This is a genomic window from Streptococcus sp. SP8 (genome assembly GCF_030440045.1).
Lineage (GTDB): Bacteria > Bacillota > Bacilli > Lactobacillales > Streptococcaceae > Streptococcus > Streptococcus parasanguinis_I.
Window position 1 is genome coordinate 230686 of sequence record NZ_JAQFJL010000001.1, and the last position, 115343, is coordinate 346028.

The 115343-nt window shown below is 39.2% G+C and carries 123 protein-coding genes, 1 tRNA gene, 3 pseudogenes, 1 riboswitch and 1 other annotated feature (2 of these 129 only partly in view); of the genes and pseudogenes, 17 read left to right on the forward strand and 110 right to left on the reverse strand.

Translation table 11 applies throughout. From position 1 onward, the window contains the following. The 7 genes and pseudogenes from deoD to rpiA form a co-directional block, all read right to left on the reverse strand. Window positions 1-673: the 5' portion of a purine-nucleoside phosphorylase gene (gene deoD / locus PCY11_RS01115; RefSeq protein WP_003007097.1), read on the reverse strand. The gene continues 38 nt to the left of window position 1, outside the view; only the first 673 of its 711 coding nucleotides appear in the window; the start codon lies at window positions 671-673; its stop codon lies off the left edge, out of view. Window positions 674-1192: 519 nt separating this feature from the next. Beyond that, window positions 1193-1906 carry a type 1 glutamine amidotransferase gene (locus tag PCY11_RS01120; RefSeq protein WP_070845508.1) on the reverse strand — a complete coding sequence of 238 codons (714 nt, stop codon included), beginning with the start codon at window positions 1904-1906 and terminating at the stop codon, window positions 1193-1195. After that, window positions 1903-3135 carry a chloride channel protein gene (locus PCY11_RS01125; RefSeq protein ID WP_176745624.1) on the reverse strand — a complete coding sequence of 411 codons (1233 nt, stop codon included), beginning with the start codon at window positions 3133-3135 and terminating at the stop codon, window positions 1903-1905. Before PCY11_RS01125 ends, PCY11_RS01120 begins: the two co-directional genes overlap by 4 nt. Window positions 3136-3139: 4 nt before the next feature. Continuing rightward, a complete protein-coding gene (locus PCY11_RS01130) occupies window positions 3140-3949 on the reverse strand; it encodes a purine-nucleoside phosphorylase (RefSeq protein WP_070674259.1) in 810 nt (269 codons plus the stop codon). Between the two features lie 12 nt (window positions 3950-3961). Continuing rightward, window positions 3962-4507, reverse strand: a complete 546-nt coding sequence (locus PCY11_RS01135) for a DUF1697 domain-containing protein (protein ID WP_070674256.1) — start codon at window positions 4505-4507, stop codon at window positions 3962-3964. 1 nt (window position 4508) lies between these two features. After that, the gene (locus PCY11_RS01140) at window positions 4509-5720 is read right to left on the reverse strand and encodes a phosphopentomutase (protein WP_070674253.1); all 1212 of its coding nucleotides are present in this window, start codon (window positions 5718-5720) and stop codon (window positions 4509-4511) included. A 251-nt stretch (window positions 5721-5971) separates the two neighbouring features. Further along, window positions 5972-6640 (reverse strand): annotated as a pseudogene (gene rpiA, locus PCY11_RS01145) (ribose-5-phosphate isomerase RpiA); the annotation flags it as partial. 162 nt (window positions 6641-6802) lie between these two features. Between rpiA and mnmE the strand changes: the two are divergent. Continuing rightward, the gene (mnmE, locus tag PCY11_RS01150; RefSeq protein ID WP_037607860.1) at window positions 6803-8176 is read left to right on the forward strand and encodes a tRNA uridine-5-carboxymethylaminomethyl(34) synthesis GTPase MnmE; all 1374 of its coding nucleotides are present in this window, start codon (window positions 6803-6805) and stop codon (window positions 8174-8176) included. A 44-nt stretch (window positions 8177-8220) separates the two neighbouring features. Here the strand turns inward: mnmE and PCY11_RS01155 are convergent, their stop codons facing one another. The 18 genes and pseudogenes from PCY11_RS01155 to PCY11_RS01240 all read right to left on the reverse strand — a co-directional run bounded on the left by PCY11_RS01155 (window position 8221) and on the right by PCY11_RS01240 (window position 23562). Continuing rightward, on the reverse strand, window positions 8221-9033 hold the full coding sequence (locus PCY11_RS01155; RefSeq protein ID WP_070674247.1) for a PrsW family glutamic-type intramembrane protease: 813 nt from the start codon (window positions 9031-9033) through the stop codon (window positions 8221-8223). Window positions 9034-9186: 153 nt separating this feature from the next. Further along, entirely contained in the window at window positions 9187-9678 is a 492-nt protein-coding gene (locus PCY11_RS01160) for a hypothetical protein (protein ID WP_070674238.1), read from the reverse strand. Between the two features lie 173 nt (window positions 9679-9851). Further along, window positions 9852-10820 carry a DUF6287 domain-containing protein gene (locus PCY11_RS01165; RefSeq protein WP_301362336.1) on the reverse strand — a complete coding sequence of 323 codons (969 nt, stop codon included), beginning with the start codon at window positions 10818-10820 and terminating at the stop codon, window positions 9852-9854. A 101-nt stretch (window positions 10821-10921) separates the two neighbouring features. Further along, complete coding sequence (locus PCY11_RS01170) at window positions 10922-11284, reverse strand: hypothetical protein (RefSeq protein WP_301362337.1); 363 nt, start codon at window positions 11282-11284, stop codon at window positions 10922-10924. Window positions 11285-11432: 148 nt separating this feature from the next. Further along, window positions 11433-13289: a hypothetical protein gene (locus PCY11_RS01175; protein ID WP_301362338.1), complete on the reverse strand. Its 1857-nt coding sequence runs from the start codon at window positions 13287-13289 to the stop codon at window positions 11433-11435. 58 nt (window positions 13290-13347) lie between these two features. After that, window positions 13348-16146: a DNA methyltransferase gene (locus tag PCY11_RS01180; protein WP_301362339.1), complete on the reverse strand. Its 2799-nt coding sequence runs from the start codon at window positions 16144-16146 to the stop codon at window positions 13348-13350. Between the two features lie 22 nt (window positions 16147-16168). Further along, a pseudogene (locus PCY11_RS01185) lies at window positions 16169-16455 on the reverse strand (helix-turn-helix domain-containing protein). A gap of 53 nt (window positions 16456-16508) precedes the next feature. Continuing rightward, complete coding sequence (locus PCY11_RS01190; protein ID WP_301362340.1) at window positions 16509-17495, reverse strand: ADP-ribosylglycohydrolase family protein; 987 nt, start codon at window positions 17493-17495, stop codon at window positions 16509-16511. A 19-nt stretch (window positions 17496-17514) separates the two neighbouring features. Beyond that, window positions 17515-17748 (reverse strand): Imm74 family immunity protein, encoded by a 234-nt coding sequence (locus tag PCY11_RS01195; protein WP_223363750.1) that lies wholly within the window; start codon window positions 17746-17748, stop codon window positions 17515-17517. Window positions 17749-17969: 221 nt separating this feature from the next. After that, window positions 17970-18041, reverse strand: a tRNA-Arg gene (locus PCY11_RS01200). Between the two features lie 43 nt (window positions 18042-18084). Continuing rightward, window positions 18085-18432 carry a 50S ribosomal protein L19 gene (rplS, locus tag PCY11_RS01205; RefSeq protein WP_003003254.1) on the reverse strand — a complete coding sequence of 116 codons (348 nt, stop codon included), beginning with the start codon at window positions 18430-18432 and terminating at the stop codon, window positions 18085-18087. Window positions 18433-18555: 123 nt separating this feature from the next. After that, a complete protein-coding gene (locus PCY11_RS01210) occupies window positions 18556-19719 on the reverse strand; it encodes a chloride channel protein (protein ID WP_176745626.1) in 1164 nt (387 codons plus the stop codon). A gap of 46 nt (window positions 19720-19765) precedes the next feature. Further along, window positions 19766-20038, reverse strand: coding sequence for a chorismate mutase (locus PCY11_RS01215; RefSeq protein ID WP_049523030.1), 273 nt, complete (start codon window positions 20036-20038; stop codon window positions 19766-19768). 63 nt (window positions 20039-20101) lie between these two features. After that, window positions 20102-20545, reverse strand: coding sequence for a flavodoxin (locus tag PCY11_RS01220; RefSeq protein WP_003007049.1), 444 nt, complete (start codon window positions 20543-20545; stop codon window positions 20102-20104). 116 nt (window positions 20546-20661) lie between these two features. Further along, on the reverse strand, window positions 20662-21351 hold the full coding sequence (locus tag PCY11_RS01225) for a hypothetical protein (RefSeq protein WP_256318005.1): 690 nt from the start codon (window positions 21349-21351) through the stop codon (window positions 20662-20664). Window positions 21352-21448: 97 nt separating this feature from the next. Then, window positions 21449-22132, reverse strand: coding sequence for a hypothetical protein (locus PCY11_RS01230; RefSeq protein WP_301362341.1), 684 nt, complete (start codon window positions 22130-22132; stop codon window positions 21449-21451). 97 nt (window positions 22133-22229) lie between these two features. Then, the gene (locus PCY11_RS01235; protein WP_229099230.1) at window positions 22230-22763 is read right to left on the reverse strand and encodes a cobalamin biosynthesis protein CobN; all 534 of its coding nucleotides are present in this window, start codon (window positions 22761-22763) and stop codon (window positions 22230-22232) included. A gap of 34 nt (window positions 22764-22797) precedes the next feature. Further along, on the reverse strand, window positions 22798-23562 hold the full coding sequence (locus tag PCY11_RS01240; RefSeq protein WP_315378454.1) for a DUF3114 domain-containing protein: 765 nt from the start codon (window positions 23560-23562) through the stop codon (window positions 22798-22800). Window positions 23563-23692: 130 nt separating this feature from the next. Between PCY11_RS01240 and PCY11_RS01245 the strand changes: the two genes are divergently transcribed. The 4 genes from PCY11_RS01245 (at window position 23693) to PCY11_RS01260 (ending at window position 25718) form a co-directional block, all read left to right on the forward strand. Continuing rightward, window positions 23693-24637 (forward strand): bifunctional oligoribonuclease/PAP phosphatase NrnA, encoded by a 945-nt coding sequence (locus tag PCY11_RS01245; RefSeq protein WP_070845493.1) that lies wholly within the window; start codon window positions 23693-23695, stop codon window positions 24635-24637. Between the two features lie 96 nt (window positions 24638-24733). Beyond that, window positions 24734-24907: a hypothetical protein gene (locus PCY11_RS01250; RefSeq protein ID WP_301362342.1), complete on the forward strand. Its 174-nt coding sequence runs from the start codon at window positions 24734-24736 to the stop codon at window positions 24905-24907. Beyond that, entirely contained in the window at window positions 24862-25314 is a 453-nt protein-coding gene (locus tag PCY11_RS01255; protein ID WP_301362343.1) for a lantibiotic ABC transporter permease, read from the forward strand. Before PCY11_RS01250 ends, PCY11_RS01255 begins: the two co-directional genes overlap by 46 nt. A 161-nt stretch (window positions 25315-25475) precedes the next feature. Then, window positions 25476-25718: a type B 50S ribosomal protein L31 gene (locus tag PCY11_RS01260; RefSeq protein WP_003016441.1), complete on the forward strand. Its 243-nt coding sequence runs from the start codon at window positions 25476-25478 to the stop codon at window positions 25716-25718. 104 nt (window positions 25719-25822) lie between these two features. On the opposite strand, the gene PCY11_RS01265 is transcribed toward PCY11_RS01260, so the two are convergent. Together PCY11_RS01265 and PCY11_RS01270 are read right to left on the reverse strand one after the other, a co-directional pair. Then, window positions 25823-26983, reverse strand: coding sequence for a tyrosine-type recombinase/integrase (locus PCY11_RS01265; protein ID WP_301362344.1), 1161 nt, complete (start codon window positions 26981-26983; stop codon window positions 25823-25825). 61 nt (window positions 26984-27044) lie between these two features. Further along, a complete protein-coding gene (locus PCY11_RS01270) occupies window positions 27045-27596 on the reverse strand; it encodes a helix-turn-helix transcriptional regulator (protein WP_301362345.1) in 552 nt (183 codons plus the stop codon). Window positions 27597-27758: 162 nt separating this feature from the next. Between PCY11_RS01270 and PCY11_RS01275 the strand changes: the two genes are divergently transcribed. From PCY11_RS01275 to PCY11_RS01295, 5 genes are all read left to right on the forward strand, one after another. Then, the gene (locus tag PCY11_RS01275; RefSeq protein WP_301362346.1) at window positions 27759-28037 is read left to right on the forward strand and encodes a DNA-binding protein; all 279 of its coding nucleotides are present in this window, start codon (window positions 27759-27761) and stop codon (window positions 28035-28037) included. A gap of 9 nt (window positions 28038-28046) precedes the next feature. Continuing rightward, window positions 28047-28871: a phage replisome organizer N-terminal domain-containing protein gene (locus tag PCY11_RS01280; RefSeq protein WP_301362347.1), complete on the forward strand. Its 825-nt coding sequence runs from the start codon at window positions 28047-28049 to the stop codon at window positions 28869-28871. Window positions 28872-29532: 661 nt separating this feature from the next. Further along, the gene (gene mobV, locus PCY11_RS01285) at window positions 29533-30714 is read left to right on the forward strand and encodes a MobV family relaxase (RefSeq protein ID WP_301362348.1); all 1182 of its coding nucleotides are present in this window, start codon (window positions 29533-29535) and stop codon (window positions 30712-30714) included. Between the two features lie 10 nt (window positions 30715-30724). Further along, a complete protein-coding gene (locus tag PCY11_RS01290; RefSeq protein WP_301362349.1) occupies window positions 30725-31171 on the forward strand; it encodes a hypothetical protein in 447 nt (148 codons plus the stop codon). Window positions 31172-31302: 131 nt separating this feature from the next. Further along, window positions 31303-31482, forward strand: a complete 180-nt coding sequence (locus PCY11_RS01295; RefSeq protein WP_205011920.1) for a hypothetical protein — start codon at window positions 31303-31305, stop codon at window positions 31480-31482. Between the two features lie 323 nt (window positions 31483-31805). Here the strand turns inward: PCY11_RS01295 and PCY11_RS01300 are convergent, their stop codons facing one another. The 31 genes and pseudogenes from PCY11_RS01300 to PCY11_RS01450 form a co-directional block, all read right to left on the reverse strand. Further along, window positions 31806-32570, reverse strand: a complete 765-nt coding sequence (locus PCY11_RS01300) for a (S)-acetoin forming diacetyl reductase (RefSeq protein WP_049472783.1) — start codon at window positions 32568-32570, stop codon at window positions 31806-31808. Between the two features lie 474 nt (window positions 32571-33044). After that, window positions 33045-34553 carry a glycerol kinase GlpK gene (gene glpK / locus PCY11_RS01305; RefSeq protein WP_301362350.1) on the reverse strand — a complete coding sequence of 503 codons (1509 nt, stop codon included), beginning with the start codon at window positions 34551-34553 and terminating at the stop codon, window positions 33045-33047. Between the two features lie 187 nt (window positions 34554-34740). Then, window positions 34741-35412, reverse strand: coding sequence for an ankyrin repeat domain-containing protein (locus PCY11_RS01310; RefSeq protein ID WP_214255232.1), 672 nt, complete (start codon window positions 35410-35412; stop codon window positions 34741-34743). Between the two features lie 157 nt (window positions 35413-35569). Beyond that, window positions 35570-36325, reverse strand: coding sequence for a CPBP family intramembrane glutamic endopeptidase (locus PCY11_RS01315; RefSeq protein ID WP_070465785.1), 756 nt, complete (start codon window positions 36323-36325; stop codon window positions 35570-35572). Then, window positions 36322-37077, reverse strand: a complete 756-nt coding sequence (locus PCY11_RS01320; RefSeq protein ID WP_301362351.1) for a CPBP family intramembrane glutamic endopeptidase — start codon at window positions 37075-37077, stop codon at window positions 36322-36324. Before PCY11_RS01320 ends, PCY11_RS01315 begins: the two co-directional genes overlap by 4 nt. Before the next feature lie 18 nt (window positions 37078-37095). After that, on the reverse strand, window positions 37096-37515 hold the full coding sequence (locus tag PCY11_RS01325; RefSeq protein WP_070465779.1) for a hypothetical protein: 420 nt from the start codon (window positions 37513-37515) through the stop codon (window positions 37096-37098). 3 nt (window positions 37516-37518) lie between these two features. Continuing rightward, window positions 37519-38406 (reverse strand): DUF4300 family protein, encoded by an 888-nt coding sequence (locus tag PCY11_RS01330; protein ID WP_070465775.1) that lies wholly within the window; start codon window positions 38404-38406, stop codon window positions 37519-37521. Between the two features lie 201 nt (window positions 38407-38607). Next, the gene (locus PCY11_RS01335) at window positions 38608-39381 is read right to left on the reverse strand and encodes an Ltp family lipoprotein (protein ID WP_049472823.1); all 774 of its coding nucleotides are present in this window, start codon (window positions 39379-39381) and stop codon (window positions 38608-38610) included. A gap of 201 nt (window positions 39382-39582) precedes the next feature. After that, window positions 39583-39894: a hypothetical protein gene (locus PCY11_RS01340; RefSeq protein WP_003003574.1), complete on the reverse strand. Its 312-nt coding sequence runs from the start codon at window positions 39892-39894 to the stop codon at window positions 39583-39585. A 150-nt stretch (window positions 39895-40044) separates the two neighbouring features. Next, window positions 40045-40380, reverse strand: coding sequence for a hypothetical protein (locus PCY11_RS01345; RefSeq protein WP_003006842.1), 336 nt, complete (start codon window positions 40378-40380; stop codon window positions 40045-40047). Then, a complete protein-coding gene (locus tag PCY11_RS01350) occupies window positions 40368-40955 on the reverse strand; it encodes an Ltp family lipoprotein (protein ID WP_254742079.1) in 588 nt (195 codons plus the stop codon). The genes PCY11_RS01345 and PCY11_RS01350 overlap by 13 nt, the downstream gene beginning before the upstream one ends. 148 nt (window positions 40956-41103) lie before the next feature. After that, the gene (locus PCY11_RS01355; protein ID WP_254742082.1) at window positions 41104-41289 is read right to left on the reverse strand and encodes a hypothetical protein; all 186 of its coding nucleotides are present in this window, start codon (window positions 41287-41289) and stop codon (window positions 41104-41106) included. Window positions 41290-41348: 59 nt separating this feature from the next. Continuing rightward, a complete protein-coding gene (locus PCY11_RS01360; protein WP_070665958.1) occupies window positions 41349-41888 on the reverse strand; it encodes an RDD family protein in 540 nt (179 codons plus the stop codon). An 87-nt stretch (window positions 41889-41975) separates the two neighbouring features. Continuing rightward, on the reverse strand, window positions 41976-43724 hold the full coding sequence (locus PCY11_RS01365) for a glycoside hydrolase family 13 protein (protein ID WP_301362352.1): 1749 nt from the start codon (window positions 43722-43724) through the stop codon (window positions 41976-41978). 253 nt (window positions 43725-43977) lie between these two features. Beyond that, the gene (locus PCY11_RS01370) at window positions 43978-44589 is read right to left on the reverse strand and encodes a Fic family protein (protein ID WP_023023568.1); all 612 of its coding nucleotides are present in this window, start codon (window positions 44587-44589) and stop codon (window positions 43978-43980) included. Next, the gene (locus tag PCY11_RS01375; protein WP_003017298.1) at window positions 44589-44765 is read right to left on the reverse strand and encodes a hypothetical protein; all 177 of its coding nucleotides are present in this window, start codon (window positions 44763-44765) and stop codon (window positions 44589-44591) included. Before PCY11_RS01375 ends, PCY11_RS01370 begins: the two co-directional genes overlap by 1 nt. 119 nt (window positions 44766-44884) lie before the next feature. After that, on the reverse strand, window positions 44885-45904 hold the full coding sequence (locus PCY11_RS01380) for a DNA/RNA non-specific endonuclease (RefSeq protein WP_301362353.1): 1020 nt from the start codon (window positions 45902-45904) through the stop codon (window positions 44885-44887). 186 nt (window positions 45905-46090) lie between these two features. After that, window positions 46091-46531 carry a GNAT family N-acetyltransferase gene (locus PCY11_RS01385; protein WP_049483189.1) on the reverse strand — a complete coding sequence of 147 codons (441 nt, stop codon included), beginning with the start codon at window positions 46529-46531 and terminating at the stop codon, window positions 46091-46093. Between the two features lie 18 nt (window positions 46532-46549). Further along, entirely contained in the window at window positions 46550-46987 is a 438-nt protein-coding gene (locus PCY11_RS01390; RefSeq protein ID WP_024054822.1) for a hypothetical protein, read from the reverse strand. 14 nt (window positions 46988-47001) lie between these two features. Next, a complete protein-coding gene (locus tag PCY11_RS01395; protein WP_024054821.1) occupies window positions 47002-47340 on the reverse strand; it encodes a type II toxin-antitoxin system RelE/ParE family toxin in 339 nt (112 codons plus the stop codon). Further along, window positions 47333-47626, reverse strand: coding sequence for a hypothetical protein (locus PCY11_RS01400; protein ID WP_023917881.1), 294 nt, complete (start codon window positions 47624-47626; stop codon window positions 47333-47335). Before PCY11_RS01400 ends, PCY11_RS01395 begins: the two co-directional genes overlap by 8 nt. 259 nt (window positions 47627-47885) lie before the next feature. After that, window positions 47886-48623, reverse strand: coding sequence for a DUF4336 domain-containing protein (locus PCY11_RS01405; RefSeq protein WP_024054820.1), 738 nt, complete (start codon window positions 48621-48623; stop codon window positions 47886-47888). A gap of 32 nt (window positions 48624-48655) precedes the next feature. Continuing rightward, on the reverse strand, window positions 48656-49432 hold the full coding sequence (locus PCY11_RS01410) for an alpha/beta fold hydrolase (RefSeq protein ID WP_301362354.1): 777 nt from the start codon (window positions 49430-49432) through the stop codon (window positions 48656-48658). Between the two features lie 164 nt (window positions 49433-49596). Next, a complete protein-coding gene (locus PCY11_RS01415) occupies window positions 49597-50670 on the reverse strand; it encodes a hypothetical protein (protein WP_024054817.1) in 1074 nt (357 codons plus the stop codon). A gap of 398 nt (window positions 50671-51068) precedes the next feature. Further along, window positions 51069-51356: pseudogene (locus tag PCY11_RS01420) on the reverse strand (alpha-amylase family glycosyl hydrolase); the annotation flags it as partial. Window positions 51357-51384: 28 nt separating this feature from the next. Further along, window positions 51385-51705: a PTS lactose/cellobiose transporter subunit IIA gene (locus PCY11_RS01425; protein WP_003003528.1), complete on the reverse strand. Its 321-nt coding sequence runs from the start codon at window positions 51703-51705 to the stop codon at window positions 51385-51387. 13 nt (window positions 51706-51718) lie between these two features. Continuing rightward, window positions 51719-53032 (reverse strand): PTS sugar transporter subunit IIC, encoded by a 1314-nt coding sequence (locus PCY11_RS01430; RefSeq protein WP_301362355.1) that lies wholly within the window; start codon window positions 53030-53032, stop codon window positions 51719-51721. 10 nt (window positions 53033-53042) lie between these two features. Beyond that, entirely contained in the window at window positions 53043-53345 is a 303-nt protein-coding gene (locus PCY11_RS01435; protein WP_003003699.1) for a PTS sugar transporter subunit IIB, read from the reverse strand. 12 nt (window positions 53346-53357) lie between these two features. Then, window positions 53358-54788, reverse strand: a complete 1431-nt coding sequence (locus tag PCY11_RS01440) for a 6-phospho-beta-glucosidase (RefSeq protein WP_301362357.1) — start codon at window positions 54786-54788, stop codon at window positions 53358-53360. 148 nt (window positions 54789-54936) lie between these two features. Then, a complete protein-coding gene (locus PCY11_RS01445; RefSeq protein WP_003014478.1) occupies window positions 54937-55689 on the reverse strand; it encodes a MurR/RpiR family transcriptional regulator in 753 nt (250 codons plus the stop codon). Between the two features lie 8 nt (window positions 55690-55697). Next, the gene (locus PCY11_RS01450; protein WP_003014472.1) at window positions 55698-56420 is read right to left on the reverse strand and encodes a MurR/RpiR family transcriptional regulator; all 723 of its coding nucleotides are present in this window, start codon (window positions 56418-56420) and stop codon (window positions 55698-55700) included. A gap of 886 nt (window positions 56421-57306) precedes the next feature. Here PCY11_RS01450 and PCY11_RS01455 point away from each other — a divergent pair. Genes PCY11_RS01455 through PCY11_RS01470 form a run of 4 tightly spaced genes read left to right on the forward strand, consistent with a single transcriptional unit; the run spans window position 57307 to window position 58551 of the window. Next, the gene (locus PCY11_RS01455) at window positions 57307-57552 is read left to right on the forward strand and encodes a hypothetical protein (protein ID WP_001813542.1); all 246 of its coding nucleotides are present in this window, start codon (window positions 57307-57309) and stop codon (window positions 57550-57552) included. After that, entirely contained in the window at window positions 57549-57884 is a 336-nt protein-coding gene (locus tag PCY11_RS01460; RefSeq protein WP_000806926.1) for a hypothetical protein, read from the forward strand. The genes PCY11_RS01455 and PCY11_RS01460 overlap by 4 nt, the downstream gene beginning before the upstream one ends. 12 nt (window positions 57885-57896) lie before the next feature. Further along, window positions 57897-58265: a hypothetical protein gene (locus PCY11_RS01465; RefSeq protein ID WP_000567222.1), complete on the forward strand. Its 369-nt coding sequence runs from the start codon at window positions 57897-57899 to the stop codon at window positions 58263-58265. Further along, complete coding sequence (locus PCY11_RS01470; protein WP_001072467.1) at window positions 58252-58551, forward strand: DUF5960 family protein; 300 nt, start codon at window positions 58252-58254, stop codon at window positions 58549-58551. Before PCY11_RS01465 ends, PCY11_RS01470 begins: the two co-directional genes overlap by 14 nt. Window positions 58552-58668: 117 nt before the next feature. Here PCY11_RS01470 and msr(D) read toward each other — a convergent pair whose 3' ends face one another. The 15 genes from msr(D) to PCY11_RS01545 form a co-directional block, all read right to left on the reverse strand. After that, the gene (msr(D), locus tag PCY11_RS01475) at window positions 58669-60132 is read right to left on the reverse strand and encodes an ABC-F type ribosomal protection protein Msr(D) (RefSeq protein WP_000420313.1); all 1464 of its coding nucleotides are present in this window, start codon (window positions 60130-60132) and stop codon (window positions 58669-58671) included. Between the two features lie 119 nt (window positions 60133-60251). Further along, the gene (mef(A), locus tag PCY11_RS01480) at window positions 60252-61469 is read right to left on the reverse strand and encodes a macrolide efflux MFS transporter Mef(A) (RefSeq protein WP_000417519.1); all 1218 of its coding nucleotides are present in this window, start codon (window positions 61467-61469) and stop codon (window positions 60252-60254) included. Window positions 61470-61854: 385 nt separating this feature from the next. Beyond that, window positions 61855-62025, reverse strand: coding sequence for a hypothetical protein (locus PCY11_RS01485; RefSeq protein ID WP_000873143.1), 171 nt, complete (start codon window positions 62023-62025; stop codon window positions 61855-61857). Window positions 62026-62494: 469 nt separating this feature from the next. Beyond that, entirely contained in the window at window positions 62495-63853 is a 1359-nt protein-coding gene (rlmD, locus tag PCY11_RS01490; protein ID WP_301362358.1) for a 23S rRNA (uracil(1939)-C(5))-methyltransferase RlmD, read from the reverse strand. Between the two features lie 62 nt (window positions 63854-63915). Beyond that, on the reverse strand, window positions 63916-65229 hold the full coding sequence (locus PCY11_RS01495) for an LCP family protein (protein WP_003006791.1): 1314 nt from the start codon (window positions 65227-65229) through the stop codon (window positions 63916-63918). Next, window positions 65226-66080, reverse strand: a complete 855-nt coding sequence (pheA, locus tag PCY11_RS01500; protein ID WP_003006788.1) for a prephenate dehydratase — start codon at window positions 66078-66080, stop codon at window positions 65226-65228. The genes PCY11_RS01495 and pheA overlap by 4 nt, the downstream gene beginning before the upstream one ends. Then, complete coding sequence (locus tag PCY11_RS01505) at window positions 66071-66556, reverse strand: shikimate kinase (RefSeq protein WP_003006785.1); 486 nt, start codon at window positions 66554-66556, stop codon at window positions 66071-66073. Before PCY11_RS01505 ends, pheA begins: the two co-directional genes overlap by 10 nt. Then, on the reverse strand, window positions 66549-67832 hold the full coding sequence (aroA, locus tag PCY11_RS01510) for a 3-phosphoshikimate 1-carboxyvinyltransferase (protein WP_037607831.1): 1284 nt from the start codon (window positions 67830-67832) through the stop codon (window positions 66549-66551). Before aroA ends, PCY11_RS01505 begins: the two co-directional genes overlap by 8 nt. Window positions 67833-68004: 172 nt before the next feature. Beyond that, window positions 68005-68343 carry a YlbF/YmcA family competence regulator gene (locus PCY11_RS01515; protein ID WP_003006778.1) on the reverse strand — a complete coding sequence of 113 codons (339 nt, stop codon included), beginning with the start codon at window positions 68341-68343 and terminating at the stop codon, window positions 68005-68007. 100 nt (window positions 68344-68443) lie between these two features. Further along, complete coding sequence (locus tag PCY11_RS01520) at window positions 68444-69550, reverse strand: prephenate dehydrogenase (protein WP_070845472.1); 1107 nt, start codon at window positions 69548-69550, stop codon at window positions 68444-68446. A 16-nt stretch (window positions 69551-69566) separates the two neighbouring features. Next, complete coding sequence (aroC, locus tag PCY11_RS01525) at window positions 69567-70733, reverse strand: chorismate synthase (protein WP_024055974.1); 1167 nt, start codon at window positions 70731-70733, stop codon at window positions 69567-69569. A 6-nt stretch (window positions 70734-70739) separates the two neighbouring features. Further along, window positions 70740-71813 carry a 3-dehydroquinate synthase gene (aroB, locus tag PCY11_RS01530; RefSeq protein ID WP_070845471.1) on the reverse strand — a complete coding sequence of 358 codons (1074 nt, stop codon included), beginning with the start codon at window positions 71811-71813 and terminating at the stop codon, window positions 70740-70742. A 162-nt stretch (window positions 71814-71975) separates the two neighbouring features. Further along, window positions 71976-72848: a shikimate dehydrogenase gene (gene aroE, locus PCY11_RS01535; RefSeq protein WP_070845470.1), complete on the reverse strand. Its 873-nt coding sequence runs from the start codon at window positions 72846-72848 to the stop codon at window positions 71976-71978. Then, window positions 72838-73515, reverse strand: coding sequence for a type I 3-dehydroquinate dehydratase (gene aroD / locus PCY11_RS01540; protein WP_070845469.1), 678 nt, complete (start codon window positions 73513-73515; stop codon window positions 72838-72840). The genes aroE and aroD overlap by 11 nt, the downstream gene beginning before the upstream one ends. Further along, window positions 73512-74675: a class I SAM-dependent rRNA methyltransferase gene (locus tag PCY11_RS01545; RefSeq protein WP_045759329.1), complete on the reverse strand. Its 1164-nt coding sequence runs from the start codon at window positions 74673-74675 to the stop codon at window positions 73512-73514. Before PCY11_RS01545 ends, aroD begins: the two co-directional genes overlap by 4 nt. Before the next feature lie 230 nt (window positions 74676-74905). Between PCY11_RS01545 and PCY11_RS01550 the strand changes: the two genes are divergently transcribed. Next, window positions 74906-77065 carry an LTA synthase family protein gene (locus PCY11_RS01550; RefSeq protein ID WP_049474753.1) on the forward strand — a complete coding sequence of 720 codons (2160 nt, stop codon included), beginning with the start codon at window positions 74906-74908 and terminating at the stop codon, window positions 77063-77065. A gap of 54 nt (window positions 77066-77119) precedes the next feature. Here PCY11_RS01550 and pulA read toward each other — a convergent pair whose 3' ends face one another. From pulA to PCY11_RS01570, 4 genes are all read right to left on the reverse strand, one after another. After that, a complete protein-coding gene (gene pulA, locus PCY11_RS01555) occupies window positions 77120-79417 on the reverse strand; it encodes a type I pullulanase (protein ID WP_070845468.1) in 2298 nt (765 codons plus the stop codon). A 78-nt stretch (window positions 79418-79495) separates the two neighbouring features. Next, window positions 79496-80458, reverse strand: coding sequence for a diacylglycerol kinase family lipid kinase (locus tag PCY11_RS01560; RefSeq protein WP_003006748.1), 963 nt, complete (start codon window positions 80456-80458; stop codon window positions 79496-79498). Window positions 80459-80467: 9 nt separating this feature from the next. Then, window positions 80468-82426 (reverse strand): NAD-dependent DNA ligase LigA, encoded by a 1959-nt coding sequence (gene ligA, locus PCY11_RS01565; protein ID WP_070845467.1) that lies wholly within the window; start codon window positions 82424-82426, stop codon window positions 80468-80470. A gap of 85 nt (window positions 82427-82511) precedes the next feature. Then, the gene (locus PCY11_RS01570; protein WP_023917840.1) at window positions 82512-83021 is read right to left on the reverse strand and encodes a QueT transporter family protein; all 510 of its coding nucleotides are present in this window, start codon (window positions 83019-83021) and stop codon (window positions 82512-82514) included. Beyond that, window positions 83019-83125: riboswitch (PreQ1 riboswitch) on the reverse strand. It overlaps the preceding gene by 3 nt. Window positions 83126-83153: 28 nt before the next feature. Between PCY11_RS01570 and PCY11_RS01575 the strand changes: the two genes are divergently transcribed. Continuing rightward, entirely contained in the window at window positions 83154-83597 is a 444-nt protein-coding gene (locus PCY11_RS01575) for a GtrA family protein (protein ID WP_049485730.1), read from the forward strand. A gap of 24 nt (window positions 83598-83621) precedes the next feature. Here PCY11_RS01575 and PCY11_RS01580 read toward each other — a convergent pair whose 3' ends face one another. The 17 genes from PCY11_RS01580 to PCY11_RS01660 form a co-directional block, all read right to left on the reverse strand. Beyond that, window positions 83622-84329 (reverse strand): B3/4 domain-containing protein, encoded by a 708-nt coding sequence (locus PCY11_RS01580; RefSeq protein ID WP_045759323.1) that lies wholly within the window; start codon window positions 84327-84329, stop codon window positions 83622-83624. Continuing rightward, a complete protein-coding gene (locus PCY11_RS01585; RefSeq protein WP_070845466.1) occupies window positions 84326-84790 on the reverse strand; it encodes a MarR family winged helix-turn-helix transcriptional regulator in 465 nt (154 codons plus the stop codon). The genes PCY11_RS01580 and PCY11_RS01585 overlap by 4 nt, the downstream gene beginning before the upstream one ends. Window positions 84791-84885: 95 nt before the next feature. After that, the gene (locus PCY11_RS01590; protein WP_070845465.1) at window positions 84886-85860 is read right to left on the reverse strand and encodes a YihY/virulence factor BrkB family protein; all 975 of its coding nucleotides are present in this window, start codon (window positions 85858-85860) and stop codon (window positions 84886-84888) included. Between the two features lie 82 nt (window positions 85861-85942). Then, window positions 85943-86803, reverse strand: coding sequence for a methionyl aminopeptidase (locus PCY11_RS01595; RefSeq protein WP_049474762.1), 861 nt, complete (start codon window positions 86801-86803; stop codon window positions 85943-85945). A gap of 21 nt (window positions 86804-86824) precedes the next feature. Next, window positions 86825-88102 (reverse strand): CBS-HotDog domain-containing transcription factor SpxR, encoded by a 1278-nt coding sequence (gene spxR / locus PCY11_RS01600; RefSeq protein WP_070845464.1) that lies wholly within the window; start codon window positions 88100-88102, stop codon window positions 86825-86827. Then, complete coding sequence (locus tag PCY11_RS01605) at window positions 88095-88646, reverse strand: GNAT family N-acetyltransferase (protein WP_024055817.1); 552 nt, start codon at window positions 88644-88646, stop codon at window positions 88095-88097. Before PCY11_RS01605 ends, spxR begins: the two co-directional genes overlap by 8 nt. Before the next feature lie 56 nt (window positions 88647-88702). Beyond that, entirely contained in the window at window positions 88703-89962 is a 1260-nt protein-coding gene (locus PCY11_RS01610; protein ID WP_049471988.1) for a UDP-N-acetylglucosamine 1-carboxyvinyltransferase, read from the reverse strand. Window positions 89963-90154: 192 nt separating this feature from the next. Beyond that, entirely contained in the window at window positions 90155-91345 is a 1191-nt protein-coding gene (metK, locus tag PCY11_RS01615) for a methionine adenosyltransferase (RefSeq protein WP_049485733.1), read from the reverse strand. A gap of 399 nt (window positions 91346-91744) precedes the next feature. Then, the gene (locus PCY11_RS01620) at window positions 91745-92971 is read right to left on the reverse strand and encodes an ABC transporter permease (RefSeq protein WP_301362359.1); all 1227 of its coding nucleotides are present in this window, start codon (window positions 92969-92971) and stop codon (window positions 91745-91747) included. Between the two features lie 143 nt (window positions 92972-93114). Beyond that, window positions 93115-93546, reverse strand: a complete 432-nt coding sequence (locus tag PCY11_RS01625; protein WP_031574151.1) for a hypothetical protein — start codon at window positions 93544-93546, stop codon at window positions 93115-93117. A gap of 135 nt (window positions 93547-93681) precedes the next feature. Next, entirely contained in the window at window positions 93682-94122 is a 441-nt protein-coding gene (locus tag PCY11_RS01630) for a hypothetical protein (RefSeq protein WP_031574154.1), read from the reverse strand. 171 nt (window positions 94123-94293) lie between these two features. After that, entirely contained in the window at window positions 94294-94761 is a 468-nt protein-coding gene (locus PCY11_RS01635) for a deaminase (protein ID WP_049490930.1), read from the reverse strand. A gap of 252 nt (window positions 94762-95013) precedes the next feature. Then, complete coding sequence (rplT, locus tag PCY11_RS01640; RefSeq protein WP_000124830.1) at window positions 95014-95373, reverse strand: 50S ribosomal protein L20; 360 nt, start codon at window positions 95371-95373, stop codon at window positions 95014-95016. A gap of 49 nt (window positions 95374-95422) precedes the next feature. Beyond that, complete coding sequence (rpmI, locus tag PCY11_RS01645; RefSeq protein ID WP_003003453.1) at window positions 95423-95623, reverse strand: 50S ribosomal protein L35; 201 nt, start codon at window positions 95621-95623, stop codon at window positions 95423-95425. A 33-nt stretch (window positions 95624-95656) separates the two neighbouring features. After that, window positions 95657-96187 (reverse strand): translation initiation factor IF-3, encoded by a 531-nt coding sequence (infC, locus tag PCY11_RS01650; RefSeq protein WP_003003721.1) that lies wholly within the window; start codon window positions 96185-96187, stop codon window positions 95657-95659. 16 nt (window positions 96188-96203) lie between these two features. Then, window positions 96204-96332 (reverse strand) — a sequence feature (ribosomal protein L20 leader region). Between the two features lie 23 nt (window positions 96333-96355). Beyond that, complete coding sequence (gene cmk / locus PCY11_RS01655; RefSeq protein ID WP_070586083.1) at window positions 96356-97036, reverse strand: (d)CMP kinase; 681 nt, start codon at window positions 97034-97036, stop codon at window positions 96356-96358. Window positions 97037-97050: 14 nt separating this feature from the next. After that, window positions 97051-97506, reverse strand: coding sequence for an SAG1386/EF1546 family surface-associated protein (locus PCY11_RS01660; RefSeq protein WP_003006692.1), 456 nt, complete (start codon window positions 97504-97506; stop codon window positions 97051-97053). Window positions 97507-97551: 45 nt separating this feature from the next. Here PCY11_RS01660 and PCY11_RS01665 point away from each other — a divergent pair, with 45 nt between their 5' ends. Further along, complete coding sequence (locus PCY11_RS01665) at window positions 97552-97752, forward strand: ferredoxin (protein WP_003003472.1); 201 nt, start codon at window positions 97552-97554, stop codon at window positions 97750-97752. A 9-nt stretch (window positions 97753-97761) separates the two neighbouring features. Here PCY11_RS01665 and PCY11_RS01670 read toward each other — a convergent pair whose 3' ends face one another. From PCY11_RS01670 to PCY11_RS01745, 16 genes are all read right to left on the reverse strand, one after another. Continuing rightward, on the reverse strand, window positions 97762-98238 hold the full coding sequence (locus PCY11_RS01670) for an EbsA family protein (RefSeq protein WP_049522867.1): 477 nt from the start codon (window positions 98236-98238) through the stop codon (window positions 97762-97764). Between the two features lie 94 nt (window positions 98239-98332). Further along, on the reverse strand, window positions 98333-100858 hold the full coding sequence (locus PCY11_RS01675) for an LTA synthase family protein (RefSeq protein WP_301362360.1): 2526 nt from the start codon (window positions 100856-100858) through the stop codon (window positions 98333-98335). A 23-nt stretch (window positions 100859-100881) separates the two neighbouring features. Then, complete coding sequence (locus PCY11_RS01680) at window positions 100882-102369, reverse strand: DUF2142 domain-containing protein (protein ID WP_049471995.1); 1488 nt, start codon at window positions 102367-102369, stop codon at window positions 100882-100884. A gap of 10 nt (window positions 102370-102379) precedes the next feature. After that, entirely contained in the window at window positions 102380-104125 is a 1746-nt protein-coding gene (locus PCY11_RS01685) for a rhamnan synthesis F family protein (protein WP_070845458.1), read from the reverse strand. Window position 104126: 1 nt separating this feature from the next. Next, complete coding sequence (locus tag PCY11_RS01690) at window positions 104127-105476, reverse strand: glycosyltransferase family 2 protein (protein WP_070845457.1); 1350 nt, start codon at window positions 105474-105476, stop codon at window positions 104127-104129. A 12-nt stretch (window positions 105477-105488) separates the two neighbouring features. Further along, a complete protein-coding gene (locus tag PCY11_RS01695; protein ID WP_070845456.1) occupies window positions 105489-106712 on the reverse strand; it encodes an ABC transporter ATP-binding protein in 1224 nt (407 codons plus the stop codon). Continuing rightward, on the reverse strand, window positions 106712-107518 hold the full coding sequence (locus PCY11_RS01700; protein ID WP_003003247.1) for an ABC transporter permease: 807 nt from the start codon (window positions 107516-107518) through the stop codon (window positions 106712-106714). Before PCY11_RS01700 ends, PCY11_RS01695 begins: the two co-directional genes overlap by 1 nt. Continuing rightward, on the reverse strand, window positions 107518-108459 hold the full coding sequence (locus PCY11_RS01705; protein WP_070845455.1) for a glycosyltransferase family 2 protein: 942 nt from the start codon (window positions 108457-108459) through the stop codon (window positions 107518-107520). The genes PCY11_RS01700 and PCY11_RS01705 overlap by 1 nt, the downstream gene beginning before the upstream one ends. Next, window positions 108456-109604: a beta 1-4 rhamnosyltransferase Cps2T gene (gene cps2T, locus PCY11_RS01710; protein ID WP_061590795.1), complete on the reverse strand. Its 1149-nt coding sequence runs from the start codon at window positions 109602-109604 to the stop codon at window positions 108456-108458. Before cps2T ends, PCY11_RS01705 begins: the two co-directional genes overlap by 4 nt. A 107-nt stretch (window positions 109605-109711) precedes the next feature. Further along, complete coding sequence (gene rfbD / locus PCY11_RS01715) at window positions 109712-110563, reverse strand: dTDP-4-dehydrorhamnose reductase (protein ID WP_045764001.1); 852 nt, start codon at window positions 110561-110563, stop codon at window positions 109712-109714. A gap of 65 nt (window positions 110564-110628) precedes the next feature. Beyond that, window positions 110629-111555, reverse strand: coding sequence for a glycosyltransferase family 2 protein (locus tag PCY11_RS01720; protein ID WP_061590793.1), 927 nt, complete (start codon window positions 111553-111555; stop codon window positions 110629-110631). Window positions 111556-111611: 56 nt separating this feature from the next. Beyond that, window positions 111612-112586 carry a glycosyltransferase family 2 protein gene (locus PCY11_RS01725; RefSeq protein ID WP_231065236.1) on the reverse strand — a complete coding sequence of 325 codons (975 nt, stop codon included), beginning with the start codon at window positions 112584-112586 and terminating at the stop codon, window positions 111612-111614. A 98-nt stretch (window positions 112587-112684) separates the two neighbouring features. Beyond that, window positions 112685-113467: a glycosyltransferase gene (locus PCY11_RS01730; protein WP_049472004.1), complete on the reverse strand. Its 783-nt coding sequence runs from the start codon at window positions 113465-113467 to the stop codon at window positions 112685-112687. Beyond that, complete coding sequence (locus tag PCY11_RS01735; RefSeq protein ID WP_070845479.1) at window positions 113451-114728, reverse strand: lipopolysaccharide biosynthesis protein; 1278 nt, start codon at window positions 114726-114728, stop codon at window positions 113451-113453. The genes PCY11_RS01730 and PCY11_RS01735 overlap by 17 nt, the downstream gene beginning before the upstream one ends. Next, entirely contained in the window at window positions 114718-115053 is a 336-nt protein-coding gene (locus PCY11_RS01740) for a DUF2304 domain-containing protein (RefSeq protein WP_049472006.1), read from the reverse strand. Before PCY11_RS01740 ends, PCY11_RS01735 begins: the two co-directional genes overlap by 11 nt. Window position 115054: 1 nt before the next feature. Then, window positions 115055-115343: the end of a glycosyltransferase family 2 protein gene (locus PCY11_RS01745; RefSeq protein ID WP_049490916.1), read on the reverse strand. 422 nt of this gene lie beyond the right edge of the window; the window shows 289 of its 711 coding nt (coding positions 423-711); its start codon lies beyond the right edge, outside the window; its stop codon occupies window positions 115055-115057.

Here is a 115343-nt window from a genome sequence, read left to right on the forward strand (position 1 = left end):
TGTCAGTGAAAGTATTTTGACGTTCTTCAGCAGTTGTGTCCTCATCTGGATTGACCAAACTGTCTGAAATAGTCATGATAGCAAGGGCATCCACATGGTGTTGAGCAGCAAGATAGTAAAGGGCTGCTGCTTCCATTTCTACAGCTTTCACACCCCATTTACCAAGCTCGATGTTCTTTTCACCATAATTTGAATAGAAGACATCTGATGACAAGACATTGCCGACGTGAGTCGTCATGCCAAGGTCTTTGGCAATGTGGTAAGCCTTATCTAGCAAATCAAAGCTAGCGATTTGAGGGAAATCGTATTGAGGCCAGTCGTTGCGGATGATGTTTGAGTTGGTTGCAGCAGCTTGTGCCAAGACCAATTCACGAACATGGACATCCTCATTCAAAGAACCAGCCGTTCCCACACGGATCAATTTCTTCACGCCGTAGTCGACAATCAACTCACGCGCATAGATAGAGATGGATGGCATCCCCATCCCAGTACCCATGACAGAAACACGATGACCTTTATAAGTACCTGTGTAACCAAACATGTTACGAACTTCGTTGAAACAAACAGCGTCTTCAAGGAAATTCTCAGCAATAAATTTCGCACGAAGAGGATCCCCAGGAAGAAGAATTTTATCAGCAATTTCACCCTGCTTAGCAGCAATATGGATAGACATAATTTATGATACAAAGAGCGACCAGAAAGCGACTGAAAATTAGGAATCTGACGAGAAATCCTGATTTCTCAGTCAGATTATCTATTTTCCGAGCTTTCCGCTCGTGTTCAAATCAGAACACATGCTCTACCTTTCTTTTTTATTTTTTAGAATAGGCGTTAAAGAGGCAAAATAAAAATAGGAAATCCGACAAAGATGCCTCGCATCTAGGAGGATTTATCTTTTTTACACAGCCTCTAGCCCGGGTTCAATTCAAACCCGAACTGCCCTTCCTTTCATTTTTTGTTTAGAAAAGCTTTCCGCTCGGGTTCAAATTAGAACACATGCTCTACCTTTCTATAAGATACCAAGCCCATAATAAGCAAAGTGAAAATAGGGGATTGTCGCGGCAAGTAATGGACTTGCAAGTCAATCAATCTTTTTCACACAGCTTTTAGGGCGGGTTCAATTTAATATTGTTTTGAAAGTCAAGGCTTGCCCGGGTTCAATTTCAAACCCGAACTACCCTTCCTTTCTTTTTTATTTTGTTAATGAATCCAAAAATGCGTAGAGTTTAGCATTCATTTCTCGATAATCGTAAGCACGAATGGCTTCAGGTTTTTGAACAAAGGTCAGTTTTTGACTTTGTTCTACCAAAAGATCTTCACCGTCAGCAGCAATCAAGAGATCGACTGCTTCTGGATCAAATTCCAGGTGGGCTTGGAAGGCATAGTGTTTAGGACTGAAGCGAATAATCTGACGTGGACAACCTTGACTGGTCGCAAGAACGATAGCATCCTCTGTCAATCCTGGCATATCACCATGCCAATGACCAGTTTCAAGAGTTGCTCCAAACTCACCGACATGCGGATCTGTGAGTCCTTCAGGCGTTAAGGTCACAGGAAAAACACCAATCTCACGTTCTGGACTGTGCTCATAGTTCGCGCCATAAGCAACAGACAGGAGCTGAGCACCAAGACAGACCCCAACAATATAACGATCTGCCTTCATGGCCTTTTGAATCAGGTCGATCTCTGCCTGAGGATCGTAGTATGGAAAAGCTTTTCGATCTTCGTCTGGCGATTGAGGTCCTCCCATGACGATCAAAAAGTCAATCTCATCCACTGACTCTGGTAAGGTTTCATTCTCATAGACTTTAGTCGTGGTCACTTGATGGCCACGCTCCTGTGCCCATTTTAGATAAGCGCCCGGCACTTCAAAGGTTTCATGCAGTACAAAATGTACCTTCATCATTTCTTCTCCCATCTCTTTCGAATCACGTATGACAGACCAGCCGCAAGTACCAGCGGAATAGTCAAATTCCAAGTTTGGCCTGTAAATCCAAGGCTCAGGGCAATGGCTGTCAGAGGAGCTTGTAGGGTCGTCCCTAAAAAGACTGTAGCTCCAAGTAACATCCCTATAGCTGGATCCAGATGAATCCCAAGGACTGTCAAAAGCAAGGTCACTAGATAGCCAGATCCAATCCCTAAGGCAAATGATGGTGTCAAGGTCCCTCCATAGGCACCATTGCGCAAGAGGAGGTAAACCATAAGCCCCTTCACTGCAAGAGTCAGTGGAAGATAAGGAATCGACTGGCTAGACAAGAGGGCTTGCGCTAGTACCTGGCCATTTCCCATAAAGATAGGGAAAAAGGCTACTAGGCTCCCCAGCATTAGAAAGGCTAGAGGAAGAGCCCAAAGAATCGTCCCATCCTTGCGCCGTTTGTGACTAGCCCGCTTGGCGAGGAAAGCAAAGACCAGAGCCATGGGAGTGACCAAGAAAGCAATCACAATAGCCTGTAAGAAGCTGCTAGCCGACCATGAAACTGCGGACAGGTGATAAATGGCCTCCTGACCAACAATAGGCTGAGCGACCCAGGTGGCCAGATAAGTACTGGTCAAAACCAGTAGAAGGTTCTGCCAACTGTAGGCAAGTCCTAAGGTCTCAAAGACGAACAAGCTACTGGCAAAGGGAACCTGATAAACCGAAGCCAAACCAGCTCCAGCCCCACAGGCAATCAAGACTTTTCGCTCTTTAAGAGCGAGTGAGAATCCCTTCGCCAAGCAACCAGCTAGAAGAGCCCCGACCTCACGTGGGGCTCCTTCTTTTCCGACCGATGCACCTGCTCCGACAATCGCCACCTGCATCCCTGCATGAAGGAGGTGGGCTAAGGGCGCTGGATCCCGGTCTCCAGCTAGGTCAATTTGCTGGCGAATAGACAGGATCTTATAACGTTTTTGCAGGACATACCAGAAGCCAGCTGCGAAGCACCCAGTCACACACAAGACCAGAAATCTACGGAGAACTCCAGCTTCTTGAAATTGCTGGAGCAAATCTGACGTAGCTTGGCCAAAGGCCAGCCCTTGCACCCCTTCTAGTAGATAATGGCAGGCAATTCCGACCAGACCTGTTCCTATTCCCAAGGATAAAGTAGCTAGAAGTAACCTCAGTCCGTAGGGCAGACTTTGGAGTCGTACTTTCATTGGATTAGAGTTCAGCAAGAATCGCTTTCAGCAATCCTTTGAAGTCGCCTTTGACGCGCTCTGTCACTTCTACCACTTCTTCGTGGTTGAGCTCTTCTTGGAAACCAGCCGCAAAGTTGGTAATACATGAAATACCAAGAACCTTCAAACCAGAGTGTGCTGCAATGATGACTTCCGGAACGGTTGACATTCCGACAGCATCTGCGCCAAGTGTCTTAAACGCACGGATTTCAGCTGGAGTTTCGTAGGTAGGACCAGTCACACCGATATAAACCCCATCATCCAATTTGATACCCAATTTGTCAGCTACTTTATGAGCTGTCTCACGGTATTCAGGTGTGTAAGCTTTAGACATATCTGGGAAACGTGGACCAAAGTCATCCAAGTTTTCACCGATCAATGGGTTTTGACCAGTCATATTGATGTGGTCTGTGATAGCCATCAAAGTACCTGGTCCATATCCGATACCACCAGCAGCGTTGGTAACAAGAACCCCTTCACATCCCAAAACTTTCATGACACGAACTGGGAAAGTTACCACTTCAAGTGGGTTTCCTTCGTAGAAGTGGAAACGTCCTTGAAGGGCCAAAACCTTACGTCCAGCAAGCTCACCGTAGACCAATTTACCAGCATGGCCGACAACCGTTGAACGACCCCAGTTTGGAATTTCAGAGTAGTCTACTACGACTGGATTTTCGATTTCTTCAGCCAATTCTCCAAGACCTGATCCAAGGATCAAGCCAAACTCAGGTGCTTCCATTCCTTTGCCTTTCAAAAAAGCAGCTGTTTCATTGATTTTTGCTAATAATGTCATTGCATATCTCCTTTATGATTTCCTTAAAAATTGGCCAATTTTGTCAAATGTATTGGCATTGCGAATGGTCAACAGGCGGTAATCCGGCATCTTGAGGACTTGTCTGTGGTAAGCGGTCTTTGTGTAGGTCTCTTCTGAGTATTTGCCCCAGTAAATCCCTAGATTCCCACGATGGATGATTTCATCACCGAGCGAAAAAGAGGAGACCAGCTCCCAGATAGCATCCTGATTGAGGCCTTCTGTGTAAAAGAGAACATCCTTGCGGGCCAGATCCTCCTGCCACCAGGCTGGTAAAGCAGCGAGATCTTGCGCATAGTCCTCAGCTGAAAAGAGAGAAAAAGACTGGATAAAGGGATAGTGATCACAAAAGAAATGTCCCAGCAAATCCACCAATTCTTCTTTAGAACCAGCAGATTCAAAGAAGATATTGCCACTATTGATGTAGGTCTCTACCCCATCCAGCTCGATCGTTTGGAGCTCCTCTCGAAGCTCTGCCATCACGACCTTGTTTTTCCCGCCAACATTGATCCCTCTTACGAGGAGAGCGAAGCGTGTCATCTTAGTTCAATTTGTCTAAGAAGCTTTCACCGATCATGGCTTTTTCAACACCAAAGTTCTCTGCAATTGTCGCAGAGATATCAGAGAAATGTCCAACTGGAATCACACCATTGCCCTTGAAGGATGGGCTATAAGCCAAGAATGGAATGTATTCACGCGTATGGTCTGTACCAGCGTAAGTTGGGTCATTTCCGTGGTCTGCCGTGATCATCAAGAGGTCATCTTCACGCATCGCAGCGATGATTTCTGGCAAGCGTTCGTCAAACTCATGCAAGCAATCGCGGTAACCATGAGCATTGCGACGGTGACCATAAAGAGCATCAAAGTCTACCAAGTTGGTAAATGAGAACCCTTCTTGGAACTCAGGAAGTCCCATCGTCTTAATCAAGGTATCTATACCGTGGCTATTTGATTTGTTGTGGCCCATATCGTGGTTGATACCAGCACCATTGAAAATATCGTTGATCTTACCAACTGCATAGGTATCGATCCCAGCTTCGTTCAACTTGTCCAAAACAGTTGGCGCAAATGGTGAAACAGCCAAGTCACGACGGTTGGCTGTCCGTGTGAAGTTGCCTGGTTCCCCAACATAAGGACGCGCAATGATCCGACCAAGAAGAGCTGGACGTTCCAAAGTGATGGAACGAGCGTATTCACAGATACGGTAGAGTTCATCCAAAGGAATGATGTCTTCGTGAGCAGCGATTTGAAGGACAGGATCTGCTGATGTATAAATGATCAATTCACCAGTTTCCATTTGACGTGGTCCAAAGTCATCGATGACCGCTGTACCAGAATAAGGTTTGTTAGCTTCACGGATGACCTTACGTCCTGAGAATTCTTCAATCTTTGTAATAATTTCTTCAGGGAAACCATTCCAGAAGGTATCAAAAGGTTCTGTAATGTTGAGCCCCATGATTTCCCAGTGACCAGTCATGGTGTCTTTCCCAAGAGAGACTTCTTGCAATTTTGTCGCATACCCAGTTGGGTTGCTTTCAGCTGGCACAGTCTTCAATGGCACTTCACGAGGAATATTTCCAAGACCGATTTTCGCCATGTTTGGTACATTCAAGCCGACGGTTTTAGAGATGTGTCCCAAAGTATCAGATGCTCCATCTGGAACTCCTGCATTGACAAAGTTATTGGCATCTGGTGCAGCACCGATCCCAACTGAATCCAGCACAACTAAGTGCATGCGTTTAAATTTTGACATATACTGCCTCTTTCCTTTATTAAACTAGCTATATTATACCATATCCCTATAAGAAGAGAGCCGTTGTTTGATCCGAGGCTGGGACAAAAGTCCTAGCCTCTCAATTATTTTTGGATTGTCGAGCAAGACGCAGTGGTTGAGTGGGCTCTACTACGCTGATTTCATCAGCTTTTACAGCCCTACTCAACTGTGCGGAGGTGGGACAACGAAATCGAATTCTAACGAATAACCGATTTCTGTCCCACTCTCTATTTTTCAATGATGACAGGGCCATCTGGTGTCCCTACAATCACTTTTGAAATCATATTCAAGAACAAACCATGCTCTACAACGCCTACGGTGTGATCTAGTTCATTAGCCAAAGCTTCCGTATCCTTAATCACCTTGAGATCCAAGTCAATGATAAAGTTGCCTTGGTCAGTGACAAAGCGTTGATCTTCCGCAAGACGGAAGGCAGGATGGTAGCCTTTTTGCTCAAAATGACGGAAGAGATTTTCAGCCCCGTATTGCACTACTTCCACTGGAAGTTTGAAAGCCCCAAGGGTTGCGACTTGTTTGGATTCATCCACAATCCAAATGCAGTCTTTTGAATTGGTTGCGACGATCTTTTCCATGAGGAGAGCCCCACCGCCACCTTTGATCCCGTTTAATTGAGGATCCACTTCATCTGCGCCATCTACTGTCACATCGACCACTTCGACATCGTCGATGGCCTTGAGCGGGATGCCTAAACTTTCAGCCTGATCATAGGTCACACTCGACGTTGTGACAGCTGTGATCTGCAAGCCTTCTTCTTTGATGCGACGACCCAATTCAGCCACAAAATAATAAGCAGTTGACCCTGTACCGAGACCGACAATCATGCCGTCTTTGACAAACTCAGCCGCCTTAATTCCTACCTGTTCTTTTAGGTTTACCATCATAGACCTCCTTTTATATTCTCTTACAGTATAGCATATTCTGTAAGAGATTTCACTAATTAATTGAAAACCTTTCCAACTTTTAGTTCTAAAAGCAAAACCTTGCCCGTCTGCTTACTTTACGATAGAATAGAGATGAATCTACAGGAAAAGAGAATTGACATGATTACTAAAGAATTTGATACCATCGCTGCCATCTCGACTCCTCTCGGTGAGGGGGCGATCGGGATTGTCCGCTTGAGCGGGACAGACAGCTTTGCCATTGCGCAAAAGATCTTCAAAGGGAAAGATTTAAGCAAGGTGGCTAGTCACACGCTCAACTACGGTCATATCGTGGATCCAGATAAGGACGAGATTCTCGACGAAGTCATGGTGGGGGCTATGCGCTCGCCGAAGACCTTCACCCGCGAGGACATTATCGAGATCAATACCCACGGCGGGATTGCAGTGACCAATGAAATCCTGCAATTGGTGATCCGTGAAGGCGCTCGTCTGGCAGAACCTGGGGAATTTACCAAGCGGGCCTTTCTGAACGGTCGGGTCGATTTAACCCAAGCTGAAGCTGTCATGGACATTATCCGCGCCAAGACCGACAAGGCTATGAATATTGCAGTCAAACAGTTGGACGGTTCCTTGTCTGACCTCATCAACAACACGCGCCAAGAGATCCTCAATACTCTGGCCCAGGTCGAAGTCAATATCGACTATCCTGAGTACGATGATGTCGAAGAAGCAACCACTGAGATCATCCGTGAAAAGACCAGTGAGTTTGAAGCTCTTTTGACCAACCTCCTCAAGACTGCCCGTCGTGGCAAGATCTTGCGTGAAGGGATCTCTACTGCTATCATCGGTCGTCCAAACGTCGGCAAGTCCAGCCTCCTCAATAATCTCCTTCGCGAAGAAAAAGCTATCGTGACCGATATCGAAGGAACCACACGTGACGTTATCGAGGAATACGTCAACATCAACGGCGTTCCCCTCAAACTAGTCGATACGGCTGGTATCCGGGAAACCGAAGACATCGTTGAGCAAATCGGTGTCGAACGGTCGAAAAAAGCCCTCAAGGAAGCTGATTTGGTTCTTCTGGTTCTCAATGCTAGTGAACCCCTGACCGATCAAGATCGCCAACTCCTTGAAATCTCTCAAGACAGCAACCGCATCATTCTCCTCAACAAGGTTGACCTCCCAGAGAAGATCGAAATCGACCAACTGCCGGAAGATCATATCAAGATTTCCGTTCTGAAAAATCAAAACATCGATCAAATCGAAGACCGGATCAACGCCCTCTTCTTCGAAAATGCTGGGCTGGTTGAGCAAGATGCGACGTATCTTTCTAATGCCCGTCACATCTCCCTCATCGAGAAAGCTGTTGAAAGTTTGCAAGCGGTCAACGAAGGCTTGGCTCTCGGTATGCCGGTCGACCTGCTCCAAGTCGACCTCACCCGCACCTGGGAAATCCTCGGAGAAATCACAGGGGATGCTGCTCCAGATGAGCTCATTACCCAACTCTTCAGCCAGTTCTGTCTTGGTAAATAACAAAAATGCGTATGTGTGCAAACATACGCATTCTTTTTTTGTTTTTATTTTCCTTGTTCTAATCGCTCGACGGTTTGATAAGCTTGGTAGATCAAGAAGAGCCCAGTAGCATTCAAGACTGGAATCGCAATCGGCAACTCGGTCACAATTTGTGAGAAGGGTGAATTGCCAACAAAATGGAGTCCAAACCCAGCTACTAAGTATCCCCAGCCTGCTAGACGTAGATCCTTGCGTCCTCTGCTTGCTTGGACAATTAGGAAGAGCCCCAGCATCACAAGTCCTGTGTAGACCCAGTGAGACATGGGCGCATTGGCCACACGACCGAGAATCCCTGACACCGTGTAAGAGAAACCTTCCGGCAGATCCTGACGGATATAGGCAAAATCCTCCACGATCTGGAAACCAAGACCTGAGGCAATCGCCAAGAGGAAGATCGACTTGATGCGACGGACACTGAACAAATAGAGGACAAAGAAGATTGGAATCAACTTAAAGGGTTCCTCAAAGAGTGGCGCAGCGATGGCACTCTCGTACTGGTTCCAAAAGTCGCTATTTGGAGCGATCGCTTGAATCATGTCATGGAAATAGGTATTGGCAAAGCTAGACAACCAACCGGCAACAAAGCCTCCACCTAGTAGAGAAAAGAGCACCGGTACCCATGACAACTTCCACTTCTTAGCAAAATGAAAGAGAGCCCAAACAGCAGGAAGTGCATAAACCAAAAGGATCAGGGTAGAAAGTCCCACAATCCCGTACTGACTACCAGACATCCAGCCTTCTGTCAGTGACTGGGTCTCATAGGCTAGGCCGATCGCTAGCAAGAGTAAATAGAGAAACAAAATCGATTTGCGTTTCATAAAAGACCTTTCTAAAGTGAAATGAAAAAGGCTGGAAGCCCAGTCTTTTCCGAGTACTATCATTGTAACAGGATCAGCTTAAAAAAACAATAAATGTGGATTCGTGAGAAGAATGTAAAACGTAGATGGCGACAAATGGTTGACTAAATTTAGTTACTTAATCACCAACGCTCCATTTTCCTCCGTTGCCAAGAGCTTCTCGTCTTTATCATATATTTTAAGTTTTATACTGCTCGGTTTGTTTTGAGTTGCATTGTATTGCTTTACTATCTCTTCTTTTAAATCAAAAAGCGTCTTACAATAATCTTTTGGATTTATATTTGCTAAAGATAGCATATTTTCTGATGCAGATAAGACAAGGACCAGATATTCTTCATTATAATACACTTTCCCCATCTCAATTTCGCCATTGATTTGATTTTGAAGCATATAAGCAAATACTACATTAGGTTTTTCATTTCCAACCAATGAGGTAGGGGCTTGATTCATTCCTTTGACCACTGATTCTTTACTTTCCTTTGTAGAATCTTTTACACTCTGTTCAGTAGACTGCTCTTTTTTGTCTTCATTCTTCACTTCTTTTTGCGCGCACGATGACAGAAATAGCGAGAGAATGGTCATTGTTGCAAACATAGTTTTTTTCATAGATTGCCTCCTTTTAATTTTTAACAAGTCGAAAATGACCTGTAATTGACCAAAATTAGATAAAGCTTCCAGTAAAAGACATTCCAAAATTTTAATTTTATAATCTTATAAGTACTTAGATATTTAACAGTTTAAAAATTATCATTTAATATTATTCTACCATACTCTCTCTCTTACTTCAGTACGGCAAGAATCTGACGAATCATATCTGGATCCCCATCTGGCAAAGTCACCGTCTCTGCATGATCCAAGATTCCTTGGGTAAATTGCGTCATAAACTCTTCACTATTGAGTTCATCTGCAGACTGTTGCCAGTGACTTGGTACAGGGTAGATCGTCACCGTCCCATCACCATTGGATGCATAGGTGATATTTCCTTCAGCTGAATATGAACCAAATAGATGACGCACATCTTTTGGATAATCAACGCCTAAGCCACCATTATAAATCTTTGTTCCAGCTGCACTATTTGAAATATTTAACTCTGATGGCACGTTCTTGATCACATAAGCCCAGACACGAGCAGCTTCAACCTGAGCAGCGGTGTAGCCTGGATAATCATTCTGATCCGACTTCTTCGAAGATTTAACCTCGCTATCCGATCGAGTATTCCACTTCTTGGCCTTACTCGTCTTTGTCGTACTACTGCTATCGTCTGTATCAGCTTGCTCCCGATCTTTCGGTTGCTCTTTCTTACGATAGTAGAAATTGTCATCATCGCCATAAGCCGGTGACTGACCAGCCCAGATCCGATCCTTGGACTTATCCGAAGCATCGTCTTTGCCCGCTTTCTGACCTTTTGGAAGGAGCAAAAGACCATAACCTCCAACACCCGACTTAGCACTAACCGTCATCTCAGCGATCTGGTCCTTCTGCTTAAAGCTCGATGCATCAAGCTCAACATCCTCGCTGACCAAGCCCTTATCATCAAAGACCAGTTCATTGCCACGACCATCGATCCAAGTCCCCTTGATACTCGAGTAGTCCTTAGCCTTGATGGCTTTCAAATCCATACCAGACTGTTTCTTTTCTGAAGTGCTGGTCTGCTTGGAATCCGAACTCTTAGACATCACTATCCTCTGAGGACGACCACACGAAGCCAAGACCAAAGCAGAAAGCACAATTACTAAACCTTTTTTCATATCAATCTCCCTTCACATACCTATTATTTTAGAAAAATAAGAAAGGAGAGTCAATGGAAAAGGGTAGTGTAATCAATTTTTCGTATGGCTTTCACTGAGCATTAATAAATATCAATCCTTCTAACACGAAATTCAACAAATTCACCATTCTCAAGATCATTTGGAATTCCTCCACCTATATTAATCAAAAATTCTCCTACCTGAGCGATATTTTTTGTTTTATCAAATATTTTAGCAATTATAAAATATTCAAAATTATTCAAGTGCTTTACTAGAAATAGATTATCTTCGTTTTTATATACGTCTCCATCAACAATAGCATATAGCATGTCATCAAACGTTCCGCCAATCTTTCCAAAAAATTCATCTGAAAAACAAACTAATTCATATTGATTATCCGATAAAGTGACATCCGCTTCTTTAGTATCAATATCTATCCATTCTATTTTTTTTATAAAAATCATTAAATTTCTCCTTAACGTTGAAATCCTAGACTAGGTCCCTTTTTGATAAGATAATCAACAGTTTTTGCATGATATGTCGTTATATTTCCAGTATTTCGATCTAATCCGACAAAGGCGTACAAAGTATTTTTGCCTTATTATATATTAGCTAGCTTTGATTGTAAAATTCTAACTCATCGTTAATTCTCATAACATAAAAAATGACTATTTGGAGCAACTCTAAGTAATTTTTTTGATGTTCCTCTTCACTTTTATAAGAAAATTTTCCATGAGAGAATTTATTTCGAATCTTCAACCCATTACCATATTTTTTATCATCCAAAATATAAGATAAGTAATTACTTTCGTATTCAGAAAAAAGATTATCTGAATATTCACAATACCCTTTCTTACAAAGGTCTTCTGCAATATCTAGTATCAATTTATCTTTATAGTATAGGCAATACGTACCTGACTTCCATAATTTATTCAAAATGTTAATTTCTTGGAAATTTGTAAATTCTATTACATCATTTGATAGTTTTATAAGGTTCTTTTCGTTTAGAATGCTTATTTGTTTTATCTGATACTCATCAAAGTCAGAAATTTTTACACCTTCTTTTATATGTTTGAAAAAGGTTTTATGTTCTTTTTTTGATGAAATAAAGCTAAGTGGACTTTGATCAGAAAAAAGCGCAGAGAACAACGCAGAATTATCAGGTGTGTTGTTCAATTTGATAAATTTTTTCTCATTGAATGATTTTAATGAAGCATAAGAGGAGGCTTTAGATTTAATCTCTAATAAACCTTGGTCGATTTCCCTATGTCTAAAAAATAGTTCGTATTGGTCTAGGATACTATCCATCTCACAAACTATAGATTTTCCTCTTTCATAATAAGAAGATTCTTTATTGGAAGCGTGGAAGTGAAATCCTTTTATATTCAATTCAGTTTCTAAATAAATGTTGAAGTACCAATTAATAATCTCCTCAAGATCAATATCATTTTTCTTTAGATAATCAAAATATGCATAAAATAATAAATCATAAGACTCTTTTAAATGAGAATCGTAGTCTTCGAATTGAGCATTTGATTTTGGGGAAAATAAACGAGTGAAACTGAATGTTTCTTCATTCGCAACTAGCCAAGGCAATCCCGATTCATGATTAAAGAAGCCAAGTAAATAAATATAATTATTTAATAATGTCGGAAAATCATGATGTTCATCTAGTATAATTTTATTTAAAAGAATACCATTCTTAATAGGCTCATATATTTTATCAGAATCTAAAGACTTGATGCCAACTGATATAGAGTATTGGAACCCTTCATTAGTTTCAAAATGTTTTTCCCAAAATTTATCACTTTTTCTTTTAGCTATAAGCTTAATCTCATCATCAAACTCATATTTGCTTAATTTTTTATACTCAACAATTGATTGTAAATAATTGGGGTTAATACTATCTGTCTGACAATATTTTCTTGCTAAATTATTTATCTCTTCATTTGTAATACCTAATTTAATAAATAAACCATTATTAGAATCTATAAATTTTCCTGATTGATGATTCAAGAAAAATTCTATATTTCTAGGCAGAGAGAGAAAATTTTCTTTGATAACTTGCGGAAATAGGTCAATCAGTTTTGTAACATTTTTAAGATTTATTGTCTGGATATTATATTTTTTAATGTATGATTCAAACTGACTAACATCATCTTTATTAATTTTTCCTAAGAATAGTACTAACTCCCAGAATATGTCTTTATAAAAAATATCAATTCTATCATAGTCTATTTCAAAAATGGTAATTGGGAAATTCGCGGATAAATCGTTATGAAACTCTCTAATTAGATGTTTGAATTTAGAAAATTCATTTTCTTTTCTAATTAATTTCAGGATTAAATAGGTCTCTATTAAATTATTAATTTCAGTCGATGGCTGATACGCTTTAATGTAGTTTAGAGCTATATCGTATTGATATGGCTCTATTACATTTTTAGGAATACGAAATCTTTGCTGTTGCATATCTGTGATATCCTTCTTGAATTTGTACGAACCTAAGCGATACTTAAAGTAATTGAGACTATCTTGAAGACTTTTTGTTATTTGATTTTGTTATATCTTCATACATCTCAAACAATCTTGCTACTGTTTCGCTTTCGGTTAACCAAGTTTTCTGGCCATCAACTACTTTGGTAAATCCGTAAGCTTCCATGACTGCACGGTCATTTTTTTGATGTGCTTTTCTTAGTTCGACTGGCATGGTTAATTCATCATAGAGGTCGGCCAATGAGCTCTCTGGATATAGAGCACGTGCATCGAGAATAGCTTTAGCAGTTTTAGAAATCTTCTCTTTTTGACCTTCAGTTACTTTCGGCCAAGGGAAATTATTGTAAACTATCTTGGCGGAGTATGCATAATCAGATTTCATTCTACCAGCCACTGTTCTCATCCAAGCCATATGAATATTTGATGTCAAAACTCCAAACTCAAACATACTGATATTCGGAACCATCTGTGCATTAGTATTTGCAATAACTTCTGAACTAACAAAAGCCATTGGGACATATCTCCTTTTTTCAGATGATACTACAGGAATTATCAAATAGTCTTCCTCTGGTTGTCTATCTTCAGTAAATAAGTATGGTGCTTCTGCCCACTTTCTAGTAGAAACTTTAGGGCTATTTCTACGACTTTCAGCAACCATCTCCAATCTATTTAAAACACTAGGCATTTTTTTTAAATCACTTGGAGAAGAATCTTTTAACCATAAGCAAAAGCGTTGAGTTCCTTGTAGAATATCTTTTGCTCCCATATATGGTCTAATATATTTGCTAGCTAAGGGTTCTGAATTTAGCAATTCATTTTTTTCATCTTCTGTTAGGATTAAGTGTCCTCCATCGGTTGGTTGACTACCTTTTGTTATTTTTGAAACATTACAGAGTGGTTTTGTTCTAGATTCAATTATTACAGTAGGAGCATCAATCAAATATGGTGAAATGTTATTAACTTTTGTCACATTACCATTTTCAAAAATAAATTTTTCAATATTCGAATTATTTTTTGAGAATCCAATAATAACACAATGTACTGCAGCTTTATCTTTTGCTTCGCTTTCCCACTTAAATGTTTTATAAGCAAAATCTATTTCAATGTCAAATTTATTAATCAAATCTTTCCATAAAATTGAAACTTGCTCCCCCTGTGTAATTGAATTAGTAGAAACAAAAGCCACTCTAGTTTTAGTGTCATTAATTAAAGCTGCTGCCTTATAAAACCATGCAGAAACAAAGTCTATGCCTTTTAATTGTGGATTAACAACTTCCAAATCTAATTTTTGTTCTTTAGAAGTATATTTTGCTCCCAAAAATGGTGGATTTCCAATTATATAGTTCAGTTTGTTTTTAGGTACAACAATTTCCCAATCAATTCGTAAAGCGTTGCCCTCAACAATATTTGTATAGGATTTAAGTGGCAAAAAATCAATATTCGCAAATACAATATCTTTTGTTTCTTCCAACATCTGATTTTCTGCAATCCAGAGCGCCGTTTTTGCAACAGAAACTGCAAAGTCATTAATCTCAATACCATAGAATTGATTCAACTTCACTTTAACAAGTTCTTGGCCTAAATCCAATGCTACTGCATCCCCCATATAAAGCTTAATCGCTTCATTTTCTAAGCGTCTGAGAGATATATAAGTTTCTGTTAGGAAGTTTCCTGAACCACAAGCTGGGTCAAAGAATGTCAGACTAGATAGTTTTGATTGGAACTGTTTGGCTTTTTGTTCAACGGTCTTAGATTGTTTAAATTGACGAATCTCATTCAACTCATCTCTTAGCTCATCTAGAAAGAGTGGATCAATAACTTTATGGATATTTTCGATAGAAGTATAGTGCATTCCACCACTTCTACGCGTTTCGGGATTGAGTGTTGATTCAAACACTGATCCAAAAATTGTCGGACTAATTTCTGACCAATCGAAGCTAGATGAAGCATGTTCCAAAATTAACTCACGTAGTTCGTCCGTAAAATTGGGAATTTCCAAATTATTTTCAGCAAACATCCCTCCATTGACATAGGGGAAAGCAAGGAGATCATCATCTAAATAAGGATTACGTTCTTCAATTGGCGTATCTAGTACAGAAAAGAGGTCAATTAAAGCACGTCGAAAATCACGACTACTAAAACGGGCAAGATAATCATGAAATATCATATGATGTCCGAAAATACCAGCATCTTCAGCATATAGACAAAATACTAGACGAACGACAAGTTGGTTGATAGCATGAAGACTTTCTGGACTATCCGGATTAATATACTGCTTAAGAAGACTTTCATAAATTTCCCCTACAATTTCTCCTGCTTCAATAGAAACCTTCATCTCACGCTCTATGTGTTCATTAGTTTTGTCAATTAAAAATTCTAAACGATAGGCTTCTTTATCCAAATCAGCAAGTTTTATGACTTTAGGTTCACCATTTGGTTGCTCCATATCATAAACATAGAACTCTTTGAAATTACAAGTTACAATCCAACGGGGGCGTTTAGAATATGGAAGATTCGCTGAATAGCGTTTAGCTTGCTGAAAAGGTGTCAAATAAGTGTTGTCAGACTGCTGTATTGCCTTGTTAAGGTCTCTATCTGCACCTTTTTGTTCAATTAATACCTTTGTTGTGTCGATAAAGCCATCGATGAAACTAGTATGATCTAGCATTACTTTATCTTCAAAAGTTATATATTCCGTAGGCTTTTCAATCCCATATACAGATTGAAGTAAGTCTAACCAGAAAGACTGACTATCTTGCCTTTCGTTTCCTCTATTTTCCCAGCGTTTAATAAATGCTTTAGCTTGTTTTTTTTGTTCTCGGATATTATTCACTTTGTACTCTCCAACTACCACATTATTTTGATTTATTTAATAAATCCTTTAAAGTGTTAATAATTTTGTTTTTATCTGTTTCTGTTAATTCAATAAACTAACAATTTCTTCTAATCCGTCATCACGTCCTTTTAAAATCTCAAAAGACGTACCAAAGATTTCAGCTAATTTTTCTACTGTTTCATCTTTCGGATTTCTCCCTCCATTTTCCCACCTAGCGTACTGGGCTTGAGCTACACCTAATTTTTCAGCAACTTCTAATTGAGTAAGTCCTGCATCTAGTCGCGCTTTTTCATATTTTTCTACTATTTCTAAAAGGGGGAGTTGTTCTGATTGTTGCCCAATAATAAGAACTATTTTGATTATTTATATAAGTGTTCCAGTAATTGCTGACATTTTTCGTCAATCAATTCTCTATTAGCCAGCTGTTGAATCCATTTTTCCGGGATGCCTTCCCGTTGATAGTGGGCTCCCGCCAAGGTACCTGTAATGGCACCGATGGTATCGGTATCCCCTCCAAGATTAACAGCTTTTAGAACAGCTTCTTCAAAAGTCTCTGTTGTACCTAAACACCAGAGACAAGACTTCAAGGTATCAACCACATAGCCTGTGGAAGCAATATCTTCCCTAGATTTTTGATAAAATTCCCTATCAAATATTTCTCTAAAATGTTCCTGATACTCTTTCCAGTATTCTGGCTTTTTCTTGAAGTAATCTTCAAAATAAGGTTTTGATTGACAAAGTAATTTTTCTAAACGAATGTTAAGAAGAAGACCGATTAAAAGCTGGACATAAAGAATAGATGCCACGATAGACCTTGGATGAGCATGGGTCAGCTTAGTATATTGCTCAATTATTTTTGATCTATAACTGAAATCAAAATTTTCATATAAGAGCAAAGCTAAGGGAGATATCCTCATCAAAGCTCCATTGCCATTGTCTCTCTCACTACTCCCTCCACATTTCTCTGGAGAAACTCCCGCCAAATACCGTTCAATCGCCTGATTAGTCGCAACACCAATATCAAAACAATATCCAAAAGGTGTGAGGTAGCCCTGACGGTAAGCTACAAATTTATCCATCAACCCATTCAAATCAGAATCATCACATAGGTGTTCAATAAGTGCTAAGGATAAAGAAGTATCATCCGACCAGGTACCAGCTGGTTGATTATAGGTTCCATAACCCACCATATCTGAAATATGATAGTTATCTCTATCTCTGAACTCTACAGGGACTCCCAGTGCATCACCTATAGCTAGACCAAAGATTACCGAATTTATCTTTTGTTTAAGATTATATCTTCTATACTGATTTGAATCATATTCCCATTTATCTCTTAATCTCATAGCCTTCTCCTACTCTAACTCAGATAAATTCGATCTGAATTGTTTGCTCAGTCATCATGGATTTCACTTCCTCAATAAGTTTATCGATCTCTTTTTGTGAGATACGAATGTGATTGTATGGTGGTTCCCAATTCTGCATGCTTGACCTATATACAAGAAAACTATTATCAGTCAACAACTCTCCCTCTGCTTTTAAAACATAGCCATTTTCATAGTCGAAAGTAATGTTACCGCTTGTCCCAGAAATTTTCATTCTATTTCCTTCTATACTAAAAAATCATTATTCCTTCTCAAGAATCTAATTCCTAACCTTAATCCGATCTCATTATAAGGAGAGAAATCCCAATCAAATTGGTACCTATACTTTCTCCTATTATACCACACCATAGATATCTTATGAGCTTGTTCAAAATTTGGTCAAAGAAAAAACACTGAATCTTCAGTGTTCTTTATGTTTCTTTACGCTTCTTATTATGTCCCCTGCCGGAATCGAACCAGCAACTACTCCTTAGGAGGGAGTTGTTATATCCATTGAACTAAGGGGACCGATAAAAAAAGAAGCGAGATCACTCCCGCCTCCTTGTTCGTCTTAACGACGGATTTCTTTAATACGAGCTGCTTTACCTTGCAATGCACGAAGGTAGTACAATTTCGCACGACGTACTTTACCGTAACGTACAACTTCAATCTTTTCTACACGTGGAGTGTGTACTGGGAATGTACGTTCAACACCGACACCGTTAGAGATTTTACGAACAGTGTACATTTCAGTGTGTCCTTGACCTTTACGAGCGATAACAACGCCTTCAAAGATCTGGATACGTTCACGAGATCCTTCGACAACTTTCGCGTGTACACGAACAGTATCACCAGGACGGAATGCAGGGATATCAGTACGAAGTTGACCTTCAGTCAAGCTTTGGATTAATGGATTCATTTTATTCTCCTATCTTCGTCAATCTTGAGGGACCTCCCTCAGCGGATAAACTGTATTTTTGTGCTTCCATTACGCACAGAAACTATCATATCAGATAATTTCAGGTTTGTAAAGCTCTTTTCTCTACTTTTTCGCAACTTTTTGGCCGGAATAAATGCTCCACTCTTTTGGCAGGCAATAGGCGATGGCGCAAGCAATGACAAAGAATGGCAGATTGGCATAGCCAAAGACTTCTCCTCCGATCAAGATCGGTGCGAGCAAGGTCGTTGTCGCACTGCCAAAGACACTGGCATAACCAATAGCGGCCACGACTAAGACTGGTAAGCCCAGCATAGGAGCGAGAAAGACTCCAAGCGTAGCTCCGATCGCAAAGAGCGGTGTCACTTCTCCCCCTTGGTATCCAGCTGAGATGGTCACCACGGTAAAGAGGAGCTTCAAGATCCAGTCATAACTATGGGCACTCCCCTGATGAAAAGCTACATCAATCAGATTGGTTCCAAGTCCACTATAAGTGCCGACCTTGGTCAGCTGGAGGGTCAAGAGGACCAAGCTGAGTCCAGCCCCTATAAGGGCTATCCGGGTATAAGGATTAGGCAAGACTTGAGCGACTGTTTTCTTCAACCATGAAAGGCTAACAGCAAAGAGTTTCCCAGCGAGGCCAAAAGCTAGGCCAAGTAGAGCGACTTTGATCAAGGTCTCTGGTGTCCAGCTCAGTGTTTCTCTTAGTGGCACAGCAAATTTCTCTAAGCCAAGGGCATGAGAGGTAAAGCTAGCCACGATTGAGGCGATAAGGGCAGGATAGAGGGCCATCAACTGCAACTCCCCAACCGTCAGGACCTCAAGAGCAAAGAAGGTTGCTGCCAGCGGCGTCTGAAAGAGCCCCGCAAAACCGGCTGCCATCCCAGTCATGAGAAAGATACGCGAAGCATCTGGGATCTTGATATGACGGGCAAAACGGTGCGAAAGGGTCGCTCCGATCTGGACCGCTACACCTTCCCGACCGACCGAACCACCAAAGAGATGGCTCATCCAGGTCGTCAGCATGATCAACGGTACCAAGACCAAGGGGATTTTCTCCTCACGCGCGTGTCCAACATCAAAGATGAGGCCCATCCCTTTTGAAGCCTTGCCACCAAAACGTTTATAAAGATAAACGATGACAAGACCCGCTATGGCTAGAAAAAGAATCAAGGGCCAATGCTGACTTCGGAAATCTCCAATCAGAAGAAGACCTTGACCAAAAATCATGTCAATGGCACCAACCAAGAGTCCAATGAAAAGAGCCATACCTGTTAGGACCACATACTGTTGTGCTTTTTGCTTGATCGATAGACTAGTCACGCACCCTCACCTCCTCTTGGTAATCTCTCGAGCGCTTCATCATATCTTGAAACTGAGCTTGAATAGTCGCACGATACTGCTCATCCGTCACGAGAGAGCCGACTTTCTCAAGCACTTCTCTCTCCCTTCCTTGATCGAGCACTGGCAAGCCCTGCTGCTCCTTATATTCTACAATCTGACCGACACAGACCATCCGTCTTTCCAGCAAGGCTACAAGCTCTTGATCGATCTGGTCAATGTCCTTACGAATCTGATCTAAATCCATGTGTCTCCTCTTTATTTTGGATATAAATCGAGGCTGTAATCCATCGATCCTGCCTCTTTGTCATTAATTTGCTTTTGCTACAAGTTCTTCTGCAAAGGCTTCTAATTTTTCAATGTCTTCGTCTTCTGCAGACAAATCAACTTTGACACACTCAGAACCTTTTTCAGCACCAGTCGCAGCGAAGCAACGGTCGAAATCATCAACTGCTTTACAGAATTCATCGTAGAAGGTATCACCTGATCCTACAACACCGTAAAGTTTGCCTTTGAGATCAAGGCCAGCCAAATCTTCGTAGAAATCTTGGATCTCATCTGGAAGCTCTCCATCGCCGTATGTATAAGTCGCTACTACTGCGATATCCGCATCAAGGAAGTCCTCCGCATCCACAGTTGTACACTCATCCACATCTACTTCGACACCAAGATCACGGAATTTGTCCGCTACGATATCAGCAATTTCTTCTGTATTTCCAGTCATACTAGCAAAAACAATCTTCGCTACAGTCATAATTTCCTCCCAAAATCTATTTCCCGTATTATACCACTTTTTCAAGCATTTTGCACGAAACCTTTCCCGATAAGGTGAAAGAAGGGGCTTGTTTCAAGAATTTGGACTGATTCTACTTAATCGCCCTTGTTCTCTTCTTGAATTGCTTTAATAGTTTTAATTTCTTCATCCAACTTCTTATCAAAATCAGACTTATTTTTGAAGGGATACGAATAGGTGCGCCAAGTGTACCATTTGAGGCCTTCTTCACCCTTATAGTACCACTCGATTTTTGTTGGTAGGAATTCTTTGTTGTATATGATACGGACCTTGGTGAATTGACGATTTTTCTTCAAATAAATCGCTTCAAATTCCGGGGGATATTCTTCTTTCATCAATTTATCATCCACAAATCTTTTCGGTGAGCTAGTAATTTGATAGTTGGATTTCTTAATTTCATCAGTAGTAATTTTCTTACTTAATAGAACTGATGATAATTCGTTATTTACTGCAGTTTTGTAATACTGTTTACGATCCCAGTCCGCTTTATAACCACCATAAACTGTATCGTCTTTCACTGCCGTTTCATCATTATAGTAATATTCTTTTTTCTCAAGGTCCACCCCAACCTCAAAATGCTCATTGGTAGAATCTCCCATTTTAATCATAACAAATTGCTTTTTCTTTAAAACATTCAATGCCGGTTGATTGTTACTACAACTACTTAGGAATACTGCAATAAGCATTACGACCAACACTACCACAATTGTTTTTGGAAATTGTAACCATCGTTTTCTTTTAATTAATTGTTTAACTTCTTTTATCATATCCATTTCATTCTATCAAAATATCCAATCCAAATGAAGTGTCTTCCTATCAATAAAGCTGGGCCTTATATAAGCTCAGCTTTATCTAAAAACTATGTTAATCTCCCTCATTTTCCTCTTGAATTTCTTTAATATTTTCGATTTCTTCATCCAGCTTTTTATCAAAATCAGACTTATTTTTGAAGGGATAAGAATAGGTGCGCCAAGTGTACCATTTTAGTCCTTCTTCACCCTTATAGTACCACTCAATTTTTGTTGGTAGAAATTCTTTGTTGTAGGTGATACGGACTTTGGAAAACTGACTATCCTTGATAGAATATCTACCTCCAAATTCAGGCGGTTGTTTTTCTTCTAATATTTTTTTATTGATGAATGAATCAGTTGAACGAGTAATTTGATAGTTGGAATCTTTTATATCTTTAATATTCATTTGGTGATTTAAAAGTGCTGAAGTGAGCTCAATATCCAAAGCTCTTTTATAATACTCCGCAGCACTATATTCCTGACTACCACCATACAATTTATTATTTTTTATTGCAGCTCCATGGTAATAAAAAAATTCTTTTTCTTTTAAATCAAAACCCGCACTGATTGATTCCTTGTTATCATCACCAGACAAGATGTGTGTCTCTATAAACCTTTGCTTCTCTATAATAGACTTTGAATTCTCTTGAATCTTACCTCTTTGAACAACTATGAAAATACTAGCTATAGTAAGCAATAAAAGAATTAACAATAGGAAAGATTTTAGACTGAATAATCTCTTTTTAATGAATTTCATATATCTCTCATTCTAGCAAAATATCCATCTAAAAGGAAGTGTCTTCCTAACAATAAAGCTGAGCCTTTACTATGCTCAGCTTTATTTCAAATCTGGTTTAATCACCCTTGTTCTCTTCTCGAATCTCTTTAATAGTTTCAATTTCTTCATCCAATTTCTTATCAAATTCAGACTTATTTTTAAATGGGTAGGAGTACGTACGCCAAGTGTACCATTTTAGCCCTCCTTCACCCTTATAATACCACTCAATTTTTGTCGGTAAGAATTCTTTGTTGTAGGTGATGCGGACTTTGGAGAATTGACTATCCTTGATAGAATATCTACCTTCAAATTCTGGCGGATATTCCTCTTTCAATAATTCTTTATTTACTAAAGAATCTGGTGAGCGTGTAATTTGATAATTATTCTTTTTGATTTCATCTGGTGAAATTTTCAGATTAACTAAAATGGATGATATTTCTCTGTTAAAAGAACGTTGGTACATTTCTTTAGTTCCATAATTTCCATAACCACCATATAATTTATTCTTCTCAATAACTGCAAAATACGAATTGTACAATTCCTTATCTTTTAAATCAAATCCTACTCCAGTACTCCACTCTTTTCCCCAGTCATTTTTATCTTGTACCAAAACAAATCTCTGTTTCTGTAAAATATCATACGCACTACTGGTGGTCTTTCGGATAGAATTGACTTTGAGTATAGTCATAATAGCCAGTATTATTATCAGCACTGCCATTAAGAGATTTCTTAAATTTATTATACTCTTCCACTTTTTCTTCTTCTGACATTCCTTTTGTATTTCGTTGCCATGCTTCATAATCTTGATTTCCTTTCCTTGCTATATCCGCAAATTTCCCCTTTTGACCTGTATCTTCATCTACTTCACCTAAATCGAGTTCATATTTAAATATTTTTTTAGCACGTGCACGAGTAGCTGGCTCTGGCGTATTCATATCAAGCTTATCATGTTTCCCTTTATAAAACTCTGTAACATCGGAATTTTGACCTGTTGAGGGACCATAGTTAAAAGACTCTGTATTGGCGATTTCTCTTAATTCTTCATTAGAATATTTTCCTGGATTGGAATCATAGCGACCATCTGCTAGTTTATGATTGTCATAGGCATCCCATTGACTCTCAAACTCGCCGGTATCTAAATTCACAATAAACTCCACCATCCGCGCATTGTTCAAATCTTTTCCTTTAGCTGAATTGCCCTGAGGGACTTGAACCTTCATATTATAGGGGCGTTTAAAGCCATCTGATTTCTCAAAGCGGTTATGGTAGTTAGCACCAGTCGTGTAATCAAATTCAATATTATTTTCTTTGCCATATGCTAAAAGTTTCTCGTAATCATTTGCGCCTTCGTAATGACTGCGAATATAGTAAATTGCTTGACGATCCAGATAATAGCGGAAGAAAAACATGTTCTATTGGTTTCATTCTAACAAAATATCTATCCAATGTAAAACCGCTTCCATAGATTCTAATTAGTGATAAATGCTTGCTGGATTGGCCTTTCTTATGTTAAAATTGACAGAGAAAATGAGGTAATGTATGAACGTAATAAATGAAATTCTTGAAAAAATTCAAGCTTATGACACGATTATTATCCACCGGCATCAGAATCCGGATCCAGATGCGATTGGTAGCCAGGTGGGCTTGCGGGATCTCCTGCGAGCCAACTTCCCTCAAAAGCGGGTTTTGGCAACTGGCTATGATGAACCGACTTTGACTTGGCTTGCTGAAATGGATGAGGTCAAGGATGAAGACTATGCTGGAGCTTTGGTGATTGTCTGTGATACGGCTAATACTCCCCGCATCGATGACAAGCGCTATACGAACGGTGATTTCCTGATCAAGATCGACCACCACCCAAATGACGATGCTTATGGCGATCTGCTCTGGGTCGATACTGAGTCTAGCTCTACCAGTGAGTTAATCGCACTTTTTGCTAAGGAATTGGATCTTGAGCTTCCAGTTAGTGCTGCGCGTCTTCTCTATGCTGGGATTGTCGGCGATACAGGTCGCTTCCTTTATCCTACTACTTCGACTCGGACCTTTGAGATCGCTGCCTATCTTCGAAGCATTCCCTTTGATTTTACAGCACTTGCTCGGCAGATGGATACGATCAACCTTAAGACAGCTAAGCTTCAAGGCTATGTCTATGACCATCTTGAGATCGATGAACATGGCGCTGCGCGTGTGACCTTGACACAAGAGCTCTTGAAGAAATTCGATCTACGTGATTCAGAGACTGCTGCAATTGTCGGAGCTCCTGGACGAATCGATACCGTGTCTGTTTGGGCTATCTTTGTCGAGCAGGCCGACGGTCACTTCCGAGTCCGGATGCGTAGCAAACGAAAAGTGATCAACGAAATTGCCAAACGACATAATGGTGGTGGCCATCCACTAGCGAGTGGAGCCAACTCCTACTCCCTCGAAGAAAACGACCAAATCTACAAAGAGCTACAAGAAGTGGCTCGCACGAACGAAGGCTGAGAACGATTTCTCAGCCTTTTTATCTTGGTCACGGGGTTTTCATTTGATCTTTCTTATGGTAAAATAAAGCTAATAAAATTTTTAAGGAGACTTTTTATGGAAAAAAATCGTTTGTTTATCATTATCTCTGCTGCGGTAGCGATTCTTAGCTCTTTCTTGCCATGGGCAAGCCTTAATGCTGGAAATTTTGGTTCATACAGCTGGAATGGCCTTCGCGGAGATGGATGGTTCGTTATTATCTTCGCAGTCGTTGCGATTGTCCTTGCTTGAACGATGTAAAATCTTCACTACCAAAAGGTTTTGCAATTGGTGTTATCGTAGCAGGAGCTCTCTCAACTATCGTAACATTGATCGATGTCTTCGGTGTTAACAAGTACGCTGTTGACTTCAATGGTTATGGCGTTTCAATTGGCTTTGGTTTGATCCTTGCTTTGATCGCATCAATCGCTATTGTTGTAACTGGTCTCTTGGCGATGTCAGGTGGTAAAATCACAAAAGGAACATTCGAAGAACTTGCTGAATCTGGTAAAGGATTTGCCCAATCTGTTGGACGCGTGACAACTTCTACTGTAAAAACTGCTGTAAATGAAATCAAAAAAGAATCACACGAACACACTGAGGGACAAGCTGATCAACCAGTTGAAGCACCAAAAGATCCAAATCAATCTGAACAATAATAAGATTAGATTCACCTTGGCTTAGCCAGGGTGATTTTTTTGATCATTAATTTAAATAAAATTAGTGAAAATACTTGTCAAGATCCTGGAAATTTGGTAAACTAGCTTAGTAACAATCTATGGCTCGGAAAGAGACCATGGCAGAAAGGAAATATTGCAAAATGAAAAAAGATATCCATCCAGAATATCGCCCTGTTGTCTTCATGGACACTACTACTGGTTACAAGTTCCTCAGCGGTTCAACTAAGTACTCTAGCGAAACAGTTGAATTCGAAGGTGAAACTTACCCATTGATCCGTGTTGAAATTTCATCAGACTCACACCCATTCTACACTGGACGTCAAAAGTTCACTCAAGCAGATGGACGTGTGGATCGTTTCAACAAAAAATACGGTCTCAAATAAGAAACCGCATAACGAACTTAAAAACGTTGAAAATAAAGCCTTTTCCAAGAAATTGGAATTGGCTTTTTTCTTTTTAGTACCGTTTTTGGTACCGTCTTGGAAAATTAGTCTTTCCACCCGTTCATATAATTTGCAAACTTATTAATAGCTTTTACTTCACCTACTGCTGTTGTATGACTATATGTATCTAAAGTCATTTGGCTACTTGCATGTCCTAATCTTTTCGCTGTATTAACTGGATCAATACCGATTTCAATCATTAGTGTAGCATGAGTATGCCTAAAACCATGAGGTGTGATTTTCTTTAAACCATGTTTATCAATAATTCTTTTTAAAATACTATTTATATAATCCTGATAAAGCGGTTCTTCCTCACCGTTTCGATTAATAAAAGTAAACATATACGATTCACCAAGATTTAAAGGAGTTACCATTAACTTTCCTTTTTCTCTTAATGATTGTCGTTTCCATTCAGAAAGTATATCTACTGTATCTTGATCTAATCTTATTTGACGCACTGAGAATTTGTTCTTAGTGCTTTTTTCTAGTGCTTTTCCATTAACTCTACCTAGATTTTTACTTACTGATAGTATCTGATTATTAAAATCTATATCAGACCACCTCAATGAATACAATTCCCCTTTTCGTAGCCCACTATAAGCTAGCAATCTGAATAAGGCATAGTTTTTGTATGGCTCTTCTCCTTTTACAATTTTTAAAAATTGATGTAGCTCTTGAACTGTGAAATAATTCTGTGATTCAATCTTCTCCCTTTTTGGAAGAACCACTCCTTTTACTGGATTATCATTAATCAATTTCATCTTAATTGCAAATTCAAAAATTTGACTCATGTATGATTTGATCTGCTTAATATTCCTAAAAGTCTTACCTTTTTCAGTAATTAGTTCTTGACATTGCCATGGTGTAATTTTGGAAATTTTAAATTCACCTAAACTAGGAAGAATGTGAAGCCTAAATAAATCATCCGTACGCACACTTGTAGTTAATTCAACAGTATCTTGATATGTTTTAAACCATTCTTCAAAAACATCCATAAAGGACTTATTTGAAGCACTCAGGAGCTCTGTGAGCTCCCCTGAGTATTTCTTTTGCATCATCAATGTTTCATACTGCTTCGCTTCTCTAAGCGTCTTAAACCCGCTTTTAAAATAGTCATGACGCTTTCCGTCTATCACTCTATAAATTCTAACTTTATAAAGGTAGCCTGTCTTTGATTTTTTAGCCTTATATTTAATAATTGACATCTAAATTTCTCCTTTATTTTATATGGTTTCGGAGCTTATAAAATAAAGAAATATAAGTCAATTATTTTTTCTTAATTGATTGCTTGTATTCGTCAGAATTGACCCAATCTTCCCATACATAATGATAAGAGGAATCTTCTTTACCAGAACTATTAATCAAATACAAAAAATTACCTTCTTCATCAGATATAAACTGTTTAAAAGCTTTAAGTAAAACAGGATTGTAATTTTTATCTTTTGAGATAAAATCGATATAATTTTCCAATACTCCAGAATTAATTAAATCTGCAAGCATGAAAGCTAAATCATCTTTGTAAGGTGTCCATTCATCAATTTTATTACTTATTAAGGAGCCTTTTTTGATTTTAGTATGAAGATGCTTTAAAATTGATTCATTTTTAGGATTTCTTAAATTTGGGTTTTCATCAAGTCCCAATAAATATGGTACTGAAACACCAAAGTAATCTGCTAATATTTTGGCGTTATCTTTTTTAGGATTTGAATATCCGTTTTCATAATTAGAAATCGTTGATAAGCCTATACCAGTTTCGGAAGACAATTCTTTCATTGTTTTATTAACTTGCTTTCGTAACTCTTTTACCTTGTTATCCAAAATACTTCCTCCTTCATTTAAATATTATTTTACCATAAAAAAATAAAATGTACAAAAAAATTGTAATATATCTTGATTTTACAATTATTTTGTAATATAATATTTACAAGTTACAAGTTTCTTGTAATGGAGGAGCTTATAAAATAAGGAAAGAGGTACTATATGTCAGATCAATTCACTATCAGTTTACCAAAAGCAACTGAAAAAATGTTAATTGCCAGATATGATAATATGCTTCAAAAAGCCCTTGAAAAGGCCTTTGAAGATTATGAGTTATATAAACCTATGGTTCGAATGGCTGGCTTAACTCGTTGGTTAGATGTCTCTACAACCACAGTTATCAAATGGCAACGAGAGGGAATGCCTCATATTGTTATTGATGGAGTCACTTTATATGATAAACATAAAGTGACTGAATGGTTAAAAAAATATGAAAGATGAGGATTCTGTATGTCTGATTCAAAAAAATACTACTACATGAGGTTGAAAGAAGACTTTTTTGATACTGAAGAACTGCTTCTCTTGGAAAATCAACCTGATGGCGAAAAGTACTCAAATATCCTTTTGAAGTTATATTTAAAAAGTTTAAAAAATGAGGGTAAATTGATGTATAGAGATAGGATCCCCTACAATCCATGGTTAATAGCTACTATGACAAGGCAACCCGTTGCTGTTGTCGAAAAAGCATTACATTTATTCCAGGAGCTTGAGTTAATTGAGGTGTTGGACAATGGTGCAATCTATATGATGGATATTCAAAACTTTATAGGGAAAACAACCACAGAAGCCGATCGCAAAAGAGAATATAGAAATAGAATTGCTAACGATAAACAAAATATTTTATTAGCTGGACAAATGTCCGACAAAAGTCCGACAAATCTCCACCAGAGTCTAGAGATTAGAGATAAGAGATTAGAGAATAGATATTTAGTTCTAGAAGAGCCTAAAAATAATCCTTCAAAAAAGAAAAATTTTATAGGTGAAAATTACTATAACTTAGTTCAGGTCATTGCTGATAAATATAACGATCGTTTTATGTATCCCAAAGGCTTTGTTTTAAAACACTCTCAAAAAATGAAGATTGGAAAGTACCTTGAATCAAATTATATACAAAGTAATGAGATCATGGATTTAATTGACAGGATTCCTTCAACCACAGAAAGTCCATTAGCTTATTTGTTTAAGATGATAGAAAATCTCATTGAAGAGAGACGACAAGAAGAAAAACTAAGAGCCCACAAGGTAGCTTCTGATCATTACAAAGAAAGATCATAACATCATGAATATAAAATGTAATGAACTAATAAAATTCTTAATTAATAAGTCACTACAGCTTTCTCAAAATAATCCCATTTGCATTGATTTACGGGAAATTAAGGGTATATTATTTTGTTCAAATGAATCTATTTATGATTCGGTATCTCAAATTAGACAGGAGAAATTTTATTATCCCGTTCAATTTGAAAACAAACTAATTATCTCAGAAAGAAACATTTTCGATTATATCGACATCTATGATAAAGATTATTTAAGTTATAGGATATCTACTGATTTTGAATCTCTTAGTAAAGGAGTTACAACCATGCCCCAACAGTCCGACGCATGTTCAGCTAATGAAAACAACTATCATAAAACGGAAAAGAAAAAACAATACCAGTTTATTATAAAACCATCAAATAGAGATAAATTGGAAAAATTGGTAAAAGAAAACAATTATAAATCTGCTTCTTCTTTCCTGGATAGTCTAATAGAATCTATGTGATTCTCGACATGCTTGCATGTGTAACGCACTTTTACCATTTGGTAAAGTATAGTGCGTTATACTTCACTAGGAAGTATGTTGGATCTTAAATAGATTTCTGATCTTAAATAGCTGTTTATTTTAATTTATATAATCTATTTAAATACTTATATGATATTTAAAAAGGAGCAAAAAATGAGCCAAATTGTAGCAAGAATGCAAAAGCTAAAGAGTTCTAACTTAGGTGGTATCTATTATCATAATGAACGTATATTTAAAAATCATAGCAATAAAAAGATTGATCCTTCAAAAACTCATCTAAATTATGAACTAACTGATCGTAACAAAGAACTAACGTATAAAAAACAAATCACTGATTTCATTGATGAAAATAAAGTAGGCAGTCGATCTATTCGAAAGGATGCGGTATTGTGCAATGAATGGATCATAACATCTGACAGTTCTTTTTTCAAAAAATTAGATAATGAAGAAATTAAATGCTTTTTTGAAACCTCTAAAGATTTTTTTGAAAAGAAATATGGCAAGGAAAATATTGCATTTGCTAGTGTTCATATGGATGAAAGTACTCCTCATATGCACTTAGGTATAGTTCCAATGGTAGAGGGTAAATTATCTTCTAAACAGATGTTTAACAGAGAAGAACTTCTTAAAATTCAAAATGATTTACCAAAATATTTAAATGAAAATGGATATGATATTCATAGGGGGAAAGAAGGTAGCACTGCTAAACACCTTACAGTAAAAGAATATAAAGATTTACAAAGTCAGTTAGAAGAAAAAACAGAAAAAGTAAATGATGCTAAACATGAATTGGCAAACATACAAAACGAACTCGTAAAAAATAAAAGAGAGCTTGGGGAACTTAGCAAAGTACTAGAATCAAATGATAAGATTCAACAAAATTGGGATAATGAATTAGCTATAAAAAAGAAAAAACTCCCCTTTGGTAAAGAGCAGATTGTAATGGATCCTGAATCCTATAATAAGATTAAATCAAGTTATTTGGACAAGGAAATGAAAGTAGCCAAACTTGAACAAGATATATTTAAATTAAGAAATGAGATGATAATAGAGAAATCAAAGGGAGAAAAATATAGAAATATTGTAATCTCAAAGGATCGACACATTTCTGAACTTACTAAAAAGCAACAAGCTTTACAGAATAAGTATAAAAAGCTTCTGGAAAGATTCAGAATAATGTGTGTCAAATCAAAACGGTGGCGGGAATTTGCAAAAAAACATACTTCTACTCCTCTTTTCAAAAGCCAGTTACTCATAGTTAATTCACTAAATCCAATTAAATTAATAGTTTCAGTTGTTCAACAAATAAATAAGGTTATGGATAAAAATATGTAAGGAGAAAAAAATGACAGATAATAAAGGTTTTAAACTAACTTACTCCGGAGAACTCACTGGTAAATACATTTCCGCACTACTAATCTCAATTGCAAAACAACTAAGAGTTGACAATGCTAACGAACTTCCACAAATTTTATTAAATAATTTAATTTATAGACAGTTCCTAACAAAACAAATCTATATAACAAACCTAAAAGATCACCTTTTCAATCAATTAGGGGTAAAAATTGCAATCAAAAATATTGATAATAATACTAAGGATCTATACTTAATTGTAACTGATGTTACTAGATTTCGTGATAATATTTCATTCTATCTGCTTGATACATTTACTACAAAGGAACTAGTTGATCATTTAGAATTAACTGAGAAAAGATTAAGCCTTAAAGAAAGGATAGAAAAACATAAAATATCTATAAGGGCAGAAATCGAAGAACTAAGAACTAAAAACTAAGAGCAAATAGAAAATGATTATGAATTGAAAAACCTTTCTAATAAATTTTTACTTATTCTATGAGTTTTTTCGAGTTTTTCGATTTTTTGTGGCATACTAATAATATATAAAAAAAAAAGGAGGTTTATAGGATGACTAAAACTCATACATATGCAACTGTAAGACTCTGCAAAGATGGTAAAATCGCTGATTTTGAAGAATTCATACTTCCAGGGAAACTCACTCGACAAGAAGTTAAAGCGATCCTAAAAGATCAATACGGTTATGAAGTAGCCAGTTTTCCTCATTGTGTTAGTCAAACATCAAAATAGATGTTATTGCTTTTAAGGATGCAAATAGCATCCTTTTTCTTTATTTTATAAACTCCGAAACCACAATTTAAGTACCTTTTTGGTACCTAATTACTTATATATAACGTAATACAAATTACAATTATGATAAAACTTCCTTTTAAAATACGCTATATAATAGGCATTTAATCATATAATAAATGCTCCTTGTAAAATACGGTCTCAAATAAGAACCAACACAGAACCACTTCCCTTTCGGGAGTGGTTTTTTTGATCTCCGTTTCTTTTATTGTGAACGCACAAAATAAGAGGTTAGGATGTTGATCCCAACCTCTTTTTTCATCTTAATGGAATTGCATCCCACCATCCACGATAATGGTTTGACCTGTGATGTAGTTTGAGTCAGGTCCAGCAAGGAAGCTGACAGCCGCTGCTACATCTTCTGGTTCAGAAAGACGTTTCAAAGTGATATCTTTAGCGAATGTTTGCATACCCCATTCGTCATCTTTACCTGCGTTCTTACCAACTTCATGGGCAATGTCAAACATCATTGGAGTCTTGACGATACCTGGTGCATACGCATTGACAGTGATGCCTGAATCCGCCAAGTCACGCGCCAAAGTCTGTGTGATACCACGAACTGCAAATTTAGTACCACCATAAACAGTCAAGTTAGGGTTACCTACAACACCTGCTTGTGAAGTTGCATTGATGATTTTTCCGCCATGGCCAAGCGCTTTGAATTGAGCTTGTGCAGCTTGAGCACCCCAAATCACGCCACCAACGTTAATAGCAAATGTACGTGTAAATTGTTCTTCTGTAATTGTATCAAGTGGTGTAGTTGGCGCAACACCTGCATTGTTTACGACAACATTCAAATCTCCAAAATGGTCAACAACCTTTTGGAAAGCTGCAGCCACTTCTTCTTTTTTAGATACATCAGCAACAACCGCAAAAGCATTTTCAGCCGATAACTCAGCAACTGCTTTTTCAGCTGTTTCAGCATTGTAGTCCAATACTCCAACCTTAAAGCCATCTTGCACCAAGCGTTTTGCGATTGCAAAACCGATTCCTTGACCAGCACCTGTGACAATAGCTACTTTAGACATATGATTCCTCCTTGGTATCAACGATACCAGCAAACGTTCCTATCAGAACAGCAAGGGTTGACAACTAGTTTTGATGGGGTCTATTATAAATTTCCGACAAAACTATGCTAACAGTATACTCCTTTGTGAAAAAAGTGTCAAACTCTGGCCTGTTATTTTTTAAAAAAAGTTTATTTATATGATATTTTTATTTAGTGATAAATGAACGAAAGCGTGAAATAGAGTAAAGCTTTTAGCCAAACAGATAACTGTTCTATTCTGTATAAGCTACATGAGGCTGGGACAAAAGTCCCAGCCTCTCAATTATTTTTGGTTTGTCGAGCAAGACGCAGTGATTGAGTGGGCTCTACTACGCTGATTTCATCAGCTTTTACAGTCCTACTCAACTGTGCAGAGGTGGGACGACGAAATCGAATTCTAACGAATTACCGATTTCTGTCCCACTCTCATAAACTATTCGTTTGATTGATCCCTTTAGTCATCGGTCTCCGCAAATACTTGAGTGGCTTTGACTGCTTTCTTCCACCCCTTGTACAATTTCTCTTTGCGAGCTTCATCCATCTTTGGTTCAAAGATTTGGGCTGCTCCATGAAGAGATTTTAATTCTTCCAAGTCCTTCCAATAGCCTACGGTCAGACCTGCTAGGAAGGCTGCTCCTAAAGCCGTTGTTTCCAGGTTTTTGGCGCGGGCAATCGCAATCCCAAGAATATCTGCCTGAAACTGCATTAAGTAATCATTTTTCGCTGCCCCTCCGTCTACTTTTAAGACAGGGATAGGAGTCTTGGCATCTACCTGCATGGTGTCGATGATATCGCGTACTTGATAGGCAATGGATTGAAGGGTTGCTTTGATAAAGTCTTCCTTGGACGTTCCCCGGGTAAGTCCGAAGACAGAACCACGCGCCTCTTGATTCCAATATGGTGCCCCAAGACCCGTAAAGGCAGGGACCACATAGATTTCATCGTCATTCTGAGACTTCAGAGCATAGGCCTCGGATTCAGGTGAACTGTCGATCATACGCAGACCGTCACGAAGCCACTGAATGGCACTTCCAGCGATAAAGATAGATCCTTCAAGGGCATAGTAGACCTTGTCATTGATCCCATAACCAATCGTCGTCAGCAGGTTATTTTCTGATAACTGCATCTCCTCACCCGTATTCATAATGATGAAAGATCCAGTTCCATAAGTATTTTTGACCATACCAGGTTCAAAGGCTAATTGACCAAAGAGAGCAGCCTGCTGGTCTCCCGCCATCCCTGCAATCGGCACTTGTCCACCGTAGAAATGGAAAGGAGCTGTCTTGCCATAGATTTCAGAGTTTGAACGCACTTCAGGAAGCATGGCTTTAGGAATGTTGAGGATTTCCAAAATCTCATCGTCCCATTTCAGTTCCTTGATATTGTAAAGCATGGTACGGGCAGCATTGGAATAGTCTGTCACGTGGGCAGCTCCATCCGTCAGCTTCCAGACCAGCCAAGTATCAATGGTTCCAAAGAGCAATTCGCCCTTCTCCGCACGCTCTTGCGCCCCTTCTACATGGTCCAAAATCCAACGAACTTTAGTCGCTGAGAAGTAGGCATCAATGACTAGACCTGTCTTTTGGTGGAAGGTTTCTACATAGCCTTGGTTTTTAAGTTCTTCAGCCAGTGGAGCAGTTTGCCGTGATTGCCAGACAATAGCATTGTAAATAGGAAGCCCCGTGTTCTTATCCCAAACAACTGTCGTTTCTCGCTGATTGGTAATGCCGATCGCCTCTATTTGATTGGGCTTGATACCACTTTCGATAAAGACCTCAGCGATCACAGACTGAACCGAGTTCCAAATCTGATTGGCATTGTGCTCCACCCAACCAGCCTGCGGAAAAATCTGAGTGAATTCCTTTTGACTAGAGCTAACTTGCTCGCCTTTTTTATTAAAAATGATGGCCCGCGAACTAGTGGTTCCCTGGTCAATCGCCATGATGAAAGTTTCTTGAGACATAAACTGCCCTCCTAAATTAGATACTTAAAAATCTTGTTCTTTCATCAACTAGTATACTCTATTTCATCTAGGATTTGTATCCATTTATTTAAGAAAATCCGGTCTAACATTTTCCTAGTACTTCCAGCTCTATCAGACCAAGCAAAAAGAGCCCTGAGGCTCTTTTAACTAGTAGTTCAAATACTTATCAAGATTTACTTTGATCTAACCGATTTAAGAACTCCATGGTCGGACTGTCTTGGTAAAGCTCTTTGAGGGGAATCTTCTGATAAACCGCTATTTCATCCGCAGTCACACCGTAACGAATTAATAGATCATAAATACGATTTAAATCATGACGTAATTCATCCGTTATGAGGACATTATCGCTTGTTTCTTTTGTTTTCCAATAATAAGATGGCAGAACTTCCTTGGTTTCAATTAAAATAGTTTGCAACAAAGTCCCACCATGGCTGTCCTTCTGAGAGATATCGGCCCCAAGTTCCAACATTTTCTCAAAAACCTTGAAAGACTTGTCAGCTTTTTCCTTAGACGAATACATCTCATATTGGCCATTCCAACGTTTGATCATGCGCCTGCAGTCAAATACAGCTCTACCACCCGCTGTTTGGAGGACTGGTTGACAAAACGGATTCAGCTCTGTCGGCTCTTCGATAAAGTTAAGATCTGCCCCTCTATCAATGAGTAAGTCTGCAATATCTAAATGTCCCGATTTGATAGCGACTTGAAGGAGCGACTGTCCCTGATCTCTTTTAGGTTTGTCACCCGAAACAGCATTGACTTCTTCAGGCTTTTTATCCAATATCTGACGAACTCCCTCTAGATCTCCTCTTCGCAACAACTGAAAGGTTTTTTGCATGGTTTTCCCCCTCTCTCATTATAGATAAGAATAACACTGTGTTGATACTTTGATCCTATCGCTAGGTTCTTCGTTAAACTGATTATAGCATTTTATGGACTCTACATTTAAGTCCTAAAGGGTAAAGATGACAGACTCCCACCGAAGAGGTACAACTCTATTTCTCTGATTTTCGTGCAGCCACTAGCCAAGAGGCTACTAGGATTTCGAAAATAACTAGAAGGATAATCTGAGGAAGAGAACTTTGAACCAGCATAAGGACAGCCAGACTATCAATTAGCATATGAGCGATGATACAAGGGACAGCTCCTTTCGAGTACTCCTTGAGCGCTCCAAATAGGAAGGTATTCCCTAAAATCATCAGGTAAAAGATGAGATAGTTGGACGAGCCAGCTGTAATCCAAGGGAGTTGATAGATAGGAATATGCCAGAGGAACCAGACAATGGAAAGAACCATCATTTTAGGTATAAAGTGCTTACTAAAGGAAAGATGATCTTGTAAAAACCAACGCCAACCGACTTCTTCTAGGCCTCCATATAATAAGGTCCAGGGGAAATAAAGGAAGAAGGCCAAGAGGGAGTTCCCAGTAAAGCGAACGTTCATAAGCAGGATGGAAATCCCATAATAGATGACGGGGATGAAGAAAGCTAGGATCCAAGATAGGGAACTTTCTTTTTGAAGAAAGACCTTTTTGAAAAATTCACCCAAGGAGTTGACTTCACTCAACACCAGAGAAAAGACAGCAGCCACAATCATGGGAATCAAGTTCATTAGGATAAACAGTAGTGAGGCACCCAAACTACTCCTATCTGGGAAAAAGAAAAGGATAACTTGACCTACTAGAAAAGTAGCAAGGAGGGCAGTCAATGCATACCAGATAGCGACTGATTGTTTTGAAATAAATTTGCTCATTTTTCTTCCTTTACAGTTACATACTTCTTTCTTGCAATCCAGATTGCTAAACTAATAATAAGAATTTTACTGACGATAGATAGCCATACCTCTTCATTCACTAGAATCTGAGACAAGGAATTGATACAGGCATGGGTTATGACACAGAGCCATAAATTTTGCGTTTTATGATACAAGGCCGATAAGATAAAGCAGTTAATTAGCAAACCTACTAGAAACGGAAACAATTGAATGACAGCTAAAGAACCGTCGATATAAAAGTATAGTAGATGCCAACTAGACCAAGCTAAAAAGGTGATCAAAGTAGCTGAAAAATAAGGTATTCTTTCCTCCAAAGTTGGTTGAAAGAAATAACGCCAGCCAATTTCTTCAACTCCACCAAAAAGAAGAGCCTTGAAAAAGAGCACTACTGGCAAGACCAACGATTGAGTGGTGATCTTACCACCTAAGATAAATGGGAAAAAGTCAAGCAACAAGAAAACGAGCACCAAGCAATAATTTGCCAAACTGTCTTTGACTTGAAAAAAATCTTTTAAAACTTGTTTGAAACTAGATTGATAGTAACTAATGCTTGCAAGACTCCCCCAAAAAACAGATGATAAGCCACCTACAATAATAGCGATGATCCCAAATGATGATGTAAAATCAACCTTGACTCCTCCTGCTCTTAAAAAACAAACCAGAAGGCTGACTCCTAATACTTGACCAAAGGTCCCTAACAAATACATAGATAGGGCTTGCTTTCTATTCATTCGTGATTCCTTTTTCTTTCAATAATTACCAGTGCTATCTACCTTAAACCCATACCTGCCAGCATTTCGTTTGAGCTTCTCAACCAGAGCTTCATTCCGCTTACTTTTTCCAAAAAAGAAGGGAATAGTCTTTCCGTTTCTAAGCTCGATATAGAAAGCATAGCGAGCCCCGCCACCAGATCGTCCACGAAAAATTGCATACGTGATTTGCTTGATCTCTTTCAGCGGGATCCTGCGACGACTGAAACACAGAGCGACATGGATATAGAAGATTCCATAGCTAATATGGAAAGGAGCAAAGAAGGGACCTCCACTACGTCTCACAATTGCCCTTCTTCTCAGGAAAAGGAGAACAGTGAAAACGAGCAAGAAAATGAGCACATATAGAATCGGAGCATACTCCATTATCTTTCTAAATTCTAACACGCTGTCTTTCATCCTCTACTTCATCTCAACCCATTTTTCATTATCCATGATAAAGGGCTTAGCCAGACCTTCGCCTGTGTAGTCTTGGTACTTGGTCTCCAAGTATTTGTAGACATCTTCCTTGGTCGCAAACTTGATGGCTTGATAGGGTTCTTCAAAGGTCAGCTTTTCGACAAAGAGATAACCGTCCTTTGCAGGAACTAAAACGCCGACATGGCCGACAAAAAGAGTATTTCCATCCAGGTTATCATGAACGATAACAGAAAGCATGCGCGCATTTTCATTGAACTTGAAATGAGCAAAATACTCCTCCATCTTCTTGGCATGGACCTTGACATCCGTTGTCGCCTCTGTCGGAACCCGTGAATACAGAATGTTAAAGGCTTCCTTGTCTGCCTCATCGAAGATCTTCCCTTTGTCAATGGCATCATTGTCCACGAACAAGAGTTCACTATCCGCTTTCATCTTAGGAATCTCGATGCGATTCTTCAGAAGAGTATAGCTATTGATCCGGCAGTTGGTCCCGACGAAATCACCCTTTTTCTTGGTCCACAAGTCACTGATCTTCTCAACATTGTAGTCTGTTTTCTTGAAGGTGCTAAAGTCACCCGTCAAGCCGACCGAGCCGACAATGCTATCGTAGTCCGTTACTAGACCCAGAAACTTGTCTACACTTTCCCGATCCAAATAAGCAGACAAGAGAGCCCGCACTTCTTCGACACTCGCCTTGCTGTTGAGGTTGCTATAGCTTCCCTTGTAGCGCTCCTTATCTGAACTAGATTTCTGCACAGTGGAACTTGCCTGCTTTTCCTTGGATTGCTTTTGGTTGCTACCACAAGCCGCTAAAGCAAAGAGCGCCAAGGCACAGCTAGTAAGGAGCATGATTTTTTTAGATGGTTTCATAAACTGGTTCCTTCTCTATTGATTAAAATGTTTGTACCATAAATTTTTCATATTGATAATCCTTCTCCTCTATTATAGTTTAAAACTAGGTTAGCTCCAACTATTTTTTACGAAATGAGAAAAGTTTATAAGTAGCAAAAAAGAGCTGGCAAACTGTCCAGCTCTTCAATATGTTACAAAAATCAAAATTAAAATTATTGTTTAATTCGACCAATCTATTTTTGCATGTTCTATTGCATACTCAGCTTCTTCTTGAGTAAATTTTCTTTTTTCAACAAGTATTTCTAATATCTTTTCTTTCGTAATCTTGCGACCGTTTGCATAAGATTCCGCTTCTTTCACAGCGTCCTCCTTCCAATCGAAATTAACATGTTCTACAGCATAGTCAGCCTCTTCTTGAGTAAATAGTTCAACATTTATAAGTTGCCAAACTAATTTTTCTTTTGAATAACGATACCTTTGAAGTGATTTTGCTGCTAAAACAGCCTGCTCTTTCCAGTCCATATTAAGCTTATATATAGCGTACTGGTTAGCTCCTTCTGAATAATTATAAATCTTTATTTTATTTTTGATAGCCTGCTTCGAAATAGGAGAATCCTTTGACAGTTGCTTAGCTGTTGCATATGCCCTTTTAAATTCTTCTTCTACTAAAGTTGGATGAAAAAGTTTTTTCACAAGCAAATTAAATAATAATTCTAAATCGTCCTCATTTTCATCACTTGAAGAAGTGTATTTTCTATAATCATAATTCTGTGTACTAGAACTTGAAGTAGCGTATTCTTGTTTTGATGATTCAAAATCATCCTTATTTCCATCACTTGAAGAAGAGTATTTTTGTACAGGATTAGTCAACTGTGATCCTGAACGTGAATTTATCCATTTATTATAATTTATTTCATAATCAATTACTATAAGAGCTAGCATTCCTGCAAATAATCCAAAAATTGTAAAAATAAATATCAAAAACTTTTTCATCATGACTCCCTTTACTTGTTTCTCTCCAATGAAATTTTCATCCCTCTGGAACTGCTTTCATTAGTATTATATCATGAAATATTGTTCATTTTTATTTACTAGTGTAAAAGTCTCTATGGCTAGTAAATAAAAAAGTGACTGCATTTCAACTGCAATCACTCATTCTATGTGAAATAAAAAATGACAAAGTATTATAAAATCTTATTTAATCTTGTGTTTGTTCATCTTTTCTTCAAAGATAGCTGTCATAATCTTGCGGAGCTCTTCTCCTTCTTTTTCAGGAAGGTCCCCTTGACGTTTCGCCACGGCATAGAGTTCAGGGTATTGCTTGGCTACACGCTCAACTGTCTTGGTCGTCGCATGCCCCCTGACAAAGAAAGGAATACGTTTGATCCATTCTTGCGGGACAAGAGCAAGTAATTTCTTCGCTGCTTCCTTATCAGAAAGCTCAGCCGTGCTCAATCCTTGCTTGATTTGTTCCTGTTCTTTTTCTGTAAAATCTTTTAATTCCATAGTAAACTCCTCATTTGTTTATCTAAGGACACATTATACACCTATGTAGAGGAAAGTACAATTAAAGGAACTGAAAAATAGAGCAAGGGCAAGTCATCCCTCACTCTATCTCTTAATCGTAAAATCTTATGAAGGATATTAATTTCCGATTTACTGTGGAGCATCACCCTTTTGCTTTAAATAATAGTCACTTGCCTCAGTTAGTTTTTTATAATAATGATCGTAACTCTTACTAAATTGTCTAATCAGCGGAATAGCGACCTCATAGTAGTGATGGTCCATCAAAAATGTTTTCAGTTGATCTTGAATATTTTTCATTGGACTTGTTTTGTAATCATCACTGTTCAAATAGCGATCATAAATAGAAATTGTGTCCTTATTTTCATTATGCCACTTTTCATTACTTTCTATCGTAGCTATTTTAGATTCATCAGCCTCTTTTAAGTTCTTCAAATCAATAGTAAAATTATTGTTTAATTTAACCAATCTACTTGAGCATGTTCTATTGCGTACTCCGCTTCCTCTTGAGTAAATTTTCTATTTTCAACAAGTATTTCTAATAACCTTTCTTTCGAAATATTGCCACCGTTTGCAGAAGATTCCGCTTCTTTCACAGCTTCCTCTTTCCAATCGAAATGAACTTTTTCTATAGCATAGTCAGCCTCTTCTGGAGTAAATAGATCAACATCTACAAGTTGCCCAACTAACTTTTCTTTTGAATAATGAAACTTTTGATATGATTTTGCTCTTAAAACAGCCTGCTCTTTCCAGTCTATATTAAGCTTATTGACAGCGGACTGGGAAATATACTCTGAATACATGCCATACTTAGTAAGATAAATTTTAATTTGTTGCTTCGATAAAGGAGATTTCTCTGACCAAGATTTAGCTTTTGCATATGCCCTTGTACTTACTGGTACTAGTAAATTTTCTTTCGGTTCTGGAAAGCTTGATCTATGATGAGCCGCTTCATAAGCTCGAATATATTCATTATACATCATAGCTAACATTCCTAACATCAATCCAAACATTGTAAAAATAAATATCAAAAATTTTTTCATAATGAATACCTTTACTTATTTTTAGTCTAATTTGTTATTTTGTGCTTAATAAAACAATATTGTCAATCAACACTAGGAGAATTAACTTCTCCAGTCACTCAAAACAATTCCTATAGAATCCTTCAATAACGGTTTTATTAATCCCTGTTTAAATATAGCAACTCATTCTTAATGATGTTAAAAAATGAGTTGGTTCCATAAAAGACTCAACATTTGTGACAGGACCACCAGGCAATGTCATTCCTTGCCTAGACTCTTTCTCACGATCCATAACAAGAACTCTATCGCCATCTCTTACCATACAAAGATTCGTAAACTCGACGTTTTCATTCATATAGATACTTCCTAACTATGTGTATTTTTTCATTGAGGACAGAATAGACAATCTGTATCCTAGTCACCTTTTTGCTGAACTTGCGTATGGGCTAGCAGGTCCCCTAGATGCCTCTTATCTTTTCTAAACACTGTCATTGCCAGTAGCAAAACTGCGAGGAGAGTCGCCGAAATAGAGAGGCTAATGGATAACACATCAAACTCACTATAGACACCATGTATCGTGCCCATATGACCGAGTTGCCAAGGTAAAAATTTGATGACATTTCTAATCAAGCTAGCTTGCACTGTTTTTTTCTGGTAGACCAGTTCAAGTCCTGCTTTCGCCTTCCCAAAACTCCCATTATTTGTATAATCTAAGAATGTAAAAAGTAGAGTGATTGGCAAAACAGATGTAAAAAATGCAAGACACTGCGACTGAATTTCTGTAAACTCTGGGATACCATTAAAAAAAATAATGTAAAAAAGCATAGAACCTATAAACAGAAGCGCTAAATAAGCTAGTATGAAAAGATAATCAAATAAAAATTCCTTCATTCTTTTTTTAAACGAAATAGGATTGATTGCTAACATCTTCATCACCGTCTCCTCCTTTATCATTTTCTACTATTATACTATACTGACAACCATAAACCAACCATTTATAAAAAGAAGCCTGCAATCTCTCGATTCCAGTCTACTTCATTCCTAATCTTCTCTATAAATAACAAATCCATTTGGTTGAATGATCAATCGATCATCGGAAATGCTCCCATGACTGATCAGATTTGCTTGTCCTCTTTCTAAGACAACGTCCTTCTTCGAGTGGTTAAAGTAGGCTTTTAGAAGGTGACCTTCATGCTGCCATTCTACTGCCACTACATCTGGCTCTACTTCTTTCAGACTCACTTTACCATGCTGGATAACGCCCGCTACTTCTTTTCGGAGCTGGATCAAGTCCTTCATAAAGTTCAGCATGTCATTGTCTGCTGACACGCGCTCCCAAGGCATGACACGCCGGCAATCCGGGTCTGGGCCGCCGATGAGGGCTAGCTCCGTCCCATAATAGATACAAGGCGTACCCCGTTGCAGATAGAGGAAGGTGAGAGCAGACTTGACAGACTGAAGATCCCCTTTGGCCGTCGTCAAGATGCGCTCTGTATCATGGGAGTCTAAGAGGTTAAACATCACCTCAGAAATCTGCTGCCTGTAATACATGGACTGGCTATTGATTTCCCAAATGAAGCGTTGCGTCTCCTTATGCCCCCGCAGGAAATAATCCTTGATACTTTCAGAGAGGGGATAGTTCATCACCGCATGGAACTCATCGCCCTTGAGCCAAGGTTGGGACGAATGCCAGATTTCCCCGAGGATATAGAGATCCGGCTTCTTGGCCAAGACCGCTTTACGGAAATCCCGCCAGAATTGATGGTCGATCTCATTGGCCACATCCAGTCGCCAAGCATCAATATCAAACTCTTCAATCCAGTAAGTCGCCACCTTCAAGAGATAGGCCTTCACCTCAGGATTAGCCGTATTGAGCTTAGGCATAAAGCCCGCAAAGGCAAAAGCATGGTAAGATAAGTTGCGACTATTCCACAGATTTTCTGAGGAGACAGGGAACTCTTTGATATGGAACCAGTCCTTGTAAATCGAATCCTCCCCGTATATGACCACATCCTGCCATTGGGGTGAATCATAGCCAATATGGTTGAAGACGGCATCCAGCATGATCTTCATCCCACGCGCATGGGCCTCTTTCACTAGCTGGCGGAAGGTCTCCTTATCTCCAAAATGTCGATCAATTTCAAAATAATCAATGGTATCGTACTTGTGATTGCTCGGCGATTCAAAAATCGGGCAAAGATAGAGCCCTGTAATCCCTAGATCCTGCAAATAGTCCAAGTGATCGATGATCCCTTGCAAATCACCACCAAAGAAATCCAATACTTGAGGAGCAATAGAGGCATCCCAAGGACGAACACCTTCTGGGGAAATGGCTGGATTCCCATTGGCAAAGCGCTCAGGAAAGATTTGGTACCAAACCGTCTGAGCCACCCAATCTGGAACAGCACACCCATCAATCTCATGGATAAAGGGAAGCTTAAAACCGTTCATGACGAAGTCCAGGTTCTCCTTGTTGTAGGCTGCCACACCCCGATCTCCGTACAAGACCTTCTCTCCCGCTGTGTCCTCTAATTCAAAGAGGTACTGGATCCGGGCATGGCGGACAGATACCGACACTTGCCAATAATCAAAGAGGTCGTCTGTCGTCACCTTGTCCATTTCCTTAGTTGCCTCATAAAGATCCTCTATAAAAATAAAGGGATCCCCATAGTGCAAGACAATTCGTTTGATATCTTCTTTCTTGGTCCGGATGCGAATGTGAAGCTGGCCGTCCTTATAAAGATAGGCGTACTCCGATTCAGGCCTGTGATAAATCGCTGTTAATTCCATCTGTCTCGTCTCCTACTATACTCTCTTTTCATCATTTACCAATTTATGCAAACGATTCCATAAACTATTTCTAGTATACTACTTTATAAAAACGTTTGCAAGATTCTGAGAGATCATTTTAGATTACTCACTTTTTATAATTGTATTGCAAAACAAAAAGCCCAGCAATTGGGCTTAAAGATTTTTGTTGAAGCAATGACTTTACCTTATAAGCATCACTTTATACTGTTTCCTACTAAAATATACTACAGATCTATATTTCTGTTAATAGTTTATTGAACAGTTGTTCGAGCTTACTAGTATCTCCATAAACTGTTCCATCCATATATAAGTGATAGATATCATCATCTAAACCAATTGAAATTTCACATTCATACCCTTTCATCAAAGCTAAAGAACGGATAACTTCTCGTTGAGTACGACCATTTCCTTCTCGAAATGGGTGAAAATAATTTAGATTATCTAATATCTCAGCTAAACTTTTACAAATCTCAATTTTATTATTTGCGTTAAGTAAATAGTTTGAAAGCAAGGTATTTAAAAATTTTTCTGCCATATCAAAAGACTGAACTGGCATAAAAGCATTTCCACTTTTAGAGATATTTACTTGACGGTATTGACCTGCCCAAGTATACATTCCTTCAAAAAGAAACTTATGAATCTTTAAAATATCTGAAACAGTATTTACTTCAATTGGATTAATAAACAGTTTTAAACTTTGGCTTGCTACTAAACGATATTCTAATTCTCGTGCTTTATTATCATTTTTCTCATTAAATTTATTTATGAGAACAGATGAATGGGGATAGGTGTATAAATTATCAGGGTCTATATAATCATACCCATCATATATTTTTCTGACCATTATCCAACTCCTAATGCAACTGCCTCTTCTCTCAGTCGCTCCACGTCTTCTACCGTGGGATGCCATCCTTCAATCATATTGGTGCTCAGAGCAAACCAGACACTCTTAAAAACCTTTTTGTTATCAAAAATCACACCCATAATCATCATTTTTTCTTTATCTACATCTAAGGTCATATTCTACCTCCGTCCTATTATTATAGCATATTTTCAATCATTTTAGTTCTCCTATTTAGTACTTACCCTACACAAAAAGCCCAGAAATTGGGCTTTCTCAGTATCAAAATAACTGATACTCATTCTTTACTCGTATGCCTCTTTCCAAGATTCAGCGCTTGCTCTTCTGACATCTGAACAACCTTAGAAAAATTAGTATTGCGAGGCATATTGTCTAAAGAATACCAATAAACATCCGCACTCCCATTTCTTGCCACATATACTACTGGAGCCAGTTGACGAGTTGGTGCTACAGGTTCGACAGGTTGGACTGGCTGAGCTGGTTCTACTGCTTGACTCGGTTGAGGGGCTTGACTTGGTTGCGTCTCTACAGAAGGGCTGGCTGGTTGTGGTTGGCTACTTGGTTCTGTCGGCACTAAAGATGGCTTGGCAGTCCCCTTCAGATAGTCAATGGTCGCATTCTTAGAGTAGTTGTCCAAGGTCACGGTGGTGATCCCATAAGCATCTACAGATTCTTTGGGACTACTTAAATTGATTGGTAGAAGGTTGCCATCTCGATCAATTCCTACATATTGCAAGGTCACCTGCCGAGGAATTAATTCATCCCCAGTATAGACCGGAGTCACCTTGTAGTCTAACCAGTAATTTGGGTGGGTAGCCAGCCAGCTATCGAGTCGTTTCTCGTAGTAGAGCATGCCCTCCACATTACTATCCGCTGTTCCTTTATAATTCCCCGTATTGGTCCAGGCAGTTAGAGGAACCAGATTTTTCCCTTCATTGGTCAGACCACTAAACTGATAGCCTATCAAATGCCCTCTATGGAACAACCAGGCCTTCTTTCCCTTGTTTCCATAAGCAATCTTATAATTGTGCCAGCCAACCGGATTATAGCTGAGACGTAGTTCTCTTTTTTTCTTTGGCTCATCCTTGTCCTGCAGCTGAATATGAGCGGAGGTCGCACGACCCAAATGATCAAAATCTCCCAGTACGAGCTGCTTACTGCCATTAAAAGGCAGTAGATGAAGACTCTGGTAATCGAGGCCCGTTTGCTCAGCTTGAGCCCCTTGAACAATGGCCAAGGACATAAAAACCGAGACAATCGCAACAATAACATTTTTCAAAAACCGTTTTGTAACCATGATTGAAACTCCCACATTTCTATCTAGTGATATTATAGCAGAAAAAACGGTTACAGACATAGAAGATAGATAATTTCTTCTCCTATTTCAATTATATGTTTTTAATGAGTTTATTCTCACTTTAATATTCTTTAGTATATAAAATACGGACTATTATTTAAATACATAAAAGAATACACAGCTTTCCTAAATCAACTTATATTCATACCACTCTTCATCTACTTTCTGAAATCCCAAAGCCAAAAACATTCTTTGACTTTGAGTATTAAAAGGATAAATTTGAGCAGTTACCCTAACCATTTCTTTCTCTTTGGCCATCTGTATCATTTCAGAAATACACCGTCTTCCGATCTGTAAATTCTGATACTCTTTGCTGATCACTATAGAAAGCTCTGAATTATCTTGAAGAGTCACATCTCCAACTAACACTCCCTCATATTGGATATAAAAGCAAGAACCATGTGAAGTTAGATAATCATACATTTTATGAAGTTTTGTAATATCGTAAATCTGATCAGTATTATCCACTTGTTTGCAAACATCACTATCTTGATACCAAAGAAGGGAGATGGCATCATTCCTATAATAAGGTATAAGAGTGATCTGATCATCTACTATTCTATTCATTATTACTTATTCTTATTTCTATTTAGAGGTTTCTTCCGATACTTCAATATTCCCAATCAACCAATTGGACATCTTTTTGCCCTTGTCTTTATAAGGATTGGGAGGAAACAAGGTGAAAGGGGGAATGCTGGCATCTGGGAAGAATAGTTCTACGCTTATCGTTCGCTCGCGATTATGATCAACGTAGGCTGTAAAATAGATATGGTAATTTCCACTAACATCACCACCATTATCATACTCTCCTCTAGCAGTATTTGGTAAGAGCGTCACAGATTTTATGTCTTGCTTTTCCTGAGCTAAGTGTGCGATGATCTCCTCCTTAATAGTAGCCTCATGATTTCTGACGAAATTCCCATCATCACTATATCCAGGATGCTCACTAAGAGAATAGAAAACAATAACCATCAGAAAGGGGAGAGAAATTAAAAAAATAATCAGCTTATTCGATTTTAACATGGAGGTTCCGCATCCTACTTATAAAAAATCTTGACCCAATCCTGCTTTGCACTAAGGATACGAGCAACATACACCCTATGCTTCTCAATATAATAAAATGTAAGATAGTTCTCTATTGGCATATAACGATAGGGTTTTCCATCATTCGTCATCTCACCATAGCCCCGGCTTGATACCAGAGGACAGGCTTCTGGAAAGAGTTCTAGGGTCTCAAGAGCACTCAATAGCAAATCGACTTTGCCATCTGCAGCTTGCTGGCTATAAAAATTCACAAGAATATAGTCGTGAATGTCACGCAAGTCCTGCTTAGCACGATCTGAAAGAAAGACCTGATAACGTTTCAACTTAGTCAAGACCAAATTCCTTTCTCACATCGGCTACAGAAGTAACTTTTCCTTGAGCGATTTCCTGATGCCCCACTAAAATCTCCTTCTTCAAATCTTCAAAGGCTACCTGATACTGTTTGTCCTGCAAATCACTCGAAACAAATTCTTCTGGATCCACAGTCCCATTAGCAATTTTTCGAAGTACTGCATTTAGGACATCTGACACAGAAATTTTTTTATCCGCAAGCACCTCTTTTGTTTTTTGGTAAAACATCGCATCTGCTCGAAAATTCACTGCTTTCGTGTTTGCCATTTCTACCTCTCCTTTGTACATACAATTTGTATATACATACTACCATAAGATAGAGAGGGGAATCAAGTAAAAAATGGATTCTTCTTTCACTAAATCTAATTAAGAGATACCGATAGCTAATCTATATTCTTTCTCTCGTGTCATCTGATACCTCCTAGAATCAACAATTTAAGTAGATTCCACATCTTAATTTGACAACTCCAAGTAATTGTAGTCAATTATATTAGATATATTTTATTAATTTCTTTATAGTAAATTACTATTTCTCTAGCCAAGAGAACGCTTGGTTTAGCATTTCTTTTGCTTGTCCAACTATACACGGTCCATGAGAAATAATAATATTCTTAGGTTCCCATTTCTTTACTATACGATAACTCTTCAATGCCTGTTTTTTACTAAATAAAAAAGTCATTCTTAAATCTCTTGGTGTTTTACCATTTGGATAGTGATTATCGCCTATTTTAAACAGTAGCTTTTCAAAAATCGATACATTCTCAGTTTCTATGTTTTCAATAAGATCCGTTAAAATCAGAGTTGAACTTTCATTATGGAAAAAAACAACCTCTTTTACATAAAAACTTCCCTCAAATGTTGTAAAAAGAATTTCTTCGTTCCAATTGGCCTTGCTTAATTCCTGACCATAATCCAAACTCATTCCCGATTTTCTGGCACGCTTTTGAACACCACTAGCTAGCCAAACTTTTGCTTCAGGAAATAGTTGATGCCATTCATCTATATAACTATAATGTAAGACATTGGGTGCAATAAGGTGTTTTACCTCACCTAATCGCTTGATTTCTAAAAGTAAATTGTCATTAGGCTTAGTCGGTGAATGCACCCAAAGACCACCGTTCTGTAGACGGATAACTGTCATTCTAGTTGAAAAAGGCACTTTGAAGAATTTAAAATCCATCAGTACTTCTTCCCCATCCACAATCCATAGATTATCTGCTATCTTTTTTAAGGAATTGAGGGGACTATATTTTCTGACTTTCATGAAACTCTGCTTTCTAAATTAATAAAGTATAATCAATCGTTATTCTCCAAAAATGGCACCACCAAATCAATCCACTCTTGAGGTAGATAAGCTGATAAATAGCCGTGGTTATAGCCCTTAGCTTCATACAGGATCGTATTGGGATGGAGCTGCTGAAATAATTTCGCCGATGCTTTCACACAGTTCAATTCTTTTTCACCGTAGATATACAGAACCTGCGCCTTGCTTGCAGAAATCGTGTCCTTCAGCTTGTAACACCCCATATAGGTTTTGTAAATAGTCACTAATGTTTTGATAGGCGTCTTTGGCAGATCCTCCAAATAATATGCTTTTATCTCTTCTGGATAAGCCAGTTTAGGATAGAGTTTGTCCATCATGCTTAATTGAAGTTTACAAGAGAATTTACTGAACATCAGTTTACCAAATAGGGACACTAGAAAGATGCTGAGTTTAGCTAACCCTGGTTGAGGAATACAGAGGCTTCCGTCTATGATGGCCTTCTCAGCTATCTCGCTGTCTAAGGACAAAAGCTCCATAGCAATTTGACCACCAAGTGAAACACCACCGATCGCAAATACCTTCCCACCACAGTGTTCTTTGATATAGTCTAGGATCTCCAAAGCAGAATCTTCCGTAGAAACATAATCGAGATGATATTCTTCACCGTGGCCATTCAAAGTAGGTAAAATAACACGGTATTCTTTTGATAAGATCCGTGCTTGACGAAGATAATTCCACCAAGAACTGCCACCGCCATGTATCAGCAAGATAGAAGGCAAATTCTTATCACCAAATTCATGGAATTTCATATTTAAACTCCTTACTGTAAGACTTTCCTAACTACATCTTTGTTTAATCTGTTTGAACAAGCAGTGATACTGCCTCAACATGTGATGCTAGCAAACATCTATATTATCGAACGAAAAGTGACTAGTCTGGCTTTGTTATTATATGATTGAACGATTTTATCACTTTAAAAAATGTAAAAACCTACCGACAAGTCTTCATCAGATTCATGTGGTTTCCAAGCTACATTAAAACCGTATCTATCGCTCCAATCTGGATGCCAGTCGTTATAATATGGGACACGACTGTATTTGCCAAGTGTCACTTCATCCTCCTCTGATGATTCCTGACAGGTTATCCCAAACTGGGTACCATCAAGTTCCCAGGAATTTCCCCAAACATATTCATCAGAAATGACATCAACCCAGCGGGAAGCGTCAATCTCAAAGTCGGTACATAACTTTAACGATTGGAAAGTACTATAGTGCATATTGTAAGGTTTGATATGTATAGCGCAGTCAACGTGATACTTTTCATAATTGGTATACAATAGGATAACCTTCATTGGAATGGGAACGCCATTCAGTTCCAACCACCAGTATCCAAGTTTATTGTGCAAAATATCAAAATATTCGTCTGCTACTACTGATTTAGAAAAATCATCTATTTGCAAACATCGACCTGACCTTAATAATTCAGCTGCAATCCCCTTTGCTTTCTCTTTATCAAAATCAGAATAACGCTTAATCACACGCTTTAACTTGTCAATTGGATATGAGATATCTTTTTGCGTAGCCTGATATACCTTCACAACATGAGCAACCTTCTCAACGTTGTTGATTCCAACAGGAACAACCACAAAATGGTCTTCCCTGATTGATTCATCCTCACAAATATAGGTGTACTCCTCGCCAAACTCTGAGAAAGTGACTAATGCAACTCTATAAACTACATCTGATGAGTTTGAATCAGTTTCTTGATCAGTTATCCCCTTCTCTTCACTATCTAAATCTATCCACTTATAGAAAGTATAACGATTTGGATTCTCATCCTCACCGAATACCATCAAGCTATGACAATTTGGACATTGCCAGGCATAGTATGAAGCATCATAAATATCATAATAATCAATCTTATTATTTTCATCTGCGGTATCCGTTATCTCTTCCCATAACTCATCCGAGAATACCGAAAAAGCATTCTGGTCTGGGGCAGCATGGTCATTCATTGGATATCCGCATTGACAAGTCCACTTACCCATAATAAAACTCCTACAGCTAGTAACAAATCATACCGTTTATCGTTTTAGCCTATTATACCACGAAACAACACAAAAAACTGCAACCTTTCGATTGCAGTTTCCTACAAGTCAACTTCTCTTCCTTCAAGGAAAGTTACAGGAATCTGCCCACTTCCTGAGATTGTGATGTTGTCGAGAAATTGGCACATGATATTCCTGTCAAAATAACTACTCAACTTGACCAAAATCCTATCCAGTTTACCATCTCTACAATCCTATATCAGTCGGTAAAAGGCATCACCACACTATGCAGTTCTCTGTTACCGTATCGTTTCGTCTGTTTCCCTCCTCATTCTATGAGACCTATACCCCATGATACCTTCTCGACCTTCGGTTTCACCTTGTCGCATGGGCGGATCATCTTTCTTTTCTAGGAAATCAAGGAAATAAGGCGACTTGGCTGAGATATGGTTAATCATGAAATCAAACATGAGATAGTAGTCTTGACTGAGTGCCTCAATATCGCTCCAATCTCCAAAACCCTCATCAACCTTGGTATAGTCCACGGGTGCAAACCCGCGGTCGCCTGACGATGGAAAGAAGGGAAGAATGTGGACACCACCGACCACATCTTTCAAAGGACCTTCTAAGACCTGCTTCAAGTCTTTCAGATTTTTTCCAAGACTGTCTGAATAGGTAATTAACATTGCTTAATTTTTACTTTCATAACTTGCTCTATTTACCTTCCTCAAAGCGTTTATAGACTGCTATAAATTCCTCAGCAATCGTTCGAAAACCTTCTGCACTCAATAACTGATCCTCAGCGTGCATCAGAATTAGACCTGTTTGGTTTAATTCCCCATTCATTTCTTTTGTCAAAAGTGAGTGGTGAGCATTGTGTCCCTGTACAAATGCTTCTTCGCCTTGTTTAATTCTATCTTTAGCCTGCTCAAATTCACCCTGCTTAGCCAATTGAATAGCATCGATGTACATAGATTTTGCTGTTCCTACATAGGTGATAATTTGAAAACACACTTCGAGTACTTTTTCGTCCATTTTAATGCCTCTCTTACCAATCTTCGTCTTCTAAATCGCTTGTTTCTTGTATTTCAGCTTGTAAAGCTTGTTTATCCATCTGTTTAATAAACGGATAATAAACAAAGAAAGACATAACCAAAATAAGTGTTTGCAACAAGGCTGTTTTCCAACCACCGATGATAAATCCTGAAATAATTGGAGGACAAGTCCACGGAACTTGAACGGCACCATACATAGGTGTCAGTCCAAAATAAATCGCTGAATACTGGATGATACAAGATAAAATAGGCGTTAATATAAAGGGAATTGCTAAAACTGGATTCATTACAATCGGCAAACCAAAGAGCACCGGCTCATTGATATTAAAGATGGCTGGAACCATTTCAAGACGTCCAAGAATTTTTAGTTGTTTTGATTTTGCAAATGCAACCATGTAAACTACCAAACCAATCGTAATCCCGGCACCTGTAACATTGATAAATTGATCAAAAAATTGAATCGTCACAATATGACCACCATTGGCTAGATTTAATTCAAGGCCCTTATCTAAAATGGCTTGGTTTTCCAAAGCATTCGCCTGTAGCAAGCCACTCATGATGCCACCAACTACAGTTGAGCCGTGCACCCCAAACATCCATAAGAATGGTACAAGGAAACACATAAGCACCGCACCAAACAATGAGTCAGTCAAGCCTTGCATTGGTGTTTGAATAAGATTATAAATCACTTCAATCGTTGTGACCTTAAACAATTGTTCAACAAGTCCGACAAAGATCGTTGCCGCTGTGATGATAACAGTAGCAGGAATCAAGGCTGAAAATGCGTTGGCTACACCAGTTGGTACGCCATCTGGCATTTTGATTTTGATATTTTTCTTCAAAAACCAAGAATAGCTTGCTCCTACAATCAAACCAACGATAATGGCACCAATCATCCCTTTCCCGGAAGTCCAATCCTTCAGAATAATGTTACCAACTACATCCCCATTTTTAGAAATCAAACTGGAGGGCTGGATTAGCAAGAAAACTGCTAAGGCAATGACACCTGCCCCAAGCGGCTCCTGTTTTTCTAGCTTAGCATAGGTATACGCAATCCCAATGACTGTTACAATCGCACTGATATTAAAGGTCGCACCAATTGCTTGATTGAGAACAGGGGTAATACCACTAGTTTCTAACATCGTTGCTAGAACTGGAACTGGAAAATTGGCCAAGATAAGAAAGATGGAGCCAACAATCAACAATGGCATAGAGAAAACAATACCATCTTTTATCGCTGTTACACCTTTGGTATTGACAAAGGCCATCATCCGATCAACAAACTTTTTAATTAGTTTATCCTTCATCATCTTCTCCTTATTTTTTCATCATGTAAGCTTGTTTAAGAACTGCCATACCGTTTACAGTGCCATAATCAGCCATTGCAATCACTTCTACAGGAACATTGTGAGAAGCACAAATTTCTTTTGCTTTTTCAAGTTGGAAACCAACCTGTGGGCCTAATAGAGCCACATCAATATCTCCAACTCTTTGTTCCAATTCACTGATGGAATAAGCTGCAATTGTTGCATCTTTCCCTTTTTTCTGAGCCGCTTCTTTCATACGCTCAACCAAAATACTTGTTGACATACCTGCTGCACAAAACAATCCAATATTCATTTTAATTACTCCTTATAATTCGTTTCCATTTGATGTAATCACTTTTTGATACCATGTAAAGGAATCTTTCTTCATTCGTTGCAAAGTTCCTTCGCCATTATTATTCTTATCGACATAGATAAAGCCATAACGCTTCTCCATTTCACCTGTACCAGCACTAACAATATCGATACAGCCCCAAGGGGTATAACCAATGACATTTACGCCATCTTCTTCAATCGCTAACATCATTTGTTCAATGTGTTGTTTGAGGTAATCAATGCGGTAAGAATCATGGATTCCATCAGGCTCTACCTTATCATAAGCACCGAATCCATTTTCAACTATAAAAAGCGGACAGTGATAGCGATCGTATAAAAGATTTAAGCTATAGCGTAATCCCTCAGGGTCAATCTGCCAACCCCAATCGCTTGATTCAATATAGGGATTTTTCTTAGTATAAACATCTTTGAAAAGCTCTTCTGTTTCCTCAGATGCTGTAGCAGTCACTGTATCACTCATATAGTAACTCAAGCCAATATAATCTACACAACCTTCTTTTAGAGTTTCTAGATCTTCTGGTAAAATATCCAGTTTGATATTATTTTTTCGACAAAAGGCCTCGATATAGTAAGGACGCTCTCCAAAAACATGAAGATCTCCATAGTGAAATAAACGATGCTCCATTGCCTTCTGGCTAGCAAGTATATCTTTTGTATCACATGTATTCGGGTAAAATGGTACCATTGCCAGCATACAACCAATTTTGAAATTTTTATTGATTTTCCGACCCAATTGAACAACTTTTGCAGAAGCCACTGACTGATAATGGATAACCTGCTGTAGTACCTCAACTGGATTTTCATCTTCTTGATAAATGACACCAGAATTAGTCCATGAGCACCAAGGAACATTAATTGCACCTTGATTATTGATCTCGTTAAAGGTCATCCAATACTTAACTTTGTCCTTATATCGTTCCATGACGACTTCCGCAAAACGAACAAAGAAATCAATCAACTTGCGATTACGCCAAGCACCATACTTAGTAACTAGATGATAGGGCATTTCAAAGTGACTGAGTGTGATGACCGGTTCAATTTGATGAGCTAGCAGCTGATCAAATAAATCATCATAAAATTTCAACCCTTCTTCGTTAGGTTCTTCTTCATCTCCATTTGGGAAGATACGAGTCCAGGCAATCGAAGTTCGAAAACACTTAAATCCCATCTCAGCGAATAATTGTATATCGTCCTTATAGGTTCTGTAAAAATCTATTGCATCATGATTCGGATAATATTCGTCAGGTAAGATGCCATCAGTAATCTGTCGAGAGTGGCTAGCACTTCCAACCGTCATCACATCGGCTATCGAAATGCCTTTTCCACCTTTATCATACCCTCCTTCAATTTGGTGAGCAGCAACTGCCCCACCCCATAAAAAGCCTTCTGGTATTTTTGCCATTTTACCTATCCTTTCTGTATTTTGTACTAGCGCTATGAACAAGTCTATTTTATAACATACTGTACCTGCTGACAATAGATATTGAGATAGAAAATATATGTACAGTCGAACAATATTTGTTACATAAAAAAAACAAGAGTTTTCACTCCTATTTTTTTAAATAAACTTGGTAACGTAAGGATTCTAAAAAATAGACAACTGGAATCTGAGTGGTCAAATTAGTGGAACGTAGCGAGGAATCTGCGTAGGCAACTGGCATAAAGTAGGATAAATTTATATCCGATAGCTGTGATAAAGTGGAAATATCTGTATTTGTCAGACTAACAATCTTAGCATTTCTTTCTTTGAATCCCTGTACCAGAGTTAGAACTTCTTCTGTCTCACCGCTGACACTTAGAGCAATAACCAAAACATCCTCCAAATTAGAATGATGCAATTTCAGAGAATAAAATGGGTTAGTAATAGCAAAGCTAAGAATACCGATTCCAGAAAAAAGATATGAGCCATATTCTGCCAAACTTAGACTAGTACCCACCCCTAAAAAGATAACTTGTTTGGCTTGAACGATCAAGTCTGCTATCTCTGATAGTTGTTTTTTTAAAGCTTCATCTTGGACACTAGTCTGTAAAAATTGTATTGCTGGAATATCAATAGGAAAGTAGTGACGATGTTTATTTTCCTTATCTTCCGACCTTGACAAGGCATATTTTAAATCATTGTAGCTATCAAATCCCATCTTTTTCGCAAAACGAATGATGGTTGTTGTCGATAGATTTATAGATGTCGATAGCTCTCTGATAGTCATCGTAGCAACTTTATCTCTATGTTGCAATATAAAATTATACACGCTTAATTCACTATTATTTAGCCCTTTTGCTTTATGATAATCAAATAAATTCATAGACACCCTTATGCTTTTGTAGTATATAGTTGTTTCATTAACATTTCAATAATGAGAATAACAGGTACCTGCGTCGTAATATTAAACCCATTTAAAAATAATTGAGGAACATGATAGGTTATGGAGCAATCAGATAGCCTTGACAATGTTGATTCCAATGTATTTGTGATGGCAATAACTGGACAACCTTTTTCCTTTAATTTTTGTACAATTTTCAATGTTTGAGAAGTCTCACCAGATTCGGATAAGGCAATGACACAAGTTTTTTCCATACTGTTTTGTAGCACTGGTTGCCAAGGATCTTCAATACACATACTAAATTTGCCAATATTTGAAAAATAGCGCGCTCCATATCGACCTAAAGTTCCAGAGGAACCAATTCCGACAAAAACAATCTGTTCAACGTTCTTTAAGATTGCCACAGCCTCCATAATCAGCTGCAAAAAAGTATCTTGCTCAGTATAATCAATGAATAGCTTCAAAGAATTATTGTCTTGATTGTTTAAAATAATTTGCTCATTTTTTAAATATTCTTTATAAGCAATCTTAAAATGGCTATATCCATCAAATCCTAGATGCTTGCAAAATCGTTGTACGGTTCCAACTGATACATGTGCAAGTTGGGCCAATTCCTTGATTGTCATAGAGGATATATTTTCATTTTCTAAAATAGTTGTATAAATAGCATTTTCTAAGTCGTTAAAACTTGCTACAACCTCATAACTAAACATATAATCCCTTTTTCTATCTCTATTGATTTGCTTACAATGTAACAAAAAACTAATAACCAAAGTGTTCTACACTAAAATAATGGAGAGCATAATGGCTATAAAACCAAGTCAGCATTAAAATCTATTAGAAAACCAGACGAATCAGATTTGTCTAACGAGACATGGTTAAGAGAAAATACTTTAAAACAGTATTGCCTTATGTTCTAGATTATATCATATTTTTGAGCATACTTTGAGTATTGTTAGTTTATTGACTTAAAAGAAACATAACAAGAGCTTATCTCTATTAAATTGTCTCAATTTCAATCGTCCATTCTGGAGATATGTAAGGTGGGGACGTTTCTATTCCCATAAACTCCTTGTCAATGGAAACAAACACGTACCCACAGGGTAAATGGAAATAGAAACTGATAATTTCTAGCTATCACTTCTATTCATTCCAAAAATTTTCTCACTCTGATACTTCCCCACGCCAATACAAAAAGCCTTGCAATCAAGGCTTTTCAAACTCCCTTGCGTTCAAAGGTTTCTAGGTTTTTACGAGCAGAGCAACACACTCCACGTGATGCGTCTGTGGACTCAAAAGGTTTGGGAAACCTTTTGAGGATTAACTACGTTTCACTAACAAACTTACACACTCAACATGTGCTGAGAGCTTTCTTCTATACTAATAGACGAAAGGGTGTGAAAATGATTTTTAAATGATACTGTGGAACGGAACAGTAGCCCTAGTATTGACTACTGTCGTTTCTATTCATATTGGCTATTCTAGGACTGAGATGAAAAAATCTATAAATGCTCAGAATAAAATTGAACCCGCAAATCTCCCCAAAACAATGGTGAGTCATGTACTTGTATTATTCCGAAAAAATACACCTCTGGTGCAGTGAGACAAATTGGTGTATCTTATAGTGGCTTCGTAGATGAAAGCTATACTCTACTATCACTCTTTGATGATGTAGAACAAATTGAAAAAGATAATAGACTTCAGACAGCTATTGATGTTGTCAGAGAACAGTTTGGTTTTTTAGCCATACAAAAAGGAACCGTCCTAACTGAAGGTTCCAGAAATATTGAACGCAGTAAACTTATCGGTGGTCATTCCGCGGGTGGATTGGAGGGATTAAAATGAAACAAGAAAAAAATACAGTACAATTTTCAGAAATCCGTAGCAAAGGATGTAATGATATTGAAATGCTTGAAAGATTTTTACATGGAATCGTTGAAACAGCAACTTCAAAACTTCGTCAGAGAAAACTCAAAACAACTGAAATATCGATACGACTAGTACATGCTAAATCTGAAAACCGATTACCATTGGAATTTACATTTAGCATTAAGCCAACAAGCTCATCTGTGATAATCTATACTGAGGTAATCAATCGCTTTAAAGAATGTTACACAGGTGGGGGAATTCAAGGTTTTACGATTCAATTTGATAAAAATACCCTTGCCTCTGCATAGAAAGGATTTGATATGATTGACCGTTCATATTTACCATTTCAATCAGCAAGAGAGTACCAGGATACAAAGATGCAAAAATGGATGGGCTTTTTCCTATCTGAACATGCATCAGCACTCTCTGATGATACAAACAAAGTAACGTACATGTCTGACTTATCACTAGAGAAGAAATTATTACTCCTCAGTCAAGTATACGCCGGGCAGCTACGCACACGCATTCAAGTGATTGAAAAAAACAAGCGTGTTTCCTACACTGGAACAATACCAAGTCTGACCAAAGATTTCATTTTGATAAAAACTACAACAGGTCACATCAATTTGAAATTAAAAGACATTATTAGTATTGAACTTGTCGAGGAGGTGCTCTATGAATCAGCTTGAGTTTCAGCGTAATCACCTACAAATGGACTATTATAGCGAGAGCTACCAAGATTTTGAACGTGACTTCTACCGCTACTCTAACATGAATATTCCATTGACCTTCCTAACTGATGATATCCTAAAAACAATGGCGACTTCACGTAAGAATTACTTTGTCCTCAATAAGGAAAAGTCCAGAGATAACCGCGATCACTTCTTCATATTTGAAGTAAGTACCGTAGATGAGAATCCGCTAATCTATCATTATACATATAAGAAAACTACAATATATTTAGCAGAAAAATAGGAGCAGTTCAATTGACTGTTCCTATTTTTAATATTCATAAAATCTAAAGTCTTTATACTCTTTAACAATGGAGTCGCCAACCAGAACAGACTATACTGACCAGCGACTACCTTAAATTTAATGTTTCAGATTTATTTTCTTATCTCTAATTTCATAAACTACATCTGCTACATTTTCGAGTAATCGTTTATCGTGGGTGATAAACACGATAGTTCCGGTGTACTCCTTCATTAGTATTTCCAAAGCCTCTAAACTTGGTATGTCAAGGAAGTTACTGGGTTCATCCATTATTAGGATGTTATATCTACCCATGAGCATTTTAGCAAGCAACAATTTTATAATTTCTCCACCGCTTAAAACAGATAAACTTTTTCCAATATCGTTCTGTTTGAACCCCATAGATGCTAGCACTGAACGAATTTCTGATATATTGTAGTCACAATCCTTCTGCATAAACTCCATAACATTCTGATTACTGTTGTACTTGTAACCATTCTGTGCAAAGTAACCTATTTTTGCCTTAGGCGAAATAGAAATTCCTTCTTCATGGTTTAAGATCATTTGGATTAAAGTTGTTTTTCCGATTCCATTACCACCAGTTAACGCCACTTTTGCTCCTAACGGAATTTGAAAAGATGCATTTTCAAACAGAGCCTTATCCCCAAATACTTTATTAATTTCTGCACCGACTATAGGGTATGGATTATGGAGCTCCAATGCTTTACTTTGCCTGAAACGAATTCTGCGAATGCCTTCCGGAGCTTCTACTTTTCCTAAGGCCGCAATCCTGTGCTCTAGGGTTTTAGCAGCATTATACATCTTTTTTTCCTTACTTCCTATTGATTTTTGATGAGCTAAACGCCCTCCGTCTTCAGTACTTTTTTTCTTTGAAGAACCTTTTGCCTTCTGTTCTATTTTACGAGCCTGTTTTCGCTTTTCCTCCGCAGCCCTTTCCAATCGGGCACGTTCCGCAATAAATTGTTCGTATTCTGCAGCTTGGCTCTTACGTTCTTCCTCTTTCTGACGAAGATAATCAGAATAGTTTCCCCAATACTCAGTGATTTTGCCATCTTTCAGTTCCCATATTTTATCTACTATTTCATCAAGAAAATAGCGGTCATGGCTAATAACTAACAGTGCACCTGTAAAATATTTTAGCTGTCCTATTAGAAAATCAATTCCTTCACGGTCTAAATGGCTCGTAGGTTCATCCGCTAAAATACCATGAACCTGTGCCGATAAGGCCTGTGCTATTTTAAGCCTTGTTTCTTCACCACCGCTCATAGTCTGTATATTTAATTGCTCAACACCTAGCTTGCCTACAAGTGCAAAATCTTTTTCCTCCTGCAGAGTTACTTCGTCCAACTGGGGAATATAGGCAAGTTCACCCAGACGATTCATTTTACATCCTGGGGGAGTTAATTCTCCTAAAAGTACCCTGAGTAAAGTGCTTTTTCCAGCACCATTTGCTCCTACTAAACCAATACGGTCATAATCATATACTTCTAATTCATTTATATCTAAAACATCGCGTCCTTTGAATTCCACACGAATGTCTTTTGCTTTTAATATTAATTCCATAACATTTCCTCCTGTCTATAATCGCATGCTTTCATTTGCTTGTATGCAGGGAAAACCCTGCGATTTTAGCAGGAAGAGTTACATGAAAATAAGATACATAAATATTCCTCCAATATTGTTTATTTTAAATCTAATTTTCTAACCTCAGTTATCATTTGGCAAACTATAGCAATGCCAATAATTAAAATACCTGATAGTAAAAACCAATGATTTACACCGATTTTATCAGCAAAGAATCCAGAAAGAATTAACCCAATTGGCATAGCAAGTGACATGATACTTCCGATCAAAGAAAATACACGTCCTAAATATTCAGGCTTAATTTTCTCCTGAAAAAGAGCTGTTTGCACACCGCTATAAAATGGCACCGAAAGCCCCATTATTGCACAGCAAACTACGAATATTACAAATCCATTTGGAGGAAGTATTCCCGAAACGGCTAAACTGGTCCCCATTATAAAAAATGAACTTGTTATTAGTAATACATGCTTTTCGAAGCCCCCTAATCTTCCTAATAATAAGCCTCCTGCTAGCATCCCAAATGCAAAGGAAATTTCCGTAATAGAAATATGCACAGGCGTTCCATTAAAGTGTTCCATGCTTATTAAAGGAAATAGTGCATTGATTGGCATATAAACAAAAGTATATAGTGTTCCTAAGAGTAATAAGGCAAACAATCCTTTGTTTTGTCTCAGAACCACAACTCCTTCTTTCATCTCCCTTATGAAATTTGGTTCTAAACTTTGCACTTGATTACCCAGCTTAGGTATACGTACAATTGCTACCGTAATAGATGCAATCACAGCACCCAATACGTCGATGGCAATAATAGCATTTAAATCCCAAACGGAGTATAAGAGTGCTGCAACTGCCGGACTAACAATATAGCTTATAGACTGCAAAGACTGACTATAGCCTGCGCATTTCGTTAGCTGTTCTTCTGGTACTAAAAGTGGTGTAACCGCATTGAGTGCTGGGGTATGAAAAGCTGTTCCAATGCTACGGATAAACAATACTATCATAATCATCCAGACAGGTAGCTCCATACAGAATGCAACAATAGCAAGCACTGCACCAGCTGCTGCGATAATTAAATCGGCACCAATCATTATCTTCTTCCTATCATGACGATCCACTAGCACACCAATGGCAGGTCCCAAAATCGCATAGGGTAAAAAACCTACTAATGAAGCCATAGACAAGACCATCGCAGATCCTGTTTTTTCTGTAAGGTAAAAAATAATCGCCATTTGCAGGATGGCACTAGTGATTAATGATACTGCTTGCCCTGCCCATATTGCATAAAATTTTCGTTTCCAATTGTTGTATTTTTCCATTTATATTATCTCCTGCATATTATTTTGCTTGAATTTCTATTTTGAATAGCATTCTAGGCAATAAAAAATGCAGGCCAAACCCCACAATGTGGCTTTTGGTCTGCATACATACAATTTGGAAACATTCATATTAAAGACATAGTTAAATAAAGGTATAGTTAAATAACCAATATCCTCACCGTAACTAATGAATGCTCAATATCGTATAAATAAGCACAACAAAAAAGCCTATCATCGGGTATAGATTCTGCTTTTTTTATTGCCAGCTTATCTTAAACGCATTGAGGCTGTCATAGTTTCGGTTCCTCCTACATCTTTGTTTATATCAATTTATAGTATAACACAACAAGATGATATGTTCAATATAAAAGTTATGGAATGAGACTCATACTTCCAATTCGATGCCAGATTTAAAGGATATGACGAAGTTTTCTTCATAGACTGTAACGCTCTGGATTATCTTCCTTAGTAGCAAGCGATTAGCTTTCACAAAATCTTCTGTTTGTAGTTTTAAAAATTCATCAGGATTTTCTAACTCAACCTCAAAATATTTCATTTTACATTCCCTCATTTCATTTATTGATAAATTGAGTTTGCAAAAAAGAGTGGACAATTTTTGTCTACTCTTAACCTTTAAAATAGTTTTTTTTAATCGATTTGAAGTTGCCTAAATTATTACTTATTCGGTAAAATGAAGTATTGCTTTCAACAGATTTCCTTCAACTACACTTCACTTGATTCAAACAAGGTGGGTACATTTCTATTCCCACAAACTCCTTGTCAATGGAAACAAACACGTACCCACAGGGTAAATGGAAATAGAAACTGATAATTTCTAGCTATCACTTCTATTCATTCCAAAAATTTTCTCACTCTGATACTTCCCCACGCCAATACAAAAAGCCTTGCAATCAAGGCTTTTCAAACTCCCTTGCGTTCAAAGGTTTCTAGGTTTTTACGAGCAGAGCAACACACTCCACGTGATGCGTCTGTGGACTCAAAAGGTTTGGGAAACCTTTTGAGGATTAACTACGTTTCACTAACAAACTTACACACTCAACGTGATGCGTTTGTGGAAACAAATCCACCGGCTGGACTTTCTTCAATTCGTATCCCAACTCTTGATAGAGTTTGATATCACGCGCCATGGTGGCGACGTTACAGGAGATATAGGCAATACGGTAAGCTCCTGTTTGAGCGCTTGCTTTGATAAAGCTTTCTGTCAAGCCCTTGCGTGGTGGGTCGACCAGGATGGCAGTTGGTTGGATGCCTTCCTTGAGCCAATTCTTCATGGCATTTTCAGCTGTGTCACAGACATAGTGGGCATTGGTGATACCGTTCAATTCTGCGTTCTTCTGGCTATTTTCTACTGCTTCTGGGATAACTTCCACTCCGTAGACTTCCTTGACATGTTTAGCGACTGATAAGCCAATAGTTCCGATTCCTGAATAGGCATCGATCACCACATCATCTTCTTTTAAGTCCGCAAAGTCAATGGCTGTTTGATAGAGCTTCTCTGCCATTTCGGTATTGACCTGGTAAAAGGCTGGTCCAGAGATTTGGAAATCATTGCCCAACATTTGGTCGGTAATATAGTCTTGACCGTAGAGAGTACGCCATTCTTTCCCGAAAATCGCATTGGTATTTTGGTCATTGATATTTTGCATTACTGATATGATTTTTGGGAACTGCTTGATGACTTGTTCAATCAACTGTTCAACTCGGAAAATTTTAGGACGAGTTGTCACCAAAATAACCATAATCTGACCTGAATGATGGCCACGACGTACAACAAGGTTACGAATCAGACCAGACTGTTCCTTCTCATCATAGGGTTTTAAGTCATAACGACGAAGTAAATCTCGTAAAGCAAGAATAACTTGGTCTATCACTGGATCTTGAATATAAAAATCTTCAAGCGGCATAAGATCATGAGAATTCTTACGGAAGAAACCAGTCTCTAGAACACCATTAACACGACGAACAGGAACTTGGGCTTTGTTGCGGTATTGGACAGGATGGTCCATCCCCAAGGTCAGGGGGACTCCGAAATCAGAGATTCCCGCCATCTTGTAGAGGCTATCCTTGACCTGCTTGGCCTTGAATTTCAGTTGCTCGGGATAAGCCAGGTGCCCTAAGTCGGCGATTCCGCTTCGTAAATAGGCAAGATCAAGCTCTTCATTACGATGAGGGGATTTTTCTAGGTACTCCTCTACTTTTCCGTAGCCAATCTTTTTGTTGACTTTAAGCACGCGCATGCGGATGACTTCTCCTGGCAGGGCATTCTCCACAAAAAAGACCAGGCCATCGACCTTAGCCACTCCTGCTCCTTCGTGGGTCAAATCGACAATCTCAACGGTTACAATTTCATTTTTCTTTAACATGGTGTTCTATCTTTCTACAAATTAAAAGGGGTGGAGTCCAAAACTCCTATCCCCTTATTATATCATCTCAGTCCCATTTGGTACAATTTCTTTTTATAAGCATCGAAATCGACGAGCAAGCCTTGGCCACCATACATATCGTAGGCATCGACCCAATCCCCATTTTCTGGGATGGTTACTCGTTCAATTCCTTTTCCAGCACTACCGACTAGGCCAAGTCCATTGGTCAATAGGAAGGAGAAAGGTACATTGGTAGACGTCATAGCAAAGACTTTCCCAAGGGCTTCTGATCCCGTAAAGAGTTTGGTTGGATCCTTGATCTGATGCATGATAGCAGACATGACCTCTTGCTGGCGACGGGTCCGGCCAAAGTCCCCTTCATCATCCTTACGGAAACGCGAGTAATTGAGAAGAGTCCGGCCATCCATCCGTTGCTTTCCAACCTTGATGGTTTGTTGCGGAACGACACCGTCTTTCATGTTCAAATCATCTGGTACTTCTACTTCACTGACCTTTTCGCCATCAACTGTTGAAAACTGCGCATTCATCTCGACCCCATTCGGGAAGAGGGTATCGATCGCTGTCGCAAAGGTCTTGAAATCGACCATGGCGTAATATTGGATGTCAATGTCAAAGTTATCTTTGAGCATCTGACGCACCAATTCAGCCCCTTGGTTGTTATTTTGCTCCCCGATGGTGAAGGCAGTATTGAGCTTCTGGTCATAGTAGCCATCATATTCAGGAATATTTTGCTGGCTCACTCCATCAATATGGACCAGTGTATCCCGCATGAAGCTGACCATCTTGATCTTGCCTTCTTTGTTATTGACATTGACCACCATGATGGAGTCTGTCCGGGTTTCATCTGACTTCTCACCGATCCGACCATCTGTCCCCAAGATCAGGATATTGACCCCATCTCGTGACTTCTTGCCGTTAAATTTCTCGACGACAGCAGGCTTGGCATCTTTCCCAGCTGGTTTACTGTTGAGGCCTTTCACAAACATAAAGACCATGCCACCGATAATGAGCAAGAAAAAGAGAGCTATCCACTTGAGGATCCGCTTGACGCGGATCTTTTTCCGTGGTTTCTTAGGTAGATCGCTCGTCGCAGCAACTACTTTTTTCTTTGTTTTTTTGCTACGTGATTGGTAAACAGGAAGGTCACCAATCGGTTCAGCAATCTCACCTTGCACTTCTTCTGTAGCGTCTACCTCAGGTTGAAGGGCTTCTGCTTCCTCATAAGCTCCTTGGCTCTTCTTGAGCAGGTAATTGTATTCTAGTTGTTCTCGTTCATTCAAATAATGAAAATTTGAGTATAAGTACTCTAATCGCTTTCGCTCGTGGTGAGATAGAAAGTTGGATTCGTTACTCATCTTTTCTCCATTCCGTTATCTTTTAAGGTATAGACCTGATACTGACCCAAGACTTTTGTCTGAATGCCCAAACTGTCTAATTCTTGATAGGCAAATTGCAAAAGATCAGGCGCTTCATTTAGGAGGTCAATAATGAAAAAGTATTCTCCTAAAGCTGTTTTTAGGGGGCGACTTTCAATTTTGGTTAAATTGATCCCCCGCCAAGCAAAGGTGGACAAACCCTTATAAAGGGCTCCTGCTAGGTTACTTGGCAAGGTCAAGGCCAAGCTAACTTTTTGAAGGGTCGGACTTAAAGTTTCTGAGACCGCTGGCTCTGTTGCCCCTAAAATCCAAAAACGTGTATAATTGTCCTCGATTTCTTGGATGTCTTTGGCCTGGACTTCCAAGCCATACTCACTAGCTGCTGCCAGAGGGGCAATAGCTGCAATTTCCAAGTCTGGATGTTCTGCTACATAGCGAGCTGCATAGGCTGTTGAAGCCGTCATTTCCATGGCCACATCCGGATAATGGGCTCTTAGAAAAGCCTTCCCTTGGGCCAAGGCCTGTGGATGCGAATAGACCGTTCGAATAGGCCGATCTTTTTTAGCTACCAAGAGCTGTTGTTTGATGGGATAGACCACTTCTGCAACGGCCTGGATGGTCCCTTGGTGAAAGAGGTAATCAAGGGTCTCATGGACACTGCCTTCAATAGAGTTTTCAACTGGGACAACCGCAAAATCGATCTCTTGATTCTCATAAGCCTTGATGACATCTGTGATCGTTCGATAGGCGATGCGTTCAGAAGTTGGAAAGCTATGAGTGGCCACATCATGGGTAAAAGATCCCTTAGGACCAAGATAGCCTACAAGCATCGAATGATCTCCGCAATTTCTTCAGGTGTTTTGTCCTCGACATCCACAATATGAGTAGCAATATCCTCATACAAAGGCAAACGACCATCAAAAATCTTCTTAAATTCTTCTTTGGTGTTGTTTAAAAAGAGGGGACGTTGCATGGCTTTGTCATTTTGAATCCGTCTGTACAAGGTTTCAAAATCTACCCGCAAATAAATGTTGTGAGGGTTTTTTTCCAAGAGCGTACGGTTATGAGGATTGACCACAATCCCTCCTCCAGGGGAGATGATGGCCGCCTCGTTTTCCAATAAACGCTCCAGCATTTCAGCCTCGCGACGTCGAAAGGCTGCTTCTCCTTCCACTGCGAAATAGTCATTGATCGACATACCGATCTCTTCAACAATTAATTCATCCATATCATGGAACTTTGGATCAAGAATGCGACCAACGGTCGTTTTCCCAGCTCCCATAAAACCAAGTAAAATTTTAGCCATGCAGTAAGGTCTCCAAATCTTCAAAAAAACTAGGGTAACTGGTGTTGATGGCCTCTGCCCGATCCAACACCACATTTCCATCTCTCACCAATAAGGCAGCAATGGCAGCCATCATCCCAATCCGGTGATCTCCAAAGGTCTCTAAGTCAGCTCCTTGTAGGGGGGTCGGTCCAGTGATGATCATACCGTCTTCCGTTGGCACGACATTGGCTCCCATGGCATTAAGACTATCTGCTACGACCTGGATACGGTCCGTTTCTTTCACACGAAGCTCCTCAGCATCCGCAATCACGGTCTGACCAGTTGCTTGTGTCGCTAGTAACGCAATAATCGGCAATTCATCAATCAAGCGTGGAATCAACTCCCCATCAATCCGAATCCCTTTTAAGGACGAAGTCTTGACAGTGAGGCTTGCAGAGACCGCTTTTTCATCGCGATCCTCAATGGTGAGATCTCCCCCCATTTCTTGAATCACATCGAGAATCCCTGTCCGCGTTTGGTTGATGCCCACATTTTCAATCTTGATCACACTCTCTGGAAGAATGAGGCCAGCCACTAACCAAAAGGCTGCACTAGAAATATCTCCAGGAACGATGACTTCTTGACCTTGGAACTCTTGTCCACCCTGGATGCGAATGGTTTTTTCGTCTACCTGGATCTCCCCACCAAATTGGCGAATCATATCCTCCGTATGGTCACGCGTCTTTTCCTTCTCGATAATGGTCGATTCACCCTCAGCCTGAAGAGCAGCAAAGATGAGAGCCGACTTGACTTGAGCCGATGCGACTGGCAAATGGTAATAAATCGGTTGAAGCTGTTGCGTCCCTTTTTCATGCAAAGGCGGGCAATCACGCTCTCCATGACCAGCAATCTCTACCCCCATCTGACGCAGTGGAATCGCGACACGATCCATGGGACGTTTGGAAAGACTATCGTCTCCGACCATGGTTACTGAAAAATCCTGACCTGCTAAGACACCTGAAATCAAACGAATAGACGTTCCTGAATTCCCCATATCAAGGGGAGATGTCGGAGCTTTAAGACCTTGAAAGCCTACCCCTTGGATCCGAATCACATCCCCATCATCCTGGATGGAGACTCCCAAATCTCGAAACACCTGGATCGTAGAGAGCACATCTTCGCCTCGCAAGATATCATAGACCTTGGTTTCGCCTGTTGCGAGACTTCCAAAAATAATGGATCGGTGACTAATCGATTTGTCACCAGGGACACGAATAATGCCCCTTAGGCCCTTGCTATTGGTTCTTAATTTCATTGCCTTCTCCAGAGTGCTTTTCCACATATTCTATCATAAATAGGACATGAATTCAATTTTTGATCAAAAATTTGGAACAAAAAACGAATGTTTCCAAGCATTTTTTGAGCTTGTTTTTCTCTAGTGGCGAACGAAAATACCAGAGTCGAAATGACAACTCTGGTAGAAATTTCTATTTGTATAAATCTTGAATCGGCTCAAAGATGATCTTTTCAAGATCTGCAAGATAAATAGACAATTGTTGTTGTTTGGTGAAAAATTCATTCACAATTGGACTTGCTTGGATTTTTTCCATATAGTCCTTCATTTCTTGTTGCACAGCTTCTGTTGGAAGTTTACCGGATTGCATCAAGCCTTGCAGTTGATTTTGGAAAGCGACGTATTCGTCAAACAGCGTTTTCGCTTCTGGATTTGCTTCGATCGCTTGCTTGCTTTCTACGACAGCCTTGTATTCAGGAAGGTCTCGCAGGGTCCGAGAGAGTTCGTTTGCTACATCATAAATATTTGCCATTTTATGGGCTCCTTTACTGATAAGATACTTCTATTATACTGCTTTTCCTTCAATATTCCTAAAATGAAGCAGGCCTTTTGATGCAAATCCTTCTGTAGACCTAGCGAGCAAGGACGGTATAAGACGTCGCTTGGCTGATCAATGCTTGGGCCCGCTCCTGATCTTCTGCATTTTTAAAGGTCAACTGCAAAATCCCGTGGATATCTTCACGATTCTCTTCATTGATGTGAATATTGACCAAGGAAATCCCTTGTAGAAGTTGTAAGATTTCGAGGATCACACCTTCCTTATCAGGGACATCGATAAAGAGATCATAGGCACTATCGCGTCCAGCTCGCTGATGTATCTGCATTTCTTTTCGGTGCTTCCGCCCTTCATGGAAAAAGGTCCAAATGGCCTCTTCGTTATCTGCTTGGATGGTCTCAGCCACCTGATCCAAACGCTCTTTGAAATCTGCAATCCGCTCTAATATCGCTTGAGGGTTGGACAAAAGAATAGAAGTCCACATGCCTGGCTCACTTTCCGCAATCCGGGTCATATCTCGAAAGCCACCAGCCGCAAAACGGCGGGTCATTTCATGCTCTTCCCCATAAGCTACGGCCTGCTCGACCAGTGTCGAGGCTAAAATATGAGGGAAATGGCTGATCTGGGAAGTCACTCGATCGTGTTCCTCGGCATCGATTTCAATAAATCGAGATCCCAATCCACTCAGAAGCTCTTTCAACTCTTCCATGGCACCCCCTGTGGTCAATCTGGAAGGGGTAAAAATATAATAAGCGTTCTCAAATAAGGTGGCATCTGCTGCTGCAGCACCTGTCTTATGACTACCAGCCATGGGATGTCCTCCCACAAAGCGTACATCCTTATCTGTAAACACTTTTTCAGCTTGTGCGACAATTTCTGCCTTGGTAGAGCCTGCATCTGTCACTAGTACCCGGTCTTTCAAATTAAGGCCTGCTAAGGTTTCTAAGTAAGATTTGGTTTGCTTGATGGGAAGGGCCAAAATAATGATATCTGCTAAAGGGGCAAAGGCTGCGAAATCATCCGTCACCTGATCCACCATTCCTCTTTCAAGGGCGATGGTTCGAGAGGCTTTACTACGATTGTAACCAAGAATGGTCACATGTGGGTGGGCCCTCTTAATGCCTAGCGCAAGTGAAGCACCAATCAAGCCCAGTCCTGCAATATATACAACTTTCTTCTCCAAAGGAAAACTCTTTCTCTTAAAAATTCTTCGTAAAGTCCCGGTGCTTAGCAACAGCTTCTTTCAATTCTTCCAAGTTATCGGATGAGAATTTTTCAAGCACTTCTGTAGCAAGGACTGTTGCGACCACTGCTTCCATCACCACTCCTGCAGCTGGCAGAGCCGTTGGGTCGCTGCGCTCAACCGTTGCCTTATAAGGCTCATGGGTTTCAATATCCACACTCATCAAAGGTTTGTAGAGGGTCGGAATAGGCTTCATGACACCACGAACCAGAATGGGCTCACCATTGGTCATGCCCCCTTCAAAACCACCAAGATTATTGGTGCGACGGGTATAGCCGGTTTCTTGAGACCAGATGATTTCATCCATAACTTGACTACCTTTTAGGCGACCTGCTTCAAAACCAAGACCAAACTCCACTCCCTTAAAGGCATTGATAGAGACCACTCCTTGAGCGATTTTTGCATCCAATTTCTTGTCCCATTGCACATAGGATCCTAGTCCAACAGGCACACCACCAACCAAGGTTTCCACAATTCCCCCGATGGTATCGCCATCTTTTTTCACTTGGTCAATGTAGGCCTTAACGGCTTCTTCTTGTTCTGGCACAACAATCGAGACTTCCGACTTCGCTGCCTTTTCCTTGATTTCTGAAACGGTTAGATTCTCGGGAATTGCAATCTCGATTCCCCCAAAATTCACAATGTGGCTGGCCACTTCAATACCGATCTCTTCTAAAATCCGTTTAGCAACTGCACCAACAGCTACACGCATGGTTGTCTCACGAGCAGAAGAACGCTCTAAGGAATTACGGAGATCATCGAAACGGTATTTTATCCCTCCGACTAGATCGGCATGACCAGGACGTGGCTTGGTGATCTTACGCAGATTTTTCTTTTTCTCTTCGACCGGTTCTACATTCATGATCTCCAGCCATTTTTGGTGATCCAGATTGGTCACATTCAGAGTAATCGGACCTCCTATAGTCAAGCCATGACGGACCCCTGATGTGATCTCAACACGGTCACTCTCGATTTTCATCCGAGCACCACGACCATAGCCACCTTGTCGACGTTTGAGTTCTTTATTAATATCCTCTTCAGATAAAGGAAGGCCTGCCGGAACCCCCTCGATGATGGCTGTTAGTCGAGGTCCATGGGACTCTCCTGCTGTCAAATATCTCATACGACCTTATTCCTTTCTTTCTAAAAAGTCCTTCATTTCTTGAAGAGGAATTTGATGAATCGCTGCTTGCCCCAACTCTGGAACAATTACTAATTTCAAGTTCGTCCCACGCACTTTTTTGTCATGGGTCAAGGCTTGATAAAGGGATTCTTTATCCCAGTTCTCATAGGCCACCGGAAGGCCAAATTTCCGGCACATTTCTTCGATTTGTTGGCTGATTCCTTTTGGCATCAAGCCCTTTTCTTCTGCAACTCGGGAGAGCTGCACCATGCCCATACTGACAGCTTCTCCATGCATAACCTGCCCATAACCCGCTATCGCTTCAATGGCATGCCCAATGGTATGCCCAAAATTGAGATACAGTCGAATGCCATTGTCCAGCTCATCTGCCACAACATGGTCTCGCTTCACCAGACAAGAATGAGAAATGATGCTCTCTGCATGCTCTAAAATACTCTGGACAGAACCATCCATGGCTTCCAATTCTTCCCAGAGTTCAGTATCTTGGATGAGGCCGTACTTGATGACTTCGCCCATCCCCTCGATCAATTCACGTTGCCCCAAAGTGCTCAACACTTCAGGATCAATAAACACACCATCTGGTTGAGCAAAGGTCCCTACCATGTTTTTAGCAAGTGCTGTGTTGACTCCTGTTTTTCCTCCGATAGAGGAGTCCACCTGTGCGGTCAAGCTAGTCGGGATCTGAACAAAGGAAATTCCTCGCATATAGGTCGAGGCAGCAAAACCAGCCAAATCACCAACTACGCCACCCCCAAGAGCAACGATTCCATCACTGCGCGTCATGCCCTGGGTAGCTAGAAAGTCATAGACTTTTGAAACAGTGGTTAGATTCTTACTAGCTTCCCCTTGAAGAAACTCAAAGCGTACCACTTGAAAACCAGCTTTCTCCAGGCTCTTCTCTACGATAGAGGCATATAGCTTAGCCACGCGGTTATCGGAAATGATCGCGACTTTTTTATCACCCCAAAGAGTGCGCAACCAGTCTCCAACCTGGTTGAGACCACCTCTTTCAATCACAATATCATAGGAATGTCCTGGAATAGGTACCGATACGTTCATAGGAATCTCCTTCACGTTTTTCTTTGATTCTATCTTATCATGAAATAAGGCACATGTCTCAATCAAAATGAAAAAGAGACTAGAGCAAGACTGTTTTTTTTAAAATCAGTTCTTGTTCTAATCTCTTAAAGCTATTTCAATAGGAAAAGGTAAAACCCTCTCTTAGTCACATACAAATTGGCGATATTCTGTTGTCAATGCTTCCCATACAGACTCTGTAGGAAATACTTTCCCAGTCATTAATTCAAAGGCTGCTTCAGCTTGATAAAAGAGCATTCCCAGCCCATTTACCCTCTGGTTTCCTTGATTCACTGCCAATTGCAGAAAGGGGGTCACTGCCGGATAGTAAGCCATCTCTACGATTAAGGCATGTGGGGGAAAGGTCAAGTGACTCGCTATTGGAAGAGACTGACCATCCATTCCAACACCAGTGGCATTTAAGATGAGATCAGCTTGATGAAAAGAGTTTTGAACATCTTCATCTTTCTCAATCGCATACAATTCTATCAAGAAATCAAAGCCTTCTTCAACCAACTGAACTATTGAACGATAATGAACTAATCTCTCCTCTCTCACAAAGACAAGGATACGTTTCACACCTAGATGAATCGCCTGTGCAATAATCGCTAAAGCTGCACCACCTGCACCTAAGAGAACCATTGTTTTTCCCTTAATAGAGAAAGCAGGAGGTAAACTACGAAAGAAACCTATCCCATCTGTATTATAGCCTTTAAGCTTACCATCGCGGTGAACGATAGTATTGACAGAACCGATCTTTCGGGCCATCTCATCCACTTCATCTAAGTAAGGAAAGACCTTCTGCTTGTAGGGCATGGAGATATTGGCCCCAATCATATCCAACTTACGAATTTGGCTGATGGTGCTTTCTAAGTCTTCTTCAGCAATATCCCAAGCTAGATAAGCAGCATTGGTCGCTGTTAATTCATAGGCTAGATTATGGATGAAAGGAGAAATACTATGACGAATGGGATGGGCAATGACCGCTGCCATCCGAGTATATCCGTCAATCTTCATTTAATAACTCCCGAATTCTTCTCATATTTTCAAGAGGAATTTGACCTGGAGCACTTTCATCTCCGACTCTAGCATAAGACCAAGAAGAGCCTGTCAAATCAGCTGTCAAGCGCGAAATCTTCCCGACCTTGCCCATGGAAATCGTTACATATTCTTGCTCAGGGTTCAGTGTCTTGAAACCACGCGTATAATTCATCAAGTCAAGAACATCTTGTTCATTGTGGGCCATGACAGATACTTTGACTAATTTTGGAGAAAAACTGGTCAATTCCGATAAGATCTCCATCATATTTTCCGGAGTTTCTTGGAAGTTATGGTAGCTGAGAACAAGATTTGAAAATTCCAACATCTCTTCAAAGACTTCACGGTGACTATAATACTCGAAATCGATATAATCCGGATGATAGATGGATTGAATATCTTTCAGGATCCCAACATATTCTTCATTAGTCAGCTCCATCCCTCCACCTTCAGCTCGAGTCCGCAAGGTGAATAAAATCTCGCGTCCAGCAAATTTCTCAAAAACTGCAGGAGCGACGGTTAAGATCTCGCTTTTTTCTAAAAAGTCCGCACGCCACTCAATGACATCCGCATCATCGTAACGCGAACCATCTAGTTGTTGCGCCTCTTCTAAGGAGCGAGGCATAATCGACACAACTAACTTCATACATCCACCCTAATCGTAAATACTTTTAAGTAATTACTACTTTCTTCTTTCTTGTTCCATCGAAAATCTCCCGGAAGGCCGTATTCTGCTACATAACGATGTTTACGCCCTTGAAATCCCTTTTCGATTTGTTTTTTAAATTTTTCTTTGGTCACATTTGCCGCATTGGTACTGAGAATCACGGTCCCACCTGGATTTAAAATCTCGAGGGCCTCGCTCACCAACCGATGGTAATCTTTAGCGACTGAAAAGGTCCGTTTTTTATTCCGCGCAAAGCTAGGCGGATCGAGTACGATCACATCATAGCTTAGCTCATGGCGTTTGGCATATTTGTAATAGTCAAAGACATCCATCACGACAAAACGATGAGCATCCAGCGCCAAGCCATTTGCCACAAAATGCGCTTCTGATAATTCTCTACTTCTCTTAGCCAGATCGACCGAAGTCGTCTCTACTGCTCCGCCCATGGCAGCTGCAACAGAAAAAGCAGCTGTATAAGAGAACATATTGAGCAAGGACTTACCAGCAGCGAGCCCCTCAACTAAACTTCCTCGGACTTCATGCTGGTCCAAAAAGATCCCCGTCATCAAGCCATCATTGAGAAAGACTTGGTAAGAGACCCCATTTTCAAGAATCAAAAATTCTTGCGGAGCTTCTTCTCCATAGACATGAGCCGATTCATAGTCCAAACCTTTAAAGCGAATCTTTTCATAGCCGCCTCGGACTTCTGAAAAAGCTTCTTGAAAGGCTGCTAGAATGGTTTCCTTAATCTGAAATACGAAGGGATTGTACCAAGAAAAAACAACAAACTCACCATATAAGTCAACCGTAAAGCCACCAAAACCATCTCCATCTTGGTTAAAGAGACGAAAGGCCGTCGTCGTTTCATCCGCATAATAAGAACGACGGTATTGCTTGGCTTTGATGAAAAGCTTTTTAAAAAAGTCTTGATCAAAAGCGACCAACTCTTGTGAAACAAACCATCCAATCCCTTTATTTTGTTCAGATAAGTATCCGACTCCGAGGTATTGTCCATCTCCTGAAAGCAATTGAACCTCTTGATCCAAAGCAGGAAGTGACTCAAAATCTTGCTTTTCAAGAAGGGATTGTCCTTGTTTGATTTTTGTTGCGACTTGGCGACTAACTGTGAGTTTTTTCATATCCTCTATTATAGCAAAAGTCTGCAGTTTTCACAAAGAGAGGCTTTATTTACTGGAACTTTTTTTACCGTTTTATCCTAGCTTTCATCATTTAGCTTCAAATGATATAAAATGCCGGATCTTTCCTATTTCTTTCCTCTCCTTTACAGTCATTTTTTTCTTTCTCCATAAAATTGTGGTATACTTGTATATGAAAATTTTTAGGAAATAAGACAAGGAAGTAACATTTTGTGAAAAAAATTACGAATTCGATACTCAATTTCATGAGTACCAGACTAGGATTTGTCTTGACCCTTCTGTTGCTCTACTGGTTCAAAACCATGTGGGCCTATTCAGTTGATTTTAATTTAGACATTCAGGGACCGTATCAGATTTTTCTAGCAGTGATCAACCCATTGCCGATTAGTCTGCTCTTCATTGGTCTTGCACTTTATATCAAACGAACCAAGCTCTTTTATAGTTTGGCCTTTGGGATCTACCTTCTCTTATTTATTTGGTTGATTTCCAACTCCATCTATTATCGAGAGTTTACAGACTTCGTAACGGTCAATACCATGTTGGCTTCCAGCAAGGTTTCTGCCGGTCTCGGAGCTGCTGCTTTAGAATTGTTCCGACCTTGGGATGTGATCTACATTCTAGATTTCCCTATTCTAGCTTTCTTCTTCTTTAAGAAATGGATTCGAATGGACAATCGTCCCTTCAATAAACGAGCTAGTTTTGCGGTTACCTCTTTATCGGCTATGCTCTTTTCGGCCAACCTTTTCCTCGCAGAAATTGACCGACCTGAGCTCTTGACTCGTGGGTTCTCAAACTACTATGTCGTTCGTGCCCTAGGCTTACCAGCCTTTCTGGGTTATAGCGCTAATCAGACCTATGCTGCCAACAAAGAACGTTCCAAAGCCTCCGAAGCAGATTTAAAACCGGTGGAAGAATATATCCAACAGCATTATGCCAAGCCTAATCCTGAGTACTTTGGAATGGCCAAAGGCCGTAATGTTATCTACATTCACTTGGAAAGTTTCCAACAATTCTTGATCGATTACAAGTTGAAAGTAGACGATAAAGAATATGAAGTGACACCTTTCTTAAACTCACTTTACCACTCGAAAGAAACCTTTGCCTTTTCAAATGTTTTTAACCAAGTTAAGGCAGGGAAAACGTCTGATGCGGAGACCATGATTGAAACAGGCCTCTTCGGACTCAACCAAGGTTCCTTTATGGTGAACTATGGTGGAACCAATACCCAACAGGCTGCACCATTTATTCTTTCAAAAAATGGTTACAACTCAAGCGCTGTTTTCCACGGGAATGCTGGAAGTTTCTGGAACCGGAATACCGCCTATAAACAATGGGGCTACAATTACTTCTTTGATGCCAGCTACTTCACCAAACAAAACAGCAGCAATTCCTTCCAGTATGGTCTTAATGACAAATACATGCTCAAGGATTCCATCAAATACCTAGAAAGATTGCAACAGCCTTTCTATACGAAGTTCATTACGGTTTCCAACCACTATCCTTATACAACTAGCTTGTCAGGAGATGATCTCGGCTTCCCTCTAGCTAAGACTCAGGACGAAACCATCAATGGCTATTTTGCGACCGCTAACTACCTAGATTCTTCGATCAAGGCCTTCTTTGATTACCTGAAAGAATCTGGTCTTTACAAAAATTCCATCATCGTTCTCTATGGGGACCACTACGGAATTTCAAACTCCCGCAACCCAGCTCTTGCCCCTCTACTTGGTAAGAACTCTGAAACGTGGTCAAGCTATGACAATGCCATGTTGCAACGCGTTCCTTATATGGTAGTTATTCCTGGAATGGACAAAGGAGGCATTATCAACACCTATGGTGGCGAAATTGATATGCTCCCAACCTTGGAACATTTGCTAGGCATTGAATCCAACAAATTCCTCCAAGTTGGTCAAGATATGCTCTCACCAGATCATGATCAAATCGTCGCCTTCCGCTCCGCTAACTACTTTGTAACTCCAGAGTATACGAGCTATAGTGGCCGGACCTATTACACCAAAACAGGTGAGGAAATCACGAACCCAGACGAAAAAACCAAGGAAGAACTGGACAAGATTAGGGAGGCTGCTAACCTGCAATTGAAGATTAGCGATAGCATCCAGACCGGTGACCTCCTTCGCTTCTTCAAGGGCAATGATCTTGGAAAAGTCAATCCAGATGATTATTCCTACACTAATTCCTTCAAGGCATTGAAGAAGATTGAAAAGGAAAAAGGTGACAAATCAACCAGCCTTTATAACCAACGTGGCAATCAGTCCACCGTTGATCTCTTCAAGGCACCTACTTATAAAGAATTGCACCCAGAAGACGATAGTTCTTCCTCAACAGAGACCAGTAGCAGTTCTTCTAAATAAAAAGAATCCCTGAGTTTTTAAACTCAGGGATTTTGTGATTCCTTTAAAAAGAACTTAGTCTAGGACTTCAAAAACAGAAGCCGTTAAATTCTCCACATAGAATGGCCGTTTATGACGACTATTTCCAACCATCAATTTCAATTTATCTGAATTTTGGAGGTAATATGGAAGTCCGCTGGCGTTGAAGATGACCAAGTACTTCTTGTCTCCTGTTAGTTCAAATATCAGAAGTCCACTACAATCAGTTGCAGATTGGATAAAGACTTGTTGGTAGATTTTATCATAGCTTTCAAGCCCTAAGACAGGAAGACTTGTCTTCAAATTGATCAAGCTTCGGATATAGGCAATTGATTCCTTGTTTTGACTGACCAGATCCCAGTTGACCTGATTCACAAAATCTGGAGCATTGTAGGAATTCATGGCCCGCTCACGATCCAAAGGTGTGATCTCTCCATCAGGACCTGTCGCTACCAATTTAGTCCGCATAAACTCTTGACCCAATTGCATAAAGGTCATACCCTGGAAGAGCAGGTTCATGGCCGTAGCCAACTCTGAGCGCTTGACTAAGCCTGCTACTTCTTCATTTGGATGGAGGGTCTGAAGCAAGTCATAGAGATTATAATTGTCATGAGCCTCCACATAATTCAAAACCTGATTCGGACTTAAATAATGACCCAGCTCTGCACTGCCTAGAACAGCACGCGCAACGATATTCTCTGTTGATTTTCGGCTGACAAAGCCACGTTTGATGGAACCATAAACCTCAGCTCCTTTAATAGCATCGCGCTCCGTGTCGTTAAAGAATCCAATACGTGGCAATTGCGCCGCATTGTCTTTCTTAGCCTTATCCTCTGGTGCGAGACCGGTTCCCATATCCCAACCTTCTCCATAAAGGAGAATGCGAGGATCCAGAGCATCCATCGCCTCCCGAATAGCATTCATTGTCGTCACATCGTGAATGCCCATCAAATCAAAGCGGAAACCATCGATCTGGTACTCTTTGACCCAGTGCATAAGGGAATCAATCATGTACTTGCGGTACATTTCATGCTCACTTGCCGTCTCATTTCCGACACCTGTCCCATTTTGGAAGCGCCCATCTGGCTCCATCCGGTAATAATAATCCGGAACTGTATTTTGGAAAGGACCATGCTCAGTTGAGTAGGTATGATTGTAGACCACATCTATGACTACCGAAATCCCAGCGTCATGATAAGCCCGGATCATCGTTTTAAGCTCTTTCATGGTTTGTTTCGGATTGGATGGATCCGTTGAAAAGCTAGTTTCTGGTGCAGAATAATTCTGAACGTCGTAACCCCAATTATAGGTCACCTGGCCTTCTTCGTCGTACTGTTTAAAGCGATCAGAGATGGGCTGCAGTTGCACGACATTGACACCTAACTGACGGATATAATCAAAGGCAGTCGCATCACCATGGCTATTGACGGTTCCTTCTTGGCAAGCCCCCAGATAGGTTCCACGTAAAGACTCGTCCACACCTGATGTCGGTGACTTGGTCAAATCCCGAAGGTGCATCTCATAAATCACTGCTTGACAAGGATTGTCCAAGCGCCAAGGAGTCGCATCGGCGCCTTTTTTAGGACCCCAATCAAACTGACGATCTGCTCGTGAAAGAATGGCTGAGCGCATCCCATCGGCTGTCGTTGCAATGCTATAAGGATCGCGCGTTACTTGAGTATGGTGTTCAAAATGCACACGATATTGATAGGCCATGCCACTTAAATTTCCTAGAAAATCTAAAATCCAAACACCATGGGTATTTTCTGGGTGGTAGCTAGACTCTTGTTTACCACGCGTCATCGGAATGCTCTTCCAAATAGGCGCATCCGAGTCTGTTGATTGATAAAGCAACAATTCAACTTTCTTAGCCGTTGGTGCCCACAGTTTAAAGCAATGCTCCCCTTCTTCCTCCCGATGACCGAGCCATCCTTGATACGCCCATTTAGCATCAAACTCTCTAGGACGCATTGCCATATCGTAGGCATGAGGCTGACGATGGCTGTAGGCATGACTCGTCAAAGCAGCTTGCAAAGAATAATAGACTGTATCGTCTCCATCGAGAATCCATACTTCTCGAACATAGCCTTCTGGTAAAAGTTCGATTTCAAAATCACGGGTCTTGGTGAGCCAATCCCCTTCTTTGACCAAGACATGGCCCCGGTTCAAGGGTTCTTCGCTCTCATAAATTAGATTGCCTTCTACTCCAAAATAATCCAACTTGGAGAAAGAGACTGATTTTCCTTCTACTTGATCCTGCCACTGCCACATATCATAGGCAAAATAATTTCCTTTTTGCTTATGAAAATGAAGCTTTACATGGTATTGTCGCATAACATTTTCCTATTTCCAATTTAATACCGAAGGAACCATCCGCTTGTAAAACACGTAACGGACTCCAACTATTTGTTTTTATTCTTCAGATGGGTGAACCAAAGCATCGTTGTTGATTTCATCAATATTTGCAAAGAATTCCAAGTGATTATGGAAGACTTCCAATTCAACTGGAGTATCTCCTCCGTACTCCCCATCTAGATTGATACGGAATGGTTGAGCATTTTTTCCTAACATTTCGATCGTCAACTTCTTGGTCTTGAGATATTCTACATTTTCATCGTGCACATGCTTGCCTCCATTGATGGCCTGAATCATCAAGGACAACATGTTAAAGAGCTTAGCAGTTTTTACGATAATCAAGGTAAAGTTCCCATCATCAAGCTTAGCATCTGGCGCGACACTTTCAAAACCAGCAATGGAGTTGGTCAAGGCCACGAAAATCATAGACGCTGGCCCTTCAAAGACACCATTGTCATGCTCAATCCGCACCTTACGAGCCTTGTTTCGCGGCAACATTTTAGCAGCTTCTGCCACATAGGCAAAGTAACCCAAGCGAGATTTAACACTACTTGGAACACTGAAGGTCAATTCTGTCATGGTTCCTGCTGCAGCAATGTTGATGAAATACTTACTGCCATAGGCACGACCAATATCCATCTGAATGGTTTGATTTTTTTCAATAATGCGGGCAGCTGCCACAGGATCGCCCATCGGGATCTTCAAGGCACGCGCATAGTCATTGGTGGTACCGGTCGGGATAAAGGCCATCTGTGGACGATTTTCCAGACCTGCAACCCCATTGACCACTTCGTTAATCGTACCATCTCCACCAGCGGCAATGATTAAATCAAAGCCTGCTTTAGCGGCTCTTTCTGCTTCATTTTGGGCAGAAAATGGTTCAGGAGTCGTTTGATAAGCGCTGGTTTCATAGCCCACGTCTTCAAGTACGTCCAAGACTTCCGCAATATTTTTCTTGATAATTTCTTGCCCAGAGGTCGGATTATAAATTAAACGGGCTTTTTTGATTCGTTCTACCATAAAGATCCTCTATAAACTTTCAAGCCAGGCCTCATCTTCTACCTGGATTCCTAATTCTTGTGCTTTGGTTAACTTGCTACCAGCGTCACTACCTGCAACGACCAAATCTGTTTTTTTGGAAACCGATCCAGTTACCTTAGCGCCCAGACTTTCTAATTTTGCCTTGGCTTCTGAACGCGTGAGGCGCTCTAGCTTCCCAGTCAAAACGACTGTCATTCCTGATAGGGCCGCATCAGCAGCGACTTTTTCACCAAGATAAGCCATATTGACACCAGCTTCTTTGAGCTCTTGCAAGAGACGCTTGGATCCTTCTTGCGCGAAATAACTCTTAAGGCTTTCAGCCACGACCATACCGAGACTATCAATGCTGGCAATCCGTTCTGGATCAGCTGTTGCCAATTGATCGAGGCCATGGAATTCTTGGAGCAAGATTTGACTAACCTTGCTACCGACATGGCGGATCCCCAAACCAAAGAGTAACTTCTCAGCTGAATTCTCTTTTGAAGCTTGAATGGCTTCATGGAGTTTTTCAGCAGATTTTTCTTTAAAGCCTTCTAAGGTCAATAGATCCTCTACGCTTAGGCGATAGATCCCTGCCACATCCTCTACTAACTGAGCTGCAAAGAGTTTCTCTACAACAGCTGGACCCAAGCCTGTGATATTCATAGCATCCCGACTGGCAAAGTGGTTCAATCCTTCCTTAATCTGTGCTGGACAGAGCGGATTGATACAGCGAAGGGCCACCTCATCCTCAAAATGAAGCAACTCACTCTGGCAGCTCGGACAATGAGTTGGAATGGCTAATGCTTGATCAGAGACTCGCTTATCTTTGACAACACGCAAGACCGCTGGAATGATATCACCCGCCTTGTAGACAATGACGGTATCATCCTGATGAATGTCTTTTTCAGCAATATAGTCCACATTGTGCAAGGTTGCCCGACTAACAGTGGTTCCGGCTAGCTGGACTGGAGTTAGATTGGCAGTTGGGGTCACAACTCCGGTCCGTCCAACCGTCCAATCCACCGATAAGATTTTCGCTTCTTTTTCTTCAGCTGGAAACTTATAGGCGACAGCCCATTTAGGAGCTTTTACGGTAAAGCCTAGTTCTTCTTGAACAGCTAGGTCATTGACCTTGATGACGATCCCATCGATATCGTAGGGAAGATCCTCTCGAAGCTGAGCTACTTTTTGGATAAAGTCCCAAATTTGCTCCATATCCTCAGCCAGCACTCGCTCTCGGTTCACAACAAAGCCTAAGCGGGCTAATTTCTCAAGCACGCCTTCCTGACTGCTTTGATCAGTTGGACTCACTTCTTGATACAAGAAGGTCGCGAGATTTCGCTTGGCCACGATTTTCGTATCCAATTGGCGAAGCGTTCCTGCAGCAGCATTCCGTGGATTGGCAAACTCAGGCTCGCCATTTTCTTGACGGATCTGATTGACCCGATCAAAGGAAGCCCGTGGCATGTAGCACTCGCCTCGAACTGTAATGTTCACTGGCTCTGGTAACACCAAAGGAATGTCCTTGACCCGCTTGAGATTCTCTGTAATATCCTCACCGACAGAACCATCCCCACGTGTTGCTCCTGTTACAAGGACACCATTTTCATAGGTGAGGGAAATGGACAAGCCATCGATCTTCAACTCGCATACATAGCTGATGGAAGGAAATTCCTTACGGACACGCTGATCAAAAGCTTCCAATTCTTCACGTGAAAAAGCATCCTGCAAACTATAAAGGGGATACTGGTGCTGGTATTTAGTAAAACCTTTTAAAACCACACCACCTACACGGTGAGTTGGACTCTCTGGTAAGATCTCATCTGGATGAGCGATTTCGAGTTCCACCAACTCCCGATATAGTTGATCATATTCACTATCTGAAACAGATGGAGCGTCTTTTGTGTAATACTCATAAGCATAGCGATTGAGTAATTCCACTAATTCTTTCATTCTGGTTTTCATGTTCTTATTTTATCATAAAATCTTAATTTAGCCTTGAATTTACTGCATTCTTAGCATGAAAAAAAGGAGCCAAAGCTCCCTTTTCTTATTTTGTAAAATCAATCCGCTTAGAAAGTTGATTGATCACAATCGCTCCAAAAATCAAGGATGCAAATTCACCCACTCCCATGGTCAACCAGTTATAGAAGAATGGTTGGCCTTGAAGGTAATAAAGTTCCAAGGCAATCGTAAACATGGAAATGGAAAAGAAAATCGCAAACAAGAAATGGTCCAACCGAATAAGACCGTCAAACAAGAACTTGTTTTTAAAACGACCAAATAGAATGAGTCCAAGTCCTAGGAAGACAAAGGTTGAACCTCCACCAACAAAGACATCGATCCACCCAAAACTAAATAAGTTAGCAATCATACAACCAAGCGTCACTCCAATCAAGTACTTCTTATTGTAGAAGGCTAAGAAATTCATCATCTCCGAAACACGGAATTGATAGCCATAGTAGGCCATAGCATTGAGAGGTGGGGTAATGGTCAATACGATATAAATCGCAGCAACAATGGCAATTTGCGCCATATCACGAGCAGTTAACTGTTTCATCTATTCTCCTTTAGCGGTTTTTCCGCGTGTAATATGCTTGGCGAAAGGATCTTAAGCACCAAGGGTTGAAGGTTTGATTTCTTCAACCTTTCAAGTATAGCATATTTTGAGGTTTTATGGTAGACTGAATTTATGAAAATACTAATTAAAAAATTTTTTGATAATGAAATTTTATCCTATCTCTTTTTTGGGGTTGCCACAACCATTGTTTCCGTCGGAACCCGCCTCTTCATCTATCAAGTGTCTCGTGATGAACGATTAGCGACCGCGATTGGAAACATCGCTGGGATCCTCTTTGCCTTTGCGACCAACGATACCATTGTCTTTAAACAAGAAAGAAAGGGCTGGTTTCAGCGCTTGATCCGATTTGCGATTGCCCGCTCTGGGACCTTTATACTAGACATGGCCTTGACCGAGATTTTTGTCAAGCAATTCCCAGGAATCATCGGGCAATTTGTCCACAACAACAAGAGTCAGATCAATCTGATTGAAACCCTCTTTGCTCAAGTTGCTATAGTGGTCCTCAATTATGTCTTTAGTAAACTCTTTGTCTTTAAAAATAAAAACAAGGCTTGAAACGATTGTTTCAGCCTTATTATTTTAAACTTCTATACTTGCATGCTCTGCACTTAATTGATAGATCGTTCCTTCGACCCCAAAATAATCCTTGGCTAGGTCTTTCAATTCTTGCATAGCTGTTTGTGCACGTTTGGCCTGCTCCTCATTGATAGCTTCAATCACCAAAATAGCGTCCTTCGTATCTTCAGTTAGCATGGTTCTTTGAGCCTCACGCCAATTCAAGCAACGACAAACAGCTCCTTCTTGGTCATAGTAGATGATCTCCCCTTCCAAAGCTGGCGCATCTTCTTCAGCTCCTAATGGAAAGAACGGTTCGCCTCCTTTCGCTTGTCCTAGAGAGAGTCCACCCACTAATTTATCCATGTCTTCTCCTCCACATGGAAGGGCATAAGCCATAGACACACTATTGTATAAATCAACCAAGGGATTAATCGGATAAAATTCACGACCTTGGTGAACCCGTTTTAATAGTGCTTCGATGGAAGATCGGGCTCCTTTTTTTGTTTTAAACTTGCTAAAAGCTTGGCGCCACTCTTGAACGAACCCACTCTGGGTATAGTTTTCTTCATCGATAAATTCCCATGCTCTTTTGGCACCCTTGTCCAACAATTCTTTGAAATAAGGATCCTTGGCTTCATCTACCGTATTATCAATGCCATACAAGGACATCACTGTAATTCTAGCTGTTGGAAATAAATCCCAAAATGCTTGATCGACTGTCACTTTCATTGCTTTACCTCACTATAATTTCTTTTTTGACCTTTTTTAACTAGTTCCCAATCCAAGGTGATATTCTCACGAACTCGGATGAGGTACTCTTCTAACTGTGCGACTTCTTTTTTGGAAAAGCCTTTTAAAGCAGTTCTCTCAGAGTAAAGATGCTCCCCTAAAATGAAGGGGTAAATCTGCTTACCTTTTTCAGTTAACTCCCATTCCTTTGTTTTGAGATTTTCTCCTCTCGGACGTTGCTGAATCAAGCCACGTTCTTCTAGTTTTTTTACGGACCTTGCAACGGTGGATCGATCTACTTTCAAGAGGTCAGAGAGTTCTTCCTGAATCATTCCAGGTTGCTCTGCAATTCGCACCAGATAGAGATATTGACCACGTGCTAAATCTAAATCTCTAAATTCGATATTTGCAATAGAATCCAGAGCGCGCGCAATGATACCAATCTCACGCAAAATACTCATCCCACTCCTCCTTTCTTGTTAGAAATAGAGTAACATATTTTTGTTGCAAATGCAATAAAAACCAACAAAAAAAGAAACCAGATACCATCTGATTTCTATTCTTTCCTTTTATCTCTATTTTTTAGACGTAATCGTTGTTTTAATTTTAATGAAACTTCTCTATGCCGAAAGTCCACTTCTTCTGATTTTAACTTAGAGACAATTTCTCCACTGCGCGTTTGGAACTTGGCTTCTCTGGCAAATTGGATACTGGCGTTTAAAATACAACCAATAATCATGATTTTAGCTACCAAGATGAACCAGAACATAATGACCGCTAGGACGACCGAACCAAAGAAACGAGCATCTAAGAAATGACTCACATAGCGATCCACATATTTCCAAAAGATATTTAAGATCGCATACAGGACAGCAACAACAAAGGTCGCCCCTGGCAATACATATCTAAATTTTGGAATTTTGACATTTGGAAGGGTGTAATAGAGCAAGACCAGACTAACAAAGAGTAAGAGGTAGATGGTCGGCTCTGTCAAATTCAGTAAACGCACATAAATCGTCCGATCAAATGAAAAGGTCTGATAGAGATAGCGAACGATCATTTTTCCAAACATGGAAAGGATCAGCGAAAGTCCAAACAAGCCCTGCAAGGCAAAACTGATCAGAAAGCTAAAGAGTCGCCCCCAGATAATACCACGCTCCTTTTCCACCCCATAACTCTTGTTATAGGCTTTTTGGAGGTAGGCAATGCTCTGAGAGAAGATCCACAAAGCAGAAATAATCGAGAAACTCAGTAAGCCTGTCGAAGGTTTGGTCAAGACACTCGAAATCATCTGTGCCACTATTCGATATAAGGAGGCTGGCAAGACTTTTTGTAAGCTTAAAAGAATCTGAGTGGGACGAATATGAAAGTAGGGTAAAATATTGGCTGCAATCAGCATCAAAGGGAAAATGGAGATCAGCAAATAATAGGCCACCGCAATGCTAGTGATATCAGACTCTGCACTCTGATAAAACCGCACGAAGCCCTTTATAAATGGCTGTCCCAGTATTTTTTGTAGGACCTTTTTCATTCGTCACCTCCCCATTTTACTAAAAAAGAGCAAAGAGCGAAACCAGACACTTGCCTTCAGCTCCATTCTTTCCTCTCTAGTTTTAGTATGTTCCTTCTTCACCTTGACTGGTCAAGATCACCGGACCATCTTTTGTAATCACAAATTGATGCTCGTATTGACAAGAAAGGCCACCGTCAAGGGTCTTATGGGCCCAACCAGTTTCCATATCTGTATCAATCTCCCAAGTACCGGTATTGATCATTGGCTCAATCGTCAAGACCATCCCTTCACGTAAGCGAAGACCGCGTCCAGCACGACCATAATGCGGGACCATTGGTTCTTCATGCATGGTAGGCCCGACACCGTGTCCGACCAAATCACGCACCACGCCATAGCCTTTGCTTTCCGCATACTCTTGAATCGCTGCACCAATATCTCCCAAGCGATTGCCAACGACCGCTTTCTCAATTCCCTTATAGAGACATTCTTTGGTCACGTCCATCAAATCTTTGACTTCTTGCGAAACATTTCCAACCGCATAAGCCCAGCAAGAGTCCGCCAAGCCACCAGTATAGGACTCAGTGTATTTCTTCATTTGCGCCACATTGTCAAAATCTAATTTCGATACATCCAAAACAGATTTATCCAGTGGTTCTGACAAGACCATGTCTACCTTGAGGAGATCACCATCTTTGAGAATGACATGACGTGGAAAAGCATGGGCTACTTCGTCATTCAAACCACAGCAAGTCGCATAAGGATAGTCCATGAGACTACCTTCTACACCGATTTGAAGCGGCAAGACATTGGCTTCTTTACAGCGACGACGGACATATTCTTCTACTTCCCATAGGTCAAGCCCTGGCTTGATCAAGTCACGTAATCCAATATGGATGCTGGCAAGGAAATCACCTGCACGATCCATGGCTTCAATTTCACGTTGTGATTTTAATGTAATCATTGTCTTCTCATTTCTTTTTGTTTAATTAATCTTAATTGTAATGGTTGCTTTCGCAACTAACTGCAGATCTAAATACAAGCTAAAATCAACCAAGGCCGAACGTCTGGTTCGTCGAACTAGTTGTGGTTCAATGCGGATCACATCGTCCACCTGCACAGCTTGTAAAAAATTGATGATCAGCTGTTCGACGATCAAGCTACGCCCACTGTGTTGCATCATCTTGCGAACAACCTTCATCAGCACTTCGATCATGACCCCATTGGCCAAAACACCACTTTTCTCCAACATACTTGGCTCTACTGTGAATTGGTAATGGTCGTTCTCTGCTTGAATCTTTTGACCGATTTGCTCACTAAAGGTTGGCAAGCTCGAAAATTGCACCTTGCTAATCCGATCCATGACATCCCGACGTGTAATGACACCCAGCAAGGTCTGGTTAGTGCGAATCACAGGAATCATCTCATAATCTTCAGCAATCATCCGCTGGCTAATCGTCGCAATGCTGGTGGACAAATTAGTGGTAAAAATGGTCCGTGACATCACCTTATCAAGGGTCGTCTGAGGCGCCTTATCTCCAGCATCTCTCATGGTTACGACGCCCACTACCATCTGGTGCTGATTGACAACCGGAAAACGACTAAAGCGATTCTTTCGAACCAAATCTAAATAATCCCGGACCGTATCCGTCTCAGAAAGATAGCCGTACTCATGGAAGGGCCGATAGACCTGCTCGACTGTCAAGATATCCGTCTTGATCTGCATGTTAGACAAAGCCTTATTGATCATGGTCGCGACGGTATAGGTATCGTGTGAAGTTCGGATGACTGGGATTTGTACCTGATTGGCCAGATCAATCACATCCTCACTCACTTCAAAGCCACCCGTCACTAAGACCGCATTGTCATGCTTAAGAGCCAATCGTTGGATGCTAGTGCGGTCACCCACGATCAAAAGCCCCCCTTCAGACACATAGTCAAGGACGTGCTTTTCTGTCATGGCACCGATATAAAATTTATTAAATTCTTTTTCGAGTCCCTCTTCACCAGCTAATATTTCAGAACCGGTGATTTCTAAAATTTCCCGATAAGTCAAGTGCTCTAGTACAGCTTTTTTCGATTTGACACGGATGGTCCCGCTTCTAGGACGCGTTTCTACAATTCCTTGATTTTCAGCTTCTTTAATGGCACGATAGGCCGTCCCATCACTGACATTCAAAAAATTGGAGATACTGCGGACACTGACCCGTTTTCCAATCGGTAATTTTTCGAGATAGTCTAAAATCTCTTGGTGTTTACTCATAGAAGTCCCCTCTACCTAGGCGGAAATCATAATAATCGCGCATTTTACGCGTATAGCGGTCACTCCCTTTGAATTGACGAAAGAGACGAAAACCAGCCTTCAAAGCGACCTTTTGACTCCCTGCATTTTCAACATGGGTGACAATCTTAAGCTCCTTCAGTTGAAATTTCTCAAATGATAGATAGACCAACTCTTTGACCGCTTCTGTCATCAGACCCTTTCCCCAAAAATCTTTGCGTAAAAAGTAGCCTAACTCAGCCTCACCCTTGATTTCATCCAACTTTTCAAACTTGATCGAACCGATCATCTGATTGGTTTCCTGATCACAGATCGCCCAAACCCCCAAAGGATTTTTCATGAAATAGTTGGCTAGTACATATTGAGTTTCAGAAAGATCGGCTTGTGCAGGAAAGATAAATTGTAGGTTATCAGGATTCGAAGCAATCTTATAAAAATCTTCCGCATCCTCAAAGAGAAAAGGTCGTAAATACAACCTTTGTGTTTCAATTAGTGAATAGGCAGCTAAGTGCGTCCAAATATTCATTTCAAACTCCATTGTTCGTGTATCCAGCCGCCACTATCAGATCCCTAGTTCTGTCACTATTCCTCTACCAACTGGATGTCTGCTCCAAGTTGGGTCAATTTATGAATAATATCTGAATACCCGCGAAGGATGTATTCCACATTTGTAATTTCTGTTGTTCCAGAAGCCATGAGACCTGCAATCACTAAAGCCGCACCAGCTCGAAGATCCGTCGCTTTCACACTGGATCCTGTCAGTTGATTTGGCCCTTCATAGATAATGTGGTCGTTCAAGGTCGAAATGGTGGCCCCCATTTTAGCCAATTCTGGCACATGGTTGACCCGTTTTTCATAAATCGTATCAACAATTCGACCACGTCCTGCAGCCGTTAAGAGCAAAGGTGTGATCGGTTGTTGCAAATCAGTCGCAAAACCAGGATAAGGAGACGTTTTGATCTGGATGGCCTTCAAGCCCGTCTGCTTTTCTACAAAGATGCTATCTTCAGAAATGGTCATGCGCACACCCATTTCCTCTAACTTAGCAATATAGCTCTCTAAATGCTCATACAGGACATTATTGATCTGAATACCTTCCCCAATAGCAGCTGCAAGGGCAATATAGGTTCCTGCTTCGATACGATCTGGAATCACCTGATGTCTCGTTCCATGCAATTGTGGAACACCATCAATGATAATAATGTCTGTTCCTGCTCCACGAATATGAGCTCCCATGTTGTTGAGCAAGGTTACCACATCGATAATTTCAGGTTCTCGAGCCGCATTTTCGATCACTGTCCGACCTTCAGCTTTGACCGCTGCCAAAATCGTATTGATCGTTGCACCGACACTAACAGTATCCATGTAAATGTTAGCTCCTTGAAGAGGCTTGCCATCAGTCGCAAGTTTCATACTAGAGCCATCCATGGTCATAGCGGCTCCCATCGCTTCAAAGGCCTTCAAATGCAAATCAATCGGACGTGGTCCAAGGTCACACCCACCAGGAAGCCCAACAGTTGCTTGACCATAGCGTCCTAACAAACTGCCATAGAAATAATAGGAAGCTCGCAAACTATTGATCTTTCCAAATGGCATGGGCATATTCTTCACCCCACGTGGATCAATGATCAAACTGTCTTCTTTACGCTCGATCTTAGCCCCCATGATGGTCATGATTTCAATCAGACTCGCCACGTCGGAAATATCCGGTACCCCATCAAGGGTCACGATATCGTCCGCCAGAATGGTCGCCGGAATCAGGGCTACTACACTATTTTTTGCACCACTAATGGTCACCTCTCCTTTTAGAGGGCGACCACCATTTATTACAATTTTTTTCATCTTAATAATTTATTAGCTCTTTCAAGTCTTTTTCCTTTTACTATCGTTTTTTGTAACGGAAATAAAAGGGACAACGTATTCAAAATACTGCATCTATTATACCACAGATCGACCTATTTTTCCATCTGTAGGAATTTTCAAAACGAAAAAAAGCTAGGATCAACTTGACCCTAACTTTTCCATTTCAACTAATTATTTTACAGCTTCTTTCAAGGCTTCTACCTTGTCCAAACGTTCCCATGGAAGGTCGATATCTGTCCGTCCCATATGGCCGTATGCTGCTGTTTGACGGTAGATTGGACGTTTCAAATCCAGCATTTGGATAATCCCTGCAGGACGAAGATCAAAGAGCTCACGTGCTGCTTTTTCAAGCTTACTTTCAGCGACTGTTCCAGTACCGAAGGTATCAATACGAACAGAGACAGGTTGAGCAACCCCAATGGCATAAGCCAATTGCACTTCTGCTTTCTTAGCAAGACCTGCCGCTACGATGTTTTTGGCAATGTAGCGAGCTGCATAAGAAGCAGAACGGTCTACCTTAGTGGCATCTTTACCAGAGAAGGCCCCACCACCGTGACGTGAATAACCACCATAAGTATCCACGATGATCTTACGACCTGTCAAACCGGAATCCCCTTGAGGTCCACCGATAACAAAGCGACCAGTTGGGTTGATGAAGAATTTGGTCTCCTCATCTAGATAAGAAGCTGGAATCACTTCCTTGATGACCTTGTTAATCACATCTTCGTGGATTTGTTCATTGCTGACATCTGGATCGTGTTGAGTTGAAATAACCACTGTATCCACGCGCACTGGCTGGTCATTTTCATCGTACTCGACAGTAACCTGTGACTTGGCATCTGGACGAAGATAGCTAATTTCCCCAGACTTACGAAGCTCTGCCAAACGACGAACCAACTTGTGGCTGAGTGAAATCGGTAATGGCATGAGTTCTTCTGTTTCATCCACTGCAAAACCAAACATGAGACCTTGGTCTCCTGCTCCGATCAAATCAAGTGGATCTTGATCTGCATTCCCACGAACTTCCAAGGCTTCATTAACCCCTTGGGCAATATCAGGAGATTGTTCCACCAAAGATGGGTGTACTCCTACAGTTTCAGCTGAGAATCCATATTCCGTATTAGTATAACCAATCTCTGCAATGGTATCACGAACCACACGATTAATATCCACATAAGCAGTCGTTGAAATCTCGCCAAAGACATGCACGGAACCAGTATAAACAGCTGTTTCGGCAGCCACGTGAGCTTCTGGATCTTGCTCTAAAATAGCATCTAAAATAGCATCTGAAATTTGGTCTGCAATCTTATCTGGATGCCCCTCAGATACTGATTCAGACGTGAAAAGTTTACGTTCTGACATAAAAATGTCCCCCCTTAAAAAATATTGTTATAGAGTTACAAAGTACTGATAGAAGATTTCTACCACCTTATCGGGACCATATAACACTTCATTATAACACATTACATATGATATGGAAAATGATTTTTCAAAAAGCCCATTAAATCAGCTTTTTCGGTCTATGCACTACCCAGTTAAACTGACTTAAACAGTCCTCAAAGTTCCTAAAAAGTTCACAAAAAATACCCACTAGGGTATCTATCAATTGACGAGTTCAGCAGGCAAGATCTAGTACCCTCACACGGTGCTTTTTTTATCTTCAAAAATGGTAGGCGTCCGCGTACCAATGGGTACTCAAAAACCTACCATCTACTTAAATGATAACAGTTCTTTAAAAATTTTCAACCCTATCTACTTTACTCAGTCTCCATTTTTAAATAATATACCTCCAATAAATACCAGGACTCCTAAAACCAAGGATAAAATATTTGGACCTGTCCAATAAGGATCTAGCGTACCTATGATGGAAACAATAAATAAGACGGCTGATGTATTTAAGAGACCCACATTTCCATTCCTCATAGCTATGAAAAGGATGAAAGTCGCAATCATAAAACAAATATAATGGATGGCACCAATATATAAGATCAGTAGATACATGGGGTTTCCTAAAAATAAAGGAAAAATCATAATACCAAGGTGACAGACTGCTATTATAAGGGCGCTCCATAACCAAGACGAATGAAGAATGATCCTCTTTGGCGAATTTTCTTTATCATTGTTTGATTGTATATCAGCATTCAACAGATCGTTTACATCTATCTCTCCTTCTACTTGAGAGTTTTCCATCTCTGATTTAGTTTCAATAGATGATAGATCTTGTACTTTCACCTTGGACTCCCAGCTATCTGCAACTTTCTCAAACAAACCAAAAACACGACAAGCAATATAAATCGATAAGAGAAGATAAAAGAGACCGTAAAAACTTATACGAGTGATGAAAGAGTATACTATACCTATCTCAACAAGGGAAGATAAAATGAGCAAAAGAGAAAAGACTTTCTGAAGTTTATCACTTGTACTTGTGATCATAACATTAATCAGAAGTAAAAACATTAACTCCATTACACTGTATCGAAGTGTAAAAGCGTAAATATCACTCGTTCTATCCATACCAATCAATATAAATAGTGGAGAAATATTTGTAGAGGCAACAAATAGTACTAAATAAGCTATCGATGATTTCCAACCATCTTTACTTTTCCAATTGTTTAAAAGCTCCCTCATTTCTACATTCTTTATAAGCAACCAAATCCATATTAAACAAATGATATTTAGCACAAAGGAAATGTTCAGCAGATTTGTTGGGGAAAAAGGTGGTAAAAAAAACATCAGTAGTTGAGTAATTGAGAGGAGAAGAACAGCTATCAATCCTTCAACATTTAAACGTTGCTTCATGATTCTCCAAATTAACCAGCAAATAATCATTCCATTCCATATAGAAAAAATACTAGAGGCAGTGAACAGTGGTATATCTCCATTTAAATTTTGGGCATTATAGCTCTCTACTAGACTACTACCATAAGAAACAAGATAAAGAATTGCTTCAAGAATTAGCAGTATACCATACCATTTTTTTCTAGACATAGATTCTCCTCCACTTTCTAAGAAAAGTATGTAACGATTCATTTATTTAAATTATAACACAATTTGTAACCGTTTTCCTATTGCGTTATCAGTACTAAATAAATAAATAAAAAAGATAGGATTTATCACCCTACCTCCTATCATCAGTCTCCATTTTTTAACAATACAGTTCCAATCAATACCAGCACTCCTACCACAAACGGTGGTATATGATTAATCACCCAATCCGGATCACCCGCAGCAATAAATGAAAAAACATAAATAGCTACTGCCATATAAAGAGTTGCTTTATTGGCATTCACTATTCCATTCCAAAGCAGGATGGTTGCTATCACAAAGCTAATCATATGGATTCCCAAAAAGTACAAAAAGCCACCAGCCCACGCTCCCATTGAAAAGAGACCTAATAAAAGTAAAACGATATAAACAATGGCCAAGAACAAAGCAATAGAAAGGATTACAGAATTTCCAATTCTCTTCTCTGGCTTCATTTCATTGTTCGGAAAAAGACTTTCATCTGAAGCATATGCTTCATTTTCTTTATCTACTTCAGGATTTTTTTGTTGATCTGTCATAACTTTCTCCAAACATTTTTAGTTATTCTTTCAAATAATAGCGCTTAAAAATAGAGCGGAAGAACTGATTTAACTAGGGCTTTAATCGACCCGAATATTTTTTATTGAGTAGAGTTGACCATATCCATTTTTTAATTAAGAGCTTTTCACTTCTTTAACCAGGAGTGTTCCGATTAAATCCAAAATACCTAAACATAAGGGAGCAATTCGAAATATTTCCCAGTCCGGATCAAAAGCCAAGATGATAGACAGCAGATAGAGTCCAATACTCGCATAGAGAAGGCTTTTATTCCCCTTCTTCATCCCTAGTCGAATTAGAAAGGCTCCAATCGCAAGACTTAATAAGTTTGGACCAAGGAAAATCAAAACGACAAATCCCCAACCATCACCCCAAGGTGCAAAGAAAAAGACAAACAATACAAGATAGATAATGGATAGGTAAAAGGTTACTGAAAGAAGAATAGAATGTAAGCTATTTTCTTTTGGAGGATTCTGAACAGATACAGAATTGGGATAATCTTCACTGATCTTACTATGTTCTTTATTTTCCTCAAGATGTTTCTCTTGGTTTGTCATCACTTTCTCCTACCTTTCTTATATTTTTATGTTTTTCCGTTAACACCATTATACTTGATTCCATTATTCTTTTCATGATAGCCATCTATTCAATGCTATCTCTTAAACATTAATTTGGACAGGTTTTCAATTAGATTGCTAATATATCATGAAATAGTTGGGAAGCCTTCCCTAAATAAAATCAGCCTCAGCAATAGCTCGTTTCACTTCTTCAATTGGTAAATTGACCAGTTCTACTTCTTTTTCACGGTAAAGATACTCGGCATATTCATCAATGCGGTACTGATGGATATACACCACCCGCTTGCAACCGACTTGAAGCAACTGCTTGGTACAATTGAGACAAGGAAAATGCGTCACATAAGCTGTAAAGCCTTTAGGAATTCCACGTTCAGCTCCTTGCAAAATAGCATTGACTTCCGCATGAATCGTCCGGACACAGTGTCCCTCGACCATGAGGCAGCCATCCTCTAAACAGTGATCTGTCCCAGAAACAGACCCATTATACCCGGTTGCAATGACCTTATTATCCTTAACTAGAACAGCACCTACTTTCGCTCTATTACATGTCGCTCGATTCGAAATCAGTAAGGCCTGTGCTGCAAAATATTCATCCCATGCTAGTCGATTGTGTGTCACCTTTATATCCTCCATCTCTCCTCATATCGGTTACGATTATTTTCATTATAGCATGAAATCAACAAGAAAAAAAGGGAGTGGGAAAGAACTCTGACTAGTAAAAAAGAGTTCGTTTTCCCACCCCCGCACAGTTGATTAGGTCATCTTTAGAGCTTAAAAAGCGAATAAAGATACCAATCAACCACTGCGTCATACAGTTATTTCTATCATACATCAAAGGCTGGACAACTTTTGCCCAGCCTATTGTAAATATTATTTACCAAGTTTTGCTTTAGCTGCATCTGCAAGAGCTGTGAAAGCCGCTGCATCGTTAACAGCCAAGTCAGCAAGCATTTTACGGTTAACTTCGATCTCAGCCAATTTCAAACCATGCATCAATTGTGAGTATGAAAGTCCGTTCAAACGAGCTGCCGCATTGATACGTGTGATCCACAATTTACGGAAGTCACGTTTCTTTTGACGACGGTCACGGTATGCATAGTAGTAAGAGTTCATTACTTGTTCTTTTGCAGTACGGAACAAGATATGTTTAGCTCCATAGTAACCTTTAGCTAATTTAAGAATACGTTTACGACGTTTGCGTGATACAACGCCACCTTTAACACGTGCCATTTATATTTCCTCCAATATTTCCTAGAATTCTTTACTTACGAATACGCAATTATTTCAAGCGAGTAAGCATTGCTTTGATACGTTTGAAATCTCCTGCATGCACCATAGATGCTTTACGAAGATGACGACGTTGTTTCTTAGTTTTTCCGTGGAAACGGTGAGAAGTGTAAGCACGGAAACGTTTAAGTCCACCAGAACCTGTACGTTTGAAACGTTTAGCTGATGCGCGGTGTGTTTTTTGTTTTGGCATGATATTTTCTCCTTTTTTTAACTTTCTGACAGATTATTTCTTGTCAGTTGCTGGCGCCAATTGCATGAACATTTGACGTCCATCCATCTTAGCTCGTTGTTCGATGATCGCCACATCTTGTGTCGCTTCAGCGAAGTCGGCTAAAACTTTAGCACCAATCTCTTTGTGGGTAATCATACGACCCTTAAAGCGAATGGATACCTTCACTTTATTTCCTTTTTCAAGGAATTTGCGAGCATTGCGAAGTTTTGTATCGAAATCACCCTTGTCAATCACTGGGCTCAAACGAACTTCTTTCACGGTCACAACGCTTTGTTTTTTGCGTTGTTCTTTTTGCTTCTTCTGGTACTCAAATTTGAACTTACCGTAGTCCATAATTTTCGCAACAGGAGGTTTAGCTTGAGGTTGAATGAGAACCAAGTCAACATTAGCATCGTCCGCAAGTGCTTGCGCTTCGCTAAGTGGTTTGATACCCAATTGCTCACCTTCAAGACCGATTAAGCGAACTTCACGTACACGAATTTCATCATTGATGAATAAGTCTTGCTTTGCTATGGTTTTCACCTCTTTTTTATTATTCGAGAAAAACAAAGAACGGACCTGCAAAACAGGCCCGAACTACATGATGTATTTCATTACTGAAACTTGATCCGTAGGGGCCAGGCAACTTGCGTCACAAGGCGAGAAGTTCTCACTTCTGCTTTTCTCAACTTTTATATGATATCAAGTTTTTTATTCTTTGTCAAGAAGTTTTTTTGCTTTTTCTTCAATAAATGCAACAACGTCTGCAATTCCAACACCCGTTGTGTCAAAATGAATGGCATCAGCTGCAGGTTTCAAAGGAGAAACGGCACGGTGGCTGTCCTTATAGTCCCGCTCAGCGATTTCTTTTTTCAACAATTCAAGATCCGCTGTGATGCCCTTTTCAACATTTTCCTTATAACGACGTTCTGCCCGCTCCTCAACAGAAGCGACCAAAAAGATCTTCAACTCTGCATGTGGAAGGACGACTGTCCCAATATCGCGTCCATCCATAACGATGCCCCCCTCTGCTGCAATTTCTTGCTGTAGAGTGACAAGTTTTTCACGGATCGGCGCAAGCGCTGCAACCCATGAAACATTGTTGGTCACTTGGTTATCGCGAATCGGGTGAGTAATATCCACGTCCGCTACAAAGACAAGCTGCTCTCCTTCTTCCGAACGACCGAAACTAATTGGATACTGATCTAAAAGGGCTAAGAGGTCATCAACCTGCTCAGCTGTCAGATTATTTTGCAAAGCTAGGTAAGTCGCTGCACGGTACATAGCTCCTGTGTCTAGATACGTATAGCCTAGATCCTTGGCAATGATCTTTGCAACTGTAGATTTTCCACTAGAAGCCGGTCCATCAATGGCAATTTGAATTTGTTTCATGCTGTCCTCAACTCCTACTGAATCTTAACGACATCACCAGGATTCGCATACCATGATCCTGTAGACATGTGAGATGGATTTAACTGTTCCAATTGGGCAATGGAAATACCAGCACGCGCAGCAATTGCTGCTTCCCCTTCACCTGCTTGAACAGTGATCGTACCTTCTTCAGAGTTCTCATCTTTTGAACTATCGTCTTTAGCCGCTTGGTCAGTTTGTGCTGCAGGGGCTGATGATTTCTGTTCAACCTTAGTCTCTCCATTGTAGAAACCAGACATTTGTTTTGATTTATTGCTGCCACCTGTTGAAAGGAAAATCAACAAGCAGACCATCGCCACTACTACTACAAAGAAAATAATGGCTAAAATCGTCAATAGACGATCTGCCTTGATTCCGTTTAACTTACTCGTTCTTTTCAATGTTTCTTCTCCATCATCGTAAATATCTTCTTCCCATGGTTCTTTTGCCATGACTTCCTCCTTGTTTTTTCTCGTAAAAATCATTACAATAGAAGTATGAAAGTTACGTTAATTCCAGATCGTTGCATCGCTTGCGGTCTCTGTCAGACCTATTCTGAATTATTTGATTACCATGACAATGGCATCGTTAAATTTGCTGCTGAAGAGGACGACCTCCTTGAAAAGGAAGTTCCTGTCACAAACGATGTTCTCGAGGCTATTAAAGAATGCCCCACTCGTGCTCTCTTAAAAGATTAAGAGGGCTTTTTATTTGTTTGCATAATACATCTCGTAGTAATCCACATGGATGAAATTGTCCGTCAGGATTACTTCTCCCTTAAAATAAGGATTTAAAGCAAGTGCATTGATAAAGTATTTTTTCGGCCATTTACGCATACAGAATGTTCGACTGCGCGATCCATCATTAAATATGAGCTTGATCGATTTCTTATTAACTTCGACCTTTTCGATCGAGTCAATCTGCACCTTGATTGGAGTAAAAGGATTGGCTGTAATAATCCGTAAGATCCCATCCTCATAGATCGTGAAGTAACGATGGACCCCAATTGCGAGCAAGGCCATAAATAAAAAGAACGAAAACAAAACTAGCGTTGGCACACTAGAGCTCTCATACATCAAGGCCAGTCCAATAAAGACCGGAATCACTGCAATGGACCAATAAGTCACAAGAATAGATAAGTCCGGTTGCCAATGATAATGGACCTTTCCAAATATCTTAATCATGAGCGTACCCCCATCTAATAGTTTAGCATAAAAAACAAAAAAAAGGGAGCCAGACAGCCAAAATCACAAAGATTTTTACCTGCTAGCACTCCTTTTAATTGGATTTGTTGGTTGGGACTTTAAAGAAGTCTTTAGAAAGGTAACCTTTCCCACTAATCAGGTCGTATTCAACCATTTTCAAATCCTCTGCAATTTCTTGCGCTTCCCCTTCTAAGGCCTTTTTATCGACACTTGCTTTTTTCAGCACTTCCGTCAACAAAGCATAGTAAGGCGAAACTTTTGAATTGGTCTGTTCAAAGACCATAGCAGAGAAATCACTTGAATTGACCAAAGGATAGTTCAATTTCGGTGCATCAAAATTACTCCAAATGAAGTAGTCTGTCTGATACTGACTCTCTGGATTATTCTTAAAAGCGGACTCTGGATAAAGTCCTGGCAAGTGATCTCCATAGAATACCACTGTAATCTTCTTATCTATTTTAGAAAGACTTTCTAGGAAGGATTGGGTGGCGGTGTCGGTAAAGGTTAAAAGACGTGAATAATTCGTTAACTTGGTATTTTCATCATCTGAAAAACCGTTGCCTGTTGCTGTTAAGTCTGAAGGTTCTCCTGCTATAAATGGGGAGTGATTTTGAATCGTAATGACAGAAAAGAATTGATTCTTTTTAGCATCCATCTCTTTTAATACTGCCTTATACGTAGATTCATCGCTTATATGTACTTCTTGATAACCTAAATCATAATTCTTTTTATCATCAATGCTTATAAATTTATTGAATTTCAATCTATTGTAAATCACATTTCTAGAATAATTAATTGGAGATTCGAAATGAATAACTTCTTTATTATTAAATGAATCACTAACTGAAATTAGTCTTCTCATTTTAGGAGCAACCTCTGAGTATAATACAGAAACTGTCGGATTAATATTATAAAAAGGTAACCCTGTCAATGTTTGAAACTCCATATTTGCGGTTCCACCACCATAACCATCTGATTGCATTAATCCACTTGTAACTTTTGTCTTAATTTCTTGAATTTTTGGTATAGGATTTCTAGATAAATTTACCCCTTCAATTCTTGATGGGTCAGCAAAACTCTCACTTAAAACATAAACAATTGTTTGATTATCAATTAACTCATTTCTATTTTTATTGATTTCGAAAGCTACTTGATCATATTTCTTCTCAATTTCTTTGATTTTTTCTTTACTATATCCCTTCGGTTCTATAATTGGATCTGTTGTGATTTGATTTAACCAAACATAGGACAACGATCGATATCTAGCATTTATGGAATTTCCTAACCATTTTGTATCTTGGAAATTATTTAACAAAGTAATAATCGGAACGTCATCAATAATTTTACCATTATCTTTTCTTTTGAAAATAGAATAAACATTAATGGACAATAAGATCATAAGTCCTAATAAAACAAATCTTAAGATCGTTGCACGAATAATTCTACCTGGATAAATATATCTCCGTCCTATTATATAGATAAACGTAAAAATGACTAAGGAAATACTCACAGTCATTAAAACCGAAGCATCTACAAAACTAAATAAAACAGAAGGTTGAAATACCCAGACCAAATCACTTGGCAAAATTGGTTCCGCACGCATACTAAATTTTATAGCATTAGCAACAATAAACAGAACCCCACCAAATAAAATCAATATTGTCGTAAATAAATATCTATTAAAGATAATATATAGAAAAATAAACAGATAAGATAAACACAATATCTGAAATATTACACCTCCAGGAAATATTGAGTATCCAACCAAAGGTTCCCCATGGCCTAGACCCAATTGAATTCCTGTATTAAATAATATTGCAAGACTAATACTTGTAAATGCAGCTAGCGAAAAACTAGACCTATTTTTTACTACATCAACTTGTCCTTTTACAAAAAGCAAGCCAACTAAAGTCAGGAAAAAACTTAAGAGTAGCAAATGAAATTCTAAAATCCAAAATTGGCTCAAGGAGTACTTTCCTGCTCCTAATTTCTCAAAATTTCCAGATACATACCATGATGTACGATACAAAAAAGAAAGAATTTTAGAATCAGTAAAAATGAACGAACAAACTACGCTAGAATGCAAGACATATTCGAACATTTTCCCAATAGGTTCTAATTTTTTTCTATTCGCTTTATTATCATATGATTTTTTGATCTGACCCAAAACATAAGAAATCACTAACAATGACAAAATAAATACTAGAGAATTAAATTGCCAAAAATTGTTTTTTTCAAAATGATCAATCTTATAACTAGGATTATTAATATTAAGCGAAACATCAATCGAGTATGATAGTATTAAATAGATTACGTATGAAACTAAAATTTTAAGGAAAAAAATCCATTTTAAAGCGTATTGTGAAATTAGTAAAACTAGAATTAAGAAGGCAATTCCAAACCAAATTCCAAACTGATTAACTAAGAATAATACAGATCCTGTTGATTTGATCTCTTTAGAAATCAAATTTTGTGTTAAGAAAGTATTGCTTATAAAAAATAAAAGAAAGAGAGCTATACAGTACTTTTGTGTTCTTGTTATTTTATTATAAATTTTAAAAAGAAAATCTCTTAAATCTAATTTCCTCTTTCTCTTCATTTTTTATCCTTCCTATAAATTTTTTATCCCTGCAATTGAGTGTATATTCCGATACTAATTGTTAAAATATTTAAATACACTAACATATATTGCAAACTACATTCAAAATTCGAATCTTCATTTTGAATGGTCATATCTAAAAAACCAAATAATTTTCTAAACCATGATCCACAAAAAAGTGGCAAAAACATCAGAATAAAATAATAATAACGACCTTGTACACCACCTACAGTAATATCACCTTTGTGGTATACCCTAGGATCTCCTGAAATAGCAATTACTATTAATGAGGCAATACCTGCAAGTAAAAGAAGACAGTAATATTTAAAAAATGTTGGCATTTCAATTTTATTTTTTAATGCAATGACAAACATAGCAAAAAAGAAAGTAACTATCGAAATTGCAATTAAAAACGGAGACGATTCTGAAACATATTTCAATGGTTCAGAAACAAAATCATGAATAATACCGTATGGCGCTAAAAGTAAAGTTCTAATTAATGGTAATGGATGTGTTACAAAATATAATAGTCCTGGTCCTTTGCCTGACAAAGCATTGTCTGAAGCAAACAATTTAATGATTCCAACGTATGTAAAGGAAATGAATAAATTTAAACCAAACAGGATTGAACTGAATTTTCTTACTGATTTATCCTGATAATACTTATTTGGCAATATTGAAAATAGACTTCCAATTAATACAAACGGAAATTTTGCAAATGAAAATAGTAATGTAGAGCATTGAAATACAAAAGCATATTTTCTATCAATTTTACGTTCACCTGATAGAATATTTGTCAATATAGCAAGACTAATTAAAGTTGCTCCAAAATATAAATAATCATAATGATAACCTGCTATAATGTACAATACTGCAGGGAATGTAGAAAATAAATATATCGCTTCTCTATAAACTTTGCTGATTTTTAATGCAATAAATACTAGAATGGCATATGCTATGACTTCGAAGATTCTTCCCAAATAATAGGAAACAAACACTTTTTTAGAGATTAATCTACCTATATTCCATCCAATTGCACTAGGAATAAAGGCTGGATTATCAAATCCAACTCTTACTCCTTTAATTTTACTTTCCTTATGCTCAACATTGAACCAATAATTTTTATCTTTTTTACTAGGATTTCTTAGTGCATCATATTTAAAAACTGAATTATAATCTTCCAATTTCTCATTAGAATATTTAAAAATAGGACTATCCGAAATACTGATTACGTTTGGTAAATGAGACTCTTCATCTAATCCATATTGGACTGGTTTCACTACTGAAATTACACTACCGAAAATAATTATCAGAAAAAAAGCATTAATTGGCAATTTCTTTTTATCTTTTGGATCAAAAAGAATAAAATAAATTACAATACTAATAATTAATAGTATAATTTTGAGATTGATAGTAAACTGAAATAAACTGGCCAAAAACACTCTTGAAAATAATACTAAAAATATAGCGATTAAAATATTTCTAATTTTAGTCTTATCAATAACTCCCATATAATTTACTCTACTTTCTTTTTATCATTCTTTTTAGTATATATTTCACAGCTCTTGCAGGACCAATTACGATATACTTCAAGGCTCCTTTTATCCCCCCAATTTGATTAAAGTCCACAAAGGTATGGGGTTGAAGATCTTCACGATTGTTCAATTGCTTATTATCAATAAATGGTGTCAGAACATGTGGGTTTTGAGAGATCCTAAAGTCATACTTTTGATCCCAAGCAATGTAGATCAACAAACGTTCGATCGCATGCAATATCGAATTTTGAGGAAGAGGTTCTGCTGGAACATCTGCTGCTGTCAAATTCAAATCAAAGAGTGGTTTCAAAGCATCATATTTAAACCAAACAAAGGTCCCATAACTCATAACAAAAGTATTGAGATTTTTGAAATCAATTGTCTTGGTAGCTCCCATCCGTTCCCAGAGCTTATTCATCTCTGGTGAAATAAGAGCCTCATTCCAAGCAACCACTATTCGATTGTAACGGAAGAAAGTTGGAATATCTGCGATAGTGATTCCGACTTTTGGATTGGCTTCCATATTGGCTAGGATTTGATCAGCCGGTTTGACCAGCATCTCGATCAATTCTTTGCGCCAAGATTCACCTGCCCAGAAATCTGCTTCTTTGGATTTCTTGGTATGGAAATGGCCTACATAGTCATAACGAGAGAGTTGCTCTTTTAAGAGCAACATTGGCAACACATCTCGTCCAATATTTCCAGTCACCACAACCGTCGCATCTTGTGCTCGATTAGAAAGGATTTGTTCAATAGCCTGCTTCTTCTCTTCTACATCTGTCGTAATCCATAAGTCATAAGCGAAATGAAAAGCTTGGAAAGCATCTAGAAATTCTTCCAAGAGGTCCACATAAAAGACATGAAGATGAACCGCAACTTTTTTACCGAACTCTCCAGCTAATTCCTGGTTTTTCAAGTACTTACGAGACAAGAGATAAGGATAGTCCGGACGATCAATCATAGACATGTGGTTGAGGATCAAGTCTAATGGATAGTTCGATACACGCTCCAACTCGTCAAAAATATAAGGCATAATTCCTTCATTATTTGCAATGGTTTTGACTTTGATGAAAGGAACCTTATGATTGAGAATCGCTGTAGGATTATAGTAAGAAAAGTCTGGATAGAGCATTCCTATGGTGTCTTCATGAATGGTATCAAAGACCGTCTTATAGTGAAAACCATCATCCAAGAAGTTCGTTGTGACCTTGGTCTCGTAGTTATCGATCACATCCTGAACATTGGTAAAGTCTTGAACTCCCTGCCAAAATTCATGGAAAGTACTTGATTCAATAACCTGTTTTTTAAAGCTGAGATAATAACTCTGAATATGCTCGTTAAAATCCTTGTCTTTCCGGTAATTGGTCATTCCCCAGAAATCAACCTCATCATCATTCTCAAATTTTTGGTAGATTGGTTCTAGATCCCAAAGAGGTCCAAAGCAGGTATCATTCATGAGGGTAACCGAATCAAAATGAGCCAGTTGGTCAAAGCCAACTGTCTTCATTCCATCCCGCCAAGCCGCAAAGTCAAAGCCACTATTTTGGCGCTCTAGAATATCGTCTACCAGATGCTGTGCTACTAAATTAGACTTCACATCTTCTGGTAGTTGACTATTGGAGATAAAGACCACCCGTGAATACAAGGGACGAATGTTTTCTAATTGGTAAAGTACATGTCCACTAATAAAATTAAACTTATTATAGTGAACATATAAAAGTAAACGTTGCATATTATTTCCTTATTCTAAAGAATTTCAAGATCTTTGTTGGAATGGTCCAACGGCGAGAATGGATGACTGTATTATATGCTTCTTTCGTAGCTTGTAACTCTGCCTCAAGATTTTTCAAACTATTTTGACAATCTAACATTTCGGCAGCAAAAACTTTTCCAATATAATCCGGTGCAGAGGGATTATCTATAGAAATCATTTTATAGCTCAGTTGATACACACCTTCTTCTTCAACTTCATAAATCAATTGAGGATCTGGTTCACTAAAAAGAAACAAATTATCTGTAACGATACCATTACTATAAACTGGCGAGCAAACCTTTCCGTTAGAATCTCTCAATTCAACATCAGAGTAATAACTTGGACTTTCAGACAGATCAACTCGGATAACAGAAGTTCCCTTCGGAATTTCGATTGCCAGACTATCTTCTTTTTGAAGAAGTTTGGTCATGGTACGATCTTCCGAATAAGTATTTTCTTCGTCACCAAAATAAATTGTAACAGACTCCATTCCGATGTGTGAAAGAGAATCCATTGGTTTGGAAAGACGAATCTCATAAGTATTATTACGATCTAAAAGGATCTTCGTCATCTCTTTATAATCGGCATTTGGATATTTATCAAGATACTCAAGTTGTGTTTTCAACAACTTATGAAATCGGCGTTCTAGTTTTCTGAAATCAGTTGGACGAGAATCCGATCCTTGATTAATGGTATAAGCAACTGTCGCTTCATCCAGATAGGCTAAAGAAGTCCGTTGAAAGAGTTCCAATTGAAGGTTGAAAGTATCATCTGATGTTGTTAAGTCTAACTCTTGATTGACTTCTAACATCAGATCTCTATCAACTAGCCATGTAGAGGCCATGGTAAACCCTCTTGTTGCAAGCATCTTTTCATAGGTATCTGCTAATGGAATCGTATGTTTGGCAAAGCCGGCCTTAGAAACGAGGGTTCCTTGTTCATCATAAATATCAAAATCTGTATTGGACCATTTGCAATCAGGTTCACTTTCTAATAAATCAACCTGTTTCTGAAGTTTTAAAGGGTCTAACCAAAAATCATCTCCATCACAGCGGGCAATATACTTTCCACGTGCTTCTTTACAGATAGAGACCCAGGTTTTAGAAATTCCCTGATTCTCATCCTGATAAAAGGCACGAATCAGATCAGGGTAGTTGGCTTGATAATCATGAATGATAGAACGAGATCCATCGCTTGAAGCATCATCCACTAAGATAATCTCATAATCAAACTCTGTTTGTTGGGCTAAGAAGCTATCAATCGTCTTCTTTAGCCAGGGGTCTTTATTAAAAACCGTACAAATAATCGAAACAAAAGGCGTCGTTTCCATATTTCCCTCAGTCTAGTCAGTCATTGACCATGTTCCATTGCGTTGGATTAAGCCACTTGCCGAATCCATTGCTGATTTATCATCCAAAGCAATATCATCTCGATTGATAAAGATCAGTGGAGTCTGGGTGGCATCTGAAAAGGCCAACATCTGCCCTTCCTCATCCCTTACTGTCACTTCCAATTTCATTTTTAAGTCATTTACAGTTGGCAGTGAACAAGTATAATGAACTGTTTTATGTCCAGCTCCACTCATCAGTTGATTCATAGAATTATCATTGTAGATCCAAATGTTCCGATCAATATCCGTTAAAGACAGAGCGATATAGGTCCTGATATCTTCACGAACATCAAAATCAATCTGGAACTGAATAGGATCTTGAGGACGTAATTTGTTTGAGCTTAACAACTGAAGCTGAAAATTTTCTACCAAGACTTTTTCTTCCTGGTTGGAATTGCCTGCTCCATTAGCTTCTCCTCCCTGTTGCAAAGGAGCTGTATTATCAAAACTGTACTGATTGGCAACATTTTCTGGACTCCCTAAAGCCTTCACCAATCCATTTTCAATCAAAACAGCCTTGTTACAATATTTCTTGACGGCTCCCATATCATGGGTAACGAGGATCGTGGTTTTCCCTGATTTCTTGCGTTCTTGGAAGTAATCGTTACACTTGCGCTGGAAGGCTTCATCTCCTACTGCGAGGACCTCGTCCAAAATCAAGATATCCCCTTGGGCCTTAATGGCAACCGAAAAGGCCAGACGAACCTGCATGCCTGATGAGTAGTTCTTAAGCTTTTGGTTCATGAATTCATGCAACTCGGCAAAGTCTACGATATCATCATACATGGCATCAATTTCAGCTGTTGAGAAGCCTAGCATAGCCCCGTTCATATAGACATTTTCTCGACCTGTCAGTTCTGGGTTAAAGCCCACTCCAAGCTCGATAAAAGACACCAGTTTCCCATCAATAGTGACGGTACCTTTTTCTGGCACATAGATTTCAGAAATAATTTTCAAGAGAGTCGATTTTCCAGAACCATTTCTTCCGAGGATCCCGAAAAAGTCTCCTTTTTCTACTTCAAAAGAAATATCCTTAAGCACATGTTGTTCTTTGTATCCTTTGATTCCTTTGAAGCGATTGACCAGGGCAGTTCGAAGACTATTGGTTGCCTCTGTTGGCAACTTAAAGTACTTGCTGACATGGTCTACTTTTACTACAATTTGTTTATCTGTCATTAGAGAATCTCCGCAAATTTCTTAGCATGTTTGTTAAAGTAAGCAAAGCCAGCAACAAAAATAAGAATTGGTAAAACATAAGGAATCAAAACCAAGAACTTATTTTCCACCAAAAGCCAGACAGGGGTATTGGCCTTATCAATCAAGAAATAACGCATATCTTGAATAATTTGAGCCAAAGGATTCATCATGACCAACTTAGCAGCCCATGGATTGCGGTCTGCAATAAAGGTAATCGGATAGATAATTGGCGTCGCATACAGGCCGGCTTGCAGGAGTACTTCCCAGACTTGACCTAGGTCACGGAAACGAACAAAAAATGTCGCTAAGATCAATGCACATCCTGTCGCCATCAAGAACAACTCAAAGAATAGCGGAATCACCATCAAAGCTGTCCAAGAGAATGTCACCCCATTAAAGAATGAAAAAATTAAGACAACAACCAGGTTAATGACAAAGTTGATGGCTGCTCCTGAAATCGCAGACAAGACGATGATATGTTTGGAGAAATTCAACTTCCGCAATAGGTCGCCTCGACTAACGATCGACACCATCCCCATAGATGTGGCTTCTGAGAAGAAGCCCCAGATTACATTGGCCAACAAGAGGGCAACTGGGAAATGGGGCACATCTCCACCCAAGCGTAAGAATCGGATGAAGACAATATACATGATCGTAAAGGTCATCAGGGGCTTTAAAATCGACCAAAGATAACCGATTGCTGATCCTTGGTAACGTAATTTAAAGTCTGTTTTGATTAATTCTCTTAATAAAATTCGATTTTTCTGACTAAAAACGTCAAACATTATTTTTTACCTCGATATGCAAACTTTGTCAGAATCAAGCTGGTAAACACAACCGTATGAAAAGCCCGGTTCTTCCGGTAACCGTACTGACGAATCCGTCTCAAACGTTCTTTTAGTGAAACATCCATAATGGTGACAAAGTTTTCAATGATTTCTTTAGTTTGGGAACTGACAGGCAGATCCAATAGATTTTTTGCTTGTTCTTGACTGGACTCAATGAGATTCCAATATTTAGCAAAAAGAATATGAGGGCGAACCCAATTTTTAACCCGTTTTCTAAGGGTACGAGCCCCCAGAACATTGCTACTGTGCTGACGGTACAATTCTGTTGGCCGATCGATATAGATGAGCTTCCCAAATGCAGTTGCCAACAAGGCCAAATACCAATCATGCATAAGAAGTGCATGTTTTTCTTGACCCGTCCATAAGTCAGCCAGCGCGTGGTTAATCATGGCTACACCGCCAGTTACCGTATTTTCCGTCAACTCTTGAATCAATTCTGTATTGGCATGATCAGACTGGGTGCGAATCATACTCTCATGCTGAACATTCAAGTTTTCATCGACTACTTTTAAATCGGTGTAGACCAGCAAAGGCATTTCTTGAGGATGCTTCTCGGCTTCTGCTACTTGAAGAGCAATTTTTTCAGGAAGCCAGACATCATCTTGGTCACTGAAGCAATAAAGATCTGCTTTCTCGTATTTCAGAAGCGCATGGAAGCTCCTGATAACACCGAGATTTTCGATAGCTCCTTGATTGATAAAACGAATGCGCTCATCCTGGGCCACCAACTCTTGAATAATCTTCACCGTACCATCTGTCGACCCATCATCTCGGATCAAGAGTTGCCAGTCTTGATAAGTCTGGTCTTGGATACTTTTGACCTGCTCTTTTAGATACTGTTCACCATTATAGGTGGACAACAAGATATTTACTTTCATGATAAGAATAATTCCTCGTACTCACCTACAATTTTTTCCCAGGTAAAGTTTTGCTTCATATTGGCCTTGGCACGTTGACCCCATTCAGATACATCTTCTAAAGGATCGACCTGATCAATCAAATGCGCCAAATTTCCAGTTTCTTTAGTCCAATAGTGAGCTGTGTCCTTTGCAACCGTTTGGTTAAAGGAGACTCCTAAAACTAAATTCAGATCCGTGTGAGCAAGAGCCTCTAAGAGACCCGGATTGGTTCCGCCCACTTCATGACCATGGATATAGGCAAAGGCTTCTTTACGGATATACTTCAACAGGTCTTGGTCATAGACCGTTCCTACAAACTTGACGCGTGGATCCTGATCAAATCCAGTACAATCTCGGAGCTCCTCAAAATAAGGATTGCCTTCCTGGTTACAAATGATCACCAAATCCCTTTTGGTGGAAGAGGCCATAAATTCACGAATGGCGGTCTCGTAATTATTTTCTGGGACAAAACGGCCCAAAATTAGGTAATAGTTTTTCTCCTGAGTCTGCCACTTGTGATAGAATTCTCGGACCTTATTATCCTGACTACTTAGGCTGGTTGGAGACAAGTCCGTCCCATAGGCAATATAGGTCGTCTTGGACCAAGGATAGGCTTCCTTGATATAAGACTCAATACCCGGGTTGTCAGAAATCACCAAGTCAGCATGGCGCGTCATGATCTTTTCAGAATACTTGAGATAGGCTTGGATCGGCTTGGCCCACTTGGCCCGCTTCCACTCCAGTCCATCTGGATTGATATAAAATCGTCCGCCTATCTTATGGATCTTGCGCGCAAAAGGCGCCACAAAGGCTCCGATTGTATTGCCCAAGACGTAAAAAATCGGCTGTTCAATTCCTTGTTTCTTAATAAGCTTCAAGGCATAGTTGATGGCCATCATATCATAGGCGATGACACGCGCAGGCCCAAGCTTAGGGGCTTTAATGGTAAAACAATCGACACCCTTGTAGTCAAAATGTTGAAAAGCTTGATCATTAGAAAGGCAGGCAACATGGTACTGGATATCTGGAGACACTTGATACGAAACCAATTGGTCCACAAAAGTCTCAAAACCGCCATATTGAGCCGGAAGCCCACGACTTCCGATAATAAAAACATGTTGCATAGAGTTCCCTTTCAAATCATTTACAGTCTATTCAATTATACCATTTTCTAGGCTTTTTGCCTAATCCAAACAGAAAAGCGACCCTCAAGGGCCGCTTCAAATTTCTCTTATTTCACTTCTTGTTTATAAAATTCTTTCAAGGCATCTTGCCAAGTTGGAATAACGAATCCTGTAGCTTTCGCTTTTGCCAAACTCATTGTTGAGTTCAGTGGACGTTTCGCCTTAGCTGGGAATTGGCTGGAATCCACTGGCTTCACTTCTACATCAGTATCTTTGAGGATTTCAACTGCAAAGTCATACCAAGTTGTATCTTCTTCAGCATCATTTGATAGATGGTAATAACCATATTCTTTACGGTTTTCAGCCAAATAAGTCATAAACTCTGCGAGAGTACGGGTCCAGGTTGGACGCCCGTGTTGGTCATTAACGACTGTAAGTGTTTTGTGAGTCTTGGCAAGGTTTTGCATGGTGAAGACAAAGTTCTTACCGTAGTTCCCGAAGACCCAAGCTGTACGGATGATATAGAAGTTAGAAACATGTTTCTCAACCAATTCTTCCCCCATACGTTTGGTACGACCGTACTCTGTTTGAGGATCTGGTTGATCGTCTACTTCCCATTCTTGTCCCACTGGTTTTTTACCATCAAAAACATAGTCTGTTGAGATATAAACCAAGGTTGCACCGTGTTTTTCAGATGCCTTTGCTACATTTTCCGTACCAGTCACGTTGATGGCATAGTCCAACTCTTTTCCTTCATCTTCAGCAGCATCAACAGCTGTGTAAGCAGCACAGTGGTAGACCAAGGTTGGTTTTACTTCTGCGAATACTTCGTCTACTTTTTCTGCATTTGTGATATCCATTTCAGCCACATCAACGGCTACATATTCTTCATTTCGTTCGTCTAACAAATGGCGAAGTTCTGTTCCAAGTTGCCCATTTGCACCTGTAATTAAAATCATGTTACGTTCCTTTCGAATGCTTTTTCCCTATCATTATAGCAAAAAAAGCAGAAGTTTTCTGCTTTTTACTTACTTTTCTCTTTAATAACATAGATTGGACGCTTCTTGGTTTCCATGAAGATTTTACCGATATATTTTCCTAAAATCCCAATAGTTAGCAATTGGAAGCCTCCAAGGAAAAGAATCACTGTCATGAGGGATGGCCAACCTGAAGTAGGATCTCCAAAGACTAAGGTACGGATCACAATCAGAATCACCATGATAAAGGCCAAGATCCAAGATAAAAGTCCACCAATAAAGGCAATGTTTAATGGGGCATCCGAAAAATTGACAATCCCTTCAATCGAATACTTAAAGAGGGACCAAAAATTCCAAGACGTCTCTCCTGCTACGCGCTCTACATTTTTATATTCGAGGTATTCTGTCTCAAATCCTACCCAAGCAAAAATTCCTTTTGAGAAACGATTGTACTCCGATAACTCCATAATGGCATCGACCATGGGACGGCGCATCAAACGGAAATCACGCGCCCCGTCAACCATTTCCACTTGGCTAATATGATTGATCAATTTATAAAACATTCGCGCAAAGAAAGAGCGGATCGGTGGTTCCCCATCACGGGTTACGCGTCTCGTTCCGACACAGTCTAAATTCGGCTGTTCCTCCAACTTCTGCTTCATTTCGATCAATAACTCAGGAGGGTCCTGCAGATCTACATCCATGACGGTCACGTATTCACCACTAGCACGCTCAAGTCCAGCGTACAGCGCCGCCTCTTTCCCGAAATTTCGAGAAAAAGAAAGGTAGTGCACATTTGAATCTGTAACATGTAGCTTTTGAAGAACAGATAGCGTACCATCTGAAGAGCCATCATTTATAAAAATATATTCAAACTTTTCTCCCATCTTCATCCGAACACGTTCCATTTCTCGATAAAACAATGGAATCGATTCTTCTTCGTTAAAACATGGGACTACAACTGATATAACCATTCATTGCTCCTATTAACATCTGCTACTAACTTATCAGTAAACTGTATATCTTCTAACTACCCTTTACAATACAGTTTTGCAAACAGTTTTAATAAACCGAGCTTTTCAATCAAGTTCATTGTAAAGATAGCTAGTTTAACCATAAACCTCTCATCTCTAATTTCTCGATCAAAAACAGAAAGAGTGGACTTCATTCCATTTATCCTGATCCAATCATTAATTTCTTTATATTGACGTAAAAACTCTGCACTTGTAGAATGTCTCCCACCGTCCAATAACCAATAAAGAGTAAATTTTTTTATAAAAAATTTAATTAATTTAGTTTCAGAAAAATCTTTAGGGATAATCGCTGCAATTTTATCAAGTACATTCTTGATATCTAAATTTGGGTTAAATCCTTTATTTAATGTATTAGAGGCACTATTCTCATTATAAAACCAATTATATCCACAATATGGGATAGTTCTTATATTTTCAGATTTTGTATATACCGTTAAGCTGAATAACAAGTCCTCAGCCAGCGGAATATCTGGAAAAGAAAGTTCGTGATCTACTAAAAATTTTTTTCTATAGATGCGAGCACATGGTGAAATCGATCTATATTTCGACCATTTATCTTTACCCAATTGGATAGAAAATAGTTGTTTACCATCTTGGTTTACTCTCTGAAGACCACCAATAACTGCATCATCTATCCCACTTGATATTTCATCATAAAACACCTGCAAGTAATCTGGGTTTATATAATCATCACTATCGATAAACATGATGAATTCACCTTTTGCAAGCTTGATACCTTCATTTCTAGTATAGGCTGCACCTTTATTTTCTCGACTCAAAGTTCTAATATTTGGAGAAAATTGTTGGTATTCATTCAATATTTTAAACGAATTATCCTTTGAACCATCATCAATTGCAATAATTTCAAATGATTTAAAACTTTGATTCAAAACGGAATCTATACATCTTTTGAGATATAATTCTGCATTATATACTGGAATAATGACACTAATCTTAGGCGCTTCTTTCACAATCTTATCCTTTATATATTTTAATAGAACCCATAGTTTTTCAAATAATTAAGATATTCATACTTTTATATTGTTATCAAACCTCGAGCACGCAAACTTTAACCATTCGTATCCTGACTCTTTTTATAAAAACGATTTAAACATTTCGCTAATCCGTTTGGCCAAAAGAGTTTAAACATCATGTAATCTTCCTTTGTTCGAGTATTGTCACTAATGGTATTACTCGTTTCAGAGTCTTCATGAATACGATGGCACATTAATTTTTTTGGAACATATACAAATCTGCCATCAAATTTAGCCAAATGGTACCAGGCAAGCCAATCTAGACTAACTCTCCATTCCTCATCAAATCTAAAGCCCTTAACCAATTCTAAATTATAAGTTACAGCAGGGCAACAAATTGGATTTCCAAAAGCAAGAATCCGATTTCTCCACCACTTAGTTTTAGGGAATAATGAGATTGTTTTTAACATTAATGATTTGATTTTTAGATTTGAAGTCGGTTTAATGACCTCTCCGTTTTTTTCTTCAAAATAATCAGAATAAAGAATGATAGCATCTTGATGCTTCTTTATCCTCTCTTGAATTTCCATTAAATAGGTTGGCTCATAATAATCATCTTGATGGGCTATTGTAGCATATTGGGTAGTAACAAAAGATAAAGCATTATTCCAATCTTTTCCAATCCCGCCACCTACAGTTGTATTAAACGGAATGGCATATTTTTGGCAAATACTTTCGATAAATACACTTGGAGTAGAAGTATACAAAATGATATTACTTTTTACGGTTTGGCTTAATAACGAGTTTATACAATCCTCTAAAAAAGGACTATCCCCATAAGCACAGATTACAAATGTATGATCATTCCACTGATTCATATTTTTGAATCTCCTTCCTTCTCATAATTACAAAGACAATCCAACTAGCAATGGTGTAAAACAACATAACAATAACAAAACTAAGCCCTGCTCCAAACAAGCCAAACTCCCTCATCACTATAGGCGTAAGAATATTCGTCAATAACGCCATTGCGACATAAACATAGAGTAGATAGACTTGTTTCCTCAATATAATTAAAAAATCACCTATGACAGAAGCTATAGAATATAAAAAGCCGGAAAGCACTAAAATAGTAAGTAATAAACTATAATTTGATAAATCAATACCACTTATAATATTTAAAATAGGAACCCCTATCAAATAGGCTAGTATTGATACAACCAGTCCCAAAATCATAAGTAATAATAAAATCTTACGAATCATAGCATTAAATGTATAAAATCTTTTTTCTGACCATTGTTTTGCCAAATCGGTTATTAACGGTCTCAGTGCTAATACAAATAAACTCATAAAGAAAACAGGCATGAATAGAATACTGAAATCCCTTTGAGCACCTTCACGTAATACGCCCTCTACTAGCAATTTATCAATCACTTGTTTTGGATAATTCAATACATATACCAATAAAAAGCCGTTGACAAACAATGGAAGGCAAGTTTTCATGATGCTAATTGATTGCTTAAATGTAGCAGATGAAATCTGATTAAAAGGTATCGTTCTTATTTGTTTGGATTGGATGTAATCACCCCCAAAAACAAAAAGAACATTAAAAAAACATAAACAAATTAAAGAAAAAATTAAAGAATTTGAAAGTAACAAACTAATTAGGAGAATGATTGTGCTTAAACTATAACGAAGCACCATTAATTTCCCTGCAATATCTAAACGTTCATGTTGTTGAAATAATCCTTGGAATAAATCAGAAAAAGCATCACATGAACGATAAATAACTGTTAGAATGATAATTAAAAATAAATCCCCTTTTCCAACATTATTTCCACTAAAAAATAAATACGGAAATAGTGAAACTAACATTAAACAAACTGTAATAACCCTAGTTAGCCAATATTCCAAATACGAGTACGTTTCTTTCAAATCAGTCGCCTGATAATTTCTAACTTGAAAAATACCAATTACAACCCATAGGTTTCCAATTGCATAAGCCAAACTAAAATTATCAGCATCACTTGCGGAAGTATAACGAGAGACAATAATCAAATACAATATTGAGACTGCAGCTGCTGCTATATTTCCTGCAAAATTCCAAAAATAAATACTCCTATTTACTTTATTGTTCATTTTCATTCTCACTTCTTAATAAAGCAATCGTTTGTGACAATTTCTTAATCTGTACTGATTGTTTTGATACAGTACGAGTTAATGAAAAAATTAAAAATATTAATAAAAATGTACTTAATAAAAAAATAAAGTTACTTAGTGTCTGAATACCAAGAAATAAAGATATTGCTCCAATCAAATTAGGAAACCAAATGACTGGCAACGATAGCAAACAAAGAATGAGCCAAGAAATGACATTTCTCAGTTCAACGACTTTCTTTGCAACTAGGCGTAGAATATAAACGATAAAAATAATTACAATAAGGGTTAACCAAATATTTAACATGTTATTTCTTATATCCTCCACCAATTCTAGCCAATAGCATTGCCATTGTCACTTTGATCATATAGTAAACAGACTTGCTTAATGTGATGGACGATTCTCCGTGTTCTCGTTCATTCATTAATACAGGCACTTCTGCAACGGAATAGCCTGAGGTTAAGAGGGACACAATCGTCTCTGGTTCTGGATAATCACTTGGATATTGTTTAGCAAATTCTTCAATCACCTTTCGATCAGCCACTCGCAATCCTGAGGTTGGATCTGTTACCTTTTGACCGGTTAAAATCTTAATT

Coding starts and splice junctions, on each gene's coding strand:
- PCY11_RS01700 (WP_003003247.1), bottom strand. CDS start 107,518: ATGTTTGACGTTTTTAGTCAGAAAAATCGAATTTTATTAAGAGAATTA.
- PCY11_RS01720 (WP_061590793.1), bottom strand. CDS start 111,555: ATGGTTATATCAGTTGTAGTCCCATGTTTTAACGAAGAAGAATCGATT.
- PCY11_RS01190 (WP_301362340.1), bottom strand. CDS start 17,495: ATGAGATTAAGAGATAAATGGGAATATGATTCAAATCAGTATAGAAGA.
- PCY11_RS01295 (WP_205011920.1), top strand. CDS start 31,303: ATGACTAAAACTCATACATATGCAACTGTAAGACTCTGCAAAGATGGT.
- cmk (WP_070586083.1), bottom strand. CDS start 97,036: ATGAAACAAATTCAAATTGCCATTGATGGACCGGCTTCTAGTGGAAAA.
- PCY11_RS01695 (WP_070845456.1), bottom strand. CDS start 106,712: ATGACAGATAAACAAATTGTAGTAAAAGTAGACCATGTCAGCAAGTAC.
- PCY11_RS01690 (WP_070845457.1), bottom strand. CDS start 105,476: ATGGAAACGACGCCTTTTGTTTCGATTATTTGTACGGTTTTTAATAAA.
- PCY11_RS01495 (WP_003006791.1), bottom strand. CDS start 65,229: ATGAGTAACGAATCCAACTTTCTATCTCACCACGAGCGAAAGCGATTA.
- PCY11_RS01685 (WP_070845458.1), bottom strand. CDS start 104,125: ATGCAACGTTTACTTTTATATGTTCACTATAATAAGTTTAATTTTATT.
- cps2T (WP_061590795.1), bottom strand. CDS start 109,604: ATGCAACATGTTTTTATTATCGGAAGTCGTGGGCTTCCGGCTCAATAT.
- PCY11_RS01370 (WP_023023568.1), bottom strand. CDS start 44,589: ATGGTCAGAAAAATATATGATGGGTATGATTATATAGACCCTGATAAT.
- aroA (WP_037607831.1), bottom strand. CDS start 67,832: ATGAAATTAAGAACCAATAGCAAGGGCCTAAGGGGCATTATTCGTGTC.
- rfbD (WP_045764001.1), bottom strand. CDS start 110,563: ATGATTTTAATTACAGGTGCAAATGGGCAACTTGGAACAGAACTTCGC.
- PCY11_RS01675 (WP_301362360.1), bottom strand. CDS start 100,858: ATGAAGAGAAAGAGGAAATTAGATTTAAGAGATTTTCTTTTTAAAATT.
- PCY11_RS01125 (WP_176745624.1), bottom strand. CDS start 3,135: ATGAAAGTACGACTCCAAAGTCTGCCCTACGGACTGAGGTTACTTCTA.
- PCY11_RS01425 (WP_003003528.1), bottom strand. CDS start 51,705: ATGGACGAAAAAGTACTCGAAGTGTGTTTTCAAATTATCACCTATGTA.
- aroE (WP_070845470.1), bottom strand. CDS start 72,848: ATGAAGATTGACGGATATACTCGGATGGCAGCGGTCATTGCCCATCCC.
- aroC (WP_024055974.1), bottom strand. CDS start 70,733: ATGAGATATTTGACAGCAGGAGAGTCCCATGGACCTCGACTAACAGCC.
- PCY11_RS01460 (WP_000806926.1), top strand. CDS start 57,549: ATGAAACAAGAAAAAAATACAGTACAATTTTCAGAAATCCGTAGCAAA.
- PCY11_RS01440 (WP_301362357.1), bottom strand. CDS start 54,788: ATGGCAAAAATACCAGAAGGCTTTTTATGGGGTGGGGCAGTTGCTGCT.
- PCY11_RS01385 (WP_049483189.1), bottom strand. CDS start 46,531: ATGAATAGAATAGTAGATGATCAGATCACTCTTATACCTTATTATAGG.
- PCY11_RS01330 (WP_070465775.1), bottom strand. CDS start 38,406: ATGAAACCATCTAAAAAAATCATGCTCCTTACTAGCTGTGCCTTGGCG.
- PCY11_RS01120 (WP_070845508.1), bottom strand. CDS start 1,906: ATGATGAAGGTACATTTTGTACTGCATGAAACCTTTGAAGTGCCGGGC.
- PCY11_RS01275 (WP_301362346.1), top strand. CDS start 27,759: ATGTCAGATCAATTCACTATCAGTTTACCAAAAGCAACTGAAAAAATG.
- PCY11_RS01365 (WP_301362352.1), bottom strand. CDS start 43,724: ATGGAATTAACAGCGATTTATCACAGGCCTGAATCGGAGTACGCCTAT.
- PCY11_RS01360 (WP_070665958.1), bottom strand. CDS start 41,888: ATGATAAAGGAGGAGACGGTGATGAAGATGTTAGCAATCAATCCTATT.
- PCY11_RS01335 (WP_049472823.1), bottom strand. CDS start 39,381: ATGAAAAAGTTTTTGATATTTATTTTTACAATTTTTGGATTATTTGCA.
- PCY11_RS01450 (WP_003014472.1), bottom strand. CDS start 56,420: ATGTTTAGTTATGAGGTTGTAGCAAGTTTTAACGACTTAGAAAATGCT.
- metK (WP_049485733.1), bottom strand. CDS start 91,345: ATGTCAGAACGTAAACTTTTCACGTCTGAATCAGTATCTGAGGGGCAT.
- PCY11_RS01300 (WP_049472783.1), bottom strand. CDS start 32,570: ATGTCTAAAGTAGCTATTGTCACAGGTGCTGGTCAAGGAATCGGTTTT.
- PCY11_RS01445 (WP_003014478.1), bottom strand. CDS start 55,689: ATGAATTTATTTGATTATCATAAAGCAAAAGGGCTAAATAATAGTGAA.
- PCY11_RS01605 (WP_024055817.1), bottom strand. CDS start 88,646: ATGAATATTTGGACGCACTTAGCTGCCTATTCACTAATTGAAACACAA.
- PCY11_RS01225 (WP_256318005.1), bottom strand. CDS start 21,351: ATGATAAAAGAAGTTAAACAATTAATTAAAAGAAAACGATGGTTACAA.
- PCY11_RS01400 (WP_023917881.1), bottom strand. CDS start 47,626: ATGGCAAACACGAAAGCAGTGAATTTTCGAGCAGATGCGATGTTTTAC.
- PCY11_RS01175 (WP_301362338.1), bottom strand. CDS start 13,289: ATGCAACAGCAAAGATTTCGTATTCCTAAAAATGTAATAGAGCCATAT.
- PCY11_RS01375 (WP_003017298.1), bottom strand. CDS start 44,765: ATGACCTTAGATGTAGATAAAGAAAAAATGATGATTATGGGTGTGATT.
- ligA (WP_070845467.1), bottom strand. CDS start 82,426: ATGAAAACCAGAATGAAAGAATTAGTGGAATTACTCAATCGCTATGCT.
- PCY11_RS01340 (WP_003003574.1), bottom strand. CDS start 39,894: ATGGAATTAAAAGATTTTACAGAAAAAGAACAGGAACAAATCAAGCAA.
- PCY11_RS01240 (WP_315378454.1), bottom strand. CDS start 23,562: ATGTTTTTCTTCCGCTATTATCTGGATCGTCAAGCAATTTACTATATT.
- PCY11_RS01630 (WP_031574154.1), bottom strand. CDS start 94,122: ATGACAAACCAAGAGAAACATCTTGAGGAAAATAAAGAACATAGTAAG.
- PCY11_RS01355 (WP_254742082.1), bottom strand. CDS start 41,289: ATGAATGAAAACGTCGAGTTTACGAATCTTTGTATGGTAAGAGATGGC.
- PCY11_RS01570 (WP_023917840.1), bottom strand. CDS start 83,021: ATGAAACAGTTAACTGCTCGTGATATGGCGCAAATTGCCATTGTTGCT.
- PCY11_RS01265 (WP_301362344.1), bottom strand. CDS start 26,983: ATGTCAATTATTAAATATAAGGCTAAAAAATCAAAGACAGGCTACCTT.
- PCY11_RS01230 (WP_301362341.1), bottom strand. CDS start 22,132: ATGAAATTCATTAAAAAGAGATTATTCAGTCTAAAATCTTTCCTATTG.
- PCY11_RS01560 (WP_003006748.1), bottom strand. CDS start 80,458: ATGGTAGAACGAATCAAAAAAGCCCGTTTAATTTATAATCCGACCTCT.
- PCY11_RS01415 (WP_024054817.1), bottom strand. CDS start 50,670: ATGGGTAAGTGGACTTGTCAATGCGGATATCCAATGAATGACCATGCT.
- PCY11_RS01435 (WP_003003699.1), bottom strand. CDS start 53,345: ATGAATATTGGATTGTTTTGTGCAGCAGGTATGTCAACAAGTATTTTG.
- rpmI (WP_003003453.1), bottom strand. CDS start 95,623: ATGCCAAAACAAAAAACACACCGCGCATCAGCTAAACGTTTCAAACGT.
- mobV (WP_301362348.1), top strand. CDS start 29,533: ATGAGCCAAATTGTAGCAAGAATGCAAAAGCTAAAGAGTTCTAACTTA.
- PCY11_RS01590 (WP_070845465.1), bottom strand. CDS start 85,860: ATGAAAAAGGTCCTACAAAAAATACTGGGACAGCCATTTATAAAGGGC.
- PCY11_RS01625 (WP_031574151.1), bottom strand. CDS start 93,546: ATGACAGATCAACAAAAAAATCCTGAAGTAGATAAAGAAAATGAAGCA.
- aroD (WP_070845469.1), bottom strand. CDS start 73,515: ATGAAGTTAGTTGTGTCGATTATGCCTCGCTCCTTAGAAGAGGCGCAA.
- PCY11_RS01405 (WP_024054820.1), bottom strand. CDS start 48,623: ATGAAAGTCAGAAAATATAGTCCCCTCAATTCCTTAAAAAAGATAGCA.
- PCY11_RS01575 (WP_049485730.1), top strand. CDS start 83,154: ATGAAAATACTAATTAAAAAATTTTTTGATAATGAAATTTTATCCTAT.
- PCY11_RS01670 (WP_049522867.1), bottom strand. CDS start 98,238: ATGATTAAGATATTTGGAAAGGTCCATTATCATTGGCAACCGGACTTA.
- glpK (WP_301362350.1), bottom strand. CDS start 34,553: ATGTCTCAAGAAACTTTCATCATGGCGATTGACCAGGGAACCACTAGT.
- PCY11_RS01160 (WP_070674238.1), bottom strand. CDS start 9,678: ATGAAAAAAACTATGTTTGCAACAATGACCATTCTCTCGCTATTTCTG.
- PCY11_RS01280 (WP_301362347.1), top strand. CDS start 28,047: ATGTCTGATTCAAAAAAATACTACTACATGAGGTTGAAAGAAGACTTT.
- PCY11_RS01165 (WP_301362336.1), bottom strand. CDS start 10,820: ATGAAAAAAGGTTTAGTAATTGTGCTTTCTGCTTTGGTCTTGGCTTCG.
- PCY11_RS01255 (WP_301362343.1), top strand. CDS start 24,862: ATGGTTCGTTATTATCTTCGCAGTCGTTGCGATTGTCCTTGCTTGAAC.
- PCY11_RS01620 (WP_301362359.1), bottom strand. CDS start 92,971: ATGTCTAGAAAAAAATGGTATGGTATACTGCTAATTCTTGAAGCAATT.
- PCY11_RS01665 (WP_003003472.1), top strand. CDS start 97,552: ATGAAAGTTACGTTAATTCCAGATCGTTGCATCGCTTGCGGTCTCTGT.
- PCY11_RS01310 (WP_214255232.1), bottom strand. CDS start 35,412: ATGCAAAAAACCTTTCAGTTGTTGCGAAGAGGAGATCTAGAGGGAGTT.
- spxR (WP_070845464.1), bottom strand. CDS start 88,102: ATGAGTAAACACCAAGAGATTTTAGACTATCTCGAAAAATTACCGATT.
- rplT (WP_000124830.1), bottom strand. CDS start 95,373: ATGGCACGTGTTAAAGGTGGCGTTGTATCACGCAAACGTCGTAAACGT.
- PCY11_RS01210 (WP_176745626.1), bottom strand. CDS start 19,719: ATGGCTCTTTTCATTGGACTCTTGGTTGGTGCCATTGACATGATTTTT.
- PCY11_RS01140 (WP_070674253.1), bottom strand. CDS start 5,720: ATGTCAAAATTTAAACGCATGCACTTAGTTGTGCTGGATTCAGTTGGG.
- PCY11_RS01660 (WP_003006692.1), bottom strand. CDS start 97,506: ATGGCAAAAGAACCATGGGAAGAAGATATTTACGATGATGGAGAAGAA.
- PCY11_RS01470 (WP_001072467.1), top strand. CDS start 58,252: ATGAATCAGCTTGAGTTTCAGCGTAATCACCTACAAATGGACTATTAT.
- PCY11_RS01315 (WP_070465785.1), bottom strand. CDS start 36,325: ATGAGCAAATTTATTTCAAAACAATCAGTCGCTATCTGGTATGCATTG.
- PCY11_RS01260 (WP_003016441.1), top strand. CDS start 25,476: ATGAAAAAAGATATCCATCCAGAATATCGCCCTGTTGTCTTCATGGAC.
- PCY11_RS01135 (WP_070674256.1), bottom strand. CDS start 4,507: ATGACACGCTTCGCTCTCCTCGTAAGAGGGATCAATGTTGGCGGGAAA.
- PCY11_RS01430 (WP_301362355.1), bottom strand. CDS start 53,032: ATGAAGGATAAACTAATTAAAAAGTTTGTTGATCGGATGATGGCCTTT.
- PCY11_RS01195 (WP_223363750.1), bottom strand. CDS start 17,748: ATGAAAATTTCTGGGACAAGCGGTAACATTACTTTCGACTATGAAAAT.
- PCY11_RS01505 (WP_003006785.1), bottom strand. CDS start 66,556: ATGGCTAAAATTTTACTTGGTTTTATGGGAGCTGGGAAAACGACCGTT.
- pheA (WP_003006788.1), bottom strand. CDS start 66,080: ATGCTTGTAGGCTATCTTGGTCCTAAGGGATCTTTTACCCATGATGTG.
- PCY11_RS01705 (WP_070845455.1), bottom strand. CDS start 108,459: ATGAAAGTAAATATCTTGTTGTCCACCTATAATGGTGAACAGTATCTA.
- PCY11_RS01545 (WP_045759329.1), bottom strand. CDS start 74,675: ATGAAAAAACTCACAGTTAGTCGCCAAGTCGCAACAAAAATCAAACAA.
- pulA (WP_070845468.1), bottom strand. CDS start 79,417: ATGCGACAATACCATGTAAAGCTTCATTTTCATAAGCAAAAAGGAAAT.
- PCY11_RS01465 (WP_000567222.1), top strand. CDS start 57,897: ATGATTGACCGTTCATATTTACCATTTCAATCAGCAAGAGAGTACCAG.
- PCY11_RS01130 (WP_070674259.1), bottom strand. CDS start 3,949: ATGACATTATTAGCAAAAATCAATGAAACAGCTGCTTTTTTGAAAGGC.
- PCY11_RS01485 (WP_000873143.1), bottom strand. CDS start 62,025: ATGAAATATTTTGAGGTTGAGTTAGAAAATCCTGATGAATTTTTAAAA.
- PCY11_RS01735 (WP_070845479.1), bottom strand. CDS start 114,728: ATGAACAATAAAGTAAATAGGAGTATTTATTTTTGGAATTTTGCAGGA.
- PCY11_RS01390 (WP_024054822.1), bottom strand. CDS start 46,987: ATGTTAAAATCGAATAAGCTGATTATTTTTTTAATTTCTCTCCCCTTT.
- PCY11_RS01155 (WP_070674247.1), bottom strand. CDS start 9,033: ATGAAACGCAAATCGATTTTGTTTCTCTATTTACTCTTGCTAGCGATC.
- PCY11_RS01325 (WP_070465779.1), bottom strand. CDS start 37,515: ATGAAAGACAGCGTGTTAGAATTTAGAAAGATAATGGAGTATGCTCCG.
- PCY11_RS01380 (WP_301362353.1), bottom strand. CDS start 45,904: ATGGTTACAAAACGGTTTTTGAAAAATGTTATTGTTGCGATTGTCTCG.
- PCY11_RS01215 (WP_049523030.1), bottom strand. CDS start 20,038: ATGGATTTAGATCAGATTCGTAAGGACATTGACCAGATCGATCAAGAG.
- PCY11_RS01610 (WP_049471988.1), bottom strand. CDS start 89,962: ATGAAAAAAATTGTAATAAATGGTGGTCGCCCTCTAAAAGGAGAGGTG.
- PCY11_RS01595 (WP_049474762.1), bottom strand. CDS start 86,803: ATGATTACATTAAAATCACAACGTGAAATTGAAGCCATGGATCGTGCA.
- PCY11_RS01320 (WP_301362351.1), bottom strand. CDS start 37,077: ATGAATAGAAAGCAAGCCCTATCTATGTATTTGTTAGGGACCTTTGGT.
- PCY11_RS01730 (WP_049472004.1), bottom strand. CDS start 113,467: ATGAATCAGTGGAATGATCATACATTTGTAATCTGTGCTTATGGGGAT.
- PCY11_RS01350 (WP_254742079.1), bottom strand. CDS start 40,955: ATGAAAAAATTTTTGATATTTATTTTTACAATGTTTGGATTGATGTTA.
- mnmE (WP_037607860.1), top strand. CDS start 6,803: ATGATTACTAAAGAATTTGATACCATCGCTGCCATCTCGACTCCTCTC.
- PCY11_RS01250 (WP_301362342.1), top strand. CDS start 24,734: ATGGAAAAAAATCGTTTGTTTATCATTATCTCTGCTGCGGTAGCGATT.
- PCY11_RS01170 (WP_301362337.1), bottom strand. CDS start 11,284: ATGATTTTTATAAAAAAAATAGAATGGATAGATATTGATACTAAAGAA.
- PCY11_RS01515 (WP_003006778.1), bottom strand. CDS start 68,343: ATGGCAAATATTTATGATGTAGCAAACGAACTCTCTCGGACCCTGCGA.
- PCY11_RS01220 (WP_003007049.1), bottom strand. CDS start 20,545: ATGACTGTAGCGAAGATTGTTTTTGCTAGTATGACTGGAAATACAGAA.
- PCY11_RS01580 (WP_045759323.1), bottom strand. CDS start 84,329: ATGAAAGTGACAGTCGATCAAGCATTTTGGGATTTATTTCCAACAGCT.
- PCY11_RS01585 (WP_070845466.1), bottom strand. CDS start 84,790: ATGAGTATTTTGCGTGAGATTGGTATCATTGCGCGCGCTCTGGATTCT.
- PCY11_RS01680 (WP_049471995.1), bottom strand. CDS start 102,369: ATGGGAGTTATTGATAAGACTAAAATTAGAAATATTTTAATCGCTATA.
- PCY11_RS01410 (WP_301362354.1), bottom strand. CDS start 49,432: ATGAAATTCCATGAATTTGGTGATAAGAATTTGCCTTCTATCTTGCTG.
- PCY11_RS01245 (WP_070845493.1), top strand. CDS start 23,693: ATGAACGTAATAAATGAAATTCTTGAAAAAATTCAAGCTTATGACACG.
- rlmD (WP_301362358.1), bottom strand. CDS start 63,853: ATGTTAAAGAAAAATGAAATTGTAACCGTTGAGATTGTCGATTTGACC.
- rplS (WP_003003254.1), bottom strand. CDS start 18,432: ATGAATCCATTAATCCAAAGCTTGACTGAAGGTCAACTTCGTACTGAT.
- aroB (WP_070845471.1), bottom strand. CDS start 71,813: ATGAACGTATCGGTACCTATTCCAGGACATTCCTATGATATTGTGATT.
- PCY11_RS01290 (WP_301362349.1), top strand. CDS start 30,725: ATGACAGATAATAAAGGTTTTAAACTAACTTACTCCGGAGAACTCACT.
- PCY11_RS01740 (WP_049472006.1), bottom strand. CDS start 115,053: ATGTTAAATATTTGGTTAACCCTTATTGTAATTATTTTTATCGTTTAT.